This window comes from Patescibacteria group bacterium, assembly GCA_028717685.1.
Taxonomy (GTDB): Bacteria; Patescibacteriota; JAQUNI01; order JAQUNI01; family JAQUNI01; genus JAQUNI01.
In genome coordinates this window covers 1-115,343 of the sequence record JAQUNI010000002.1, presented here as the reverse complement: position 1 = coordinate 115,343, position 115,343 = coordinate 1, and the positions used below count along the sequence as shown (strand labels likewise).

Sequence of the window (115,343 nt, the reverse complement as noted above, 5' to 3'; positions counted from 1 at the left end):
GCCGGGCATAACCATCTCCGTCCCTTCAGGCAAAAAGAGTTCGCCTGTCACATCAGTAGTGCGAATATAGAGTTGGGGTTTGTAACCTTTCGCAAAGGCGGTGTGCCGTCCTCCTTCCTCTTTAGTGAGCACATAAACCTCTCCTTCAAACTCGGTATGAGGAGTAATTGAGCCCGGTTTCGCCACCACCTGTCCCCGCGCCACATCTTCTTTCTTGGTCCCTCGCAAAAGGATACCCGCGTTATCTCCGGCACGACCTTCGTCTAGAGTTTTATTAAACATCTCAATGCCTGTCACTACTGTCTTCTGGGTCGGTTTAATGCCTACTATCTCCACCTCGTCGTTTAATTTGACAATACCGCGTTCAATTTTTCCTGTCACCACCGTTCCCCGGCCCTCAATGGAAAAAACATCTTCCACAGCCATTAGAAAAGGCTTGTCTGTCTCGCGGACAGGCTCGGGGATTTTTTCATCCATTGTTTTTACCAGTTCCAATATAGGACCGCACCACTCGCATTCCTTCTTGCCGCAACCGCACTCTAAAGCTTTCAATCCGCTCCCTCTGATCACGGATATATTTGTCCCATCAAATTCATATTTAGTTAAAAGCTCCCGCACTTCCTCCTCCACAAGATCTATTAATTCCTTTTCATCCACCATATCTATTTTATTCAAAAAGACGACGATATTGGGCACGCCTACCTGACGAGCAAGTAAAATATGCTCCCGCGTTTGAGGCATCGGACCATCAGCGGCGGAAACAACCAAAATTGCTCCATCCATCTGCGCCGCGCCCGTAATCATATTTTTAATATAGTCAGCATGACCCGGACAATCAACATGGGCATAATGCCTTTTCTCTGATTCATACTCCACATGGGCGGTGGCAATTGTAATCCCCCGCTCCTTTTCTTCCGGCGCGTTGTCAATCTGATCTACTGATTTTTGCTGGGCTTTAAATCCTGCCGCCGCAAGGCATTTCAATATCGCGGCAGTCAAGGTAGTTTTACCATGGTCAACGTGACCAATCGTACCCACATTCACATGGGGTTTAGTGCGTTCAAATTTTTCCGTCATTTGTTTCATTTCTGCCCTCTTCTTAAAAAATATGAAAGAGGGTGCAGTATTAATTTTTTTATGAGGCTTGAAATCCGCCATCCATACTTGGAAGGATGCAAATCTAAAATCATTTTAAACCAAATTGCTCTCAATGTCAAGAAGGGTTGTTTCTATCCTAAATCTTCAACTGTTTTTGCCTAATTTTAGCCAAAAATAAAAAGAGTTTCTTATTTTTTGCCTAATCTTAGCCCTTCCCTTAAAATGGAATATCATTCCATTCCATTTTCCTCTTTGCTTCCGAAGTTGTGGATAAATCCGAGCACCCTGGCACCTCTTTCTCCTCTACTATCTCAAAATAAAACTCGGGTTCTTGAATTTCTGCTGAAGCGCCTTTGGACATCATTCCTTCTTCTTGTTCTGTCTCGGCTTGATAAGAGGCAAGTTCCTCCTCAATTTTCTCTTCAACAACTATTTGATCTTCTTGATCGTGAACCGCGTCTTTTTTTCGGGTTAAATCTTCGTAATCCTGCATACTCAAAACTACCCACCTCGGCTCTCCACTCTCCACAATTACATAACGTTCTCGGGTATTTTTTTCCTTGAGCGTCTCGGCAATCTTTTTGAAATCAGGCATATTTTTAAACATAGTTATTTCTTCTCGCTCTTCTCCCCAATAATCTGTTCCGCGACGTGGCGCGGCACCTCCGCGTAATGATCAAATTCCATTGTGTAATTAGCGCGACCCTGGGTTAAAGATCTTAATATCGTAGCATAACCAAACATTTCTGCCAAGGGAACAAGCGCGTCAATAACCTTTGCCTGCCCGCGGTCCGACATCTCCGCGATATGAGCGCGCCTGGAATTCAAATCGCCAATCACATCACCCATAAATTTCTCTGGCGTCACCACTTCTATCTTCATAATCGGTTCCAAAAGGTGAACATCCGCTCGCCTCACCGCCTCCTGCACCGCGATAGAACCCGCGATGTGAAAAGCGGCTTCCGAAGAGTCCACCTCGTGAAATGAACCGTCATAAAGCGTAACCGAAAGATCCACCGCTGGATAACCCGCGAGCACTCCGTTCCCTAACGCTTCCTTGACGCCTTTTCCCACTGCGGGAATAAATTCTTGAGGAATGACGCCGCCTTTGATCGCGTTCACAAATTCAAAGCCCTTGCCGCTTGGGAGGGGCTCCACGCGCAACCAAACATGACCATATTGACCGCGGCCTCCTGACTGACGGATATACTTTCCTTCTGCCTCCGCCTTCTTGCGGATGGTTTCGCGATAAGCGACTTGAGGCTTGCCGACATTAGCCGCGACATTAAATTCTCTTTTCATCCGATCCACAATAATATCCAAATGCAATTCTCCCATTCCTGAAATAATCGTCTGGCCCGTCTCTTCGTCGCTCCGCACGCGAAAAGTGGGATCCTCTTCCGATAGAGTGTGCAAGGATAAACCCATCTTCTCTTGGTCGGCTTTGGTCTTTGGTTCAATGGCAATGGAAATCACGGGCTCGGGAAAAGTAATCTTTTCCAAGACAATGGGATGATCAGAATCGCATAAGGTATCGCCGGTGGTGGTCTCTTTTAAACCCACCGCGGCGGCGATTTCGCCGGTAAACATCTCCTTTACTTCTTCCCGATGATTCGCGTGCATTCTTAAAATCCTTCCCAATCTCTCTTTCTTGCCGGAAGAAGTGTTTAAAATATAAGATCCAGCCTCTAAATGGCCGGAGTAAATGCGAAAAAAGATCAGCTTGCCCACGAAAGGATCGCTGGCAATCTTAAAAGCGAGAGCGGCAAAAGGTGCGTTGTCATCCGCCTTGCGCTCTTCGGATTTTTCCGCTCGCTCACCCTGCTCTATTAATACCTTAGGCTCATATCCGGCAACAGGAGGCAAGTCTAAGGGAGAAGGAAGATAAAAGATGACGGCGTCAAGCAGAGGCTGAATCCCTTTATTTTTTAAAGCCGAACCGCAAAGCACCGGTACCAGTCTGCCCGCGATTGTTGCTTGGCGCAAAGTTTTCTTTAATTCTTCTTCTGTAATTTCCCCGCCCTCCAAAAACTTTTCAATTAAAACATCATCCTCGCTGGCAATCTTTTCCACCATCTCTTGCCGATATTGTTTAGCCTCCTCTGCCCAAGCAGGGGGAATCTCCCCTTCCTCTAACTTTTCGCCCAAGTCCCCTTTAAAATAAATGGCTTTATTTTTAATTAAATCAATCACGCCTTCAAATTTGTCTTCCTCTCCGATAGGAATCTGAATCACGGCAATATCTTTGGTCAGCCGTTCGCGAATGGAACTAAGGTCAGCTTTAAAATCAGCGCCGGTGCGGTCCATTTTATTAATAAAGCACATCCGCGGCACCTGAAATTTCTCCGCCTGATGCCAAACGGTTTCCGATTGCGGCTCTACGCCCGCCACACCGTCAAAAACCACAATGCCGCCGTCCAACACGCGCAAAGAACGTTGCACCTCGGCCGTGAAATCAATATGTCCCGGCGTATCAATTAAATTAATCTGATGGATCTCGCCCTTCGCTCCCGCCTTCCAAGCGCAAGTAGTTGCCGCGGAAGTAATAGTAATACCCCTTTCTTTTTCTTGCGCCATCCAATCCATTTCTGCTTTTCCTTCATGTACCTCCCCTACTTTGTGTTTTTTACCCGTATAATAAAGAATCCGTTCCGAAACGGTTGTCTTTCCGGCATCAATATGAGCAATGATGCCGATGTTGCGAATTCTCTCTATAGGTGTCAGACGAGGCACGAAAGATAAGTTAAAAGTGAAAAGTTTCGGCCCGAGGCCGATCAGCCTTGGGCTGAAAAAGTTAAAAGTTGCAATTTAAATTTTTTGCAAAACAAAAATACCCAAAAGATAATTTAACCGATAAGTACCAAAAAGTCAATCCCATCAAAACTCATGCGGAACATAAAACCCAACCACTAGCCCAGTTGCGGGGCGTGTTTCTAACAAGGTCAATCCGAAAATCAATTCAAAAAACTCAAGAATTTTAAAATTCTATAAAACCCGCCATTACCTCAAAATTTATCCTCTTTCTGTTTAAACATCAATTAAACCGTAGGCGCGGCAGGAGAAGATGGTGGTGATTGAGGTTCAGAAGATGCTTGAGGTGGCGTAGTTTGCGAAGGAGTCGCCGGTCCGCCAGTAATGTTCTTTCTTTTGACGGCAAAGTAGTAAGCCACGGCACCAATCCAACCCAAAACAATGAGGAGAATAATCCACAAAGTCTTTTGGGAAAAATCCCGCTTAATGCAGTCAATGAGCATCAAAATCCACAAGATGAAAAGCAACAAGCCAATAATCATACCCACAATCCAGAAAATTATCAGTCCAACACCCATGCCCGTCGCGACGGTATTTCCGACGGTATTTTCATAATCATAACTTGTAGATTGCGCTAAGGCAGTGTTCCCCGCGAGCGCGACCACGCTTGCGGAGAGGCAAGATAAGATTCTCTGTTTCATTTTTTTCTTTTTAATTTTTTTAAAATCCCCCTTTTATAAGATACCCATAAAAGCTTCGCTTTTACGGGAAACCTTAAATAATTAAGCGAAATGGGCAAAGGCACGATTGGCATCGGCCATTCTTTGAATATTTTCCCGTTTCCGCATTGCCTCGCCTTCGCGCTTGGACGCGGTAATGAGTTCCTCAGCGAGTTTTTCAGCCATTGGCTTTCCTTTGCGCAAGCGAGCAACACCGATAATCCAACGCATCGCAAGAGTCATCTTGCGCGGCATCCTCACCTCCACGGGAATTTGATAATTCGCCCCTCCAATTCTTTTGGATTTCACTTCTAAAACCGGAGCTACATTTTTAAGCGCTAAATCAAAAATCTCCAAGGAATCTTTCTTGGTTTTCTCCGCCACAATATCCAAAGCGCGATAAAGTATTCCCTCTGCTACGGATTTCTTTCCTCTCTCCATCAAATGATTAACAAAGCGCGCGACCGTAACGCTGCTATACTTTGGATCAGGTAAAATATCTCTTTTGAATTTTCTTTTTCTCCGAGGCACGATATAAAAAAGTTAAAAGTAAAAAGTGAATTAAGATTATTCTTCTTTCTTTGTCTCGCTTATCTTCTTGGCGCCGTAGCGGGAGCGACCTTGTTTGCGACCTTGCACGCCTTCCGTGTCTAAAATCCCCCGCACAACGTGATAACGCACGCCGGGCAAATCTTTCACTCTGCCGCCGCGGATTAAAACTATAGAGTGTTCCTGTAGATTATGGCCCTCGCCCGGAATATAAGCGGCCACTTCCATTCCATTAGTCAAACGCACTCTCGCTACCTTGCGCAAAGCCGAGTTTGGTTTTTTGGGAGTAGTGGTAAAAACCTTAACGCAAACCCCTCTTTTAAATGGACTGCCAATAGGTTCCATTCTTCCCCGACGGCGAATAGCATTAAAAGTCCGATGCAGAGCCGGCGTTTTAAATTTCCTTATTTTAGTTTTGCGCCCTTTGCGCACTAATTGGGAAATGGTGGGCATAAAAAATAGATAGTGGATTCAAAAATTATAAAAGGTAAACTAAAACCTTGCGCTAAAAAAGCGAATCCTATATCAAAAATAGCATAAGAAAATATAAGAGTCAAATCCTATAATAGAGATAACCCAAACATACCCGCCACAACGCGGATTACCAAATTGAAAAGCGATTCCAACAAAGAAAAATTAAGCAGGCGATCCAAAATAATCAAAAAGATTAGAATCAAAGGACCTCTTACAGCCAGAAATATTTTCCAATGGTCAAAACGGCGAGGCAAAATCGCAAAAAGCAATTTAGAACCATCCAGAGGGGGAATCGGAATAAGATTAAACGTAAACCAAACCGCGTTTAAAATAATAATCATTTCTATCAAAATATAGAGCATATTGCCCACATCTAAAACTCCGCCCACCACCAATATTTTTAGGATCAAACCAAAAAAAAGAATCAAAAAAAGATTGGCTCCCGGACCCGCGAGAGCGACAATAGAGGGTCCCCACTTCTGGTTTCTTAAATTGTAAGGATTGTAAGGCACGGGCTTACCCCAGCCAAAACCAACCAAAAGCAGCATCAATGTCCCCCATAAATCAAGATGTTTTAAGGGATTGAGGCTCAAGCGTCCGCTGTATTTTGCGGTTGCGTCCCCCTGAAGATAGGCGGAGAGGGCGTGGGCAAATTCATGGAGGGTTACCGAAATTGCCATCGCGACCAGCCAAGCCAAAAACACAATCGGTTCAGATAAAAAAGAAAATAAAAACATCAAATAAAAAAATAATTAAAAAGCGAAGAAAGATAGTCTTTATTTTAACATAAAGGAATAAGCCTTGCAAATTGGGCAAAAGAATGTTAATTTAACTTTAGTATCTTACTCTATAAAAGAATAATTTTATGATGTTCTGCCAGATTTGCGGACGCAAACCCCGCATGGGTTACACCCGCAGCCATTCCAATATCGCGACCAAAAGAATGCAAAAATTAAATTTGCAAAAAATTACTTTGAAAGACAAGCAAATTTTAGCTTGCGCGAAATGTGTCAAAACAATGGCAAAGGTAAAATAAATCCTGCACCTTTACTTAGCGGAGTATAAAGACCTCGGAAGATAAGGACCTTTTTGATACTCATTCATCATCGCTAACTAGACTGGCAGGGTATTCTTCTAAAGGTGCGGGATAAAAAAAACCCTATTTTTATTAGGGTTAAATTGCGAGAGTATAAAAATGAATTTCCACGTCCTCCTCAAAAGGTTTTTCTAAATAGGGAGAATAATAATAGCACAAACTCATATGAGGATTGCTTCCTTTGTATAAACTTAAATATTGGAAAAACATTGTGGGCTTCTGGATTTTAGGCGCGAAATTTAAGAGCAGATGCCCATGCTCTCCATCGCACGCCACCTGCGTCACGCGGCTTCGGAACATTCCCGCAATCGTTTTACCCGAAATAGAAAGCCGATAAAGGCAATAGAAATAACGCCGAGAAAGATTATTTCCTAATCCCTGAATGTCTTTCGATTCATAGATTTCCATCTTTGGCTGATCGCCGAAATGAACATCTGAAGAAAGCCTCTGCTCTTCCGCGCCAAAGGGACTTGTATGATACACAAACTGCCATCTCTTCCCGCGACAGGGAAATTTCAAGGCGGGAAAGAAAAACCCCCTCCAAGTGGAAAAACCTTCAGAAAAAATGTAGACATTATGCTCGGAATCAATGTAAATTTCGTCAATTACCGCCGCGCCGCCCACACTGCCAAAAGCAAAACCATCGGGAATGAAACAATAAAAGGGCTTCTCCACTAAATCCAGAAGCGCTTCCGGAAGATGATCGCGATAATCAGAGCTCAGTTCTTCCCTTACCAACCCCGTAGCCACCAAGTCTAAATATTCCGCTGACATTCTTAAAACTCCTTTCGCAAAAAATGAGAAAAATGTAGATTCAAGGAACGACACAAAAGAACAGCTTATCTTATCATAATTTTCTAAATAAATCAATTTATTTATGAAAACTATTCTAAGCTTCAACCCCCTCCCCCTTTTCTTCCTACCAATTATTTTTGTCTTCTTCATCTGGAGCGTAATCGCTCTATTCTTTATCGGCGGAGCGATTTTTTGGATTTGGATGCTCGTTGACCTTCTAAAAAGAGATTTTCCAACCGCAAAAGAAAATGAAAAAATTGTCTGGGTCTTGGTTCTGGTGTTCACCTACTGGCTCGGCGCGCTGATTTACTACTTTATGGTTAAGAAAAAAATTTAACCCTTTTTGAAATTAAAAATTGAATTATTAAAAATTGATTGAAAATTAGAAATTAAAAATTGAAAATTACAATTACGGGGATTGGCGCAGTTGGCTAGCGCGCGCGCATGGGGTGCGCGAGGCCGTGGGTTCAAGTCCCACATCCCCGACTAAAGAGTGCTGTATGTGTAGTACATGGCAAGAACGCTTAGCGTCCACCAAAGTTATATATATAAGCAGACTAGAACGAGGTAAGAGAAACCCTTCCTTACTCACTATTAAAAAAATGACGAAAGCACTTGGTGTTGAACCAAAGGAATTACTTAAATATGAGTAAAAACCTACAAAATCATTTAAAAAAATTACGAGAAATATCTTTGAGAGAAGATAAAACCAAAGGTTACGGCGGAAGCCCACAGAAATTTTTGGACCCATTTTTGCCTTGGTTTAAGGTTATAACCTACCGGAAAGGACCTTATGTAGTGATTGACCGCTATAGCGGAGAAGAGTTGAATATGGGGCAAACAATAACTTTCTATCGGAAGCATCCTATATACGGAGTTAACTACTATGGAATCCTTATAGGCGCAGGTAGAAAATTAGGGCCAAAAGTGGTCTTTGATTTTCTGAAAAAGGCATTGCGTGCAGGAGCAGGAAAAACAACTCACCGAGGATTAGACGGTTTCCGAGAAAATAAGTTTTTGTATAGAAACAGATTTACAAAAAAAAGAGGATTTGTAGAAGGCGAGGAAAAAATCTTCTACGAGAACAATCTTGTTTACATGCAGGTTTATCATGGTGGACTAATTGAAGATACTAGACATTACAAAGAATGGTCGAAAAAACTTTTGTCGTCTACGGAGTTAAGAAAAAGGTTAAAATTTTAGTAATTTATGAAAGCGAGGGCGGGGGTGTGCGAGACCGTCCGCTCTTCGGGTCTTAAAGACTCATCAGAGTCCCTCGGGGCTGAGTCCTCGGGACGAACGCCTGAATGACCTAAGGCAGACATCCCCGACGAACCTAAACATCGCGGATTTTGCGGGCAGTTTTTCCCGCACTAAGCTTTTCCTTAGTGCGTGGATTTTAAATAAGTGCATTTAAAAATTGTTAAGTGAAATTGAGAATGAACCTCGCTTCTAATTTAATCGCATTTCTCTGAAACAAAAAATCATGGCGCAAGTTCGAACTTTTTCAAAAGGAAAAACCAGAGATAGAAATGAAGATTATTTTGCCTATAATAAGAATTGTTTTGCTATAGCCGATGGCGCCACAGATAAAAGTGGCAAAAAATATAATGACAAAACAGGAGGAGAACTTGTTTCTCGAATTGTCGTAAATGAGTGCTTATCAGCTAATCTAAATGGAATTGAATTAGTCAATTATCTTAACCAAAAAACCAAGGAATTATATGGCAAATTAAAAATTTTGGAAGAAACTAAAGACCCAAAACATAGGTTTACCTGTGGATTTATTTGCGTAAGGCTCATTAATAATAAAATAATAATCACCTATTTAGGAGATTCAGGCATGAGGATTAATGGAACTGAAGTTTATCAGGAAACAAAACAGATTGATATTGATAATTCAGAAGAAAGAGCAAAATATATTAGAGAAACAAATGATATTAAAGGGAGCAGAGAGCACATAATGCCTTTACTTTTAAAACAATTTGAATATCAAAACAATCCTCAAGAACTTCTTGGTTATGGAGTCATTGATGGCACTAAAACACCATCTAAATTTGTAAAAATTTTTGAATATAATCAAGATAAAATAAAAATAATTGAACTATTTACTGATGGTTATTTCGATATACCTCAAGAAGTTTCAATTGAAGCATGGGAAAAAATTTTTGAAAAAGTTGAAAAAGAAGATCCAGATAAATGGAAAAAATATAAATCAACTAAATCCAAGGATGACAGAAGTATAGTAATAATTAAATTCTAATGTGTGGATTCATTCTGAACCTACTCTGTTCCGCTTTGTTCCGCACCCCACTTATGCTCTCCTCCCTGCGGACAAGCGCCGCAAAACAATTATGAAAGCAAAAACTTTAGGCAACAAAACATACTACGAGCTAACCGATGAAGAATGTAAAAATCTTTTAAGGTTAAGCAATGAAGCGTTGAAAAATACTTATCCCAAAAGTGGCGATGGGTATGCCGTTGCCTTGATGACAAAAAAAGGAAATATCTATACTGGCGTTTCTTATCTTTCAGACACGGAAACTTTAACTATGCATTCGGAAGCAACGGCGTTGGCTCACGCCGCTATTCACGGCGAAAAGGATATTGTGGCGATTACCGGACCAAATTGCCATATCTGCAAGCAACTGATTTACGAAAGCAGCTTGCGCTCAGGACTAGATGTTGTGGTTATTATGGAAGAAGAAGGGAAAATAAAGCAAATACCAATTTCAGAGTCAATGCCTTATCCTTGGCCAGAAAAGTTAGAGAATGAAAAAACCGATTAAACTAAAATTACAAAAAACTCTTAAAATTAAACCAATAAAACCATTTGCCTTTGACCAAACTTTCCACAAACCAGATCACTTTACTTCGGGAATTATAATATTATCCATCCAAAACTTCAGGGGACGCGCTTCATATGCCGCCTTTTTTATTTCTACTTGTCAAATTATCTTTATAGCGATATGCTGAAACCAGTGGGGTCAAACGCGGCTTGAATAAATCGTACAAGCTGGGCGGTTAACTCCAACCAAAGTACGGCGGTCGTCAGTATCTGACGGCTGGTTGTAAAATTGCGCTATTTTCAGCGGAAATCAAGAAGCTGTGCAAAAATGAGTCCCCACACTTTTGTTCGTTCCCAATTTCAAAAAGGAGGGAAGTAAAGTGCGAAAATCGCGAGAAGAAAGAGAAGCCGAAATGCTCCAGCAATTTGGCTTGCCAAAGGCTGAAGCGGTTTTAGCTAGTATATTAAAGGTAGATGTCTGCCGCATATCATTGCTCACGCCGGATTATCGTGTACTTGAAGTTCCGAAGAAATCAGACGGTTTTCGCACTCTTTTTATTCCATCTGAAGAACTGAAAGCGATACAGAAAAAAATCCTCCGAAGATTTCTTCACAAAATGTGGAATATGCTTCACGATGGTCTATATGGCTTGTATCCGGGAGGAGAATTAACGTCTTACGTATGGCATGCTCATCGCCACAAAGACGCTAAATGGTTTTGGCAGTTAGATTTGGCAGATGCCTTTCCGTCAACGAGCGTCCGGAATTTAGAAGAGATTGTTTTCAACCGGATAATCAGCGAACTAGAAGCATACGAGCTTGATGTTAGCCATTGCCGAGCACTTACAGAAAGAATGAAGCTTATAAAAGAAGAGGATGAAATATCTTCCTATGCTCGGGACCTTGAAGACGCAAAGAAACATTTAAGTTTTTCCTTCTTTTACAGGGCTTCAAGTATATTGGACGGCTGGCTGTTTGAAGACGATGACCGGTGGCTTCTGGCCGGTAAGGCAAAAATTGCCAAGGCGCTCACCGAGCTCATTATCAAGTTGACAACCTGGAACTATATTTTGCCGCAAGGCACGCCCACCGCGCCTTTTCTGTTTTATATCTATTTAACAGAAAGCGGATTTTTTAGCGAACTTTGTTCGCTGTGTCCGTCCCCATTCTTTGTTTTCCTCGCTGACAATAAACGTCAAGACAAATTCCGATTTGAAGCGGGAATGTATGTTGATAATATTGTGGTGTCAGCGCAAAAGCCAATTCCTGAAGATGTTCAAGGAAAATTTTACGAGACTATTGAAAAATACGGTTTTAAACCCAATGCCAAAAAGGTGTCGCACCGCGGTATTATTCACGAAGCGCCACTTATTACCGGTCTGCGGATTATCAAAGATAAGGAAGGCAATAGTAAAATCGTTCTGCCGAAAAAGACAGTGCGCCGCTGGCGGGGAATCATCTACCGGGCGATTTCCGATCTATCTTTGCGACCCAAAGTAAAGGGGTTTATTGCTTCATTGAAGCCCATCTATGGAAAGCTTGGCACCAATGGGTCGTTTGATTTTAATTACAATGATCTACCAGCACAAATTACGGGACCTTATTATAAGTTGCTTCGCGAGATTCAAACCGAAGAGAAATAAAAACTTACGCAGGTCAAACCCGTGTAAGTTTAAGAACGCGAAGGTGAAGGTTTTTCAGCCCTCACCTTTTTATTTTATTACTAAAAAAATCTATTCTCATCAAAAGCTCTCCGAAATCTCTAAAAATGCCACCGGCTTAAAATAGAAGGCAAAAAATAGGAGAAAAGACAGATTTCAAAAATCAGTCTTTAAAAGATGCAATTGTTTACGAATTGTGATATTCTTTAATTAAGAATTTAAACGGCGTGCCAGCAAAGCTGACGCGCTCTGGAATTTATCCTGCATTCAACTGCGGGACTTGAAAATAGTTCAAGTAAGATTCATAAAATCTAAAAGAATCCAAAAATTTTAGCACTTTTCACAAAAATAAAATTAGCAAATAAACACAAAAACATGGAAACACAAAACTTACCCCCTGTCCCGCCTAATCCGCCTGCCCCGCCAGTGGCAAACACCCCCTCCCCCGCTCCACCCAAAAAATCCCACAAAAAATTAATTATTCTCTTGGTGGCTTTATTTTGTTTACCCGGAGTGCTCCTTGTGCTTTGGCTGGTTGCCTCTTCCTTCCTTTTCTTCTTGCCTAATCCGGGGATTATGATTTCCGCCCTCTTGGAACGGGGCGCTAGTGAACAAAGCGCGGCGGATCGTCCCGATATTCTTCAGGCTAGCGCCGCGGGCGGCAAGGCGGAGCTTATTGTTCCCCAAGCGGCTTTTACAAAAAAACCGAAAATCACAATCAAGGAAGCCGCGGAATCCATCTGGCCCCAAGGGGTGATCGGGGGTTTATTTGAAATTTCAATTAGTGAAAAAGATTTCAAGCGCGGACTCATTTTTAAAATCACTTTAAATGAAGCGCCAAAAAAGGATTTTGCCTTGGGTTACTGGGATACTGTGAAAAAAGAATGGGAGTGGCTGCCGACGATAAATCTCGGGAACAACGTCTATCAAACCGTATTAACGCACGCGAGTTATGTCGGCGGCGGAACGCCCAATGGGTTCGAATTCACTTTTAAGGATCCTGAAAATCAAAGTATGTATCAAGAATTCGAGGCGGAGATGAGCAAAATCGCGGTTGATGATGCCACAGGCAAAGCCAAGCAATATAACGATGCCAGCTGGGAGCGCGCTTCCCAAATTGCCGAAGAATTAACCAATAAAGTAATTCAAGATTATTGCCCGAACGAAACGCCGGACGCTTTGACGGATTTGGTTACGGCTTGGCAGATGATGCAATTTTTTCCTTACCCAGACTTGGCGCTGAAGACTGAAAAGGCGTTCACGAACGATTGCGAAGAGGAAAAGACTTCAGGAAAATATATCATCCGCCAATCAGACTCTTATGGCTGCACTTTTAATATGAACTTAGCCGGCGGATTTTTTCAGGAAAGCGCGCAGTCAAAAACAATGGTTCTTTCGGAAGGACTTCATACGGACGATGCCGCCGTTGGCGAACCTGCCTGGCGCACGGATTGGCGCGTCTATCAGTATTACACCACTGATACCGACCTAGATGCCCTGATACATAAAGAGTCGCGTACGATTGATTCTTATTACTTACTTGACATCCCAATGCATAATGTTAAGGGAAAATCCACGGATCTGATGTTGACCACCTTTTCTTTAGCGGGGATTCGCGAGGGTGAAAGCTTTCCAATTTGGGCAGCACGAGCGGGCAATTATCAATCCAGCCTTGCTGGACCAGAACAAACAGCGAAAGCTTTACACATTTCGCCTGATAGCAACTGGCACTGGTCAGAGACCTATACACCCGAATCCACGGAAACGATCGCGCCTGGAATCCAAATGGTGGGCAGCGGTAAACTTATCCGAGATAATGGTCAAAATGGAGCCGTTATTTCCTTCGAGCCTTCAGAAGAAGGAATGGCCGCTTACAAGGAAGCAACCAAAAAAGTGCGGGAAATGGCGCAACAATACAATCTGCCGGCGGAGTTGAAAAACCTTTATGACGCGGAGGGCAATCTTAAGGGTTTAAGTTGCGATAAACAAGAACCCTTGCGCATTGTGCTAACTTCCGAGTGGAAACCGGGCGATAACACTTCCTCCTCCAACGACCAGGACGGCGATGGCTTGCCCGACCTCGTGCCTTTGACCCCGGAAGGAAATCAAAATCCCGCAACCAGCAACGATCAGAATGGCGACGGTTTGCCCGATGTTGTGCCGCTGACGCCTCAAGGTGATCAAAATGGCGACGGCATACCCGATCTAGTGCCTCTGACGCCTTAAACTTTTAGGAATATGATTGGGAGGAATAATTAACGATTTGATTAAAATACTGCAAAAGCACGGCAGAAAAAAGTGTATTTCTCAAGCCTTAGGTTTGGCAATTGCGACAGATCAACGTATAACTATTCGCTAAAGTCTCGCAAAATATTGACAAAGAACGAAAAAACAAGTTAAATAAAATGGATGGTTTTGAAACCATCCATTTTATTCTTAATGTTCTTTTCCCAACTCACCCCAAATTGGCTTAAATTCCAAAAAATATCATAAGGAGGCTAACAATGTCCGAACAGCAAAATGAAAAAGCGAAAGTTATTACTGCAATCGAAAATAATGAAAGAAATATAACCACCGAAGATCTAGAAAAATATTTAACAATGGCGGAAGCAACGATGTCGGCGAATCCAAATCTGTCCCTACTCCAATCTTATCAAGCTATCGTAGAAGCGGAAAAAAAATATGGCTATAATTTCCGCCATCGCTATTCGGTAAATCCTTCCCAAAACTTAGTCCTAAAAATAAAGCGAGCAAAAATACTCTCAGAACTAAAGATAATCAATAATAAAGAAACTCAAATCTTTGAAAAAAGACAAAAAAAACTTGAGTTAATTGTTTCTGCAATTCAAAATCAAACCGCACTGGGAGTATTGGAAATTCAAAAATATGTCGAGGAGTTAATTCTAAGCAACACCGCAGATAATTTTAAAGAGGCTGAAGAAATACTCACCATCGGTCCTATTGCTCAAGGATTTGACACAACCCAAGATTATCCCATACCAAACTCCTTAATCCGTGAATTTCTTCTGCGAAGCTTCACTCCCGATATTCTTAGACTGCTAAAGGTGGGAAAAATTACCAAAAGTGACCAATACAAGATAGCTTGGACGCGTTATAACAAAGAGCTTTTTAATCAAATTGATGATCTCTGTGAACGTGGAATTTTAATTCATGACCAAAAGTTCGGATTTATAGCTGAAAGCAAAGAAAAATATTTAGAAGCGGCAATGATTTTAGAAAAAGTGGATAGCCCGGAAAAATTGCAACATATCTATAAAACTCGCGCTCATGCTGGTCATTCAAACAACAACAAAATTATATTGCTTAGTTTTGGAGTAGAAAAATCAATTGACTTCGACTATCTGCAAAATATATCTCTTCAATCCGAAGAAGATAAAATGAAAGCTTATATCTTGAGTACCATCGGACATGAAATTGGACATCATCTATTCAGTATTCTAGAACAAACAACAACCGGACAATATAGTAACATTGTTGAGTCCGAAATCAGTCCCTTAAGAGAAAAATATGTCACAGACTATGTCTTAAGACAAGCGGTTATTTATAAAAACAAACCAGAAAATGTTGTTAATGAAGATTTAGCTGAAGCAGTACGGATATCTACATTAAACCCATCCTATCTGCAAAAAAATTATCCGAGACGAATGGATTTTGTCCAGAAAAATTTTCCCTATATCAAAATGGGGTGCGCTCCGGAAATCTTATGCCAATATTAATAAATTGCTCTATAGCGGCTCTTAAGCATCAGCCGCTTTTTTATATCTTTGTTTGATTTGTCTTAAATAAAAAAACAACCTCCCTAAAGCTCGGGGGTTGTTTTTTATGTACCTTGAATTACGAAATGCGTCGTCATTGCGAGGAGGGCTTTTTAAGCCCGACGAAGCAATCTCATCGAGCTGTATTTATATAGATTTAGGAGATTGCTTCGGTCGGCATCAAATGCCTCCCTCGCAATGACAAAAATGCATTTCGTAATTCATAGGGTCAATTCTTCTTGTTAAACGCGATCACGGCGGCGGAGACTAAAACTGCGGAAAAGACAACTAAAAACAATACATTAATATAAATGGGGTGCAGGATAAGGCGATGGCTGACCTCGGGCGAGATATGGTTATGCAAAAAAATCTGCCGCATCGCGTCCACGCCATAGGTTAAGGGATTTAAGCGCGATAAAGCCATCATCCAGCTAGGCACGCTCGTCAGTGGAAAGAAAGCACCCGAAAGGAAAAACATCGGGAAAACCAAGACCTGCATTAAAAGTCCAAAGCTCTCCGTAGTCTTCATTAAAGAAGCAATAAACAAACCCATCCCCGCCACGGCAAAAGAAAGAAGAAGCATTAATGAAAAAATCTCGGGAATCATCACAAGATGCAAATTGAGTCCAATGAAAGGAGCAATCACCAATAAAATCAGCCCCTGCAAAGCGGCGATGGTCGTCGCCCCCAAAGTTTTGCCAATCGCGATCGCCGTGCGCGAAACCGGAGCGACCAAAATCTCTTTTAAAAAACCAAATTCCCGATCCCAGACCGTGGAAATGGTGGAAAAAAACGCCACTCCCATTACGCTCATTGCGATAATCCCCGGATACATAAACTGGATAAAATCCACGCCAAAATCTCCCCGCGCCAAAGTGCTGCCTAAACCCGCGCCAAAAATCACCAAAAACATCAAAGGCTGGAAAAGAGTAGAAAAAATCCTGGTTTTATCCCGCCAATAGCGGATAATTTCGCGCTGCCAAATTGTAATGATAGGTTGAATAAAATACATAAAAGCTTTATTTTAATAGGGCTTTTTTAATGTCTGTGCATCCTACCGCGAGCGCGCATCAGCTCTTGCGAAGATGCTTGTCTCTCCCGAATGGCGCGGCCAGTCAGGCGCAGAAAAACATCCTCCAAAGTGGGCTTGCGAAGCGCAATCGCGTCAATCTTAGTCGTGAGTTCATTAAAAAGACGCGGCAAAAATCTTTCGCCGTCTTGCACTTCCATCTGCAAAATATGATCCTTTTCTTTAATCTTAGCTTGATATCGCGCTTGCAGTTCTTCTTTTAATTTCTCTTTATCCCCACTTTTCATTTCAATAATATCGCATCCCACTTTCTTCTTTAAATTGGATGGCGTGTCTAGAGCCACCAGCTTGCCATAATCAATAATCCCGATCCGGTCGCAATATTCCGCTTCATTCATATAATGGGTGGTCATAAAAATGGTCATTGCTCGCTCTTTTTTCAATTTCAAAATGTATTCCCAAAAATGCGCCCGCGTTTGAGGATCAAGACCTATCGTCGGCTCATCTAAAAAAAGCACTTGCGGATAATGGATTAAACCCCGCGCGATCTCCAAACGGCGCTTCATTCCCCCGGAAAAATTTTTGACCACTTCTTTGCGGCGGTCCCAAAGGTCCACGAGGCGCAACACTTCTTCCATCCGTTTTTTATACTCTTCTTTTGGCACGCCATAAAGCTTGGCGTGAAAACGCAGATTCTCCTCGCTGGTCAGATGATCGTCCAAAGAAGGGTCTTGAAAAACGAGCCCTATGGATTTGCGCACCTTGTCCCTCTCCGAAAGAACATTAAAATTATTGATAAACGCCTTCCCTTTCGTAGGAACAAGGAGCGTAGAGAGAATATTAATCGTCGTGGACTTGCCCGCGCCATTAGGCCCCAAGAAACCAAAAATTTCCCCTTTTTGGACATTAAAAGAAAGGTCGTTAACCGCTGTAACCTCGCCGAATCTCTTGGTTAAATTTTGGACTTCAATAATATTCATATTTTACCTCATTAGAGAAAGTTTATTCCATTACAAATTCTAGTCTGATGTTCTTATTATATACTGCATTGCCAATATTGCAAAATCGCACTTTTTTATGATTTTTGTTATAATAATCCATATGAATATTGAAGTGGAAATCAAAATTCAATTTGACAATCTGGAGATGGCGCGCAAAAAATTAAGGACTCTTGGAGGCAGTCTAAAAAAATCTCTGCGCCAAATTGATGAATATTATGTCCCCTGCCACCGCGATTTTTTCGCGCGCAAACCCTGTCCCATTGAATGGCTCCGCGTAAGGCAAAATCCCGACAGCGCGATTTTTGAATACGACAAATCTATTGTCTGCCGCAAAGATAGCGCCCAAGATTATGCTGAAGAATATGAAGTAGAAGTAAAACAACCCGAGAACCTTAGAAAAATTCTAAAATTTTTGGATTTCAAAAAAATCGTCACTGTTGATAAACAAAGAGAATATTGGCAATGTGAAGATTTCGAAATTGCTTTGGATCAAGTCAAAAATCTCGGCTTTTTCATAGAAGTGGAAGCCCAAGGCAATTTTTTAAATGCTAAAATAGCAAGAGCGGGTTGTGCTCGCTTTTTAACCCAAAAATTAGGAATCAAAGATTGGCAAAAACAACAGATTAAAACTGGATACCCGGTTTTGCTTTTAAAAAAAATGAAATGATTGGCAGAGACATTGCAATGCAACGTCTCTATGCGGCAATATATATGTTGAACCCTAGTCAAAGAACAATTAAAACATACAATAAAATCGCCAAAGAATATGCCGCCCGCGGTTATAATAACCCGCTTTTTTGGCACAGGGAATTTAAAATTTTTCAAAAATTGATTTCGGGGAAAAGGGTTATAGACATTGGATGCGGGTCAGGCAAAGATGCATTGCTGTTTATAAAGAACAAATTTGATTATATTGGCATTGATGCCTCTTCTGGATTGCTTCACGAAGCGCGCAAGTTCGTAAAAAGCGGCAAATTTATTTTGATGAATTTCTACAAATTGAAATTTCCCCAGAATCATTTTGACGGCTTTTGGGCTGCTGCTTCCCTCCTGCATATCCCCAAACGCCGCGTCGCCAAGGTCCTCCGCGCCATCAGAAAAATTATCAAATCCCAAGGCATAGGATTTATCGCCCTCAAAGAAAAAAGACATCTTGACGAGGGCATCATCAAAGAAAAAAAACACGGCGGGATTGAACGGTATTTCGCTTTTTACACTAAAGTAGAATTCCAAAAAATTCTAGAACAGAATGGATTTAAAATTTTAAGAAACCATATTCATCAAGAAGAAGATACAAATTGGCTTTGCTATTTTGTGCGGAAAATATAAACCCCATTAGAGAACTTCGTTCTCCAACGGTTTCCACTGACTGTGGTTTTCTCTAACGAGGTAAACGGTCAGGAAAATGAAACGCAAATTCTAATCAAATAAATGGTATTATTTCAAGATAAATTCCGCGCAGAATCGGCCAGACTGCAAGAATATGATTATTCAATGGAAGGAGCGTATTTCGTGACCGTTTGCACAAAAGAGCGGAAAGAATGCTTTGGCCAGGTCATTAATAATGTAATACAATTATCCAGAATAGGAATCGTTGTGGATAAATATTGGCGAGAAATTCCCAAACATTTTCCGTTTGCGATTTTGGACGAATATATTGTGATGCCGAACCATATGCATGGGATTATTATAATCAACCACAATTATTATAATAATCCGCGTAGAGACGTTGCAATGCAACGTCTCTACCATAGGAATAAACAACGTCCAAAAAATTACCAAATGTCTATGATATCACCCAAGCCACAATCGCTATCGGTTATTATTCGTTCATACAAATCAATTTGCACACGTGAAATTAACAAATATCAAAATCATCTACATTTTCAATGACAATCCCGTTTCTATGACCACATTATTCGTAATGAACACGCCCTGCAACAAATTCAAGAATATATTATTGACAATCCCCCGAACTGGAAAAAGGATAGAAATAACATAGAAAATTTATATATTTAATCCTATGACCATCAAAAAGAAAACATGGCCAGCGTATTTTGAAAAAATCGCGAGCGGCAGAAAAAAATTTGAATTGCGCTTAGCGGATTTTAAAATCAAAGAAGGCGATATTTTACTTCTTGCGGAATGGGATCCAAAGACTCAAAAATACACCGGACGCGAGATTAAAACACGCGCGACCTATGTCTTGAAAACAAAAGGCTTGCCTTTCCATTCAGAAACAGAAATTAAAAAATATGGTCTGCAAATCATTCAATTTGAACTCGCGAAAACGCAAAATCTTGTGTCTTCGCATCATCATTTCCCCCGCGGCGTAGAAATAGTTAATACGGCAATTATCAAAAATAAAAAGGGCGAAATCCTGATTGCCCGCTCGCCCAAATGGTCAAACAAATGGACTCTCCCCGGCGGCCATTTGGAGCCCGGCGAAAATCTCTTAGCTAGCGCGCAAAGAGAAGCGGAAGAAGAAACAGGTCTTAAAGTAAAACCAATTAAGATTATTGATTCCAACGAACTTATTAACTCTCCGGATTTTCACCGTCCCAGCCATGTTGTTTATTATGATTGTCTCTTTGAATTTGTCAGGGGCAAACTGAAATTAGAGAAAAACGAATTATCCAAAGCTAAATGGGTGCTGCCAGAAAAGGCATTAAAACTTGACTTAGCTGACGGCTGCCGCAAAAGCATTCAACATTATCTTGAAATGCAGTAAAGGCAGGTTTCTAAAAAACTATTGCCTTTTTATACACATAATGTTATAATACAAACATAAGTAGGGTTTTCTCCAAAGTGGTATTTCTAAAGTAGTAGAGACGTAAAATCTTGCGTCTCTCCAAAATAAAAGACCTCAAGTGAGAAGTTAAGTCGTCCTACGAAAATTTAATCAAGCAAAATAATCTCAAAATGGCAAAAAAATTATACGTCGGTGGTTTGTCCTACAATACCACTGAGGAAACCTTGAAAGATTTCTTTTCCCAAGCAGGCGCGGTGGAATCAGCGATGATTATCACAGACAAAATGTCTGGCCGCTCCAAGGGATTCGGATTCGTGGAAATGGCAAGCGACGAAGACGCGCAGAAAGCGATCGAAACTTTAAATGGCCAAGAGTTGGACGGACGCAGCCTAAGAATAGATGAAGCGAGACCAATGAGCGATCGGCCGCGAAGAAGCGGCGGCGGCGGCTTTGGCGGCGGACGCGGAGACGACAGAGGCGGATATGGCGGCGGCAACAGAGACCGTGGTTGGTAATCTATCAGAACTTCAATAAGATAAAAAATCTTGTCCCTCACGGGGGACAAGATTTTTGTTTTTGAAAAGTTTTTAAAACTGGTTCAAAACCTGGCTCTATCGCGCTTTATATCTCTTCATTGAAAGCGCGTTCAAAACCACGCTGACCGAAGAAAAAGCCATTGCGGCCGCCGCGATCGCGGGGTTTAACAGCCAACCTGTCCAAGGATAAAAAATACCCGCGGCTATAGGAATACTGACAATATTATAAAAGAAAGCCCAAAACAAATTTTGCTTGATTTTTTTTAAAACATATCCGCTCAAAAGAATTGCTTTCACGACATCCCTTATATCATCCTTAATCAAAATTATTTCCCCGGTCTCCATTGCTATATCCGTGCCGCCCCCCAAAGCGATGCCCAAATCCGCCTGGGCTAAAGCGGGCGCGTCATTGATGCCGTCACCGACCATAGCCACAACCCGCCCTTGGCGGGAATTTCTAATTTCTAATTTCCAATTTCCAATTTTTCCGCCCATTTGCAATTGTCTAATTGCTCCCGCCTTATCTTGTGGGAGGACTTCGGCTAAAACGTAATCAATGCCAACTTGTTTAGCGACGGCGTCCGCCACCCGCTTATTGTCGCCGGTAATCATGGCCGATTTTTTACCCATGCGCCGGAGCATTTCTATCGTTTGTTTTGTATAATTTTTTATTTCGTCCGCTAATAAAATAGCCCCGATAACTTTCTCATCGTGATGGAAAACAAATAAATATATACTAGCCATTCCTTTTTCCATTAAACTATCCGCAAAGGAAGTGTCGATTTTTCTTTCAGATAATAATCTTTTATTGCCAAGCCCTATGTATAAATTATGCTCGCATATTGCAATAATCCCCCTACCGGGCAACTCTTGAAATTTTTTTAATTTTTTAAATTCAATATTTTTCTTTCTAGCATATTCAAATACTGCTTTAGACAAGGGATGATGGGAGTTTTGTGCGAGAGACCCCGCCAATTTAAGAATTTTCTCAGCTGGGTAACCATATTTAGGGTTACTGATTACTCCTTGCACTTTCGGTTCGCCTTTTGTGAGCGTGCCGGTTTTATCAAAAACAACGACGTTGACTTTGCGCGCCATCTCCAGCGCCTTGGCGCTTTTTATCAGAATTCCGTTTTGTGCAGCCAGTCCCGTGCCCACCATCACGGCGGTGGGGGTGGCTAAACCCAAGGCACAAGGGCAAGCAATAATTAAAACTGCAACAAAAACCGACAACGCAAAAGCTAAAGATTGTCCCGCCACAAACCAAATAATAAATGCCAGCAGGGCGATGCAAATCACCCCCGGCACAAAATATAAAGCAACCTTGTCTGCTAAAAGTTGAATCGGCGCCTTCGCCCCCATTGCTTCCTCCACAACTTTAATAATCTGGGCCAGCATTGTATCCTTGCCGACGCGGCTGGCCCGAAATTTCAAAACCCCGGTTTTATTGATCGTGGCGCCAATCACCTCATCGCCTTTCTTCTTTTCTATGGGAATGCTCTCGCCAGTAATCGCTTTTTCATCAACTGCGGAATAGCCATCCACTACAATTCCATCAACCGGAATTTTCTCTCCAGGTTTAACCAAAATAACATCCCCCACCTTTACCTTAAAGATAGGAATTTTTATTTTCTCGTTGTCTTTTATAATGGTCGCTTCTTGGGGTTGTAGTCCAATTAGTTTTTTAATTGCATCGCTGGTTCTGCCTTTAGTTATTGCCTCAAAATATTTACCTAAAGAGATAAAGACTAAAATTAAAGCCGCGCTTTCATAATAAAGATGCGCCCCCGCATTTTTGCCTGAAAGGATAAAAAGAGAAACCGCCACGCTATAAAAATAAGCAGTAGCTGTGCCTATAAAAATCAAGGAATCCATATCGGGAGCAAGACGTAATAAACCTTCAAACCCCTTCACCCAAATATTCCAACAAGCCAAAATTATCGCAGTGGCTAAAATAAACTGAATCCAGATTCCATAATTTTCAAAAACCATCGGCATTGGCCAATGAAGCATCTCTCCCATCACCATATAGAGAATGGGTAAACTCAAAATGAGAGCTAGCAAAAAACGTTTTTTGACGTTCCCTGCCTCCACTGCGTGATGATGATTATGCTGTACCCCGCCGGTCTCTTTCGCGGTATGATATCCTAAACCTTCAATAATTTTTTGAATCTGGCGAAGATCAATCTTGCTGGAATCATATTCTAAATAAGCTTTTTCTGCAGGAAAATTAACACTCGCCGAAGTGATCCCCTGTTCTTTTTTTAAAGTATTCTCAATCTTAGCCACACAAGAGGCGCAATGCATCCCTATAATTTTCAAAATAATTTTTTTGTTCATAATATTTTGGTGAGGTTTATAAATAGCAATATTAATATTTATTTCATTGATTTTGGATTTATTGAGATCCACATCCACATCCTCCCCCTGTCCCCCTGGGATTGTCCGAAGATTCTCCTTCTACGCTTTTTGCGGGATCAGGACTATTTACTCCCCCTCCCGCTTCTTTTGTTACTATAAATTTCCCCCAAACCATTTTCATCCCGCAACTAAATTTAATTTCCCCCACCTCTCGGGGAGTAAATTCAATCACATTCTCACCATATTGCAATTCTCTGCTAATGCCTAACTTTTCTACCAAAATTTCCTTCGTGCAGCCGCTCATTTGTTTCACATCAATTACCCAACGCACAGGGACACCGGCTTGAACATATAGAACATTAGGCACATAGCCGCGGTAAGTTAAATCCATTTTCACAGTCTGATACCCTTCCTTTTCACTCATTACTTTAGGCTCCTGAAGCGGGGAGGAAGAATTCGGCGTGGAAACTTCCTTGCCAAAACCAGCCAAACCCCGATTAAACATCAGAAGGCCTAAAATAATCACGACCACTCCGGAAAATTTCATCATCCATTTGATCTTTTCTTGATTAAGAAGAGAAACAAAACTTCCCAAGCCAAACATTAAAGGGATTGTACCCAAAGCATAAATTCCAAGACTCAAAGCCCCTCTAGCCGCGCTGCCCGAAGCTAAAGCGTAAAGTTGCATTGCTTGCAAAGGTCCGCAAGGCATTAAACCATTTAAAAGCCCAATTATAAAAGGTCCTTTAGGTCTGCGGCTTTGATTCTGGCGGTATAGAAATCTGGCGATAAAAGCAGGGGTTTTTAGTTTCACTCTTTGGAGCCACCGAAAATTAGTCAATAAAGACAAACCCATTATAATCATAAACCCTGCCGCCGATAAAGTCATTATTCCCGTGAAAGTAGGATTGATACCGAAAAATGAACCGAAGCCGCCCAGAATAGCGCCAATTGCGGTGTAAGAAATCAACCTGCCTAAATTATATTGTAAATGGGACGAGGACAATCTGCGGTTTTCGCTTTTAGCGATTTGGTGAGTCGTGTAAGCAACCACCAGCCCTCCGCACATCCCTATGCAATGAAAACTAGCGAGAAATCCAATCAGAAAAATCAAACCATAACTTAAATTTTTTTCATTCAACCGGGCTAATAGCTCCCATCCGCCGAATTTTTGGACTAAAAAATATCCTAACAAAAACAGAATCAAAAAAAGCGAAGCGAGTGTTAATTTTTTAAACCAAGACCCTTTTACTCTCTTTGGCTCTGAAGATTCTTCAGAATTAAATTCTTCGCTAACTTTGTAATTTAATTGTTTAATTGTTTTAAAAATAATCTCTTGAGAAATCTCATCTTCCCTAAATTCAACATAACCCCTACCCGCTTGATAATCTACATTAATACTCTTGACCCCCGGCAAGGTGGCAACCCTGGTTTCAATTAAAGTTTTACAGCTTGAACAGTGCAGACCCTCAATCTTTATTTTGATTTTTTGAAGCATATCTTTTTATTTATCCTCGGCTAGCCCGAGATTTATTTATTGAATAATTTAGTGACTTTCAAAATCTCCTGAATCATTTCCTGCTTTCTTGCCTCATTTTTGGTTTCCATTGCCTTTTTAAAGCAAGTGTTCAGATGATTTTCCATCAGCATCTCATGGGCTGACCTTAAAAGACCAATTACGGCTAAATTCTGCTGCATAATATCAATGCAATATTGATCTTGCTCGACCATTTGAGCGATTTTTGCCAAAAGGCTTTGTGCCTTTTTAAAGTTAATAAGGGTTTTCTGTTTCATATTCTCCATATTTTTAATTTAATATTTTAAATTCTCTGTATACCTATACCATAGGTATGGGTATACTACAATCTTAACTGATGACTAAAATCGTGTCAAGAGTACTTAATTTGTGGTAAAATAAAACTATCCGACAGATCTCTCGTTGAATTTCCTTTAAGATTCACTATCAAGAAATATACAGAATATCAGTATATTAAAGAAACATAAAAATATGAAAAAAATTTTCTCCTCTATTCTGCTTCTATCTTGCTTTCTAGTAAGCGTTTTGTTTTTTACTGGCTGCGTCTCTAAAAATCAGACCCCTACTTCACTTCCTCCTTCAGAAAAACCCCAGACCCAAACCCCAGAACAAGAACGTAAATTTGTGGCTTTGGGTGACAGTATGACCAAAGCTAACAATCTTTCCAGCGCTCTTCAAGGAGATCACGAAGAATACAGTTTTTCTACAGGCGCGCAAATTAATAGTGCTTATCAATATTTAAAAGAAAAAGGTGAAAACTTGACCGCTGTCAACTTAGCCTCTTCAGGCGCCACCAGTAAAGATATTCTCGCAAAACAAGTGCCCAATGCCTCAAGCTACCACCCTCGCTATATTACTTTATTAACCGGCGGTCCGGATTTAGGGAGCAATGTTTCTTTAGCTGTATTTAAAAATAATCTGCGCCAGATTGTTTCGCAGTTAAAAAAAGAAGATATTATGATCCTTCTCGCCACTATACCGAATATAAATCAAATGCGTAAAGGAGGAGGACCTGCTTGCCAAACAAATAAAATTGGTTTGAGGCTGGAAAATTTTACACCCCAAAATCTTGAAGCTTGGAATCAAACCATCAAAGATGTGGCGGAAGAGTATAATTGCACCCTTATTGATCTCTATCCTATTTTAAATCAGAACGACGTCAGTGATTATGACTGCTTGCACCCCAACCTGCAGGGTCAAGAAAAAATCGCCAAGGAATTTATTAAATCTTTACAATAAAAACTTTGATACATAAAAAATACCGCTCCTCGTCCAATAACTTCATATAGAGACTTGGCTCAAAAAAATCAATATCTGCGCCGAGTCTTTTTTATTTTATAAGGGAAATAAAACCAAGCTAAAATACTAATGATTTTTTGCAAAAATCACTTGATAATTTCTAATAAAATTTCCGTTATCTTGATTAAATCTTTAATTCTGACTCGCTCTTTTTTAGTATGAGCGTCCCTGACGCCGTTTGCAATTTCTACTGCTTTAATCTGATGCTCGTTAATAATATTTAAATCAGAGGCGCCAGTAGAAATAGTAAGTTCAGAAGTAATTCCCACTTTGCGCATCGCTTTACAAACTTGTTTTACTAAAGAATCGGAGGGTCGGTGTTTGTACCCCGCGACCTCTCTAACAATTTTTAACTTATAGCGTGCTTTCTCTTTAATACATTCATCTTGTGCTGCTTTCTTCATTTTCTTTATCGATCGCTCAAGTTTGGCTCTACTAAAGCTGCGAATATCTCCCTTAAAAACCACTTGCTCGGGAACAATATTCGTCCCTTGCCCGCCGGAAATTAAACCAATATTAAAAGTTGTTTCCTGATCAATTCTACCGACTACTAACCGACTGATTACTTTGGCTGCGAGTACAATTGCATTGATCCCTTTTTCTGGCTCCGCTCCGGCATGAGAGGACTTACCTATAATAGTTAATTCAAAAGATTTGATGTGTGGCGAAGCGGAAGTAATAATCCCCACTCTTTTTGCCCTATCCATACCAATTGCTTCCCGCGCTTTTATCTTACGGAAATTAAATTTGCTAATTCCAACCGATCCTCCCTCCTCTCCCGTGGAAAAAACAATTTCCAAAGGTCGACACTTTAAATTATTTTCGCGGATTAAATTTAACAGTTCTAAAATTATTGCTACACTGGCTTTATCATCCGCACCCAAGATATTATCGCCCTCGGAATAAAAATACTCGTCCCTTTGATAAGGAATGATTCCTCGTCCCGGCTCTACTGTATCTAAATGCGCTTCTAAAAGCAGAGGCGTGCCTCGACCCGGCACGGAAACAAAAATATTACCCGCCTTATCTTTTACCGGACGTAAACGCAATCTTCGCAAATAATCTAAAACCTCGCGAATCGCTTCATTCTCTTCGCCTGTTGGGCTATCAATACGAACTAGCTTAAAAAATATATTGCGTAATCTTTTTGGATTTACCATGTTACTAAGATAAAATCTAAATATATAAAAATAAATATTTTTAAAAATAGGGGGATTTGTTGCCTTGAAAAAATAACCCAACAAATCCCCATCTACTAAAAACGGTAACAAAGCTTATCAATTAAAACCTTTGTCCCGCCAGTTGAAAAAAGAGCCACTGCTTGGTGAGCAGGATTACGTTTCGCTGCCAATCTTCCATAAAGAGGAGCTAAAAAACTTTTCTCGTATAAACCTCTCTTGGCTAACCCTTCTGCGGCTAAATCCAGAAGTTTAGACAGGTATGGAACAACCGATCTGCCACCTATCTTAGCGTCAAAGCCGGAAAAGATGGCGTCTTCTCTTAATGCCCGCCAGTCCTGCCAGGAAAAGTCGTTAATAATCTCTCGTTCTGTCTCATCAATCAATTCTGCAATACCAAGCGTCAGAGCATCTACTGTCATGTTTTCTTGCTGGGGCTGAGCGCAGCAAGGACGCACCTCTATGGTTCCATAAGGCACGCGCGGCCGCGCGCAAAACCAAACTGTCCCTTCATGCAAAAGATAACGAGATTCAAAAGACTCTATTCCCCCGTCATTAGAAAGATATTGTCCAAAATTAACTCCCGGAGCAAAATATTCGCCCTTGCCTCGTTGAGTAACTAGCATCTTTAAACCGCATACATAACTCATAAGGTGATTTATATCCCGAAACTTTTCATATGGCACACCCACTCTGCCGCCATTAGAAAAACTCCAATGGTCCTCCCTCACTGCTAGTCGGCCCTTCTTATCAATACCCCCTGACCAAACAGGCGAATTAGCGCACAAAATAATCATTAACCCAGCTAAAGCATTATATGCATTTGTAAACTGGACAACCTCCGCCTGCGTAATATCAATATGGGTTTGATGAGCCGCAGTTATCGTTACATTATTAATACTTTCTGGATAATTTGTGCGCACGACTTCATGCCGCCCTTTCTTAACCCAATAAAGATCACTGGGAACAGCGCAAGGTTGAATGCCATATCCGAGCACCAGCCCACCATGCCTATAAATGACTTTGCAAATATAGCGCATGCAATCATTAAAGGCTCCTACTACCTTCCATAAGTCTGGGAGAGGAGGAAGGCTAACTTCTAAAGTGCAATAGCCTGCGTCGGTCGTAATGTTTACGCCGTCTTTCTCAACCCCCAAGACCACATCAGAATAACAATCATCATAATAAGGCTTCCATCCTCCTTGGACTAAAACAGGAAAAATACTCCGCACATCAAAAGGTTGGCCATCTTGATCAATAACCGGAAACTCGCGCTCCGCACCAATCCATCTTTTTCCTCGCTTCAATTCCAGAGGGAATTTGCCAAGATAATTTTCCGCTAAAAAATCTAAATTCAACATTCTTATCTCTCCTTTTTTGGAAATGTCAATTTTACCAAACTAACCCACCGAAACCCTGCAAACGTTATTAAATTCAAAGAACAAAAAAAACCGGCTTAATTAGCCGGTCTAGTTTCTAGTGTAAGACAGGTTTTAAACCTGTCTCTGCTAAAAATCAGGCCGGCGAAAGTCGGTTATAAAACCAAAAATCAAAAAATAAATTATTTTGTGAAATATTATTTTCCATAGCTCTTAAAAGCATTATAACTCACCATAAAATATTGTCAAGGACTCTCTTTAATCAAATCTTGATATTGATTTTTTTTCTAACCCAAAAATCATCCTGCAAAAACAGTAAGAAATTGCCCGACCCCGGATCAACCATAAAAGATATACTCACCATAAGCCCACCCTTTATTCATTTTTTCTAACGTTTCTTCTTTCGCGCAGTTTTCTTCTTCGTGGTTTTGCGCTTCTTTGTAGCTTTCTTTTTTTTTGCCATTTGCGATCACCTCCCTTCTTATTATTTTTTATCTTTGCGACAAAAAATAAAAAAATAATTTTAATCAAAAGGATTTCTTTCTTCAAAAACTTTTCCTCAAAAATTTTCTCTTTCCCACCAAAGTTTTTTTAAAAAATTTAGGCAGGAAGGTAAAAAACTTTTGCGAACTTTTTTCTTTTTATTTTCATTTCCTCCTTTGATGTTTTTATTATACAACAAAAAAAAAGTTTTTAAAATAAAAAATTGTGGATAAACTATAAAAATCAAAAATGTAAAATGAGAAAAACAAAATGAAAATGTAAAACGAAAAAATTTTTTAATTAAATAAAAACCCGAAGAAAAAATTATTCTCCGGGCGCACAAGAAGAAGATACTGTGGCGGCATATTGCTTTAAACCGTCCACATGTAAAGAACTATTATTCTGCACTACTGGATCGCTGTATACCTGATTAATAATCTTCTCAATGGATCTTCGAAATTCTTCTGCTGTCATTTCTCCTATGTGCAAAGAACGCAATGCTTCGCCAATCTGCATACGATACGATTCCAGGGGATCTTTAGACATCAACCCATTTCCTCCTTTCTATTTGTTATATTATTCCGGAAAATGAACAAAATAAAACTGGTCTTGTTTTTCAAGACCAGCTAGTTTCACGATTAATTTGTGTTTTCACATCACAAAACTAGCCGGTCCAGAAAATCGGATTTAATGGTGCGGATATATTTTTGAAACTTGAGGTTATTCATACCTTTAATAGTCTAATTAAAAGAAAAATATTTGTCAAATAAAACTGTGGATAAAACATAAAGTGTGGAACACAACTAAAAAATAAAAAGGCAGGTTCATAAAAAGAAAAAACTTCTTTTTTAGCGAACCTGCCCAAAGCAGCAAACCCCGTTAGAGAACGAAGTTCTTTAACATGGCGAATCACCTGCTATCCCAATTGTGCAGGATAACTGCTCGGGTACACTCTAGGCACCGCAAAGAGGATCGCTCTTTGTGAGCTTTGATGATTGCTACTTTGAAGGGGTAATAGTGGACACTGCTTTTATCACCTGTTGCAGTTGGCCGGGAATCCTTTTCCCCTATGGGAATTTTTATTCCCATTAAGATTATTAACAGCGGCAAGATAGGCCTTGGTGCTTGCTTCTACAATATCTTTGCTTGTGCCACGACCAATGCTTTTTCCGCCATTGACTGCGATATGTATAACCGCTTCCGCCATCATATCCCTACCTTTCATTAAAACCTTTAAAGAACACTCAATAAACTTAGCATTAATATCCGTCATCTTATTTACCGCTTTAAACACCGCATCCAACAGATTATCCCCACAACAAGCTGCTTCCTTTAACACTTCATCTCCATTCTTTAAACCCAGTACAACAACTGGTGTTTGAGTTCCGGCAAGGACCTGCAGATACTCCAAAGAGTACATATTATACCTCCTATCACAAAATTTGATTAAGTAAAGAACCAAAAAAACAAAAACAAAAAACTAGCCTTTCCCGGGCTAGATTTTTATTTTCTGATATTTGAAACATTGAAAAAACCTAGCCCGCGAGTGGCAGCAACAAAACGCCCACCAACAATAAGGCTAGGTTTTTTGAACTATTATTAAACTTAGAAATCACATTAGTCATATACTTAATTCTATTTTACCAAACCCCCAATGGTTGTCAACCCCGTTAGAAACTCGTGCGGGGCATTAAGCCCAACCGCACGAGTTATCTATATTTCTATATTAACCGCTAGCCTAGCTGCGTGCCCCGTTAGAAAAAATTTTCTAACGGGGCGGGGCATGTTTCTAACGGGGTAAAGACATTAAAAAAAATAGCTCTTGATATCAATTGCCTTGAATCAAGAGCCTAAGGTAACAGAGACGCCTGGATATATGTTGTCCTCCTAATCTCTATCATCTCTGCCGCTCCGACCTATCTTTGTATAGAAACCATCGAGGTCAGCACCTTTTCGCTGAATTCTATAAGCAGTTCTTGGCGGATCTTTTTGAGATACTTTTGTAACATATGGCTCTCCGAGTTTAGTAAGTCTTTTCTCTTTATAATTTGCTATCATTCTCGAGCAGATCCTCGGCATATCAAGGGGATCCGCTACTACGGTACCACTATTCTCTCCGAGCCTGATTCGCACTATTCCTGGTTTAAATATACCCGCTTGAGTAAGTTGCCTTGCTACCTGTTCAAACTGAGTAAACTTTGCCTCCTGATCAATTTCCTTAAGATACCTTTTATATTGACCCAAACTAGATCCCTGTGAATAAATATCATAAAGGCAAAGAAGCTCCCTATCCTCTTCTCTCAAACCAGCCGTAGTTAACGCCTGACTAATTATTGCCTCGGTTTTTAAGCTATCTTGTTTTGCTCGCTCTCGTGTCCTCGCCACATTTGCTGAAATATCGGATGAACGCACAACTTGGTTTTTCCGCCTAACTTCTTTCGTTGCAGCATCTATCGCAGCATCATATTTCTCCGCAAGAGCATACTGCCCTTTTTCCAAAGCTTCCTGTTTCTTGGCAAAAAGGTCCTGCACAGCAATTACTTTCTGGTTTCTGTTAGACGCATCCACCTTACTTTCAAGATTCACATATTGGGTTTGGATATTCTTAACATTAGCATCTTGCTCGCCTTGTTTTTTTTGCACTGCGAGCACAATCCTACTCTGATCATCTACGGCTTTCTGAACTAACTGGATGTTACTTGCCGAAGTATCAACCTGTTGCATTGCTTTTTCAAGTAGGGAAAGCGCTGACTCCATATCCTTCTTAAACTGGGCATTATTATTGCCGCAATTCGCAACATGATTATTTAACGCTTCTCTAAGATCATTGATTTGTTTCTGCAATTCTTGATTAGTTACACTATAGGACGTTGGAATAAATAAAGTTAAACAGGCAAAAACAATAGCTAGAACACATATTACTCTTTTCATCTTAATCTCCTCCTTCGCTTTGAAGCTTTTGGTCAACACTTTCCAATAAAGCATTGATCTTTTGCGTTTTGTCTTCAACATTGGAACGATATTCTGGATCAAAGGCAGAGCTTTCAACAGAATCTGCTGTAATTTGGGTATCGTCTTGAGCATTATCTGATGAGTCTTCTTGATTGACGTTGTCTTCTAAGTTATTTTCTGAAATATTTCCTTCAGATTTAACGTCATCTTCTTGATAAAAATGCTTTCCCGAATGCTTGGTATATAGTTTCTTATTCGGATAAACTTCTGCTTTCAATTCCTCCTTAGTTGTGGGTGTTAATGAAAAACTGATAACCTTAACCTCTTCTGGGACATAGCTCGCCGGCTTTTCTAAGGATATAGTGCTTGGACGATTAACCCGATGCAGTCTGTTATAGACATTTTTAGCCAAAATGAACACTGTTAAAAATGCGAAGGAGCAAAATAGCAGTATTATTGTGGCAAGAATTTTTTGCCTTCTCGGCCGCTTAATATAGTGGATACCCCGAATCTCTAAATCTTGTTCAGACATAGTCTATACCTCCAGTTTGAAAACGTCAGTAAAATATATTATTTTATATAAAGTGCCATCTTGATCTGATTTCATTAGATATTATAATAGAAAATTACTTATGTCAAATATAAATCATTGACTAATTTAAATATATGTCTTATAATTCCATGTAAACTAGAAAAACGCTAAAGTTTGATAAGGCATAGAATAGATCGTACATTTCACAACTTAAAAGGAGGAAATTCAGATGGCAAGTATAAATTGGGTTTCTTATAAAGAACCGAAATGGCTTCAAGAACATTATTCCACTAAAGAATTAAGGTTAGCATTTATGAATGGGAATACTCCCCTCACAGTGGCAAAAATTGGGTTAGTCGCAATACCAATGAAATGGAACCGCAATTATGACAGACTGGCTTTTGTCAAGATGACACCCCAAAATGTGGAAGCTACGTTTGTGGGCAATTTTCACACGCAAGATAAAATTGCTTTAAGAGGCAAAATTAACGCCCAAGTAAAAATCAAAGAGGATAATGAGAGTATTAAACGAATCGTTGTTAATTCCCAACAAGAAGAAATATCACTTACTGATCAGATATGTGATGTTTTAAGAAAAAACATCGCTCTGTTTAATTACTTAGATATCGTTCCTTTATCGCAGGATTTTGACGAAAAAGTTCTAAAAGCAATAAACAACTTTTTGGTCAATACAAAATCTTGCTTTGAAGTCATCAGTATAGCGATTGATGAAATGCGCCCAGAGAATCAACAAATGGTTGCGTTTATTGAACAAAGAGCAAAGGATAAACAACAGAAAGAAACTGAAAAGGCAGAACTAATTCAGAGCTTAGAGATCAAAGATGTGCAGAACGAATATGAAGCGAAAAATAAACAACGTGATGCCGAACTAACAATGATACTTGCGAAAGCTGAAGCGGTACATAAATTGGAAATACAAAATAAAGAGGCCGAACAAAAAAGAAAGAACGATGAAGCAAATTTCGCATTGAAAATGATGCAAGAAGATATGCTTAACAGATTAACAGAAGAAAAGGCTCTAATAGACCTCAATATCCGGAAAGGAATCGCAGATATCGTTAAAGATGAGGCCGGGAAAATCGCAATATATCCTGATCAGATGTTTAAATTATTAGACAAGATAGAGGAATGGAAAATTGCACAATTAGGTGAAAAAGAAAAGGTATATAGGGAGTGTGTTAAATTACTTGGCTCTTTCCAAGCAGGCCAAAATAGTGCAATGAAAGCCATAGTCGAAAGGATGTTTAATGTCCAACTTTCTGATCATGACATTAGTGATAAAGACTTAAAAAAACCTATAGGCGCAGATGGAGACAATGATAATAAAGAAGAAAACAAAGACGAAATTGTGGTAGAAAATCCCGAGATTATTGAAGAAGATAATAATGAAGATCGGGATATTAATACTAAAAAATAGAACAAGAAAGCTAACAGTCGCTAAACACTTAGCGACTTTTTTCATTATAAAATTCTAAGTCAATCTTGGCGCGGGGTTTTTATTGTAAAATTCATTTCATTAAATAAAGAAGCGTCATATCGTAATGACGCCCAAACATAGAAAGGCAAAGATCTTAAAACTAAAGAGCATTAAAAAAAGCGGAGTTTCATTGAACCCCGCCTCTCTTCCTTGAGTTATAAGTTATAAGTTACACGTTATATGATTTTTTAAGCGAACATCACATCATCCTCTGCCCGTTTATAATCAAGAATTTCTTCGGGCGCGAACCAGTGTTCAATTTCATGTGCCGCTTCGGCGGGATCGCCCGAAGCGTGAACGATGTTGTGGATCGCCCGCTGGTCAATGTTCGCTGCTGTGTTGGTATCAATAGAGTAGTCGCCGCGGATTGTTCCCGGCTGGGCTAAAATCGGTAAAGTATGGCCCACTAATTTTCGCACCGTGGAAATGGCGTGCATCCCTTTTAAAATCATTGCCACCACTGGCGCCATAGATAAATAACTCACGTTCCATTTTTGGACAAGTTTACCGATCTCCAAAGAGTCATCAGTACCCATTTTTTCTTTAACATTCATTCCATACTCTTTAAAGGCGTCAATTGTTTTTTGACCCATACCGCGGAGCCATTCTTCGGAGCCTGAATAATGCTTTTCCACGTGCTCTCTTGTCGGCCAAACCATCTTCAGGGCAATGACCTTGAGCCCCCGCTTTTCAAAGCGGGAAATAATCTCACCGACTAAACCCCGCACTACGGCATCGGGTTTAACAATCACGACCGTGCGCTCTTGGCTCGGATGATCAGCGCTAATCTTATTTTTTTCCTCCATAATTTTAGAAAATTTAATAATTCATCTTTTTCAATTCTAGCATAAAAACTACAAAAAGCAAAATTAAAAAAATGGAGAGGAGACTATGAACAAAAAATTCATCCCCTCTCTATCTAGCCATCTTATAGCCTACTTCCTAATCTCTATGGTTTTGACCATCCACAAAACCATATCCCCGAAAAATTTTACGGGTTGATTAGGGCACTTGTTATAGATGGCGAGTGTTAGAGACCGCGGCAGCAACAGCGATGGTATTACCGCGCCCACGACCAACAAGAGGACTAATGTTCTACCACCCCCAATACTAAGATACTAATAAATAGCCAGTCGAATTACACTAATACTATAGCCTATAAAGTGCAATAAATAAAATTTTAAAAATATCCCGCTTGGTTGTAATGTTTTAAAATTAGTCATTGACATTGAATTCTGTCATTGCGAGGAGTCCGCCCTCAAGCGGACGACGAAGCAATCTCATAGAACTACATTGATACAGATTTAGGAGATTGCTTCGTCGGGCTTAAATGCCCTCCTCGCAATGACAAATGAAAATTTAAAATTAAAAATTAATAACTGATATCCCCTCTTTCATCTGTCCTCAAAATTTGAGTCCCCAAATCCTGAAGCCTTTCTAAAATAGCCTCGTTCGGATGACCATATGTATTTTTGCCAACGGAGATAATCGCGGCTTGCGGTTCAACGGCTTTCAAAAAATTTTCGCTTGTGGAATTCTTTGAGCCATGATGTCCTACTTTTAAAACATCGGATTTGAGATATACATTATTAGAAATCAACTCCGCTTCCTCGTCTAGTCCCGCGTCGCCCATCAAGAGATATTCCTTCTCTCCGCGCGCTAGACGGCAAATAATGGAAGTATTATTCAAATCTTTCACCTTTTTATCCCTCAAACCTTCCAAGGGAAACAAGAAATCAAGACGGGTGTTATTGGCGAGTATAATATGCTCGCCATAGCGCGGAAATGAAACTGCGATATTTTTCTTGGCGATAATCTCTTTAAATCTTTTGTAATATTCATCGTCGCTTTCCACGCCATTATAAATTACCCTGTCCACTTTGTACCTTTCTAAAACTTCTATCAAGCCCCCCAAATGGTCTCTATTCGGATGCGTAAGGATAACCGCGTCTAATGAACGGTCAAAGAACGGCATTGCTTTACCAAGTTTTGCTAAAACCGCCTTCCCTTCGCCCCCGTCAATTAGGATTTGATGCCGCTCTTCATCTTCAATAAAAATACTGTCTCCCTGTCCCACGTCAAAAAAGACAACCTGAAATTGCGCGGGCTTTTTCACCTCCAAAACTGCCCACCAACCAAGTATAGCAAGCACAGCTAAAAATCCGAGGATATAATATTTATATCTTTGAAACAACATTTAAAAATAGAATTAGGAATAATGAATCAGGAATCAGGAATGAGCCCCTCCGAAATCTCTCCCCCTACAAAGGGGAGGAACTCCCTGATTCATAATTCCTGCTTCCTAATTCCAATCTTATTATACCAAACCAAAAATCCTATTAAAACTAAATAATAAATGACCACCATCCACCATTGCATCTTTAATTCTAAAAAGCTATAAGGAATTTGAGCTAGATAATCACTGACTTTAAGAATCAAGGTTAGAAACGGCCAGATGAGCCAACTAAATATCCAGCCAAATAGCCAATAAACAAAACCGAAAATAATGCCGCAGAAACCTAAAATTGTAATTAAGGGAATAAAGGGAACAACCAAAATGTTAGCAATCGGAGAAATTAATGAAAGCTTGCTGAAATGAAACATCAATAAAGGCAAGGTGGCGACTTGGGCGGCAAGGGTAAGCAAGACGATATTTTTAATCAAGCCAAGTTCTGGTAATTTCGCGAACCATTTTACAAAAATTGGATAAACATAAACAAGTCCCAGAATCGCCGCGAAGGAAAGCTGGAAGCCGACATCATAAGGCAATAGCCTGGGATTAATGGCAAGCATCGCCGCCGCGGCAAAAACAATCGCGTTGGCGGAATAATTCAGGCGACCCAAACGTTGCGCCAATAAAAACAGAAATCCCATTACCCCCGCCCTTACCGCAGAAGCGGGCGCGCCGACCAAGATGACATACAAAATCAAAAACAAAACCGCGAAATAAAAAGCATGCTTCCGCCATAAACCTAAGGTTAAAAGGATAGACATCACTATCGTAGAAATTAAGGTGATGTTAAAACCGGAAACAGCGATGATATGGGTTATACCCACGCGGGAAAAATCATCCAAAACTTTTTGCGGAAAATTACCTCGCACGCCCAAGGTTAATCCGGCTAACAATGATGCTTGCGGTTCTGGCAAAATTTTGCTAATCACATTGCTGGTTTCTGCTTTTAGTTTCAAAATGGCTGCGTAAATAAAATTGCCGTTATTGAAAGACAGTAATTGCACTCCCCCCTCTTTTGGATAGCAAACCGAATAAATGCCAAAAAGGCTTAAATAATTTTTGTAAGAAAAATCTTCTTCCTCTTTTGGGGTTTGCAATTTGCAGGTGATTTTTAGTTTATCCCCGTAATGGTATTGGGGATAATTTAGAACTGTTACCAGTATCTTGCCTTGATAATTGCCCACGGCTTCCACTGTGAGCTTGGTATTTATGTCCCGCGCGTCTGGCTCTTTATTGACTATACCCAAAAAGCTCATTTCTTCCTGATTATTATAATAAGCAATGTGCGCGGCGTTAATTTCGGGCGCGCTCATCTCAAAGCGCCATACGCCCAGAACAAAAAATAGGATCGCGAGTCCTATTATTTTCCCTAGTCTTTCAGACCAGAAAACGCTGGTGATAATTATTCCTAAAACTGCCAAGCCAATCAATATAATACATATTATATCTCCACTCAAATCCTGTATTAACCCACCAACAAATATGCCTCCGATGATACTCAAACAAAAAGTCAAAAATATAGCAGATCTATTAAATACGATGTTGGTAAAAAATTAACGCCAAAACTTAAACAGAAGAATTAATAATTCCTCCTGATTCCTGGTCCCCACTTCCTGGTTCCATTTCCGGCTGAAGCTGCTCCATAGTCTTCGCTTCCACTTCCGCGCGCTCCTTGCCGTATTTCAAGCGCGATAAATTTTTTATTCTTTGCGCCAAATCGCGGTCAGGCTTTTGCTCGGGCGGCAAGGTCTGCATACTAAAGGCTTTGGAAGGCGTATTATTTATAGTAAGTTTCAAATAGGTTTGGAATTGGCCAAGATTGATTAAATCGTGGGCAGAAAAAACCGGCTCGGTTTGTTTTTCCACAAACTCGGCGTCATTGGGTCCGATCCGGAAAGAAGCAAGGCTGCCGACATTGCCAAAAACCGCGTCGCGAATCTGTTCCGGAAGCTGGGCGATATATTGATTGGCGAGGGTTAAATTCAGGCGGTATTTGCGGGCTTCGGACAAAATCGTCATAATACTATCCGTGGTGAAATTTTGGAACTCATCAATGTAAAGATAAAAATCGCGCCGCTCTTCCTCGGGGATATCCACCCGCCCCATTGCCGCCATCTGAATTTTAGAAACAATGATGAGACCGAGCAACGAAGAATTAATCTCGCCGGTTTTGCCTTTAGACAGATTAACGAGTAAAATTTTGCCGGAGTCCATAATCTCGCGGAGATTGAAGGCGGAGCGCTGCTGACCGATAATATTGCGCATCATCGTATTCTCCACAAACTGCCCAATCTTGGAAATTAGATAGCCCAACATTTCGGATTTATGAAAATCCGTGGTCTTTGCCATTTCCTTCTCCCAAAAATCGCGCACCACCGTATCCGTCACTTTCGCGATCTTGTATTTTTGATATTCCGGATCAGTGAACATCCGCGGAATCTCGGTAATCGTCCCTGGATTGTCCGGATCCGCCATCAAGGTCAGCATCACATTGCGCATATTGTGCTCAAACATCGGACCCACAATCTCCGGCGGAAAAAGCTTATGGAAAATAGCAATCATCTCGGAAACTACAAAGTCCTTCTGTTCGGGCGTGTTGTACTCCAACATATTAAGCCCTAAAGGGCGGTCAATATCTCCCGGGTCAAAAACCACGACATCTTCTGCTCTGTTTCTCGGCATAAGACCTAATAATTCTTCAATGAGTTCGCCATGGGGATCCACCACGCAAACACCCTCGCCGCTTTGCAAATCCTGCGCCACCATATTTTTAAGCAAGGTGGTTTTGCCCGTTCCGGTCTGACCAATAATATACAAATGGCGGCGCCGATCTTCTCTTTGAATCCGCACCAATCTCTCCACGCCCCGAAAAACATTCTTGCCAATCACAATCCCTTCTTGGGGCAGATTGGCGGGCGCCTCGCCCTTCTTGGCGGTAAGCCATTTCACTTCTGGCGTTTCGGTGTAAGCCGTAGGCAAATGAAAAATGCTCGCCAGCTCCTCGGTATTTAAAATGCTCGCTTTTTCCTCATCAAAAAAACGAAAGTTAAAATTAGTAATCGTTTTTTTGGCGCTCCATTTTTTATTCTTATCTGGCTTGAAACTATTATATTCGGGGTAAGTAAACTGCTGGAAAGCGTTAATTAAATTGGACAATTTAATCTCGGCTTGCTCGCGCGTGGGACTCGCGGCCGCCAAGCGAATATTGGTTTCAAAAGCGACCTTGTTCGCTTTCTCTTCCAAAAGCTTTACCGTTTCCTGCTGCAGGGGGGTTAAGGAAGGCGGCGCTTCAATCTGTTTTTCCCCTTCCACTTCCGGCGCTCTTTTCTTCTTCTCGGCTCCTTGAACCGCTGTCGTCACCACCTCGCCGGCAAAGCGTGCGAGCTTCCCTGCCACGCCCTTCGCGCCCACCGCCTCCGCGGTTTTCACGCCCTGCTGAATCTTGCGCGCCGCGGAAAGACCCTTGGTCTGCCAGCCTTTGGGAGCGGGACGAATCATCAATTCTATACCCCCTCCTTCTTGGTCTCCCATCTTACTTAAAGCATTAGCAAGAGCCGAAAGGGGATCATTTTCCAAGTATTTGTAAGTCTTGATTGGAAAAACGTTTTCGCGCGCCAAAACCATATTCGTCGCGAGCACCACACTCTCGGGAGTATAAAAATTGTATTCCTTCATCTCTTCCAGTTCGGCTCTGGGATAAGCCGCCTGGATTTGTTTTTCCACGAGCCCCACCAGATTATTCGGACAGCAAACGTAAAAACTTGTTTCATTATGATGCGCCACAATTTCCAAGGAAACAAAATCTTTTTCCTCCCAAAGCTTGGCTTTTTTCATGCGATTGAGTTGCGCGAAGCCGGCGAACACTTGTTCCGCCACCGCGATCAATTCCTTCTCTTCCTGTTTTTCCTCTTTCTCCCCCTTGCCTATTTCTTTGGGCACCCGAATTGAAAACAAAGTTGTTTGGAAAGCCTTAGGCACTTTGGATTTCTTACGCTGGCTCAATATCAAAAAATAAGCAATCAAAATAAGCAATAGAACAAAAAGCATCCCACATAAAAGATAGATGATGGAAAAATTAGTTTCATTCATAAAGATAGCGTAACGTGTAACGTGTAACGTGTAACTCAAGATTTATAAAACACATTACGGGCGATGAACTTTGAGTTTTGAAATTATCCCCCAAAGCATTGCTCCTATTTTTTCAGCCAGATTAATTAGTTCACAATATTGCTCTTTATTTAAATATTGCCTGTGATGAGAAAAATAGATAAGATACTTACTTTCTTTTAATGATCCATATGAAATTTCTAAAAAGTTCCTTAAAGTATTTCTGCTCTGTCGGGCATAACCTTCTATATAATTCAGGATCACAGACAAAGCCGCTCTCCGTAACTGCGATGTTAAACCAAATTGCTCTATCTTAGGGAAATCTTGAGTATAATCATAAACTTTATTTGCATAAATATCCATAAACTTCTTTAATTCCTGATGAAATTGATTTGTCCGTTCCATTCTCTCTTGGGTTATAAGTTACAAGTTATAAGTTACACGATTTTCATGCCGCTTTCTTTTCCCCACGACCCTGGCTTAAAGCATCTTTTTGAGCATAAGGATCCAAACGTTGTAATTGTTTAAATTTTTGCACTTCAACCTGCGCTTTCTTTTCTGCGCCCGCTACCTCTTTTTGCTCTGCGACCGCTTCCCGTGCTTCTTGCTTTAAGTCTTTTGCCGCTTCTTCTGCCTTGCCTGCCGCGGTTTGCGTTTGCCGCGCCGCTTCCACGCCCTGCGGCCTTCCTTTCTCTATTCTTTCCGCGGATAATTCCGCTTTCGCGGCAGTCTTTTCACTTTCCTTTTCAATTTCTTCCTGCGTGCCCTGGACTGCTTCCCGCGCCATTTCCAATTTTTCCACGGCGGCATTTTGTTCCTCTAAAGCGCGGCGCGCCTTTTCCCTTTGAATGGTTACTAAAGGATGCTCTGCGGGTGCAGCTTGCGCCTCCTCTGGAGACGGAGGAGGAGATGTTATTGCCTTTCTCTCTGATAATTGTTCAAACTCGGGTTTTATCTCGGGCGGGCTTTGGGGTTCGGATGCGCCCCCCTCAGCTATTTTTTGCCCCTCAAGAGCTTGTTTTTTTAATCTCTGCTCACTAACTTCTTGCAAAGTTTGGGGTGAAGCAGGGAGAGCAGATGTTTTATCCTGATTTTGGTTTTGATCTAAAGGCATAAAAATGAAATTTAATGGCTTAATTTTATTATAACATTTTTTAAAAAATATGTAGAGATATCAAAACTTCGTGTCTCTGCTCACTACCCCCATGAAGACTTCACAAACCCATCTCTCCTATTTTTGAACCCGAACAATTTTGTTCCTTCCCCTTTCCCCGCGCATAATCTGGATTTTACCCTTTGCCACGTCAAAACAATCCGCCAGAATCTTGATTAAGGCTTTATTCGCCTTACCTTCCACTGCTGGCACGGTTAAATAAGTCTTAAAACAACCGTCTGAAAGAACGGCTATTTTATTCTGCTTGGCGTTAGGAATAACTTTGCAGGAAATGGTCATAGAAATAAGCGCGCTAATCTTAATTCTTGATAAGAAAAATCTTTGCCTAATATTTCACGCACCGGCTTTAAATACATCTCCCCAGTTTGCTGAAAAGCAATCTTGATAATTTCAAAACGGCTCTCCGGCAATTTTAAATAATCTAAGCTCATTTCCTTAATTTTATTATTTTGCGCTAGCTTCTCTAAATGGCTCACGATAGTCTCTTGTTTCAAACCGCGTCTTGAAGCAATCTCTTCCAGCGGCAATCTTTCCGCCACCAACATTCTAGTTTTCTCGTAAGTTGAAAGATGACCTTTATTCTCCTTTTTAATATCCTCTTCAATCTCGTCATCTTTCAACTTCATTCTTTGGTTTATTTCTTCCCGTAAAGAAACCATCGCCTCTCGCGATATCTGCCTTAAATTTTTATCCAAGCTTAAAACTTCCTTATTCACTTGAAGCGCTAGATCATTGATCCCTAACAATTTGAGGCCGTCAAAAGACCGCACCCGCGAAAGAGCGACATAGCCCATCCCTTCCACGAAAGATTTGGAAAGGTCAACCTCCGCCGCGTCCAAGGTCATGCCTTGGCTTTTATGCACCGTGATTGCCCAGGCCAAGCGCAGGGGCAATTGATAAATTGCCGCTCTTTCCTTTCCGTCCTCTTCAATAGTCCAACTCGCCGGCAAGGCAATTACCATTTTGCCCGCGCAAGTTTCAACAATCGGAAATTTATGTTCATCAAAGCCAATTATTTTACCCAATGTTCCATTCACATATCCCTTTTCAAAATTATTTTTCACAAACATCACCTTCGCGCCATTTTTTAGCCTTAACCGCTCCGGCGCGAGGCACCCCGCTTGCAAAGCTTGCACTAACTTTTTCGGACCGCTTCCCCGCATTGAATAGGCAAACTCCTTCCCCGGAATCTTGGTTAACTCCATATTGTTAATCACGTCCACATCCGCGTTATGGGTATAAAGCTTGGGCGGCGATAAAGAAAAAACTGTCTTTCCGAGCTGTTTGCTGGATAATATTTTATGCGATTCTTTTAAATTATTATCGCGAATATGTCCAAGCAAAGAAAGAAGGTCAACGTCCTTATGGCGATGTTGTTCTTCCAGATAACAAACCTTAATGTCCATCTTTGGCCAGACATCGGATTCCGTAATGAATTTCGCGGCTTTTCCTATTTTTTGCACAGGCGGCAACTGAAAAAAATCGCCCGAACAAACAACCTGCATGCCGCCGAAAGGTTCATCATTCTCTTTGAACGCCCGACAAATCTGATCTACCAAATCAAACTGAAAACTATGCAGCATTGAAATCTCATCAATAATCAAAATCTCTGTTCTGCGAAAATGCTTAATTAAATATGGTCTTCTCAAAAGATCCTCCAAATCCCTTTCACCTAATTTTTCCCTAATGCCCAAGCCAGACCAAGAATGAATAGTCACGCCGTTCATATGGGTAGCGGCAATGCCCGTGGAAGCGGTAATAGCGACGTTCTCCCCGTGTTTTTTTAAGTATTGGATAAATTGATTCAATAAAAAAGTCTTGCCTGACCCCGGCGGTCCGGTCAATAGCGCGTTGTAGCCTAATTTTAAGATCGCAAAAGCTTCCGCTTGGGTCATAAATGGAGATCAATTTAAATTATCCGCAGGAACAAAAATTTTTTGTTCCTGCGTTTTTATCTCTTATTCCTATTTTAACACGAAAAAAACAAATTTGCCGTCTTACCCCGTTGACCCAAAACCCCCACGGGAATGATTTTGCGTCTTTTCTACTTCCCTCCATTCTCCTCTTTCAATCTTCACAAAAATCCCTTGGGCTAAACGATCCCCCTTTTCCACTCTTACTTCTTGATCCGTAAAATTATAAACTTGAACCCTGATTTCATCCTCGGACCCGCAATAATCCTGATCAATAACGCCAATGCCATTAATCAGCATTAAGCCCTTTTTCATTGATGTTGAAGAGCGCGAGGCTAAAAGCAGCATATATCCCGACGGAATTTTTATAATCACGTTCGCCGGAATTAATTTAATCTCTTTGGGTTTAACTAAGGCTCCTTCGCGGCAAAGAAAATCAAAAGCAACCGCACCACTGGTTTCATATTTAGGAAGCGGTAAACTTTTATCTACGCGTTTTATTGTGATTTTCATAAAAAATAGTTTTTAATTTTTATTTCTTATTTTTTAGCTAATTTTTATTGTTTTAATGTCTTATTGAATTATTTAACCTTGGCAACGCAATAAATCAATAAGCAAATAAAAATTAGTTAAAAATCAAAAATTAAGAATTAAAAATTTTAAACTCCTCTAATTTCCACTTTCCTCACATACTTCTCCGCTATCTTTCTGAATCCTTGGATCACGCTCTCCCTATAAACTTTTCTCTCCGGATCGGGCGCCAATGTTTTGAGGGGCTGATATTGCTGGAGCGCGTATTTTTCCGCGCCGACGATAATCTTGACCATTTCCTCCAAATTATCCTTGCGCACAAGAGGCGGGAAAAGAGTGGTCCGAAATTCATAATGGAACCCATCTGGCTTTTTCGCTTTGAGCAAAAAAATTACGCTCTCTTTGATCCGCGCAAGCTCTACAGCTGGCTGCACCTTTGAATAATCCTGCCAGCTGGTTTTTAAATCCATCGCCGCGTAATCCACAAATTTTTTTTGAATCAACTTCTTTAACATCGCAGGGTTGGAACCATTAGTATCTAATTTAACCAGGTAACCTAAATCCTTCACTCGCGAAATAAAACGAGGCAAATCCGCCTGCAGGGTCGGCTCGCCGCCGGTAATTACCAATGCTTCCAATTTGCCTTTTCTTTTGCCCAAAAACTTTAACACTTCCGTCTCGGTAAAAACGGGCAAGCGGGAGTCGCCTCTCACTAATTCAGGATTATAACAAAAAGGGCACCGGAGGGTGCAGCCTGATGTGAAAATAATCGCCGCAATCTTTCCCGGGTAATCGAGAAGAGAAAATTTCTGAAAACCGCGGATTTGCATAAAATAATAATATTCTCACCCGAAAGGCGAGTTGCCCCAATTACCAATTACTGATTATTTCCCTAATGCCTTATTATATTCCTTCCGATCATGAAACTCCTCCTGCTTCCCGTCATTCCACTGTTTCACCGGCCGCAAATAACCAACAACACGCGAATAAACTTCACATCGCGTTCGTTGTGATTCTAAATTTTGTATTGTGTTTTTCATTCTATCTTCCTCCTTAAAATTATTTTTTTATTTTTAATTATCGTTTTTCATCTTTCCGCCTGAAGAGCGGACCAGCTCTTCGAGTCTGAAGACTCATCAGAGTTCATTCAGAGCCTAAAAGCTTTTCAGAACCTGAACAGTCTGAACGATCTAGGGCTGACATTTTTCACTTTTCATTTGGCTGCGTAACCGATTTCCGCGTCGCACTTGGGACAATATTCATGCTCGCCGGCGATATAACCGTGCTTGGGGCAGATGCTGAAGGTCGGCGTCAGGGTAAAATAGGGAAGGTGATAGCGGTGGCAAACCTTTTTAATTAAGCTTTTAACGGCAGTAATATTGGGCAGCCGTTCGCCAATAAAACCGTGCAATACCGTACCGCCCGTGTAAAGGCTCTGCAGGTCGTCCTGACGGTCCAAGGCTTCAAATAAATCATCACTAAAGTTAACAGGAAGATGGGTGGAATTCGTGTAATACGGCTTTGCTCCTGCCTGATAAGCTTTTTCATTCGCCACAATAATTTTAGGGTATTTTTCTTTGTCATATTTGGCGAAATTATAGCTTGTGCCTTCGGCTGGCGTCGCCTCCAAATTATATAATTGATTCTCCTCGTTCTGATAATCCATCATCCTTTCCCGCATAAAAACTAAAGTTTCCTTGGCAAATTTATGACCCCTCTTTGTAGAAAGGTTCGTTTTGAGAAGATTGAGGCAGGCTTCATTCATCCCCAAAAGACCAATGGTGTTAAAATGATTGCGCCAGTATTCGCCAAAAGATTCTTTAATCTTGTCTAAGTAATGACGGCAGTAGGGATAAAGACCTCCTTCGGTAAATTGCTCTAACGCCTCTCTTTTCACCTGCAGGCTTTTGCGCGCAATCGCCATTATTTTTCCCAAACGTTTAAAAAAATCTTCTTTGTCTTTGGCTAGATAGCCCAAGCGCGGCATATTGATCGTGACTACCCCGATAGAGCCAGTCAGCGGGTTCGCCCCAAAGAGTCCGCCGCCTCTCTTGCGAAGCTCTCGGTTGTCGAGGCGCAAACGACAACACATACTGCGCGCGTCATCCGGACTCATATCAGAATTGACAAAGTTGGCAAAATATGGGACGCCGTATTTAGCGGTCATTTCCCACAAGGGATTCCATTCACGTTTCCCCCATCGAAAATCGCGGGTGATGTTAATCGTGGGAATAGGAAAAGAAAAAACACGTCCCTTAGCATCGCCTTCAAGCATAGTTTCGCCAAAGGCACGATTAAAAAGATCCATTTCCTTCTGAAATCGGCCGTAGGTTTCATCTTTAAGCTTTCCCCCAATTACCACGGGTTCATTTTTAATATTACTAGGAACAGTTAAATCTAGCGTAATATTGGTAAAAGGCGTTTGAAAACCTACCCGCGTCGGCACATTCATATTAAATAAAAATTCCTGCAGGCACTGTTTAATATCTCCATAACTTAAATCATCATAGTGGATAAAAGGGGCAAGATAAGTATCAAAATTAGAGAAAGCCACTGCCCCTGCGATTTCGCCCTGCACGGTATAAAAGAAATTGACAATCTGGCCCAAGGCTGTGCGCAAGTGCTTGGGCGGGCGGGATTCAACCTTACCGGAAACCCCGCCAAAACCGCGCATCAAAAGATCGCGTAAATCCCAACCCGTGCAGTAAGCGGATAAAAGCTGAAGATCATGGATATGGAAATCCCGATTTAGATGCGCGTCCCGCACTTCCGGAGGATAAATCTTGTGCAACCAATAATGGGAAGAAACCGAGGACGCGACATGGTTATTCAGCCCCTGCAAAGAAAAAGTCATATTGCTGTTTTCGCGGACGCGCCAATCCACCTGTGACAGATAGCCCTCCATTAGTTCGTCGGAATCAATGAACTTCCGCAAATCCCGCAACCGCGCGTGTTGATCGCGATAAAGAATATAGGCCTTCGCCGTCTTCGCGTGCCCTTCTTCAATCAAAACCTTTTCCACCAAATCTTGGATTTGTTCCACGGATGGGATAGTATGACCATCAAATTTTTCATTTAAAAGGATAACTACCTTGGCGGCTAATTGTCTAGCAAGCACCCTATTTCGCCCTCCCACCGCTTGCGCCGCCTTAAAAATAGCCGTCGCGACTTTTTCCGGTTCAAAGGGGACAACCCTGCCATCCCGCTTCTTAATTTCTCTGACCTGTTTTGTTTTTGCCATTTTGATTATTTAGGGTTTTGCTCGCGAACGAAACCCTTTAGGGTTTTACTCGCTCGCCCTGTCGCTCTCGAGTCCCGTCGCTCTCGAGCGACAGGGCTCGTAAGCGAATACCCTTTTAAAAGTGTCCGCTTTGATAGACGGGCTAACCTTTAAATTTTAATTTCTATTTATTTCGGGGTCCCCCATAAAATTTTTGATTTTATGGGGCTTTTTGGGGACGGCAAATCTGTCTTTTGAGATCCGTGAACGCGCTTAGCTCTTGCGCGAAACTTTCTACATCTTTAAAAGACTTATAGACCGAGGCAAAACGAATATAGGCTACATCGTCCAACTTTTTTAATTCCTTCATCACCAACTCGCCAATTAAGCGGCTCCCTATTTCTCTTTTTCTGTCCTCGCGAATCTTTTGTTCAATGCGGGAAAGCATCTTCAAGATTGTCTCCTCGGCAATAGGACGTTTTTCGCAAGCGCGTCGGATACCTCGTTCTAATTTGGTGCGGTCATAGAGCTCGCGCCGACCGTCTTTTTTAATAACATAAAAATTCAATAATTCCACTTCTTCATAGGTGGAAAAACGGGAGCGGCATCTCGGGCATTCGCGGCGGCGCCGAATGACAAAACCATCGTTCGCGCTCCTGGAATCCAGCACTTTGGTCTCGCTGGCATGGCAATGTGGGCATCTCATAAATAACCAAATGTAGTATTAAACAAGAACATTATACCACAACTGATTGGGATTGGGATGTGGATAACTGTCGCTTCGCTCCAATTAAAAGTTAAAAATGAAAAATTCAAATTTTTGATTTTGAATTTAAAAAAGAAATAATAAAACAAGTCAAAAGACTTGTTTTATGAAAAATATATTAAAAAATATAATAAATTAGCTTTATTTTCCCATCTTCTTCCTGATGAAAGCAGGGATATCCAATTCGTCCTCGTTGCTCGTTTCTTCTTCTACTTTTTCCGCTTCTCTAGTCTTAACCTCTAAGGCTTCTTCTGGGGGTTCGGCGCTAAAGATATCTTCCTCCTCTTTCTTTTCTTCCTCCCTCTTTTTCCCCTCAAAGCCCGTGGCAATTACGGTGATTTTGAGTTCTCCTTCCACTTCCGGATCAATCACCGCGCCGAAAATAATTCTCGCCTCCGGCGACACTTTTTCCGTAATTACCTTAGCGGCTTCGTCAATCTCATACATTCCTAAATCCGACCCGCCAGTTATGTTAAAAAGGACCCCCTTCGCCCCGTCAATGGAAAGCTCCAAAAGAGGACTGGAAATCGCCGCTTTAGCTGCCTCCCTGGCTCGCCCTTCACCGCTCGCGCGACCGATGCCCATTAGAGCAGAACCGGCATCGCGCATAATTGCTTTTACGTCGGCAAAATCCACATTGACAATACCAGGGACGACAATCAAATCGGAAATACCCTGCACGCCTTGGCGCAAAACATCATCTACAATTTCAAAAGCCTCTAAAAGTGAGGTGGATTTATCAATAACTTGCAAAAGGCGGTCATTGGGAATTGTAATCAGCGTATCCACTTCTTTCGCTAAAGACACCAAACCTTGTTCCGCGATATTCCGCCGCGCTAAACCTTCAAAATTGAAGGGTTTCGTGATCACGCCAATCGTAAGCACTCCCGCCTCTCGCGCTAAATTGGCGATCACGGGGCTCGCGCCCGTACCCGTCCCGCCGCCTAAACCACAGGTGATAAAAACCATATCCGCGCCTTTTAATGCCTTAGCAATTTCATCACGGCCTTCTTCTGACGCCTGCCTGCCGACTTCGGGGTCCATTCCGGCTCCCAATCCCTTGGTGATATTTTTACCAATATGAATCCGCGTTTGAGCGCTGCTTTTCTGTAATGCTTGGGCATCAGTATTAACGGCGATAAATTCCACGCCTTTAATATCCGAAGCGATCATCCGATTAATCGCATTCCCCCCTGAGCCGCCAACGCCTATTACTTTTAACCGCGCAAATGTTTCTAAATCTGGTTTAATCTCCATAAAATTCTTATTTATAACGTGTAACTTGAAATTTGTAACTCAAGTGAAGTTCCGCAGGTCTATAAACCCCGCACCACCCCCACCTTTTTCAAAAGGTGGGGGGCAAGTTTTCCCTTGTGTTACACGTTACAAGTCACAGGTTTCCAAGGTTCAAGTTATTATAGATGATTCTTTTTTTTATGGCAATACCTTTTGTCTAAAATTATCTTACGGTAAGAAGTTTTTAAACCAACGTTTCATTCTGTCCACGCCGCTGTTCAATTTGGTTAAACCCTCACGGTTGAACTCAAAGGAAAATCTATTTCCCTCTCCCAACCCCCAATGAATTAGACCTGTGGCGGTGGCAAAAACAGGATCATCTACTTTATCCACAGATATTGAAAGTCCCATCGGAAAACCAATCTGTGCCGGGAGACGCAGAATTTCCTTGGCTAAATCAACCACCCCTGGCAACTTCGCACCGCCGCCCACAAGCACCGCTCCGGCGGGCAACTGCGCGCTGCGACCAATTTTATGTAATTCTTTATCAATCATCTTAAAAATCTCTTCACCGCGGGCTTCAATAATCTCCGCGACTTCGCGTCTTGAAATCACTCCTTTCTCCTTCTTCACGACTTTCGCAAGGTCAATCTCTTCTTGTTTATCAATCTCGCGAGGCAAACAAGACCCATATTCAATCTTAATCCGTTCCGCCGTATCCATGGAAGTACGCAATCCAATCGCCAAATCTGAACTAATATGCTCCCCGCCCACTGGCAATGCTCCGCCGGAAAGAAGCCCGCCTTCTTCATAAACGCTAAAACTTGTGCTTCCTCCTCCAAGGTCAATCAGCACTACGCCTAAATCACGCTGACGTTTCTCAAGTACTGACCAAGCGGAGGCTAAAGGCGCAAAAACTAATCCCGCGACATCCACCCCCGTGCGCTCCACGCAGCGCGTCAGATTGTTAAGCAGGGAAGACGAAGTTTCCACGATGGTTGTCACCGCTTCCAAACGAACGCCGTTCATCCCCACAGGATCTTTGATGCCGCCTTCATCATCTACGATAAAATCCCGCGGCAGAATATGCAAAATTTCCCGATTAGAAGAAATGCTTACCGCGGAAGCGGCTTCAATCACGCGGGAAACATCGTTTTTTGAAATCTCGCCGTCCGCCCTTGAAATCGCGATCACCCCGCGGGACTCGAGATACGATACCTGCGCGCCGCCCACCGAGACATAAGCCCGCCCCACCGGTGAACCCGCCATTCTCTCCGCTTTCTCCAAGGCGGAAGAAATACTCGTGACGATTTCTTCGGCGTCCACGATAGCGCCCTTTCTGATCCCGAAAGAAGGAGACTCGCCAATTCCCAAAATACGGGGCTTATCTTCTAAGCCCCCTCTTTCTACGATAATCACCCGAATATTCGCCGAACCTAGGTCAATACCCGAAATAATTTCTTGTCTAGGCATAAATAAAACACAAAACTTAAAAATTAAAAATCGCTCCGTCGCTTCTTGCAAGATCGCTTTGTGAAAAGTCGCTTACGCTCCAAAAGCCTTAAACCACGACGCACTCTGAATGCTCGCCTTCTAAAATTCATCCATCTAAAATCCACTCAAGGCGGAAGAAGAATAGACCTTACGCGGCGGATAAGGTCAGCGACAAAATATCCCCAAGGGATCGCTCCGTAAAAAATTAAAAATTTTCAAAAGGTATAAAATTCTTCAGACGTAGGGACGAAAAATGAGGTAAATAATAACCAACCAAGCTAGGAAAGCCAATAAAACAGCGCCAGACATCATATCCTTAATCACTTCGGCATAGGGATGGACACGGGGTTTTAAAATATTCACTATCTTTTCTAAAATCGTATTCAAAACTTCTAAGACTAAGCCAGCGATAAGAGTTAAAATCAAAATCACCTTGCTACTCAAAGCTACTTTATAGTATATCATAAAAAAAATAACAACAAAACTCAAAAAGACGGCAATCCGAAAATTTTGCTCTTCCCGAAAAGTGATGTAAATGCCTCTAAAGGCATAACGAAAACTATACAATAATTTTTTGAAATTTATAAACCGCATTCCTTGCTATGGTTTAGATAATATAATCTTCTCGTCCTTTATGGATTTAAAAATTCTGTCTTGCTCTTTGAACATTTTAATTTTATCCTCTTTCACTCTGTCGTTATACCCTAAAATATGCAGAAGCCCGTGAATAAAAAGAATGGATAATTCCTGCTTTAAAGAATGACCCATCTCCTTTGCCTGCAATCGCGCTTGCTCTACGGAAATAAAAATTTCAGCAATTTGATTATCGTCAGGCTTCCCCAAACTAAAAGATAAAACATCCGTATTCCTCGCCTCGCGGCGATATTCCCGGTTCAGCCGGCGAATTCTGGCATTGTCCACTAAAACCAAACTAATCTCAAAATTTCTTAAGGCGGTTTGGAAATGGACTGATCTTTTGGCAATCCCGTGAAAGAAGTCTTTTTTTACCTTAGAACGGGTAAGGTTTCTAAAATCAAAAATCATTAATATGTCTTTATCTCCACGCTAACTTTCTGATGGATGTAAAAGATATCCGACAGGACAAATAGCGCCTCTCTACCGAAGAAATAAACATTTATTACTCTCCCACTTTCACTTTGTAAAGATGATCTCCTGCGCCATCCGCTAAATCTTCCGGGTCATTGTCCCCTTCAATGGCAACCGTGAATTCATAACTTCGCGGGGACAATTTTTGATACTGATAACTATATCTTGATGTCAGAGGGTCCTCCGGGACCTTAATAACGTAATCAGGGGAAAGATCGGTTAAATTATCGGGGAAAAACCCATTGTCATCATAATATAATTCCAAAGCTACTTCTAAAGCTTCTAAATCATTCTTGCGAATTTTATCCCTCTCCGCAGGGGTCGTTGCCGCTCCTTGTTGCTGCTCTTCAGGCGCAGGTTCTAATTTTTCTCCCGCCCGTGCAGGGTCGTAACCTTTCTCCACCTCCGCCCCATCATTGTAAGAATCGCCATCCGTGTCCGATAGGAAAGGATTGGTTGTATAATAATACTCCTGACTATTATCTAAACCATCTCCATCCGGGTCTTGATGAGCATCCCCAGGATCCAAAGGATTTAAATTATTCTGTTTTTCCCAACCATCCGGTAACCCGTCTTGATCCGAGTCTGCCTCTTTCAAATTAGTGCCCAAAGCTTCTTCCTCTTGATCGGTTAATCCATCATTGTCGGAATCCTGATTGGGTGAGGGCGGCGGAGTGACAGGCAGATCAGACTGTTCCGAGGGGACAGTCTCCCCTCCCTCTGATGTCTCGAGATTCTCTGGAAGCGCTGGCGTAATAACGGGAGGAGTATCTGGCTCCGCGGAAGGATTCCAAAACCAATTAAAATATACGAATGCGCCTCCCCCGCCCAATACTAAAATAATCAAAATAATAGCAAGCTTCTTAGAAAAAATTTGTCTTTTCTGAGGCGCTACCGCCACTGGCGACATGGTAGAGGTGACGGGACTTAATTCTGAAGGATTCCGCTCGCCTCCTGTCCCGCGATACTCCGAGGGCATAACTCTGCTCGCCTGCTCTGAAGAGGCAAAAAAATCCTTCCTTCCTGCCACGCCAGGGGATCCCCCTTCTCCCGGAGAAAAAACCTCTCCTAACCCTTCCCGAGGCTCGCTAAAAATGGGACTGCTATTTTCCCCTCTCACTTCGGCAAGAGGATTAGCTCCATTATTATTTGCTTGAAAGGGAGGAGTTTGGAAGGGAGGAGTGTTGTTGTCCTCTGGAAGAGGCAGATTATTGGGTGGTGATGCTGGCATAATAAGAATGCAAAATGTAAAATGTGAAAATGATGCCTTACATCATCCTTAAGCCTAACTTAAGTGAAGCTCCACGGGCGTGAGGCTCGCGACATCTTTTTATAATAAGATTTCGTGGAGCGCCCGCCTGCCACCGCGAGGCACGAGCGGGCAGGAAACCCCTCTACCCTAAAGCCACTATTTATCTGCAGGTTTAGCCTACTCCACCGAAGCAGTCTTCGACTGCGAAGACCGGGCACCCGTGACTTTCTGGTGTGTAGTTGAAATAAAAGATCTCGCTTTTAGCCAACCCGACCAATGGATTCTTCACTTCGCTTAAAAATAATGTTTCGCGTCAATTTTAATCTTTCATTTTGCGTTTGATATTTGTTTTTTTAATTTATTCTTTATTTGCGCTTAATAAATCTCCGACTATCTTGCTTGCGAGCGCTCCATCCGCCCTGCCTTCTAAACGCGGCATCAAAGTACCCATTACCTTTCCCGTATCAGCCGGAGAAGCGGCTTTAAGCTCTTTGATCACGTCCGCCGCGATCTTTTCTATTTCTTCCCGCGCCATCGGCAGCGGCAAATAACTTTCAATTAATTCAATTGCTCTCTGTTCCTCTTCTTTTTTCTCCATCCGCCCTGCTTTATGCCACTCCTCTTGCGACTCTTTGCGTTGCTTTAACTCTCTGCGCAATACTCCCAAGACATCATCTTCAGAAAGGTTTTCGCGCCTCTTTTTTATCTCTTCGTTTTTTAAAGCGGATCTCAAAATACTTAACACAGAGATCGTTTCTCGATCCCTCTTCTTCAAGGCTTGTTTAAAATCAGAATCAATTTTTTCTAAAACAACCATAAGGATTATTTATCTTTGATACATATTCCGATCAAAGGTGGGAAGCTTGCCGATCTTTCTTAAATATTCCTTTTCTTTGACGATCTGCGCCCTCCGTTTCGCGCTTTCCCTGACTTGCTGCTTGCTTTTGGGAGGGTCAAAAAATCGCGCTTTTCTCGCCTCTACTAAAATACCGCTCTGCTGCACTTTGCGGTTAAATCTGCGCAAAAGGCTCGCCAGAGACTCGGATTCTTTCTTTGTAACTTCAACCACAATTTATTCACCTCCTTGGTGAGATTAAAAATTTAGATTCTAAACGTGAATTCGGTCATAATCATAGCACAAAAGAAATGCGCTCGTCAAACTTCGGAAACTTTCTCTTCCGCCTTCCAGCCACCTAACAAATGAAGATGTAAATGGGAAACCTTCTGGAGCTGACCTCCGTTAAAAATAAGTTTATAACCATCGCTGATTCCTTGCTCCCGCGCCAACTCCTTCGCCCTCCAGACTAACTTCCCGATTAAAGTAATATCCTCCTTTCCTAAAGCCTGAAGCGATTCTAGGTGCTTTTTAGGCGCAAGCAAAATATGCACCGGCGCTTTAGGATTAATATCGGAAAAGGCGACTATATCCTGATCCTGAAACATAATCTCCGCTTTTTGTTTGCCCGTGGCGATATCGCAAAAAATGCACATACGAAAAAATTAAGGTTTCTTCCTGGCCTTCGCCAACCTCTTCTTTACCTCACTAACGATTTTATCTCTGTTGATAAGTTCCTGCACCCCCGTTTCCATATCGCGTAAAAGAATTGTTTTCTCTAAAGCTTCTTTCTGGCCTAGAATTAAAGTGACTTTAACGCCCAGTCGGTCCGCTACTTTAAGTTGAGACTTAAGGCTCCCTCGCGAAAAGGATTCCGAAACAGTAATGCCGTTTTGGCGAAACTCTTCAAAGAGCACCAAAGCTTTCCTTTTGGCAAGTTCCCCGAGTTGCGCCAGAAAGACGTGGATTTTGCGCGAGCGAGGAGGCTCAATTTTACTTTCCATAAGTTGCATGATAATTCGTTCCATACCGCAGGAAAAACCCACAGCCGGCGTTAATTCGCCTCCTAAATCTTCCACCAGATTATCATAACGTCCGCCGCCGCCTAAAGCGATTTGTTTTCCTTCTTCCTGCCCCTCTGACTTTCCGGGCCAAATTTCAAAAACCGTCTTGGTATAATAATCCAAGCCTCTTACTAATTTAGAAGTCAAACTGTAGGCAATCTCTAATTCATCAAGCTGTTCTAAAACTTCTTTCAGGTGGTCGTGGCATTCCTCGCACAGAGAATCAATCAAAGCTGGGGCATTATTAGCCAGCCTCTGACATTTTTCCTCTTTACAATCTAAAAGCCGCAAGGGATTAGTTTTGAGTCGTCTCTTACAATGGGCGCAAAGTCGAGAAGTTTGCCCTTGATAATAACTTAACAAAGTCTCTTTATATGCCGGTCGGCAAACCGCGCAACCTACACTATTGATTTTAATATTGAAGCGGGACAATCCCAAAGCTTTTAAAATATTGCTGGCGACTAAAATCATTTGGGCGTCCGAGGTAGGTGAAGCCGACCCTAAAATCTCAAAACCAAATTGATGGAACTCCCTAAAACGTCCTTTCTGGGGCTGGTCATACCTAAACATAGGACCAAGATAATAAAGCTTTAATGGTTGAGGCTTATTCACAAGCCCATTTTCAATATAGGCGCGGACGATCCCCGCCGTGTTTTCCGGACGCAAAGAGATACTGTCTCCTCCCTTATCTTTGAAAGTGAACATCTCCTTCTCCACAATATCCGTTCCGCTTCCCACTCCCCGCACAAAAATATTTGTGTCTTCAATAATTGGCGTGTCAATACGGCTAAAACCATATTCAAATGCTATCTTTCTCACCGTGTCCCGCATAAAATCCCAATAAGGCTGATCCTCGGGCAAGATATCTTTCGTCCCTTTAACCGCCCGCAAAAAAATCCGCCTGCGAGGAATAGATTGCTCGGAAACCATCTTTTGTTTTTTTATTCTAGGCATTGGATTTAGTTAAAAGTTCAAAGTGCAAAGTTAAAAATTACAGTTAAAAATTTAAAATTTTAGGAATTTAACTTTGAATTTTGGACTCAACTTTGAATTTTGGACTATTGAAGGTCTTGCGCGAATATAGGGACATCAAATTTAGTCATCCTGTTGAAAGGCCAGGCTCTAATCCACGCGCGGCCGATGATATTTTTGGCGGGGACGGGACCAAAAATGCGCGAATCGGAACTCCCAGGCCGGTTGTCCCCTAAAACAAAATACTCATTACTCCCCAAAACTATATTCACCTCGCCAGGAGTGGAACGCAGGGAATAAAGATATTTCTTCTCATCCAAAACAAAACCTTGGGGATAACGCCAGTTGTAAATCATTACTCTGCCGCCTGAAACCACCACTCTCTCCTCGGGCAGTCCGACGATTCTTTTGATGTAATATTGCGAGGGATCGCGGGGATAACGAAAAACCACCACTTCCCCGCGGCGGGGCTTGCCTAAATTATAACTGATTTCATCAATTATTAAATATTCACCGTCTTCAAAATTCGGCTCCATTGAAGCTCCCTTCACGAAAAATGGCTGAATCAAAAAATAGCGGATAGGAATCACAATCGCCAAAGAGACCGCTACCACTTTCACTATCTCCCAAACAAAACGACCCATCTTTTCCAAAATATTTGTTTCCTGGTTGTTATTCATAAACTTTAATGAATAATATATGTGGATTATAACACAACATCAACTCTTCAGGCAACAATTGACTTTCGCTATCCACATCTTGTATAATTGAAACATCGCAATATAGCGGTTTTATTTTATGTATAATTATTATCCTGAAGGCCGAGAAAAAGAGCAAAACATTCTATCTCAAAGCCATCTGCCAAGCTCTGAGGATAACGATCTCGCCCTCTCGTCAGAAGTATCCCCCTATCCCGGGGAAACGAAGAGGAGGTCTTTTAAATATTGGGGTAAAAAAATAACTTTGATTTTTGGAGTATTACTGGTGATCGGGGGCATCTTTTTTGCTTATAAAATTTTCTCCGCCGGAGAAAAAGTATTTTTAGGGAAAAAAAATCACTCTCTTATTACCCAGATTAAAAAGCTGATTTCGCCGGAAAAGAGCACGCCGGAAATAGAAACAAAGGAGAGAATTAATATCCTCTTAATCGGCATCCGCGGCACGGAGCAAAATAAAGATCAAGGAGGAGGCATCTATCTTGCCGACACCATCATTGTTTTAAGCATAAAACCAACAACGAAAGAGGTGGCGATGTTGTCCATTCCCCGCGATCTCTGGGTCAATCTCGATAACTACGGAGAGGCTAAAATCAACGCCGCTTACGCTTACGGTTTACGCGATGATCCGAAAGAAGGGGGAGCGCGCCTTCTTACAAGCGCCGTGGAAAAAGTCACGGGTCTTCCTTTGGATTATTATGTGATCATTGATTTTGCCGGTTTTGAAAAAGCGCTTGATATTATGGGCGGCATTGATGTTAATGTGGATCAAGCCTTTACTGATTACTTTTATCCCGCCTGGAATTACGAATACCAGACAATTTCTTTTTCCGCCGGACCACAACACATGAACGGAGATAGGGCGCTTAAATTTGTCCGCAGCCGCCATGGGGGAAATGGTGAAGGCTCGGACTTTGCCCGAGCGCACCGCCAGCAAAAAGTATTGGTGGCGGCAAAAGATAAAATCTTCTCCTTAAGCACGATTTTAAATCCTATTAAGATTACTGGTCTAATTGATTCTATGGGCGATCATATGTTGACGAATTTGGAACTTTCGGAAGCGCGCGAACTCATTCAGATCACTCGGGAAGTAAATCCCGACCAAATCGCAAATCGCGTTTTAGATAATGGCAACGGGGGGTTGCTTATTGCTACTACCAGTGAAGGGGGCGCCTCCATTTTAGTGCCCGCTGCGGGCGATTTCTCTGAAATCCAAAAGCTTGCCCAAAATATTTTTAGTCCCGAAACGGAAAAAAGCGAAAGCGAAGCAGTAAAACCGAAACAGAAAACAGAGGAAAAAATTAAAGTGCAGGTCAGAAACGGCACCACCACTGAAGGTCTCGCGGGCAAAGCGGCGGTGGAACTGCAAGAAGAAGGTTATGAAATTGTGGGTATTTTTAACGCGGACTCCCAAGACTATGACAAAACCGTCATTTTTGATTACACGGAAGGCAAACAAGAAAAAGCATTAGAGAAGTTGAGGACAAAATTTGACGCCAACGTCGCCGCCGGCCGCAGTTTTTTTCTGGAACAATCACCCGACGGCCGCGGGGCTGACGCGGATTTCGTTATTGTTTTAGGGAAAGATCAAAAGCTGTAGAATTTCTAATTTCTAATTTTCAATTTTTATTGAATTTTCAATTCTTTTAATTTTTAAACCTCAAATCTTTAATCAAGCCAAGTACAATAAAATTTATTCCGTATGAAGTTTTAAAATTGATTCACTAGAAATTTAATAGAAATTAGAAATTGAAAATTGAAAATTTCATGATTACAATCATCGGCCTAGGCAATCCCGGCAAAGAATATGAAGGAACGCGACACAATGTCGGTTTTTTTGTGGTAGAAAAATTGCGCGAGAGTTTAAAGCTTCCGGAATTTAATTCGGAAAAAAAGTTTAAGGCTGAAATCGCTAAAGGAAAAAATTTAATCTTGGCTAAACCCCAGACATTTATGAACAACTCCGGCGAGGCTGTTTCCCTCCTTTATAATTTTTATAAAATAGATCCCCCGCATCTCTTAGTCGCGCAGGATGACCTTGACATTCCCCTCGGCGAATACCGCATTCAGCAAGATAAAAGTTCTGCTGGACACAAAGGCGTGCAATCCATTATTGACGCCCTCAACACGCAAAATTTTAACCGTTTAAGAATCGGGATTAAAACCGAAATGCTGGAAAAAATTCCCGCCGAGGATTTTGTCTTACAAAAATTTCTGCCAGAAGAAAAAGAAATCATTTTAAAGACAATAAAAAAAGCTCTGGCAGAAATCTTGCCAAAGCTATTATGACGTTTTAATGCTTACTGTGGCTCCAGCATTCTCTAGTTGCCTTTTCCAATCCTCTACTTTTTTTTCATCTCCGCTTGAGGCAATAAAATTAGAAATACCTCTATATGCATTTGAAGAGCAATCCTCCGCCTTCGTCCCTGTCCATCCGGTAATATTCTGGATCAACACGGCTACAGAATAGATATCACCCCTATAAGCAACATCCGTAATATAAAGAGAATAAATTTCATCCTTCTTTCCGGAACCTTTGGTTCCATCTGAATGTGACGGCTTGGTATACTTCTTTTTTAATGAATTACCCAAACCCAAATATCTATTTTTCCTCTTCCTTCTGGCATTATTAGGCATTGTACACCTCCTTCCAAAGAACAATTGATGATTGAATGCTTTTATTTTACACCATTTCAAATTCAAAATACACCGCATCTTTCTTCTCCCTTATCCCACTTGCAAGTCTAGAGCCGCAAAAACCATAAAGGTTTTGGACCTTAAGTTAACAGCTACTTGTAGAAGACCTAAGGAGGGATTGGCTCCTACTTTCGCCACTTGCAAATGGGGTAGCGAAGAAGAATATTGTTTCATGGTTTCATTGCTTCATTGATAAATTTCCACTTCAATGGAATAAAGAAACAATGAGACAATGCAACCGCGGTAAAACAGTAAAATTTATCATATCGCTATCCCCTTGTCAACAGAACCGCTGACCAAAATTCAATATTGGACTGGCGTGCCGCAAACGGCTAAGCCTTATGTCTTGGCTACCTCCCCCCTTATGCGAAAAGGGGCTTCTTTGCTATGCGCTAAAAATCCGAAAATCTGGCTTACCCAAATCCAATTTTGGCAAAAAAATCTGAATGCAGTAGAGACAGGCTTTAAACCTGTCTCCGCAATTCTGGAATCAAACGCTGATGTTTTAATAAAAAATTATCCAATCTTCTCCCGCCTTAAGGATAACGAACCAATATTGGTTTTAGCGCAAACGGAAATTCTCGCTCAAAAATTTCCCTCGCCAAAAGAATTAGAATCCAAAAGCTTGCGGCTCTCGGAAGGGCAGACTCTCAACTTGCCCAAACTAATCGGTTTTCTTTTATCCGCCCATTATCAAAAAGAAAAAGCCGCTCATTCTCCAGGCACCTTTGCTGTGCGGGGTGGAATTATGGATATCTTTCCTCCCTTTCAACCGCACCCTGTCCGCCTAGAATTATTTGGCAATCAAATAGAAAGCTTGAAAGCAATTAACCAAGGTCAGGCAATACAACAATATAACAATATAACAATTCCCCCCTTAACTATCAAAAATCCCCAAGGCACTCTTTTAGACTGGCTTCCTTCCCAAACTACCATCATTCTGGACGAACCCGAACCCGAATTGAAAAAAAGGCTGAAAAAATTTCCTTTGATTGTTTTTGAATCCTTCCCTTGTGCAGAGCCGGAAAATGTAGTCCGATTCAGTTTTCAGAATCCTCCCCTAGCTTTGGGTAATCTTCAAACATTAAACAGCGCTCTCCAGCAATTCAGGAAAAAAAATTATCAAGTCTTTATCGCAAGCCAAAAATTGCCTCTTATGGAGACAAGTTTTGAACCTGTCTCCGCAGTAATAACCCCCTTTTCGCTTTCCGCTGGTTTCCAAAATAAAAAAGAAAAAATTATTGTCTTCACGGACACGGAAATCTTCGGTTTCCGAAGACAAAGGCGCCGCGAGCGCCGTTTTCAAATGGATATTGAACCTCTGAACGCCCTCACGCCCGGAATGTATATCGTGCATATTGACCACGGCATCGGCAAATTTGTCGGAATGGTCCAAAAAGAGATTGACCATCTCGTGAGAGAATATTTTTGTTTAGAATACGCTTATAGCGATAAGCTTTTCCTGCCTATTGATCAGGCGGATAAAATCACGCGCTATATCGGGCGGGAAAATCCCGTCATCCACCGCTTACATGGCGGCATTTGGCACCAAATCAAAAAACAAGTTCAGGTTGACGCTAAAAAAATGGCCGCGGAACTTTTAAAAATTCAAGCAGCGCGCCAAACTGAAAAAGGGTTTATTTTTATGCCTGACACTCCCCGCCAAAACGCGCTGGAAGCGTCCTTCCCCTACTCCGAGACACAAGATCAGGAGAAAGCAATTCGCGATGTAAAGACTGATATGGAAAGTGCTCTTCCAATGGACCGTTTAATTTGCGGCGATGTGGGTTTCGGCAAAACCGAAGTCGCCATTCGCGCCGCCTTTAAGGCGTGTGAAAACAAAAAGCAGATCGCGCTCCTCGCGCCTACCACCATTCTCGCCCAGCAGCACTTTGATACTTTTAAAAAAAGGCTGCGATCATTAGATGTGAGGATTGGTCTCCTGTCGCGCTTCCAATCTAAAAAGCGTCAAAAACAAACCTTAAAAGATTTAAAACGAGGAAAAATAGACATTGTTATCGGCACCCATCGTCTCCTCTCCCCTGATGTTTATTTTTTTAACCTGGGCTTGATCATTATTGACGAGGAACAACGTTTTGGCGTGCGCCACAAGGAAAAATTAAAATCGCTGCGGCCTAACCTTGATATTCTTACTCTTTCCGCGACGCCTATCCCACGCACCCTGAACTTTACTCTTTCCGGCCTCCGCGATATCAGCAGCATTCAAACCGCGCCCGCCGGCCGCAAAGCAATCAAGACCTATGTGCATCTTGCTAAAAACAAACTCATCCAAAAAGCGATTCGCCGCGAACTTGAAAGAGAAGGACAAGTGTATTATCTTTATAATAAAGTGGAAACAATTCTGCCTTTCGCGAAAAAAATTCAGAAACTTATTCCCGAAGCCAAAATTGACGTCGCCCACGGTCAGATGAACGAACGCGATTTAACCCGCGTAATGCAACAATTTGATGAAGGAAAAATCCAGATTCTGATCGCCACCACCATTATTGAAAACGGATTGGACCTCCCGAACGTGAATACGCTCATTGTGGATAACGCGCCGCAATTCGGCCTCTCCCAGCTCTATCAAATCCGCGGCCGCATTGGCCGAGGAACACGCCAAGCTTACGCCTATTTTTTCTATCACCAAGAAAAGCTTCCAGCAGCCGCGAGCAAAAGATTAGAGGCTCTCCTTTCCATGCAGGAACTCGGCTCAGGATTCAATATCGCGATGCGCGATCTGGAAATCCGAGGGTCGGGCAATATCTTGGGTCGTGAGCAATCAGGCAATGTCAATTCTATCGGGTTGTATTTATACACCAAGCTTCTTAGCCAAGCAATCCAAGAATTCAAGACCGGCAAGGTTCCTGAACCCATTCTGGAAGTCTCTATTGACCTACCTCTTCCGGCGCGCTTGCCGCAACGCTTCATTCCTGCCGAGAAAAAACGGCTTTCCTACTACCACCAACTAAGCGGCATTAATGCTTTTGCCGACCTAACGCTTCTTAAAAATAAAATGGAAAAAGCGTATGGTCCCTTGCCCGAAGAAGTGAAAAATCTCTTCCAGATTCTGGGAATAAAAATCCTCGCCCGGACAGCGAGAATAAAAGCTATTGATACAATCAAGGTTTGGGGAATTGATGGCCGCCCAAGACAACGCATCATCTTAGACTTTGCCGAAGAAATGGACTGGGACAAAATAGGCGAACTTTTAAAACATAATCCCCGTTGGATCATTGGCGAAAACAAAGTGAAGATTGATTTTGAGGATTTAGGTAAAGAGTGGGTAAAAGAATTAAAAGAGAGTTTGAAAATATTAAAAAAGTTGCACTTTAGTTAAGTACAACTTTGCATAAGTTAGTTTTGCTAATTAGGAGGCAGGATACCCGCATATCTATATTTGGAGGGCCATTTATCGTGCCATTGAAGAGCAAGGCTTGGTCCTCCTGCTAGATTACAAAGAACAAGCAGCCCTTCGGAAGTAACAAACTGAGACTTAGTTTTTGATTTCCAAGGTTTATGTGGGAAGACTATAGCTTTTTCTTCTACTTCTTCCGGGTAAGATTGAGCCAAACGAATAGTGCAATCAAAAGACTGTTCTATTGTAGGCTGATTGAGGTTCTGATGTTGAAGCTCTTGTAGAATTTCTTCGAAAGAGACCTCTCCTGGAAACTCGATCAATTTAACCTTTATTTGCTTTTTTTCTTCACTACCTATTGATAAATCCCACTCCTCTCTGATTTTGGGTTGCACCCAGCCAAGGAGACTTTGTCTTCCACCATAATGATCCTTTAAGAATTTTTGAACAGTAGTTTTTGGTTGATTAATCTCCAAAAGAAAAACATTTTGTTCTTTCATGCCGTGACTCCTTTTTTGATTATTTAGTTGCTGTGATTAAGTAAGTACAAACTGTAGAAACTAAAACTTTACCCTACAATAGGCGCGGATAGGCTGATTGATTTTTTAAGGTGCTGGGAATCATTAACCGGAATGAATTACCGAGGGAAAATATTTAATACGAATTTCACGAAGGAATTTTATGATACAATATATTAAATATTATGTCAATATTGGCAAAACTTATTTTAGGATTATTTTGGCTTAAATAAAATACCCCACCGAGCGGATGGGATATTGAAAAATCTAATAAAATTCTCTCAAATTTTTCACTTTTAATTTTAAATTTTTAATTTATTTCTATGGGCATCCAAGTTGAATTTAATCCCGACCTTGCTTTAAGGAATATTTCTGAATACAAAAAGGGCAACCGCAAACGCGAAGAATGCATCCCTCCAAATCTTCAGATAAAAAAAATCTATTCCTTTCTTAAAAAAGGTCAAAGAAATTATTGGCTTTTTGGTGAAATCCCGCTTATGGAAACCAAGGGCAATGAGATTCTTTCCCGCCCTAAAGCCAGTATTATTATTTTGGAAGCCACCCATTTTTTAAAAAATGGCGAGGTTTGCACCAAAGGGAAATATAAAGTCACCGCGGTATTTCAGGACAATGAAATACATTTTGAGGGACTAAATAAATTGAAATGAAGTAGAGACGTTGCAATGCAACGTCTCTACAAAACATAAAAATGCCCAGTGACGCTAAATATTATCACGCCTTCAATTTGATTCCCAACATCGGACCATTAAAGTTTAAAAAGCTTATTGCTTATTTTTCGGATTTAGAAAAAGCCTGGTTCGCGCCCTGCACGGAAATCATCAAAAGCGGCATTTCGGAAGAAGTAAGCGAAAGAATCTGCGCGGAACGCCAGCGTGTCAATCCTGAAACGGAATGGCAGAAATTAACAGCGCAGGGGATTCAAGCCATCACCATTCAAGATAAAGATTATCCCCCTCTCCTCAAAGAAACTTATGACCCGCCGGCAATCTTGTATCTGCGCGGTCAAATTACAAATCCGAACGATACCTCTTTAAGCGTAGTCGGCACGCGCAAACCCACATCTTATGGCCGAGAAGTAGCATTTCAACTTGTAGGTCTGCTTGTCCAAGCCCAAATCACCATCGTCTCCGGATTGGCTTTAGGCATTGACGCCCTTAGCCATCAAGCTTGTTTGAATTTTGGCGGCTACACCATCGCGGTTTTGGGCGGAGGCGTGGACGATCCTTCAATTTATCCGCGGGCGAATTGGCAGCTTGCCCAAAATATTATCCGAAGAGGCGGCGCTCTGGTCTCCGAATACCCGCCTGCTACCCGCCCATTAAAACAAAATTTTCCGCAGCGCAATCGCATTATTTCTGGTCTCTCCAAGGGAGCTCTGATTATTGAAGCGGGTGAAAAAAGCGGCACTTTGATTACCGCGCGCGCCGCTTTAGAACAAAATCGCGAAGTCTTCGCCGTGCCCGGCTCCATTTATAATCCTTGTTCGCGCGGGACTAATTATTTGATTAAAATAGGCGCTAAACTCGTAACTAATATCCAAGATATTTTAGAAGAATTGAATTTAAGTGTCTTGCAGGAAATCCCAAGAAACCAAAAAATCACCCCCGATAATCCCGAAGAAGCTTTAGTGCTGCAACATCTTTCTGGCGAGCCAATTTACATTGACGCATTAGCCAAAAAAACAAAACTCGCGCCGGCTAAGATATCCACAACATTGACAATCCTAGAAATGAAAGGTATTGTTCGCAATATTGGAAGCGCGAATTATGTGATAGCAAGATAAATTTCAAATTTTCAATTTCTAATTTCTATTAAATTTTCAATGGATCAATTTCCAAACACTCATTTTTCAATAAGGAAGTTTAAAAATTAAAACATTAGAAATTTAATAAAAATTGAAAATTAGAAATTAAAAATTATTGTATGAGGAATCTCGTCATCGTTGAATCTCCTACCAAAGCGAACACTATTTCGCGTTTTTTGGGTTCGGAATATAAAGTAGAATCCTCGTATGGTCATATCCGCGATTTACCCCAAAAGAAGCTTGGTGTGAATACGCGTAAAAATTTTGAACCCGAATATGTGATCGCGCCGCGCGCGAGAAAAATAGTCAAAAAATTGAAAGACCTCGCTGACCGAGCAAACAAGGTGTATCTTGCCACTGACGAAGACCGTGAAGGCGAAGCGATTGCTTGGCACTTAAAAAAAGCTCTGGGATTAAAAGAAAAAAATACCCAAAGAATCGCTTTTCACGAAATTACCAAAGAAGCGATTCTTTCCGCTCTGAAAAAACCTCGCGAGATTAACCTCGCTCTCGTTGACGCGCAACAGGCGCGGCGGATCTTGGATCGCCTCGTCGGTTACAAACTTTCCCCTTTTTTATGGCGCAAGGTAGCAAGAGGTCTTTCCGCGGGTAGGGTGCAATCCGTAACCGTGCGCCTTGTTTGCGAACGGGAAGAAGAAGTTAAAAAATTTAAGCCGCAAGAATACTGGACAATCATCGCTTCGTTGCTGAAAAAGAATCCCCGCGCGGGAGAGCAAGCTTCAGATAAAAGCGGGCAGGAATTTAAAGCGACATTAATACAAAACGGTGAAACAACTATCCCTAGATTAGGTATCAAGACCAAAAAGGAAGCGGATAAAATTCTGCAGGATTTAAAAAATGCCGTCTATAAAGTAGCGAATATCGCCAAAAAAGAAATCCGGAGAAAACCGTTCGCTCCTTTTACCACTTCCACTCTCCAGCAAGCGGCGGCTCAACATTTTGGCTTTTCAACAAAGTTCACTATGCGGCTCGCCCAAACACTTTATGAGGGAGTTAAAATTGGCGAAAAAGAAGCGACAGGCTTAATTACCTATATGCGCACGGATTCCACCAACCTGGCGGCAAAGGCGGTAAAAGAAATCCGTGAGGTAATTGAAAAAAAGCTCGGGGTGTCTTATCTGCCTCAAAAACCTTGTTTTTACAAAACCAAAACAAAATCCGCCCAAGAAGCGCACGAGGCGATCCGACCCACGATTCCGAGCCTCACCCCAGAAAAGATCAAGGACTATCTAGACCCGCGCCAATATAAACTCTATGAATTGATTTGGAAACGCGCCATCGCCTGTCAAACAAAAGAAGCGGTTATTGACGGTACGACCGTGGATATTCAGGCAAAAAATTATTTGTTTCGAGCTGCAGGGGCGGTAATTAAGTTTGATGGCTTCTTGAAAATCTATCCTGCCTCCGCCACTGAAACTTACCTGCCCAAACTGGAAGACAACGAAATTCTTAGCCTATCCCGCTTGGCATCGGAACAGCACTTTACCGAACCGCCGGCGCGCTACAACGAAGCGTCACTTGTCCGCGCCTTGGAAAAATACGGCATTGGCCGCCCCTCCACGTACGCGCCAATCATCTCCACGATTCAGAACCGCGGCTATGTAAAAAAAATTGAAAAAAAATTTCACCCCCAAGAAATCGGCATCGTGGTCAATGACCTTCTAGTAAAACATTTCCCTAAAATTGTGGATATTCATTTTACTGCCCAGATTGAAGATGAACTGGACGAAATCGCGAATCAAAAAAAAGAATGGGTGCCCGTGGTGCGGGAGGTTTATGATCCCTTTATTAAAAATTTAAAGACCAAAGAAATGGAAATCTCCAAAAAAGAAATCACCGAGCAAAAAACCGACAAAAAATGCCCTGACTGCGGTAAGGCGATGGTGGTGAAACTCGGACGTTTTGGAAAATTTTTAGCTTGCACTGGTTATCCGGAATGCAAACACACCGAGCCCTTAGGCGAAGAGAAAATTTTAGCAAAGGAACTTGCTGGCGGAAAATGCGAAAAGTGTGGCAAAGAAATGGTGGTGCGCCAAGGACGCTTCGGACCTTTCCTCGCTTGTTCGGGTTACCCCGCGTGCAAAAATATTAAATCCGTTGTAAAGAAAACCGGCGTTTCCTGCCCCAAATGCGAAAAAGGTGAAATTATTGAAAAAAGAAGTAAAAAGGGGAGAACCTTCTATGCCTGCGACCAATACCCGAAATGCGAGTTTGCCCTTTGGAACAAACCCACTGGCAAAAAATGCCCCGAATGTGGCAGTCTGCTTGTCTTTGGCAAGGAAAGTGCCGCGGTCTGCAGCAATAAAGAATGCAAACCCCGTTAGAAATTTATTTCTAATGGGGCAAAAATCTCTGGAATAATCTGCCAGGGATTTTTTATAATTAAAAAACCTAGATTAAATCACAGCATTACATTTAAAATAATCTAGGTTGAGATTTCTAGGCGGCGACCATAAGGCTTAAAGCATCTGTCTTCTCGTCAATCAACTGCGCATAAGCCGCGGCGTATGCATCAAGCCCTCGCGCGATTTCACCATCTTCCTCTAACATAGATGGGGGGCACCGATCAGGCGTCAAAGGCGTGGCGTGCGGACTCCGGCACAATGCTCGGAATAATTGCGGATGATCAATCACCGAACAGGGACGAAATACAGAATGCCCTTCCTGACGCAGTATCTCTTGGTTCTTCCGGAATGCGACCATTAAAGGATCCTTCGAAATCGCTGCGGCAATAGATGGATGAATTCCCTCGCCTGCTTTAATTAAATGAACAGTATCCCTAATCGCTACTTGGGCGAACACGCAAGGTTTGATTTCGCCGAAGGCGTTGATATGAAAATATCGACGGCCCGCGGCAATGCACCCATCTACCAGTTGGCCATCGTTCCAGAAATCAGCGAGAAAAATGGGCCAATGCTCTGCCCGTATCTCGCGCACAAGCGCACCGAGGACGAATCTCTGTTCAGGTGTTGCCATCAAATCAATATCGGGATTTCTCCCAATAGGAATATATTGAAAGAGCCACCCATAAAGATAGCCTTGCGCAATGCACCACTCCATAAACTCTTTACTAGCCAAATATTTTGCATTATTGCGCGTGCAGGTTGCCGAGAAGCCATAAACGATTCCAGCTTTGCGCAATGCGGCGATCATCTCCATCATTTTCTGAAAATGACCTTTACCGCGGCGTCCGTCTGTAAATGCCTCTGTCCCCTCTAGGGAAATAGCAGGGCTGATATTGCCTAGCCGCGCCAGTTCTGAAATGACCGCCCCGTCAATCTTCGTGCCATTCGTATAGGGCATAAAAACGACGTCTTGATGCAATTCCGCCAGCTTCAGAAAATCTTCGCTCATAAATGGCTCGCCACCGCTCACCACTACAAAATGAATGCCGAAATCCTTCATCTCGGATACAATATAGTCCATCATATCCAGAGATAAACTCGGACCTTCTCGCCTGCAAGCGTCATAACACCCATAGCAAGACAAATTGCATTGTTGTGTCGGATTCAGCACAAAAAAGCTCGGTCCCGCTCCACATTCTGCCCGCACCCGATCCCGATGGCTAACAGTAGCCATACTCCGGATCATTAAAGCAAAAGCCTTCTTAACGCTATTGGGTCTATTTTGGCTATAGACCGCAGTGACCAGTCCGCTCGTGATACAAGCGACATCAGCCATCATCCGCGCGCGCGCGGGATCATCACCGCGCAAAAAATGTAGTAACCCCTTTTGGAACATTGCCTGGAAAGAACGGTTAGTCACCGAATTTCTAAACAATCTTTGTCCCCAGCCCGTCTGCGCCACATTTGTCGCTGCGCCGACAAGGCTGCGTGTGAACAAATAATTACCCACTCGTCATCCCTCCTACCTACTATTGTTAAGTTTAATAATGAACCAACTCAAATTCAAACCAATAGTTTTCAAGATATACAAAGAAAATCCTCATTTAGAGGATCTTCATTGACTCTCTAATTTCCTATGAATTACTTTACTTTGTCAAGAATCCCCTCCAATTCCTCCTCGGAATAAAATTCAATGGTGATCCTTCCCACTCTGCCGTCGCGGGAAACTTTAACCCGCGTGCCCAAAGCCTCTTGCAAAAGCTCTTCCGCTTCCACCAAGCTCTGGTCTTTGGCTTTAATCTCGCGCAGATGCTTTTTCACCATCACTTTTCTTAAAATCTCTTCGGTTTTGTGTACGGACAAACTATCTTGAACAATCTTTTTATACAGCCCTAGTTGTTTCTCGGGATTAGCAAGACTTAAAATAAGTTTGGCGTGACCTTCCGAAATTTTTTCCTCTCTGATTCCTTTCTGAATTTCTATAGGTAAATCCAAAAGCCGCAGAATATTCGTAATCGTGCTTCTATTCTTCCCCACTCTTTTCGCAACCTCGTTCTGGGTTAAACCGAATTTCTGAATCAAAGACTGATAACCTTCCGCTTCTTCAATGGGGTTTAAATCTTCGCGCTGCACATTTTCAATAATACTCATCTCTAGGTTATCGCTTTCTTTGCCCGTACGGATCGCTACTGGCACCCTCTTTAATCCCGCAAGGCGCGCCGCTTCCAGACGCCGCTGTCCTGCGATGAGTTCATAGTTCCCATTAATAATCAAAGGCTGCAGGATGCCGTGGGCTTTAATAGAACTTGCGAGCTCCAAAAGTTTCTCTTGGTCAATCTCCTTGCGCGGCTGATTCGGGTTGGGCTTAATTTCCGAAATCAAAACCTCGTCTATCCCGATTTCCGTATCTACATTCTGGGACTTTTCATTTATAGGCAGATTAGGAATTAAGGCGGACAATCCCTTGCCCAAACCAATGTGAGGCATATTGAAAGGAATCAGGAATTAGGAATGGGGAATCAGGAACTATTCCTGATTCATGATTCATTATTCCTGATTCATTATTCATTATTCAAACTAATTATCTCTTGTGCCAGATGTTTGTATGCTCGCGCGCCCTTGCAGAGAGGTTCATAGTTTAAAATTGCCTGACCAAAGCTCGGCGCTTCAGCCAGCCGCACGTTTCTCGGGACAATTGTTTCAAATACTTTGCCGGGAAAATTTCTTTGCACCTCGCGCACCACGTCATTGGCAATGCGTGTTTTTTTATCCCGCATCGTAAGCACCACTCCCAAAATATTCAAACCGGGATTCAAATTTTTCTGCACTAAATCAATGGTGTATAAAAGTTGAGAAAGTCCTTCTAGGGCATAATACTCGCACTGCACGGGAATAACAACGCTGTCCGCCGCCGTAAGCGCGTTCACGGTCAAAATTCCCAAAGAAGGCGGCGAGTCAATCATCACATAATCATAATCCCCTTTAAGCGGGGTTAAAACTTTTTTCAATAAAAATTCTCGGTCGGGCAAGCTGACCAATTCTACAGCCGCGCCGGCCAAATCCGGCGAAGCTGGCGCGATATGCAAGGTGGGTTGCAATCCTTGGTATAGAATTTCTTTTAGATTCACCCTGCCGCAAAGCACATCATAAACATTCTTCGCCAGTTTTTCTTTCGCGATTCCTAAGCCCGAAGTAGCATTGCCTTGGGGGTCTAAATCAATCAATAAAACCTTTTTGCCAAAATAGGCTAAGTAAGAAGCGATATTCACGGCGCTCGTTGTCTTCCCTACGCCGCCCTTTTGATTCACAAAAGAAATGATTTGAGACATTTCTATTTTAGTCCCTCGCCTCTAAAGGGAGGGTTTAAATATTAACAAATAACCTCTCTCATCTTCCTTTACGAGAGGAGAAGTCAACCCTGTTAGAAACTCGTGCGGGGCATGAAACCCAACCGCACGAGTCATCTATATTTCTACACTAACCGCTAGCCTAGCTGCGGGCCCCGTTAGAAAAAATTTTCTAACGGGGCGGGGTATGTTTCTAACGGGGTCAATCTTTTATTATTTTATCATAAAAAAACAAAATTGACAAAAACCCCAATTTTTCTTATATTTAAAATGTTTCTTAGTAAAAAAATAATATCTTCAGGGGATGTGTTGGAACTGGTAGACAAAGAGGTCTCAAAAACCTCTGGACCATAAAGTCCGTGAGGGTTCAAATCCCTCCATCCCCACATTGACTTTCTGCGCCGCATTATACCCAAACCAAAATTGCCTGCTCGTCATCAAAGGCCACACATGGGAAAGAAAAACAAGAAAACCATACCAGACAACCAATATGTGGGAATTAAAATTTGCCAAAAAAGAATCTATTAAATTACTTTCTTGGATTTATTATCGTCCTGATGTCCCCTGTTTAAAGCGCAAAAGAAAGGTAGCGGAGAAATTTATTTCAAAACGTTAACAAATCTTAAGGGGAGAAAAATGCATTCTTTAAAGAATCGTTTTACTGCTTAAAAAGCAGCTTTTTTATTTTTTATAAATATAGAGACGGAAAAATCTTACGTCTCTACTTATCCACAATTATTTTCTTGACTTCATCATCAAAAAGAAATAGGCTAAAAATGAAATGAAGTAATCTCCTTGTTTTCAAATTATCACACAGGAGGTAGTATTATGTTCATTCTTCTATGCCGCGTTCGCGGCTCCACTGCATTAGTAGTTTCTGAAGCACTGACACTGATAGACGAAGCCGAACATTTCCAGGTTGAGACCAGTTGTGCCCTGATAAGATAGCACGAAATATTCACCTACCTATCTTAAGGGTTTTTCTCTATTCTGGAACACAGGGAAGACATTATGAATAGTAAACGCAAAAATGTCTTCCCTGTCGCTATTCCTTGCATAAAACGAACTTCAAAAAAATCTGTAATCCAAAAACCCGCGCCCAAGGCGGATTTTTTGTTTATTAATAATAGACTGTCTCTCTCCACCAGCCAAAATTCACCTAAAAATTAAAATGGGTCTTGTATTAAGACCCATATAAACTAATCTTTCGGGCATTGGCATTGTCCTTGAAGACATACCCTGCATTTTCCCGGATAGATCTCCCAAGCAAGTTCGGAAAGAGAGATCCGAAGTTTCGTGCATACCGCGAAAAGCCAAGCCAAAGTGTCAGCGAGTTCTGCTTCTAAATTACCACCTTTGCGTTGATGCAATGCCTTGCTAATTTCACCAAGTTCTTCAAATAAATGAAGCCACAACTGGAGTTGAGATTTGATCGTATTCACACCCCCGTAAATTCTATCAAACATTTTCTGCCAGCCATATAGCGTGGATGGTATATTATTGACCCTGATCCGATAGGTCTCCAATTTCTTGATATTGGGGCGATATTTAAGTTGGCGAGAAATGCAGATACAATTTTTTTTCTGCAAGCAATAAGGACAAATATTGGGATATTTATGCCATACCGCCTCTTCCAGATCAATCTCTAAAATACTGCCCAAACCCAATATCCAGGCGAAAAGATCAGGAATCTTAGCAATAATTCCATCTCTATTCTCCTTGCGCAACTCTTCTACTAGCTCCGCCATTGCTTCAAAAACGTGGTTCAGAATCTCGGGAACAGAATAAAGCTCTCTATTCCTTTCTCCATATATAGCAAAGAACATTGCTTGCCAATCACGAATACTTTTAGGTCTCCTCATTTTCTCCCCTCCTTCAAATCGATATCACAACAAATCCCCATGGAACTAATAAATATTCCGTGCTTGATGACTCCTGATTCAATATTATTCATCTATCCCCGGCACGGAAAAATCCTGACAAAATTCTTTGATCTCTCTCTGAATTTTGAGAAGCTCCGCCGCTCTATTTTTTGCCCGAATCGCCCGGTCAATCCAAAGGGCGATTTTTTGCATCTCGGGCTCCTTCATCCCGCGGCTCGTTATTGCCGGCGTGCCAATCCGCACTCCCGAAGGGTCAAAAGGCGAACGGGGATCATAAGGCACCATATTTTTGTTTAATGTAATCCCCGCTTCTTCTAAAATATGCTCCGCCTCTTTACCTGTTACTTTTTTATTGGTCAAATCAACGAGCATCAGATGATTATCCGTGCCGCCGGAAACGACCGTGAATCTAAGCTTCATTAAGGCAGCGGCTAAAGCTTTGGCATTCTTAATAATCTGGCGGCAATAAACCTTGAATTCGGGCTTTAATGCTTCACCAAAAGCCACAGCCTTAGCGGCGTTAATATGATTATGCGGCCCGCCCTGCATTCCCGGAAAGACCGCCCGATCCACAATTTCCGCCCATTTTCTTTTGCACATAATCATCGCGCCGCGCGGACCGCGCAGAGTTTTGTGGGTGGTCGTCGTAACCACGTCAAAATAAGGCACTGGATTTTCGTGCAATCCCGCGGCGATTAAACCGGCGATATGGGAAATATCCGCCATAGAAATCGCCCCCACCTCGTCCGCGATTTCTTTAAACTTTTTAAAATCAACCTTGCGGGGATAAGCGGTATAACCCGAGATGATTAAATTAGGTTTCTCGGCTTTCGCCAACGCCCGCACCTTGGCGTAAGAAATGCGGCCATTTTTTTCCACGCCGTAAGACACTACCTGATAAGCTTTCCCTGAAAAATTAACCTTATGCCCATGGGTTAAATGTCCGCCATGGGCTAAGCTCATTCCCATAATCTTGCCGCCAAAAGGCACAAATGCGAAATAAACTTCTATGTTGGCAGGGGATCCCGAGTAGGGCTGAACATTCACGTGCTCCGCGCCAAAAAGTTTTTTCGCGCGCTTCACAGCCAAGTTCTCCGCCTGATCAATAAATTTGTTGCCGCCATAATAGCGCTTGCCTGGATAACCTTCCGAATATTTATTCGTCAAAACCGAACCCATTGCCGCAAGAACCGCGCGCGAAACATAATTCTCTGAAGCGATTAATTCCAAACCTTCTTTTTGGCGTTTTTGCTCATTGAAAATAGCTTTGTAAACTTCTGGATCTTTTTCTTTTAATATATTGAACATAAATTTATAATTTTTCGCCCTAGGTTCGTCCACCCTAAAGGCACGAAAATTTTAGCTCTTTATTAGATTTCTAACGAAATAATTTTTGAACTTTTATTTTTTACAACATGTTTGAAAATTTTAAAATTGGAAATTTAATGAAAATTGAAAATTAGAAATTAGAAATTTTCATTTACAACTCGCTCAATTATCTCCGCCTCTATTTCCCCTTCCCTCAAAATCTTCGCTTTCCCATGGGACAAGTCCACCACGGTTGAAATTTTGTTTTCCACAAGCTCTCCGCCGTCCAAAATCAAATCCGGTTTATACTTCGCGCTCAAAAACTGCTCTGCTATTTCTCGGACTGTGTATGCCGTGGGCATACCGGAAATATTCGCGCTCGTAATAGTATAAGGAAAACCTAAAACTTTTGACAGCGCGTTGCATAATTTTGAATCCGGAACGCGCACCCCGATGGTTTCTAAATGAGGGTCTAAAATCTCTGCGCCTTCCTTGCGCTTTAAAATCAGAGTCAGCGCCCCAGGCCAAAAATGACGGGCTAAAATTTTTGCTTGTTTGTTAAATATAGCATATCTTTCCGCTTCCTCACAATTTAAAACCGCTATGGGGTAAGGTTTCTGGTCTTGCCTGCCTTTGATCCGGTCCAAACGCGCCAAAGCCTTATAATCCAAAGCATTTACGGCGATGCCATAAGCAGTGTCAGTAGGGAAAGCCACCGCGCCACCAGCCCTAATCACTTCTGCCACCTCTTTGACAATTTCAGGATTTGGATTTCTGATGTTAATAGTAATAATTTTCATAGCCAAAAAATTTGCAATTTTCAATTCCTAATTTCTATTAAATTATCAATGAATTAATTTTCAAACCCCGTTTAGAAATTATATCATTGAAAATTTAATGAAAATTTAAAATTAGAAATTATAAATTTTTAAATAATCCTTAATATTTCCAAAAGTGTTCTAAAATCCTTCATATTCCTGTGCGCCCTCTTATCCTCATCACCCCATTTAATCGTTCTTAAACCTAATTTACAAGCTATCTCTAAATCTTTTTCCCAGTCATCCCCGATCATCACGCACTCTCCCGGCCAAAGTTTGAGCCTTTTTAACGCATAATCAAAATATCTCTTATCGGGCTTCATCGCGCCGATGGTTTCAGCGGCAATCACTAAGTCAAAATATCCTTCAAGGTCCAATTTTTTAAGCTTAAATTGGATTAAATCTTGGTTGTCCTCGCTCACCACTATCTTTTTATAATCCTTGAGCCGCTCCAAAACAGTTTTTAGGTGAGGCGCGATTCTTAATTTCTTCACTAATCCCTCGCGAAAGATCAAAAAAGCCCGTCTCGCGCGATGCCGAAGTTTCAACTTATCAATCAACCTTTGGTAAGAATATTGGCGGTGGCGCATCACTGGCGACTTGCTTTCTTTAAGAGAAACGACTATTTTATTTCTCCAAATATTGTAAAGCTCTTTGGATTCATATTTTGCCCCTCCGGCTAGATAAGCCATTGCCGCCAGATCAGCGGCTTGAGCCGCGTCCCTGCTTTGATAAAGCGTATTATCCGCGTCAAAAAATATGGCGCGGATAGGCAAAATATCCTGAACAATATTTTTGTTCACCTCTCTATCAGGATAAACAATCCGCCCCGCTTCAGAGGAGATTTCATTTTGGACTTTAACTCGAGGTCCCAGAAAGCAACCTAAAGTGCTGAAAGAAGTCTCTTTATAATCCCCTTTGGCAAAAACCTTCACCTTCCCTTTTGATTTAATTTTAGTTTTAAAGTGAGAACCAACATTAACCTCTCCTCCAATGACGCTTTTTTGAATCTGGCAAGCCTCTCCAATACGCGCTCGGGGCATCACATAACTATCGCGAATTTCCGTGTCACGCGCCACATAAGCCTCTTCCAGGGAAACATATTCCCCTATTTTTACGCCATCCCCAAGGATTGCTTTGGGACCAATGTAGCTTTTGGAAGAAATCCGAACATTTTTACCTATCTTTTTGCTTAAAACATGACCGCCAAATTTATCCAGCAACAAACGATTAAAAGTTAAAATATCCCAAGGATAGCCCAAATCAAAAATCTCGCCATTTATTATTTGATAATTCAATTCACCTTTTACCCTTAAAACATACTCTGGCGGCGCGACCTCGGACGCGCCTCGGCGTATAACTTCTTTTTCAAAACCCTGCAAAAACTTATCGCAACTCAAAATTGACATTCCCCGCCAAGCGAGATTAGAGGGAGGATTTTTATGCGGTTTTTCCACAATCTCCACCAATTTTCCGCTAACAAATCGCGCGATGCCGAAACGTTTAAAATCTTTCACCTGAAACAATAAAATAGCGCCGTCTTTGGGATTTTCCTTTAAACATTTCAAGAGTAAAGGCAAGGGGGAAACAGGGCTAAAACTATCGGCATATTTCAGCACAAAAAAATCCGCGCCTTGAAGCTCTTTTCTCGCCTCATAAATGGCGCGGCTGGGTCCCGAAAGCTCTTTCTGCACCACGAAAGCAACCTTTAATCTAGGGTAAGCGCCAGCCACAATCCCTTGAACTAAATCTCTATTTTGAGGGTTGCAAACTATAACCAAGTCCTCTATCTTGTGCTCTAAAAATTCGGCAATATGGTGCAAAAGCAAAGGCTTACCGCAAAAACGCATCAAAATTTTAGGATTCTCGCGCGTTGAAAAAGGATAGAGCCGGCTACCCTCGCCAGCAGCTAAAATGACGGCTTTGATTTTCATAAACTAAAACATCTAATTTTTAACAATGTAATAATAAACCAAAAGACTATTCTTTTGCTAGATCCATTAAAATTTTCGCGAGTTTTTTCGCATCGTGCCTTAAAAGATGCGTCCACTCGCTCCATTCACGGAATCTTTTCCCAGCGCGCTTGTCTAAATGTACCGCCTCGCCAACTTCATTTTGAGCTAGGGAGCGGATAATCATCTTAGCATCAGAAACGCGATCAAGCTCCACGGGCACGGATCCGAACTGACGGTAATGTTTCAAAATGCGCGGACCGATTGCGTTGCGGTTCGCAATGACATAATCCGGCATTTGCCCTAAATAACGCGCCACTTGCCGCACATGGTCTGAAACCTTCAAACCATCGGTTTGCCCGGGTTGGCTCATCATATTACAAATATATACCTTTTTGCCTTTGGAGGACATTATTGCCTCTTTGACGCCGCGGACTAAAAAATGCGGAATAATACCCGTAAACAGAGAACCCGGTCCAATGACAATTAAATCGGCGCGGCGCAAAGCCTCAAGACAAGGAGGATAGGCCTCTGCCTTTTTCGTTAAAAACATTTTTTTAATCGGCGTCCTGTCTGCCCGTAAGATAATATCCCACTCGCCACGGATTTTACTGCCATTTTCCAATTCGCAACCAACATCAACGCTGGCGCTCGTTACCGGATAAATTTTTGCCGCTGTTCGTAAAAGCCTCGCCGCCATTTCCACGCCTTGGCCAAAATCGCCAGTAATGCGCGTCAAGGCGGCTAAAATAAAATTACCAAGGCTTCCCCCCTTCAAAGACCCTTCCTCAAAGCGGTAGGCAAAAAGTTTCGTCATTAGATCCTCTTCTAAACCCGCTACAGCCTGTAAACACTGACGCGTATCCCCGGGTTGGGGAATATTCATCTCCCGCCGCAAAACCCCTGAAGAGCCGCCATTATCGGTAACATTCACAATACCGGTTAAATCACATTGATAATCTTTTAATCCGCTTAAAACTGTTGCCTGACCGGTGCCAGCGCCTAAACAGACAATTTTTGGTTTTTTTTGAGGCATAAATTTGAAATTTGCAACTCTGTGGCTGAAACATTAAGGCGTTCCCTCTATGTTTCAGATTTCAGGTTGTATGATTTAAAAACTCCCACATCTTCTCAAAAAGAAGCACCTCTGTCCGATAAATTCCCTCGTCTTCAATAATCACCCCCCGCGGCTTCTTTTCGCGGTCCAGGGAAATCATCGCCATCTTATTCTGGTAGATTAAAATATAGGTAGGCGAACTTTTCTGGCGCGAAAGCCAGCGCCGCTCGTCCAGACCGCGTAATCGCCCTCCAGAACCCATCGCGATCACCTTGACCTTAATCTTCTCGCTGACCCTCTGGGCTGTGAAATTAGGATAAGCCTGGTAAAGATAATCGCGGATGTCCACTGCTGAATAGACATAATATTCGCGCCTCTTCGCTCCCAGAAAAGAATTTAAGACATCTTTCAAAATTATTTTCACGCCTACGAGCCCTTCATAATATTTCACCACTGGTTTATCGCCCGCGTTGTCGTAAATTGATTTCAGTTCTGGAATAATCTTTTCAATCTGTTTTTTGGTTTTTTCTAACCTTTCTTCTTCTTCCGCCACTATCTCCTGAAGATGATCCGGATCTTCAGCGACAAAATATTTATGTTTATTCTGATGATAATAGCTCACCATCCCCTTGGACATCAAAAGTTTCAAAAGATCATAACAGCTGCCGCGGTTCACGCCAGCCTCGCGGGCAATCTTACGCACCGGCGCGGGTCCCAAACGCAAAGACGCCAAATAAACCTTGGTTTCTTTTTCCTCTAGACCTAATTGCTTTAAAGCGGCTGTAATCATATTTTTTAAATACTTTTTTATTTTATTCCGAGTTCAGATTTATGTCAAATATTTTCCTACTAATTTTTATTAAAATCATATTTTAAATAAAATTTTATCATATTTAAGCCAAAAACTAAATATGTTCATCATCTATTCTTGTCAGAAAATCTTCGACAAAATAAAAAACCTGTGAAACTTATCCACAGGTATTAAATAATATTTTCATCCTTTACTCAAATTCAATCGTAGCGGGCGGTTTTGGCGTGTAATCAAAAAGCACATGGCTGATTTCGCTAGGAAAGGCAGCCGTGATATGTGCGATCAGTTCGTCTTCAATTTGACCGGTCATCTGAATTGGTGTGGCGGTGATGGCATCAATAGAATTAACCGCCCGCACATAGACAACGTAACCGTTTATTCTTTTGCCTTCCGTGCTAACGCCAGTTGCCTTGGGTCCCAAATACGCCAGCACTTGGAAAGGATTGAGTGGCAGGAGCATCTTTTCTACTATCGCCGTTATCTCTCTGATTATGGCTATTTTTGGCTTGGTAGGCGCTCCATAGACCCTAATGGAGAGTCCTGGTCCCGGGAACGGCATACGAGTGCAGATTTCTTTCGGCAACTTAAGAATGCGAGCCACTTTTCGGATTTGGTCCTTGTAAAGCTCGGCTAGGGGTTCATAAACCTTGATGCCATATTCCACGAGGGGGTCAATGCCGATCTGGGATAGCACATTGTGCTGGGCTTTGACACCAGCGACAGTTTCCTGGACATCCGCCTTGTTAGTTCCCTGCAGAGCAATAGTTGCCCCCAATTTTTGGGCTTCAAAGGCCAAAAGCTCATAGAAAACCTGACGGAACCATTTCCTTTTTTCCCCCGCACTTCTTGCCTGTCTTAAAGAAAGATAAGACCGATAAATTACATTTTCAGCCACTACTATCTCTGCGGTAATGCCGAGCTCTTTAAAGGTTATCGCTACCCATTCTGGTTCGCCTTTTCGCCGGAACCCATCATCGATGGTGACGAATGCAACCTGCTCTGATGGCAACGCATTATAGGCTAACATCGCTACCACCGAGCTATCCACGCCGCCCGAGAGTGCAACGAGAGCTTTTTGGTCGCCGACGAATGCTCTGATACCTTCCACTTGTTCACCAATGAACTCTTCGGTCCATTCCATTTTTCCTATCCTTTCTGCGCCATTTCGCGCAAAACAACCCTTATACCACCATTCGGTTATTCGGTTGACAATGAGCCCAAAAACCCTCCTTTTTCGTTGGTTCAATGTCTCTTTCTAAATTAGTTACATCCGCATCTAGAAAACATATATATTATGGATTGATCCCAAAAGCTTCCATAATATCAATTATATTTTCTACTTTTCCATTATAACAAATCATCGTTACCAAAGTAAATAAACAAGATCGCCTTATCTTGAAAGGCGATCTTGTTTATTTCAAAAATTCTTTAATCCACTGGCACCACCCGCCTGCCTTGAATCATAAAGTCAATAATCGTGCCGCCGTGGCTCCCTGGACCGGTCCATTCATCATCATTGTCTTCTGAATACAAAGCCCAACAAGTGTTGTTGTTATAACTGCGAATCGCGTAATTCATGCGAATTTTGCGCCCTCTGGGCAGCTTGCTCAAAGGGATATAGGCAACATAGCCCTGGTTGGTCCATTTCATTTCCCATGCGTATTTCCACTTGTCTGGGTCGCCCGTAATCACAATTTTGTCCCCGCACCCTGGTGCGCAAGTAAATGCCGGGTTGGCGATAATCTTCAATCTATCGCCAAGGACTTCTGGCTTAATCACCCAGTCATACTCGGGATCCTGGCAAGCCCAATTACAATGCGCCTGGGCCGAGAATCCTACGCTGCAAAAGGCTAAAACGCCTACTCCGACCGAAAAAATGAGTTTCTTCATATGCTAGAATCTTAAGATTTAATAAAAAAATTGAAGTTCTGCTAGTTTTTACCCATTAGAGAGCCAAGATAAAAGGATACAGCAAACATCCAAATCTGTCAAATCTAACTGATAAATCATAAAATATTACAATCACTGCTTTGGTTCAATTTTCCCTAAATTAAACCATTAATTCCTGCGGAGTGTCAAAAAAATAGAGGCCAATAATTTTGACCTCATCGCTCCTATTTTAAGCAGCCCGCAAAGCATGGCTCTTGCCATACTCTTGAAGTACTGCGCCAAACAACTCCGGATCAGATAAAACGACAAACTCTTCAGTCTTAACCCTGATTATATCCTCCAGTAACTGGCACACGGGAACCGGAGGGATTTCTTTCTCTACCCAAGACACTCCCTGTTCCGTAATAGTAACCCCTTCTGATCCTGCTTCCAAATATCCGGCGGCAGTAAGACCCTCAAGATCAGTTTGTAAATAGTCGCTATGTGGTTCTGGTCTGTGCCTGAAGGGATATCCCAACAAGGGCAATATTTTCATAAGGTGCAAAAGATAAAGGTAGCTTTGCACCCTCTCTTCTGTCAGCCCTCTGAAACTCCTCACAGCATAAAAGAAAAAAATAAGCTTACCCCTACACGCTATGCCCCGATCTTTCAAGAACCGATAACATTCTTCAGGCGGCATAATATAGCCCTGTTTAATGCCCAAATATGCCTCCAAATCTTGACAAATTTCATAAAGAACTGTGCCCAACATCTGCTGCTCTCCGCCATATAGATTTACTAACTGGCTTGACCAAAAATTCGGGAACTCGCCTGCCCACCCAGGCCTCGGCACTTTTCCCCAAAATTGCCGCACGACCCAATACACTCTCCACTCTTCTCGGGATAACTTACTAAGATCAAACTTTTCACCATCTAAGGTCACATATACTTCCTTTGTCAGTACTTCCAGAATATCACTCATCTCTTCTCTCCTTCCCTTCTTTTATCAGGATTCCCAATTTACAGAAAATTTGGTTTCAGAAACCAATGCAGCAATGTTAAATAACAATATTAATCAGCCTGCCTGGCACGAAAATAAATTTGCGGACTTTCTTGCCGCCTATCCATTTCTTAATTTTTTCCTGTTTCAGAGCGATTTTTTTAGCTTCGCTTTCGGAAATATCCGTCTTTACCTGAACGACCGCCCGCACCTTGCCATTCACCTGAATCACTAAGTCCACTTCGTCCTCTTGCACTAATCGCAAATCATATTCTGGCCATTTTTCAACAAAAATACTCTTACTTCCTTCGTCAGCAGTTCCACTACCTTCGGCATCTCCGACTTTGTATCCAAGCTGTGTCCATAATTCTTCCGCCAAATGTGGCGCGAAAGGCGATAAAATTTTTAAAAATGATTCAAATAAATGCTGGGGGATAAATTCTTCCCTTTCCATATGGTTCACCAAAATCATTAAACTCGCCACCGCGGTATTAAACTTAAAGTTCTCAATATCAACACCCACCTTTTTAATTATTCTATGAACCAAGCCATCTAGCTTATTATTCCTGGTTCCTGATTCCTGGTTCCTGATTCCTGACTTTATCTTCCACACTTTTTCCAAAAACCTTCGCACTCCAATCACCCCTTTGGTGTTCCAAGCGATAGAATCTTCAAACGGTCCCATAAACATCTCATACATCCGCATTGTGTCGGCGCCATACTTTTCTACCACCTCATCTGGATTAATCACATTGCCTAAACTCTTGCTCATCTTGCGACCGTCTTCGGCTAAAATCATTCCTTGGTGACGGAGTTTTAAGAAAGGCTCGTCAAAATTGATTAAGCCCTTTTTATGCAGGGCTTTGGTAAAAAAGCGGGAGTATAGCAAATGCAGAACCGTATGTTCCGCGCCGCCCACATATAAATCAACGGGCATCCAATATTTTAAAAGTTTCTTGGAAGCAAATTCTTCTGCATTTTTGGGATCGCAATACCGAAAAAAATACCAGGAAGAACAGACGAAGGTATCCATAGTATCTGATTCGCGCCGCGCCTTCCCCCCGCATTTTGGGCATTTGACTTTATGAAATTCCTTAGAGCGCGTAAGCGGCGATTCTCCGTGCGGCATAAAATCTACATCGCGAGGCAATAACACCGGCAAATCTTCTTCTGATACTGGCACCTCGCCGCATTTTTCACAATAAAATATAGGAATCGGCGCGCCCCAATATCTTTGCCGCGAAATCAGCCAATCACGGAGTTTGTAATTTATTTTTTTCTTGGCTAATCCCTTTGTAGCTAGCCATTCGGTGATTTTTTCCCTCGCTGCTTCCGAATCCAACCCGTTAAATTCGCCAGAGTTAACTAATACCCCCTCATCTTCATAAACTAATTCTTCCTCTCTATTATTTTTAAATTTTAAATTGTGATTTTTAATTTTTAATTTTTCATTTTTAATTTCACATAGTTTTATCACCTCAACTATTGGTAAATTATACTTTTGAGCAAATAAATAATCACGTAAATCATGTTTTGGCACCGCCATAATCGCACCCGTGCCATAACCCTTGAGCACATAATCTGCAATAAAAATGGGGATTTCTTGATTATTAGCCGGATTTATAGCTTTGATACCTTTCAATTCCACGCCTGTCTTCTCCTTTTCTTGCGCTAATCTTTCCCTTTCCGTTTTTTTCTTAGATGCCAAAACATATTTCTCTATTTCTGCATAATTTTCAATTTTATCTTTTAACTTTTCTACAATTTTATGTTCCGGTGCCAAAACCAAATAAGTAGCCCCAAAAATTGTATCCGGTCTTGTCGTAAAAACACTAATTGAAAATTGAAAATTGAAAATTGAAAATTTTATTTCGGCCCCCTCGCTCTTTCCAATCCAATGCCTCTGCATAATTTTGGTTGATTCTGGCCAGTCAATTTTATCCAAACCAGCGATTAATTCTTCGGCAAAATCGGTAATCTTGAAAAACCACTGTTTAAGTTCTTTTTGAATAACTTTAGTTTTGCAACGGTCGCACGCGCCATCAATCACCTGTTCATTCGCAAGCACAGTCTGGCAGGAAGGACACCAATTCACCGGCGCTTTTTTGCGATAAGCCCAGCCGTTTTTATACAAAAAGAGGAAAAACCACTGTGTCCATTTGTAATATTCCGGGCTGGAAGTGTCCACTTCCCGTTCCCAGTCGTAAGATAAACCTAAGGACTGAATCTGTTCCCGAAAACGATTAATATTCTCGTGCGTGCTTTTATCGGGGTGAACCTTAGTCTTAATCGCGTAATTTTCCGCGGGTAACCCGAAAGCGTCCCAACCCATCGGATGCAGGACATTATAGCCATTCATCCGCTTGTAGCGGGAAACAATGTCTGTTGCCGTGTAACCCTCGGGGTGCCCCACGTGCAGACCCGCGCCCGAAGGATAGGGGAACATATCCAAGCAATAAAATTTGGGTTTATCGCTAAAATCCTGGGATTTGTAAAGTCTATCTTTTTCCCATTTCTTTTGCCATTTTTTTTCTATTTCTTTGTGATTATACATTTCAATAAATTATTTAATTCATCAATTTCGAATTGCGCATTACTTTTCAACCTTGAATTACGAAATTTATTTTGTCATTGCGAGGAGTCCGCCCTAAGCGGACGACGAAGCAATCTCATCGAGCTGTATTTATACAGATTTAGGAGATTGCCTGCCCGCTCGCAAGCTTCGCGGGAGTGCGAGGAGGGCGGGCTTCGGTCGTCCCCCATCTTTTACAAAAGGTGAGGGACTCCCTCGTTAATAGACGATACATTTCGCGATTCAAGGTAAACTGAGTTTCCAAATTGGTAATTCTTCAAATTTTTTGATCTTCATAATCCGCAATGCGCAATCCGCAATTAAGTAATTGATAAATTAAAAGCATTAGTTGCATTCTTACTTAAAGTCTTTTCCATTTCCTTATAATCTAAACCCTTCATTTCCGCGATTTTTTGGATTGTATATTTCACATAGTATGGCAAATTCCTTTCCCCACGTTTTTCCTGAGGCGGCAGGTACGGGCAATCCGTTTCCACTAAAATTTTTTCCAACGGAATTTCACGGATTACCTGCGACAAATTTTCATTGCCCGGATATGTAACCATACCCGTAAAACCAACATAAAGGCCTAGATCTAAAAACCTTCTTGCTATTTCAAGACTGCCGCAAAAACAATGCACCACCCCCATCATAATTTCATTGTTCCATTGCTTTATTGTTTCATTGATAATCTGCAGTAAATCATCATAGGCGTCGCGGCAATGCAAAATCAAAAACAAATTTGTTTTTCTCGCCAAATTTAAATGAATTTGAAATAATTGTTTTTGCGCTCGCGTCACCTTGCCCTTTTTCTTTTGTTCCGACGGCAGATGATAATAGTCTAATCCTGTTTCACCGATCGCAACTATTTTCTTTCCCTTTGCCAAATTTACCAATTTTTCAAAAATTTCTTCCTCTTGCATCCCTTCCACCCGATCCGTATGAATCGGATGAATACCAACCGCGGCATAACAAATTTCATTTTCCCCCGCGATTTTAATCGCTTTCTCGCTTGTTTGAAAATCTGAACCAACATTTATAATAGTCTCTACGCCATTATCAATCGAATCTTTGATTACCTGCTTATAATCTTCATTAAAGTCTTTGAAATTTAAATGCGCGTGGGTGTCAATCATAACAAATTTAAAATTATTAAATACGGGGGAATAAAATTTCACTCTTCCTAGTCTTTAAAATCTCTAAAATTTTTCCGCTAACATTGGGCATAAATGGCTTCAACATTTCCGCAATAATTATAATCTTCTCAACCACTGGCATTAAAGTTTTCTTAATTTCCTGCTCATTTTTTATTCTCCAGGGTTTCTTCTCTTCAATCATATCATTACATTCCTTTACTTTGTTCATAATTAACTTCAACACCTCATAAAATTTAAGCTCTTCCATTAAACTTTTATACTCTTTTAATTCGCAATTCGCAATTCGCAATTTATCAATCCGCAATTGAAAACGCGCCACTCGAGCCACCAAATTTCCTATTCCGTTCGCCAAATCCGCATTATACATCTCTTTCATCTTAGCTTCCGAGATATCGCCATCCTTCCCAAAAGGAAACCGGGAAAGCAAAAGATAGCGTGTGGCATCCACCCCAAACTTCTTCACCAAAACATTGGGATCAATCACATTTCCTATCGTCTTGGACATCTTTTGACCATCAATTGTAAAATAACCATGGACAAAAATTCTGCGCGGAAGATCAACATCTGCCGCCGCTAACATCGCCAGCCAATAAATGGCATGAAATTTTAAAATATCGTGGCTCATCAAATGCACATCCGGCGGCCAAAAATCCTCATGGTCGGCAATCTTGAGAGCAGTCCAATAATTGAGCAAAGCCTCTACCCAGACATAAATTGTTTGTGTCTTATCCCAAGGAACGGGGATGCCCCACTTTACCTTCTGCCGCGAAATAGAAAAATCATCTAAACCTTGTTTGAAAATCCCTAAAACCTCTTGATAAGCTGTGTCTGGCTCAATCTTTATTTTACCCCCCGCGACTATTTCTTTAACTTTTGGTAAAAATTCCTTCAAGTTGAAAAACCAATTTTTTTCTAAAACCATCTCGGGTTTTTGATTATGATCCGGACATTTGCCTTCTAGCAATTCTTTTTCCGTCAAAAATTTCTCACAACCAATACAATAAAGCCCTTTATAATCTTTTTCATACAAAAAACCTTTTTCATAAAGACGGCTTAAAAAAGCGACTGCCAATTTTTCATGTTCGGGATTAGTTGTCCGAATAAAATATGAAGGTTCAATATCTAAGTTCTTCCACGTTTTTTTAAATTCTTCAGAGACTTGATCGGAGAATTCCTGCGGATTTTTGCCTGCTTTTTCCGCTGCCTCTGCGATCTTTGCTCCATGCTCATCTGTACCCGTTAAAAAAAACACATCCTTGCCGTTCATTTTCTGCCAGCGTGCTAAAACATCCGCTGCCACTGTCGTATAAGCGTGGCCAATATGCGGCTTATCATTTACATAATAAATTGGGGTGGTAATATAGAATTTTGACACGAATTTATATTGTGATAGAATTAAAAATCTAATTCAATTTAAAAACTAAAATCTAAAATGTAAAATTTGATTTAAATATATATTTTAGATTTTCCATTTTAGATTACTTCTATGGATCAGAAAAAAGCATTTTGGGACTTGTTCTTTGAGGTCTTAAACACCTCTGAAGCCGATTTAATTGCTAAAGCCCTGGAAATTGTTTCCGAACTTGATGACCAAAGAACTGTTATCGCCCAAATCACCCATGCGGCTACGCAATTTGCGGCCAAACCGGAAAAAGCGCAAGTGACCCAGAAAATCATCAAAATCCTGGAGGAGAAGGCTTTAAAAAACGTTTTGGATAAGACAGGGGAACAGTCCCAGCTTGAGCTTGACAATGAGAGCTAATGATTTTATCCAAAAACCCTCTTCTCATAATGGGAGGGTTTTTTAAATTTAAGAATAACAAGCGCTAAACATTTATTTTAGGTTTTTTAGCAATTTGCGCTCTATTTTTAAGCTCCATATAATCCTGTACAAAAACGGTAACCACGGTCGCGACAGGGATAGCCAAAATCATCCCCAAAATCCCGGCGAGCTTGCCGCCCGCGAGTAAAGCTAAAATAACTACAATCGGGTTTAAACCCACCGTTTTTTGCATTATCTTGGGCGCCAAGATATGATTTTCTATCTGCTGGACAACAAAGAAAAGGATAATTACGAACAAAGCTAAAATTGGCGATTGGGTCAAAGCTAAAAATACAGCCGGCAGTCCTCCTAAAACTGGACCCACGTAAGGAATAATCTCAATCAACCCCGCGAAAAGCGCTAAAACTAAGCTGTACTTCACTCCTAGAAGTGTTAATCCTAAAAATGTCAGGATACCTACCACAAAGCATAAAAAAATCTGGCCAGACAGCCACTGCCCAATCTTATGCTGGACGCGATCCACAAGTTCAATAATATGCTTTTGCCGACGTGCTGGCGTAATCGCTCGAATAAAACTCTTCAAGGCATCCTTCTGCACGGTTAAATAGAAAGATAAAACCAAAATTACAAAAGCGGAAATAAAACTGCCAAAAATGGTGCCTAAAGTCCCAAAGATACTGCGCGTCGCTCCTGTAATATTATTACCCAACGAAGAAACAACTTTTTGGATATTACTTAGAAGATCTTCGCGCGCCGAGAAAGCCTTCAACTTCATCCCTTTCTGCGCCAGCTGCTCATAAAGATTAGGGAATTGATTCGCTAAATCTTTGACCTGAGTGACAATCGGCGGAATTAAAAGATAGATGGATAGAACAACAATACTAAGAAGGACAGTATAGATTAAAAGTACGCTTAAGGTCCGCGGAATACGCTTTTTTTGCAGCCAATCCACGATCGGATTAAGCGCGGCGGAAATCACGACCGCCGTAAATAAAACCATCACTACATCTCGCACGAAATACAAAAAGACTAGTCCTAGCAGAACTAGAACAATTTTTACAATCACAATTGAAGAGGTATTCAAGATAACTTGTTTTTTAGGCATAGATTTGGGGTTAATTTTCAATTTTCAAATCCCAATTTTCAATCAAATCCCAATTTTTAAATTTTCAAAGCTTCATAACCGCACAACAAAAGTTTCTATTCACTGTTTGAAAATTAAATTATTAGAAATTTAATAAAAATTGAAAATTAGAAATTGAAAATTTTCATAAATTCAGAACCTGCTTTAATCCCTCCTTTTCCTTCTGCGGTCCAATTACTGCCAGATTCAGTTTATTATTTCTAAAGATATCATTCGCCACCCTTTGCGCGTCTACGCTGCTCACGGCATCAATTTTCTGAAAAATTTGCTCTTCGGTCAACATTTCTCCTCGGACCACCTCTTGCCCTGCCAGCCAGAAGGCGTATTCATCAGAAGTTTCTAAATCCAAGGTCAATTTGCCCTTCAGGTATTCTTTCGCCTTATTCAGCTCTTTCTCTTGAACCTTCTGTTCTCTTGCCTTCCTAAGTTCACTCAAAACCACTTTTACTGCCTCCTCTGTGTTATTATTATCCACGCCTGCCTGCGTAACAAGATAACCGTGATCGGTATAGCTTTCAAAGTTGGTATGGACATAATAAGCAAGACCTCTTCTTTCCCGAACTGCGATAAATAAACGAGAACTCATTCCTCCCCCCAAAACCGCGGTTAAAACTTCCAGAGGATAATAATCGGGATGATGGACAGAATAACCCCGCACGCCAAGGCAAAAATGACTCTGGTCGGTTTTTTTGGTTTGGAGCAAAATTCGGGGCTCGTTCTGTTTTTCCAGAACTTTTACTTTCCGCGGTTTGGGAGCAACGCGCGTAGAACCAAAAAAATTATTTGCCTCTGTTAAAGCTTTTTGTGAATCAATATCGCCAGCAACGATAATAATGGTGTTAGCCGCGACATAACTTTTCTTCAAATAATTCACCAAATCCTCCCTGGAAAAACCTTGAACATTCTCCTTGGTGCCGATAGTGAGCCAGCCCGCGGGTTGATCGCCATAAAGCAACTGCTCCCACAAATAACCCACATAATGCATCGGTATGTCTTGATACATATTAATCTCTTCGCAAATCACGTTCTTTTCCAGAGATAACTCCTGTTCTGCCAGTTTAGAATTCAAAAACATATCAGAGATCAAATCAAAGAGCAAACGCGCGTGGCGCGAAGCCGCTTTGGCATAGTAACCGGTAAACTCTTCAGAAGTAAAAGCATTGTGTTCCCCGCCAATCTTGTCAATTTCCGAAGCGAGTATCTGTGTATTAGGCCGCCTCTGCGTGCCCTTAAAAAACATATGCTCTAAAACATGGGAAATTCCATTGTTTTTTTTCGTCTCATATTTGGAACCAGTTTCCACGACCACCAAAACCGTCACTGTCTTTGTGTTTTGCATTGGAACAGTCACAACGCGCAAGCCATTTTTTAAAATATTTTTTGAGAACATCATTTTAAATTTCTAATTGCTCTAATTATTCTAATTGACCTAAATAAATCAGGAATAAACAAATCCTAATTAGCCAATTCTGTTATTCATTTATTCATTGGTACTTAGACATTGGTCATTTCTTAGAATAATTAGGTTAATTAGAATAATTTTAATTTCATTTCCTAATCAACCCTGAACAAGGAATGATTTTAATCCCTTTCTTTTCCAGCTCATCCAAAAACACATTCATCCCAATGGAATCCGAGGCAATGTGGCCGGCGATAATCACATTGATATGATATTTTTCAGCTTCTTTGCGGTGAGGTTCGGACATATGCATCCCAATAATCGTGCCAATGCCGGCATTTGCCATAAATTTATACATCTCTTTATTCCCTTCCGTGCCGCCTGTGAGTTCAGTTAAGGCAATCTTACCCGCCCTCCTTGCTCTTTTACCTGCAAAAAGCACTGGTCCCGCTCCCAATTTAGCTGCTTCCTTATATTCAGGAAAGGTGTATAGGAGATCCATAATATCTCCCACCACATCCAAAGTTTTTCCCTTCTGAACAATTTTCTTATTCACCTGCTGATAAACCATATTATCACAAGGAGTATGCACGCACATCAAAGGTAATTTCGCCAGTCTTGCTAAATCAACAATTCTCTGATGATTTACAGCCGCTATTCCGCGCGCTACTTCGCTCATTCTAACTTCCAAAAGGCTTTCCGCAATATTAATTGGAATCCCATAGGAGGCTAACAAATCCGCTTGTAATTCCATTACATTATCCAAGCCAGCCAAAGCGATTCCCAAAGGATGATGGGCAATCATTAAATCTACCCCCATTTTCTGCGCGAGCAACACTTCTCCCGAACCGATATCAACACCAGTCATTACTTTGCGAACTACTTTATCGCCATTACCGAAAAGGATTCGCGTGTCCGCGTAAGGATTTTTAATTCTCTCCCGATCAAAAACTTCACGCTTTACTCCTTTTAAACTTTGATATTTTTCCTTCTCCCTCCCTAAAATCTTACTAATTCTTGTCGCGGGTCTCGGGTCCGCTTCTATGCCCATTTTTAGGGCAAGAGCGTAAATTTGATTAATAGTCATAAATTAAACTTATTATTCTAGAGAATAAATGATTTATGATTAATGGTTGAAGATTTAAAAAAATTTAATGAAAAACTGAAAGTGAAAAATGAAAAATCACAATGAAAAATCTAAAAAGAATTTAAACCCCAGGTTCTTACCATCTAAAAGCAGTAAAAATTGATAAAAAAAGTATTCTTTAAAATTTTTTAATTTTAGATTATGGTTTTTCATTTTTCACTTTTCATTTTTAATCTTTACCATTCTGAAAAATAATTTTATCACTTAATCTTATCTTGAATATAATCCTCTAACTCTTTAATCTTCACTCTCTCCTGTTTCATACTATCTCTCTCCCGCACAGTAATCGCTTTGTCCTTCAAAGTCTCAAAATCAATGGTTACGCAAAAAGGCGTGCCAATTTCATCCTGCGAATAATAACGCTTGCCAATGTTGCCTCGCGAATCCCAAGCGGTCGAAAACTCCTCTTGAAGCAACGTGAAAATCTCTCTCGCCTTTTGAACTAACTCAGGTTTGTTTGCTAGAAGCGGGAAAACCGCGGCTTTATAGGGCGCAAGCGCCGGGGTTAATCGCAAAACGATACGGCCTTCATCTTCATGATAACCGTCGCACAAAATAGCCAAAATCGTCCTTTCAAGACCGAAACTCGGTTCAATAACATGCGGTATCATATCTTCGTAAGATAATTTATGTGCCCTCAAGTCAAAATCGGTGCGGTAAGCCAAGCCATAAAGCTCTTTTTGGCCAAAAGGATATTTGTATTCAAAATCAATGGTTTTTTTGGAATAGTGCGACAACTCGCTTTTTTCATGCTCTCGGACCGCGAAATTTTCTTTTTTAATGCCGATGTCCAAAACCCAATGTTGCATCTGCTCTTGCCAATAATCAAAATATTTTCGCCAGTCCTCTTCCCTGATAAAATATTCTATTTCCATCTGTTCAAATTCCAAAACCCTAAAAATAAAATTGCCCGGAGTTATCTCGTTTCTGAAGGCTTTGCCTATCTGGGCAATGCCAAAAGGCAGTTTTAATCGCGTCGTTATTTGCACATTCTCAAAATTAACAAACGTTCCCTGGGCGGTTTCAGGCCGAAGATAAACCGTGGAATTAGCGTCCTCCACCGGACCCACGAAGGTTTTAAACATTAAATTAAACTTTCTCGCCTCGGCAAATTCATGTTTTCCCCCCTTGGAACATTCCCAAAATTTATCAGCTTGAGAATCTGATGGTATCTGGTCTTCCCTAAACCTCTGATGGCATTTCTTGCACTCAACCAATGGGTCGGTAAAATTTTTCAAATGGCCTGATACCTGCCAAACCTTCGGGTTCATTAAAATCGCCGAACTAATGCCGACAACATCCTCTCGGTCCTGAACAAACCGTTTCCACCAAAACCGCTTGATATTATTGGCTAATTCAACGCCTAAGGGACCATAGTCCCAAGTATTTGCCAAGCCGCCATAAATTTCTGAAGACTGAAAAATAAATCCCCTTCTCTTAGCTAACGAGACAATTTTATCTATTTTATCCATATTTTTTATTATCGTAACACAAAAAACTTAGAAAGTAAATTTTTTATTTTGTATTTCTTGTCTCTTATTCATTTTTAGTTTTTCATTTTTCATTTTTATTTACTTTTCCACCTTCCCCTTGCCTATCGCTCCCAGGTCATTTTTTAAATCCGTGTCCAAAGCCGGATAGGAGCCGTAGATTTCTTCCTCCGTAAATAAATCCCTGCCTGAAATATTTGTTTCCCCTGTTAAAGGTAAAATTTGCCCTACTTGAGCAGCATTAGGGGTTATAACGACTTCAAACCAAGCTTGCGCTCCCGATAAAACGCTGCCCGCATAGGCTTGAAGTCTCCCCAAGTCCCACAAGACCTCACGGGTTTCGGAATTATATTTAATATTATTGCCCAAAGAAGTAAAAGAGTCTTCGCCAAAACCCACGCCTTCAGGCAGAGTGGTTTGCAAACGGATATTCTCCGCGTCATTAGTGGTATTGGAAACTGTCCAATAAACACGATAAGTAGTGGATTCGCCGACTTTAGGCGGCAGGGGTCCGGATCCCGCTTTCTCATATTCCAAAGTATAATAACGCGCTTCTTCCGCTAAAGAAAATTCCGTATTGATTTTCGCCTCCAGATCATTGCTCTCAACATTAAAATTAAAACCTTCCAAATCGCCTACCTTATTACTTACGAAGGACGCTTTGCCTGTAAGCTTCAAATTGCGTTTATCTAAACTACTGTAAGGGAAAACTTGCAAAAGGCGCGCCGTGAATTTCACTTTACCCTTCCCACCAGGGGCTATCCTCTTTAAGGTGGATTCAGTCTGGTCGTCCCAGACAAAATTCCCTCCCGCGTCCCTGCGGCCATTTTCTACGGCAATGGAGTCTGGATCCAGTAAATCCGTATTCATTTTGTAAGTAATGCTCGTCCCCTCTAGGCTAACTTCGCCAACATTATAATAAGTAACGATGAATTCCAGCTCTTCACCCGGACGCAAAGTAGCTTTTTCCTCTTTATTCACGGTGGCAGTAATCTCTAAGCGAGGGTCTAAAACTATGACCGGACGCTCTTCTGAAGTTTGGCTGAAAAACTGTTGATATTGGTCTAAAATTCCCAAATTCGCGCGAAAAACCAAGCCTTGAGGGGAAACCTCGGGAATCTTGCCCTGAATGTCAATCCGACCGCGTTCTCCAGGCTCCAGAACGCGCAAATCCCAAATATTATTCTCGTGATCAGACCGTGGCTGACTGGCAGTAAAATTAAAACCAATAGGATAATTCACAATAATCCTTAAATTTTCCAAATTTTCAGCCGTCGCATTCCGGTATTTCACCGATATATTAAACTCTTTGCCCTTCCCCACGCGAGAGGGCACTTCCATAGAAAAATCCACTAAAGATTGCTTAATTTCAACTTCTATCTCCTTCTCCTTGGAAAAACGGGAGTTAAAATTCTCGGGTTGGTAAGAAATAATCGCCTTCAATGCCCGTTTTGCCCCTACTTCGCCCAAAATCGCCCCTTTGAGTTTCACCGCGGCCTTGTTTCCTTTCGCGATTGAGCCTAAATTCCAAGTCAACGCTCGTGATTCGCCTTGAACCTTTTTAACCACATTTGCCTCCTGCAATTCTTCCCGCTCCTCGGGTGAGGGAAGAGCATCCACAAAATTAAAACCTGCAGGAAAATATATCGTAAGCTTTGCGTTTTCTAGGTTCTCCCCCTCTTCATTGGCATATTCTACCAAATAATCATAGGTAGACCCCGAAATCACTTCGCGAGGAGCAATAATATCAAGCTTTACGGCTTGACCCGTGAAACTAGCTTTATGCTTCAAAAGCAGAAAATAACCTGCCACGCAACCCGCCCCTAAAACAAGAATAAAAGCAGTCAAAAATAACCAAAATCTTTTTTTGGAAATCTTTTGCTTCGGCATTTTCAATTGGGAGACGTAAGCAAGATTAATCATTAAAATTGTGCCAGTAAAGGAGCGCGATTTATCGCGCTCTCGGGTTTGATAAATCAAACCCCTGCATTATAAAAATCACAATTATACCATGGATTAGACCCCGTTCTTTCAGAATAATCATACCCCGGCAATCTAATGGACCGGCGTTCGGGTCTTCCCATAATCTTGATATTTTTTCAAAAAATGCCATGATTTTATTCGCGGGGCTAAACTCGCGCTTAAAAAATACGCCAACACTAAACCTGCTTGCTCCAAATCTCCCGTAGGAGCGGACCAGCGTGTCCGCCCGATTCCTGCGGGTTGGCGCACATATCGCCCCCCGCAAGACAATAAAATCTCCACGACTTCCTCGCGAACAGGATCGGAAAGCCCTGCTCGCGACGCGCAATTTGCGCAATACAATCCCCCCTCGCCTAAAGACAAAATTTTCGCATCCGAAAGAGATAAGCCGCACCCCGCGCAATGATAAAGCCGCGGCATTACCCCCAAATATTCCAACATCCGCCATTCATCTAAAATCAAAGCCCATAAATAATCCTTTTTACCCGCGAATTTATCCAGATTTAAAAATAAATCACGAAAAAGAGCGTAAAGCCTCCTATCCGTCCCTCTTTCTTCCGTAAACTTATCAATAAATTCGGCTGAAAAATGGGCAAAGGATACTTTCTTGAAGTCAGTTTTTAAACCTAAAAAATTATTTAAAGCATGCGCTCCAATCACCACATCTAAATTTCTGCCGCGGACGAGCTCTAACTGCACCAAGTTAAAAAGCTCTAAAATCCCTGCCAACTTGCTTTTTCCGCGGCGAATTCCCCGCGCCAACACCTGAATTTTGCCTAAATCTTCAGTAAAAACCGTCAAAACACGGTCTGCTTCACCATATTTTATGCGTTTAATAATGATACCTCTGGTTTTGGAAGAATAAAACATTAGAGAATTGTTCTAATTATTCTAATTACTCTAACCCGCCTGCCGGTAGGCAGGTTATTCTAAATAATGACCAAATCTTGAACTACCCAATGATCAAATTTAATGATTGATTTTGTTTATTGGGATTTAGGCATTGGGATTTATTTAGATCAATTAGCTTAATTAGAACAATTAGAACAATTTCTTATACTAATCTGCACCTCTTTGCCTTCTATTTTCACTTTCTCTACCTCATCTATCCCACCCCAAATCTCTCCTAACCTTTCTGCCAAAGTTTCTTTTTGAATATAATCCTGCCATTCTTGAATTGCTTTTTGAATCTCTCCATCTTCACTGTATAAGGAAAGCTCAATCCGATCCGAAACCTCTAAACCCGCTTTCTTTCTCATTTCTTGAACCACCCGCACTAAATCGCGGACAATACCTTCCCGCTTCAATTCTGGGGTAATCTTTATATTCAAAGCCACTTTCAAATCCCCATCTTCAGCCACGAGCAAATCACCCGCTTCCTTGATTTCCGATACAACCTTTATCTCTTTAATATTCAATTCTTCTCTCATTAAATTTAAAAGTTTTGAGTTTTGAGTTATAACTTTTAACTTTTCACTTTTAACTTTTAACTTATCTAACGGCTGCCGAACCTTTATCTTTGCTTGCGCCCGTAAATTCAGCCCTAAAGTTACAATCTTACGCGTAATATCCATCTGCTCCAAAATACCTTGGTCAGTTCCTTCGGATGAAATCTTGGGAAATTTGGCTAAATGGACCGACTCCTTGCCCGTTAAATTACGATAAATATTTTCCGTTAGGAAAGGCATAAAAGGCGCCAACATTTCGCATAGTAAGACTAAAACAGAATGCAATGTATTGTATCCTTGGTTTTTATCTTGATCATTTTCACTTTTCCAAAATCTACGGCGCGACCGCCTGATATACCAGTTTGATAAATCATCAACAAATTGTTCAATTTCTTTCGCGGCTTTTAAGACATCATAACGATCGAGATACTGAACAATATTATTGTTCAATTCAGCTAAACGAGAAAGAATCCATTGATCAAGAATGTTTCCAGCAATGTCATTGCGAAGAGATTGCTTCGCTCCGCCTTTTTGGGCTCCGCTCGCAAAGACATTAGAAAGCTTGGGTTGATCAATACTCGCATAGGTTAAAAAGAAAGAATAACTATTCCATAAAGTCAAAATAAACCGCGAGACAATGTCGCGCAAGATCGCGGGGTCAAAATTCTTAGATTCCTGCGGCCGATTTACGGTGTAAAAAAACCAGCGGATAGAATCAGCGGAAAATTCGTCCAAAGCCTTGAAAGGCTCTACAATATTTCCCCTAGATTTGCTCATTTTTTGGCCATTTTTATCCAAAACGTGGCCTAAGGAAATTACATTTTTATAGGGCGCTCCAAAATCCAAAAGTGTGGAAATCGCGAGGAGCGTGTAAAACCAGCCCCTTGTTTGATCCACGGCTTCACAAATAAAATCGGCAGGAAATAATTTCGGAGGATTTCCCTCCCCCCTGACAAGGGGGATTAGGGGGGGTTTCGGCTCTCCCTTCACAACCTCTCCTGCCCTCCCCTTTAGAGGGGAGGAACTGTCAGTAAACGGCCAATGGTTTTGGCTGAATGGCATCGCCCCCGAATCAAACCAGCAATCCAAAACTTCCGGCACCCGCCGCATTTCTCCACCACACTTACATTTAAGAACAATCTCATCAATATATGGACGATGTAAATCCATTAGAATGTCGTCATTGCGAGGGAATCCCGAGCCTGTCGAGGGACGACCGCGGCAATCTCCATTTAGTAAAGACAATGTTCCGACATTTCTAGCTTCGGTTTTGCTTGCTGGCGATTGCTTCGCTCCGCTCGCAATGACGGAATAAAATTCTTCCCTACTCCCAATCACCTTCACCTCTCCGCATTTTTTGCAAATCCATATCGGCATCGGAGTGCCCCAGTACCTCTCCCTCGATACTGCCCACTCCTTTGCCTCGGCAATCCACTTGCCAAAACGGCCAGTTTTTAAATATTTCGGAATCCAGTTTATCTTCTCATTATTTTCCACTAATTTATCACGCAGCTTACTCATCGCGATAAACCAGCTTTTTTTCGCGTAGTAAAGCAAAGGTGTTTTGCACCGCCAGCAAAAGGGATAATCATGCTCGTATAATTCAGATTTATAAAGCAAATCCCTTTTTCGCAAATCCTCAACAATATCCTTCTCCGCGTCCTTAACAAATTTTCCTTCTATTTTATCTAAAAGTTGCGAAGCAACTTTAAATTTTGAAATTTGAGTTGTAGTTTTGAGATTTGAGTTTTGAGATTTGAGTTTAAATCTCCCCTGCAAATCCACCGTATGCATCATCGGCAAACCCAATTTTTCCCCTAACGCGTAATCATCCTCGCCATACATCACCGCTGTATGCACAATCCCCGTCCCCTCTTCCGTAGTCACAAAATCGGCTAAAACTGTATGGTAAGCTTTTTCTTTTTCTTCTTTCTTCGCCCCCCTGACAAGGGGGGTTGGGGGGGTTTCTTCGTTTCTATTTTCCACTCCCGAAAAAACCGGATACAAGGGCTCATATTCAATCCCTGCTAAATCCTTGCCTTTGAATTCTTGAATAATCTCATATTCCCCATCCAAAACTTCCAACCTCTTTTTAGCTAAAACTAAATATCCCTCTTTTTCCTTCAAAAGTTGCGAAGCAACTTTAATTTTTTCATTTTTGATTGTGGTTTTTAATTTTTCATTTTTAATTTTTAATTTAATTCCAGACTTCACTAAAACATAACCAATCTCCGCTCCCAGCGCCAGCGCCACATTCCCCGGCAATGTCCACGGCGTCGTCGTCCACGCTAAAAAATAGACATTCTTGCCTTCCCCCCTGACAAGGGGGGTTAGGGGGGTTTCTCCTATTTCTGAATTTTGATTTTTACTTTTGACTTTTAACTTTTGACTTTTAACTTTTAATTTAACATACACACTTGCCTCCTTTACCTTTTTATACCCCTGCGCTACTTCGTGCGAAGACAAGGCTGTTCCGCATCTTGGGCAATAAGGCACGACTTTGTGACCTTGATACAAAAGCCCTTTCTCCCAAATCTTCTTCAAAATAAACCAAACCGACTCAATGTATTCATTAGAGCAAGTAATATAAGGATGTTCCAAATCAACCCAATATCCCATTCGCTTGGTTAATTTTTCCCACTCTTCTTTATATTTCCAAACTGACGCCGCGCATTTTTTGTTGAATTTTTCTATGCCATATTTTTCAATGTCGCGTTTTCCCGAAAAACCTAAACTCTTCTCCACCTCCAATTCCACAGGCAGGCCGTGCGTATCCCAGCCCGCTTTGCGTTCCACCCTGTAACCTTGCATAGTCTTATAACGAGGAAATAAATCTTTAAACGCCCGCGCTTCAACGTGATGCACGCCGGGTTTACCATTCGCTGTTGGCGGTCCTTCATAAAACACAAAATCACCTTTGGATAAGGGTTTCTTTAAACTTTTTTCAAAAATTTTATTTTTCTCCCAATATTCCAAGATTTTTCTTTCCATCTCTGGAAAATTGGGCTTGGGAGGAGCCTTTTTAAAAAGCATTGTTTTCTTAGCCTAGTTTATTTTAGTTTAACAAAAAAAAAGAGCCTACACAAGACAAGGCTAAATTTTTGATTCTTAATTTTTAATTTTTAACTAATTCTTAACGTATTAATTTTTATTGTTTTGCATTGTGGAAATAATTTTGGAAAACATTTTGGCATAACCCTGAACTTCTTGCCACAATATCCTGCATTCGTCTTTTATATTTTCATCAGCTATTGCCAACATTCGAAGCCAGTGCATTGTTTCTTTGGCTTCTTTCTTGCAGATATGGATTTTGTTCTTAAAATCCTTTTTACTTGATGCTCCATTTGCCTCCATATAGTTGGCTCCTATTGAAGTGCCAGAGCGAATTAGCTGATTAATTAAAGGAAATGCAACAGGATTTTTACAAGCTTTTTTTACTAAAATAATAATCTTTTCGCCCAATTTTTCAAACTTTTCTTCCAAATCATAATTAACATTATTAATCTGCTTTTGCTCCATATCAATAATTCGTTAACTCAATAAAAATTAGTTAAAAATTACAAATCAAAAATTAAAAATTACTTTAAGGTAATCCTTCGTTCGAGCCGAGGCGGAAAGCAGCGCCTCCGTCAAAAGACCAATGAGCAATGGGTCTGCCCTGATTAATAGTGATAGCGGATTTCAGCGGGAGACAGAGCTCGGTTGTAGACGCGGACATCGTCAATAGTGCCGTTGAAGAAAGATGAATACCATCCCGCCTTGCCGATAAATAGATTTTGTGCAGTATCGTGAGTAATGGCAGCATTAGCACTTTGCCCAACCAGTACCCCGTTGACATACATTAAGTTAGGAGAACCATTTTGGAAGACAGCTACTAAATGATACCATTGCCCCAGCGACACAGCTTGAGTAGGTTGTGATGTGCCGTAACAAGTACTGGGCGTACATGTGGTAAAATAAAAATACCAGCTTGAACCAACTTTATTCAACGATAAAATATACCCCTTATAATTTCCGCCATATTTTGATATTATTTGGCTTGTATTCCATTCTGAATCCTGAAAAGCGCTAACTTTGACCCAAGTTTCTATGGAAAAAGCACTTGCGGGTTCTAAATTAGCGTTTCGTGTCACACCCACATAATCATCCGTGCCATCAAACTGCAGAGCTCCCCCGCCAATTTTGCCACCCTGAAACGGCTGAACGCCCTGTGCCCAAAGGGGACCACTGGTCAAAGTGCCGGTGTTCCCATTGCCCGATTTATCAGTCGCAGTCGTGCCAGTCATCTGATCCATATCCCAATACCCTACAAGACCTTTATTCACGCAGTCACCCGGGGAAGTGTCGCAGTCCGGCTGTTTCGCGCCAATATATAGCGCCTTACCGGCATTATAGTCGTTTTTGATTTGGTCAGCGGTGCGAGCGTAATTGTATATGCGGACATCGTCTATGAGACCATTGAACCAACCGTCCAAAACATACATACCGATTTTAGTGTATGTTGTTCCAGCAACAATTGCGTTGCTTTCAGTGCCTTGATTTTGTAAAACTCCATTATGATAAACTTTAATTTCATTGGTGTCGTCGTCAAAAGTGGCAACAATGTGGTACCAATTATTAGCCGTAAAACTCCCTGCTGATATATAATTAGCGCTTCCTCCAGCTTTATATGCGAATCCATAAAAGCCGTTGCTATAATTATAAAGACTCATTTCATTACCATCATTGAGGTATATTGAAAACATAAAATTACTAACCCCGCTATCAGAATTAAAATGGGGATAGAACCATAGTTCGTATGTTCTAGAACCGCGGAAAAGGTCTGGGTTTCCGTTTATGCTCACGTAATCATTACTCCCATCAAAATCCAACGCACTGCCAAACTCGCCGTTGACCCAGTCGGTTGCGGCGTCCATATTAGTCAGAGTGCCGGTATTGCTATTGCCGCTTTTATCATAAGCTGATAATCCCGAGCCTTCATCAAAGGACCAATGAGCAATCGGGTCACCCTGATTGTATTGATACCGTATTTCCGCGGCGGACAACGCTCGGTTGTAGACGCGGACATCGTCAATGAAGCCGTCAAAATATTCAGTAGTCATCCATCTTCCAATATTCCAATTAGTATTACCGGTAAAATAGCCCCCGGCAGTTCTGGAGTTAACAAACACGCCATCCTGATAGACACTCTGCGTAAAAGAACTGTCAAAAGTTACAACAATATGCGTCCAGCGGTTAGACATATCCGCCATAGTTACAGTCAAATCATCGCTATACAGCCCGAATAAAAATGAAGTGGATGATAGAAGACGCAGATGTATTGCCGTGCGCAGGCTGCCCACTGACCCTATTGAAAAAAATTGTCTCGTATTAAACTGATCTGCTTTAATCCAAGCTGAAATTGTAAATGGAGAATTCGCAATATTAACACCGCTTCCGCTCACATAATCATCGCTCCCATCAAACTGCAACGCTCCCCCGCCAGCCCTGCCGCCACTAAATGGTTTTATGCCGCCCGTCCAAACAGGACTGCTAGCAAATGTGCCTGTATTCCCATTCCCTGATTTATCCGTGGCAGTTGTGCCGTTCATCTGGTCCATATCCCAATAACCCACCAAGCCTTTGTTCACGCAATCCGCCGGAGAAGTGTCGCAGACAGGCTGTTTCGCACCAACATACATTGCCTTGCCTCCATTGTAATCGTTTTTGATTTGGTCAGCGGTGCGGGCATAGTTATATATGCGGACATCGTCATACATACCTTTTGTATACTCATCATTTCCCCCATATTCACTTACCCTCCCAATACGGAAAGGAAGATTAGTATCTGTAATCGTAGCAATATAATTTACAGTGTTTACTAAATTTCCATTTTTATATAATTTAATCTGTGTTCCATCAAATGTTCCAACCCAAAAAGCAAGTTCTCCGCTTGCAGGTTTAGTTGTTACAGCCATATTAGTACTTCCATTTATCCAAAATCCAAACACGTCATTGTTTGTAGCGAATTCATATCCTTTTTCAAAACTTGATCCTCCGCCTTTTCCTAAAACTCCTTGGTAATTTACTAATGTTTGGTCTGGCCTAAACCACATAGACACCGTGATTGCGTTTGAAGGGTCTAAGGATGCATTATCAACTATTTCCACATAATCATTGCTCCCGTCAAAGTCCAAAGCCGTGCCAAACTCGCCGTTGACCCAGTCGGTATTGTCCATATTAGTCAGAGTGCCGGTATTGCCATTACCCGAGGAGTCGTAAGCACTCGTCCCCGATCCTTCGTCCATTTTCCAATAAGCAACGGGGTCGCCTTGATTGTATTGATACCGTATTTCCGCGGCGGACAGAGCTCGGTTGTAGACGCGAACATCGTCAATAAGTCCGTTGAAATGATAAACGCCAGAATAAACCGCTCCAATTGATACATTTACATCGCTTGGCCAATTCCAAGAAACAGTGCCAGTTGCGTCTAAAACTCCATTAATATAAATTTTAGCGTCAGTTCCCGATAATGTGGCGGTAACAAAAGACCATTGATTTGGAGAAATTACTGTATTTGCATACAACGCGACACCACCTGCCTCATAAATAGCCAGCTTATATGGCGTTTCCAGCGCTCCACCCATAGTAAAGTTCAATCCTTCCGCCGCCCCGCCGCTTCTTCTACGAGAAATAATCCCGCTCCGATAAGAAGCCGAATAACCATAAGGCTTAATCCACGCCGATAATGTCACAGAAGTAAGGCCATTTAAGCTGCTTCCCTGCCCTGCATTCACATAATCATCCGTCCCATCAAACTGCAACGCTCCCCCGCCAGCCCTGCCGCCACTAAATGGTTTTATGCCGCCCGTCCAAACAGGACTGCTAGCAAATGTGCCTGTATTCCCATTCCCTGATTTATCCGTGGCAGTTGTGCCGTTCATCTGGTCCATATCCCAATAACCCACCAAGCCTTTGTTCACGCAATCCGCCGGAGAAGTGTCGCAGACAGGCTGTTTCGCACCAACATACATTGCCTTGCCTCCATTGTAATCGTTTTTGATTTGGTCAGCGGTGCGGGTGTGGTTGTATACGCGAGTATCATCAATAAGGCCATTGAAGTAATAATTAACACCGCTATTGTAATACGCATGACCTATTAACATAGGCGTAGCTCTATTCTGCAAGGCGCTAGCAATACTAGTATCCGTAGATACAACAACACCATTTTTGTAAAGTTTTGCTTTGTTTGTCGGGTCGTAAGTAACAACAAAATAATCCCAAGTGCCTTGAGTAACTGTTGACCCAAGGACTATTTCACCGCCGCCGCCAGTATTCCAATAAACAAAACTTAAGCTGGTACCATCAAGTTTAAAAGACCACTCCCAATTATAATCTCCATAACCTCCAGCCGCTCCCTTCCCCATTATGCCTTGACCGCCTGTTACAGAAGTAGGATTAACCCAAAAAGCAATAGAAAAACTATCTGCTATAGCCCAGCTGAAATCAGTATTAGTGTTAACATAATCATTGCTCCCGTCAAAGTCCAAAGCACTGCCAAACTCGCCGTTGACCCAGTCGGTATTGTCCATATTAGTCAGAGTGCCGGTATTGCCATTGCCCGAGGAGTCGTAGGCGCTCGTCCCCGACCCTTCGTCAAACTTCCACCACGCCACAGGCGCTGCGCCTTTATTGCTCGCCGCGCGGATAATAAAAATGCCGGAGGTAATGGTCCCGATGGCAATTGCGATAAAAATGATTTTTTTAAAAAAGGAAGTTTTTCTCATTAACTTTTTGTGTCGCGCTTTCGCACGACCTCCTTATGGCAATCCTTCTGTCTCGCCGAAGCCCACTCTCTAAAATTTTTAATTCTTAATTGTTGCAAATGAAAAACTGAAAATGAAAAATGAAAAACCACAATCTAAAATTAAAAAATCATTTCTTACCTTTTAAGGTAAGCAGGCTTGAGCCTAAAATATTGGCAATTTCTGTAAGCTCTTGCAGTAAAGATTCGGCTTGGCTTTTTTCTCCTTTGTTTAAATCACGGCATAATGCTAACCAAAACTTCGTTTCGTTGGCTGATTTTAAAGAATGGTGGAAAAAATTAGCAAAATCTTTTTTAGAGCTTGAAGCTTGGGCTTCAATATAGTTAGCGCCAATACTTGTGCCGCTTCGAAGCATTTGATTAGCAAAAACCTGCGAGCTTCTATCTTTTTGCAAGCTATCTACAAATTTTACTAAACGCAAAATAAAGTGGTAGATTCTGGCTTTAAATTCCTTTTTAAATTTTTCTTTGTCGTTTTTCATTTTTAGTTTTTCATTTTTCATTTCCTAAGGTAATCCCTCTGTTGGTCCCAACCGAACAGCTGAGTTCTCGTTATATAGCGTCTTAACTTGTAACGGAGTTAGAGCGTAGTTATATACGCGGACATCGTCGATGAGGCCGTTGAAGTATGTTACATTTGTTAGATATGTAAGACCACTAATACGAGAGAGAGTTAAGCTATTTGTGATAGTCTCTGTATCTACGAGAATACCATTTAAGTATGTTTTTGCTGTTTTATTATTGAAGGTTGTAATAATCTGATTCCATGCCCCTACAGGCACTATATCTGAAGTAGCGGCAAAAAATTCTCCGTTTGTATTTGTTTCACCTCTTATGCTATATGCTGTGCTTCCATTGCCTTGTAAAGCTAAATAACTGTAATTTACAGCAGTATTGCCTAATAAAAATCCAAGCTGATTATAATTTGATGAAAAATCTGCAGATGTTTTAAACCATGCTGCGATTGTTCCAGTATCTGCATCAACCGTATAAGATGGAATAGCCACATAATCATTACTCCCGTCAAAGTTCATAGCATAGCCGTATTTGCCAACGCGCTGGTAGTGGGTGTCCGCAGCATACAAACTTGCGTTTTCGTCAAGCCGCCACTCGCCCACCAAGTTAGCTTCCAAGCTCGCGCCCGCCGAGCGGTCGTTGTTATTATACAAAGCGGCAACTTGCGTGGCTGTTAAGGCGGTATTGTAGATGCGGACATTGTCAATGGAGCCGTTGAAATATTGACTGTACCATTGCGCTTTTCCGATAATCGTACTTGAGACTTCTGCCTCTATTGGAGAACAAGCATTGCCTTCCGTTTTGACCCCATTAACGTATATATTTGGCCTAACTCCATCATAAACTCCGACAACATGATACCAAGTATTAAGTGACAATGTTTGTGATGAATACATGCCACACATAGTAGTGTCACTTTGCCTTCCGACTTGAAAAAATACCTTAGAGTCAGAAGCAATTGAAAATTTATATCCTTTCCATAGCCCATTATAATCTCCCACAATCATATTATCTGCAGCGTGCGTTTGTGCAACTGGAATATTAACCCACGCTTCAACCGTAAAACTTCCTGCAAAATGCAAACTCGCTCCACTTCCAACGTTTACATAGTCATTCCCGTCAAAAGACAGGCAAGAGCCGTATTTGCAATTAGAGCCGTCTTTCCACGTGGCGCCAGTAATAGTGCCATTATTCATTGTTTCGCCCGAGCTTACGCCCGTGTTGGCTTTTCCCGAGCTGTCATAAACATTCAAAGCCGTGCCGGGCGAAGCAGAAACCCCAACAGAATCCATTGACCAGCTCCCAACTGGCGCTCCGCGATTGTAATCCCAGGCGATTTGCGCTGGAGTGCGGACGTAGTTGTATATGCGGACATCGTCAATGAGGCCATTGAAATAAGAATCCGGCACATTCCTTCTTCCTATATTAACTGGCACATTTGTATTACTGCAACCCGCATAAGTTCCCGATGTGTCATTACTTGTATCACTTCTTATTCCATCAATATAAACTTTAATACCGCTTACCACTTTACTCCCATCATATACTCCACAGATATAATGCCAAACATTAGTTGAAGGAAATGGAGCATATCTCCCTATATAAGGAGCGCCACCCGAACTCAACATCCAAAAACCTACTCCGCTTCCAGCAACATTGTATAATTCCCATTCGTATGAACTTCCTACTTTGCTAACAATAGTTGAATTTGCTGAAAAAGAATTAGCTTTTATCCAAGCGCAGACAGTTGCAGAAGTATCGGTCGGATAACCAGTCGTAAAACTTAAATTATCACTATCCGCCACATTCACATAATCATCCGTCCCGTCAAAGGACAGGCAGGAGCCAGAATGGCACGAGGCAGCGGATTTCCACACTGGACCGCCAGTATTTGCCCCGTCATTACCATTGCCAGAAGTATTACATACATCATTTACGCCCCCAGAACAAGTATTATCTTTTTTCTCGTCCATTTTCCAATGGGCAATGGGCGCAGCGCAAGAAGTAGCATCGCCCGGCACGCAGTAAGCTGACAAAGCCGAGTTGCTTGGAGTTATGCCATCTGCCTCGGTTCCCGAAGCGCCCAATTTTAACGAAGAGCCACGGTTAAATTCTTCCTTAATTTCCGCAGGGCTTAAATCAAATGGATAAAATTTAACTTCATCTATAAGCCCATTAAAATAACGCCCACTTCCATATTGAGTATAGCCAATATAAAACGACTTACCTGCGCCATAAGTTGCATTATCAGTGCCAGTACCCAAAGCTCGACCATTAATATACAACGTTCCTGTTGTCCCGTCTGTGGAACCGCATATATGCGCCCACGTATTAAGAGTTAAAGATCCCAAAGCACCCGTTCCGCCATTTCCTAATTGGAGCGCTACAGCTCCAGAACTATACACTAATAATCCGAACTGCTCAAAAGTATCCCCTGCCCTTTGTTTCGCAAGTATGCTCTGATAATTAGAAAAAGATGCTGGCCGTACCCAAGCACACACCGCAAAGGATTCTGTGTTAAATATTGCACTATCAGCTACAGTTAAATAATCGCCTCCGTCAAAAGACAATGCTTTGCCGAATTTGCCAGCAGTGGTCCATGTGGGGCAAGTAGCAGCCCCTGGGCAAGCGCCAGCCAAGTCCCCATTGTTTTTATTTATTGATTTGTCATAAGCAGTATCGCCTTGCCCCTCGTCAAAATTCCAATACCCAGCATAACTGCCCACGGGCGAACCAACCGCAGGGTGGTCGGCATTCATATCTTCTATAATTTGCTTTTGAGTGCGCGCGTAGTTGTAGATGCGCACGTCATCAATGGAGCCGTTGAAATAATACCCGTTGCCCCCCACCCCGATCTGAAACGGATTAGCTGAATCTCTTATGTTAGTCAATGCCGTATCTTTTGACGCAACCAACGTTCCGTCAAGATATAAATATAACCAATCGCCATCAAACATAGCAACATAATGGTGCCATTTGTTATCGCCAAAAGAAAAACTGTAACCAACGGTATCAAGTGTTCCCACGCTGTCTTTCATATAAACATTAACTGAATAAGTACCTGAAAAATACAAACTAAAATCGTAATCATTATTGATAAGGGTAGCACCTTTCACAAGTACATGCTTGTATAATTGATTGGAGCTTGTTTTAATCCATCCGGATATTGTCATGGCGTTTGTAGAGCTTAAGGCAGGCGAATCATTCACACTCACATAATCATCCGTGCCGTCAAACTGCAAACACGCTCCGCTGTGGCACGAGGCAGCGGATTTCCAAGCTGCGCCACTAATCGCCCCGTCATTACCATTGCCCGAAGTATCGCAAACATCATTTACGCCGCCAGAACAGGTGTTGTCTGCTTTCTCATCCATTTTCCAATGCGCCACTGGCGACGGACCTGTTTCATAATCCCGCCTTATCTGCTCCGCGCTCCGCGCTTTGTTGTAAATTTTGACGTCGTCAAGTTTACCGTTGAAAATATTACCAATAAGTCCACTTGAACTTGGTACAGTAAATGGTTTTATCTTACCTGTATCGCTATGCCAAAGAACACCATCTAAATATATTTTCATATCTCCTGTAGCAGCATTCTTCGTAAATGCCCAATAATGCCACTGATTGGTTATGGCAGGACTAGGATTAGCTTTAAAAATACGGTCATAACCTGCTCCATCTACGCCCGCATCCCAATATGTATTGCCATTGTTGTACAACAAGTGGATATTGATAATCCGCCCGTTAGCATCTTCAAACCAAATAGCATTATTCTGTGTCGCTGCGTCTACAAAAGCCCAGAAGGAAATTGTTATTTCATTTCCAGGTTGTATTGTTGAAGCAGGTACACTCACATAATCATCCGTCCCATCAAAATCCCCAGCTCTGCCGAATTTGGCAGTTGAAGTTGTGTTGGCTTTTGTCACTCCCCCGGCCGCCACGCCGTGGTTGCCAGCACCCGAAGAGTCAATAACCTCCCCAGCCGCCCCTGCCCAGCTCGCCTCATCCATTTTCCAATATCCAACCAAGCCATCAGCCGCATTTTGTTCTTCCTGGCTTGAGCCGACTTTCACACCAGCCCCTTTGCCACCAGCCGACTTATTATAATCCGCTTTAATCTGCGCCGCAGAACGGGCGTAGTTGTATATGCGGACATCGTCAATAATGCCATTTAAAACATTTATTCCTTCAGAAGCAGTTCCGCCTATCAAAAGATTTCTAGTATTGGTTATTGATACACCATCCAGAGAAGAAATTGACGTTGAGCCCTTAGATATGCCGTCAACGTATATTCCCAGATTTCCGCTCCTGTCATAGACAGTAGCCACATAATGCCATTCTCCTGTTGTAAGCGAGCCGTAAGTGGCAGTGAGTCCTAAAGTAGAGCTGCTTATGGCTGCTTTCAAAGTAGTGTTGTCCAAGAACAGCGAGTAGCCGCCTGTGTCAATTGCCGAAGATGTTGTCTTTGTATAGATGCCGCTACTGTCTGTCATTTCTCTTTGAGCTCCCCAGACATAGTAAGTTGCGCTTCCATTGACAAAAAATTGAAAACCTCTATTGGGCGATACTGGTGAAGTGAGTGTACAAGTATATCGTTTCCAATCTGTAGTTAAGCTGATATTGCAACCGGCAGTATCTTGCGTACCTAAACGGAATGATTCTCCACCTGCGGCACCCTTAGCCCAAATGCTTACGGTGTACTGAGTGCTAGCTGACGTGGAAAGTGTTTGTACCCTCCCAGAGATGTAGGTGCCACAGCCCGCCGAGTATGCGGTAACTATCTTCTCTGCTGTGTATGTCCCGTCAGGAGCCGCAAAATCTGTTGTATTAGTTGTCATAGTGCCAGCAGCGCAATAAGCGGCCCAAGCAGCATTATTAAACTCCTCGCTATATGTGACTTGGTTCTGCGCCCTCTTTGCCAGTATTGTGTTTATCTTTTCGTTTGTTATACCGCCAGCGTTTATTTTAACCCATGCTGATATAGAAAAATCATTGCTTCCCATTTCAAGTGAATCCGCATCGGTGGCGCTCACATAATCATCCGCCCCGTCAAAAGAGAGGCACTTCCCATTTTTGCAGCTCTCCTCGTTTTTCCAAGCAGGATCAGGAGTGGTATCGGTCGCGTTAGCGCCCAAAGTCGCATTATTGCTTCCCGCGGCGTCATAGGCGTATTGCCCTTGCCCTTCGTCAAACTTCCACCAGCCGACAGGCGCGGCGCCGCGGTTATTGACCGCGCGGATCGTTAAAACACTGCCGATGGCGACGCCAGCGGCGATGATGATGAATAAAATTGTTTTGAGAAAACGTTTCATGAAGAATTTTTGATTCTTAATTTTTAATTTTTAACTAATTCTTAACGTATTAATTTTTATTGTCTTGCATTGTGGAAATAATCTTGGAAAACATTTTGGCGTAATCCTGAACTTCTTGCCACAATATCCTGCATTCGTCTTTTATATTTTCATCAGCTATTGCCAACTCACCCAATTTTTCAAACTTTTCTTCCAAATCATAATTAACATTATTATTCTGCTTTTGCTCCATATCAATAATTCGTTAACTCAATAAAAATTAGTTAAAAATTACAAATCAAAAATTAAAAATTATTCTACTTCCTTTCCACAATCCACCAATTAAACTCAATATCCTCCGTGGCTCGATTTTCAACGGAAACTGTAAATCCGCGAGGCACTGTTTCGCCTGAATCCGCGTCGGTTTCTTCCTCCGCTCTTTTCGCAGAAATGAAAAGAACCTGACCTCCGGTTTTAGAGGTTGGCGTAATGTAAATTAAGGAGTTTTCCGTAACTTTATTATTTGCAATTCTGCTCTCGGTTTCGTTGGCAATGATTTTCCCCGTGCCCGTGGTCATCTCCAATTCCTTGTTTTCTTCAGCCGCAACGCTGTCGGACACCCCTAAAATCAATTTGCCTTGAAGCTCTAAATCGCCTTTGACCACCACTTTCGGTTCGGGAACAGTGTCAGAAGCTTCTCCGGGATTCAATTCCAGAATGCCAGTTTCCGAGAGAATCCTGCCCGAAACAAGCTTTAGCTCCCCTTTCACCTTTACATTCCCGTCCTTATCTACCGCGAAGTTCTCGCTGTTAATCTCTAAGCCTGTGGCAGCATCCAGAACAAGGTATTTGTTGGGGTCGCCGATTATTACTTTGTCCTCCACAATCTTTACAATCTGCTGTAAATTCTGTGTTTCTTCTTCTAATTCTTGAATTCTGGCAGTATTCGCTTGGTTGGATTCCATTACTGTTAAAATGGAGGCGCTTAAAGTGTTTAATTGGTTAGAGACATTCTCCAGATTACTCAAACTATCTACTAAGGTTTGGAGGGTACTTTGTAAAGATGCTAAATCCACTTGCTCGGAAGAAGCTCCCTCTACTATTTGTGCTGGCGCTGTGTCAGCATCATTTTCCGTAATTCGTGATTCGTAATTCGTAATTCGGGTCTCCAGATCTTGAATCCTTGATTCTTGATTATTGATTCTTGATTCTAGAGACAGAATTCCTGATTCCTGATTCCCTATCCCTAATTCCAAGCCAGTGAGACGAGAGGTAGAGTCCGAAGCCCCTAGACCCAAATCATTTTTCACAAGCTGTAAATCAGAATCCATTACCGATAGCTTCTGCTGCTGCTCTTTTAGCACCTCGTTTTGATAAAGGGAGATCCGTTCATATTTGATTGCGTCAGGTCTGCCTTGCTCGTCATATATTACAAGGTTGGAAAGGCCTAAAGCGTCAAATTCTTCGGCAATAAAGCCGACATCCCTCTTTCCTGTTGCTTTATCAATAAAGGAGGTAGGTCTTGCTTCTAGAATCTTGGTAAAGTCATCTTGCAGGGTCTGCACATCGTCTTTGTATCGCAAAGAAGAAGTGGAGCGATAGACACTGCCCGTGGTCGTATCAATAAACATATTGGCGGCGGAAGCGGAAGTGTCTATACTTTTAATCACGAATTTGGTGCCAGGGGCGGAGGTGCCGATGCCGATCGCACCCGTGGAGGTAATCACGAAGGCGGGCGTTGCCCCTCCTAAAGTGGCAGCGGCTTCAATCTTGAATTTGTCGCTATCGCTGTCATCAACTCCCATAGAGAATTTAGTGGTATTGACAAGTCTAAAGTCTAGAATAGGATCACCAGAAGCTTTATTTAAAGAAAGAAGATTGTCTGGCGTGCTCGTCCCGATGCCGACGTTTCCGCCATTATTCATATAGAGCTTAGAGGCACCGCTTTTTTGAATGTCCAAAATCGGACCCGTGCCAGTTTCATTTATCGTAACTAAAGTGCCTGATGTGCTGTCCGAGACCTCAAAAAGATCAGCCACAGTAACAGCGCCCAAATTAGCCGCGGACAAAGTAAGGTCGTAATTCCCGCTCGCGTCACTCGTCTGGACATACCCCGGTCCATTAAATTTAATATAGCCCGCTGAATTATCTGTCATTATCAAATCATATGCCAAAGAAACATCACCCGCGTTATTAAAGGAAGCTGGGACATTGAATTGGGCAGTGGTTTTATTGAAATCGTAAAGCGTGCTAGAACCTTCTATAAATTGGGCAAAGGTTTGAGTGCCGGTACCCGAAGCGGGCAATTCCAAATTAATGCCCGTAATATTATATGAGCTAGGCGTAACATTCGTGGAAAGGTCTAAATCTAAACCCGTTAAGCTGCCAGCAAGGGTTTTCGGGGATTCATAAGAAATTTGGCTAATAAGCCCTGAAGTTTGGGTAGCCGCCACATCCAACAAGGCATCCGGAACTGTATCGCCGATGCCGATGTTGCCGTTGTTTTTTATAAACATTCTACTAGTAAGGGTAGTAGAACCAGCCGGAGCGGTTAAAAAATCAACTGAACTTCCACTGTCATTATAGTTAAGAACTCGCATCACAAAACCCGCCCGGGTTGCATAGTCCTTGGTTACAGATGTATCAGTCCAAGTTGCCACATGAGCGTTGCTGCTTAAATTGAAACCTAGCGCATCACCCGCGGCAGCAACTTCAAAACCTGTCCCGACCGCCCCTTGATTAGTCGTGTTTGTCAACCTTAACAAGCTAATATTGTTTAAAACACTTGCATGACCATTATTATTTTTTATATCCAACACTGCGGCTGGACTCGTCGTCCCGATGCCGACGTTGCCAGTTGACAAAGTCGTCCCATCGCCAAGCCCTGTGGCGTAAACAAGATTACCAATGTTTAAAGTATTGGCCGAAGTGGCTGTCGGAGCGTCTATATTATATCCAATGACTATGTTTTTAGCCCCAGTGGTTAAATTATCCCCTGCTCCATACCCTACCAATATGTTATTATCCCCGCCTGTCAGTAATGCCTTGCCTGCTTCATAACCCAATAACACCGAGTTGCTGATGTTTGAGCTGTTTGAAACCCCAAACCCTGCACGGTATCCCATAGCAACATTGTTAGAGCCAGTGGTGTTATAGATGAGGGCGGAACGACCTACTGCGGAATTAAAGCTGCCAGTGGTGTTGTAATTGAGAGCCCGATACCCCACGGCGCTGTTTTCGCTTCCGGTGGTGTTGGCGTTGAGAGCATACATGCCCACGGCACTGTTGATCTCTCCAGTGGTATTAAACTGGAGGGCATAAGTACCAATTGCGGAGTTATAGCTACCAGTGGTGTTGTAACCGAGGGTATAATAGCCCATGGCTGTGTTATAATTTCCAGCGGTGTTGTCGCGGAGAGCAAACGTGCCCATAGCGCTGTTGAATGTTCCAATGGTATTGGATCTGAAAGCATACGCGCCCAAAGCGCTGTTGGCTGATCCACCGACATTGAATATTCCTGAATTCAATCCCAAGAATATATTTGTTGACGTCGTTCTCAATTCATTTTGGATGGTGCCCGCGCTGTCGCGGTTAGTGGTATTTGCCACAGAAGCGGAAACTTCTTTGACCACTACATTATCCACTGTTCCGGCAAAGGTGGCATCGGCGATAAAAGTGAGATCGCCTGTGCCAGTGGAGTAAACATATATATTTCCACTTCCTGAAGCGGAAGTATATGAGGTGGAATGGGTAACTCCGCCAATGCTTACTGTAAGGGTTCCCGCGGTTCTGGTGTAGTCAAAGGTGATGTGATACATCTTACTGGCAGCTTCACCTAGATTTTGGGAGAGATTGCTGGCAGTGCCTGCTACCTTGGTGGCTATTCCTCCTGCTATAGTCCAGCCAGTGCCTTTATCCCAGTTAGCATCTGAACCAAAAGTGCCATTGGTGACTAAGTCTACTCCTTCAGTGGCTAAAGTTCCGCCTTTTATGTCTAGGGCGGAGGCTGGCGCGGTTGTCCCGATGCCAATATAGCCCGTGGCTTTATCCAAATAGAGGTCATCCGTAAAGAAGGCGATGTCCGCGTTGGTCGTGGCATCGGTGGAGAAATTAAAGAGATCGCTGGTAGTGTTGTAACTGATGGTGCCTTCATCTGTCAATGAAGTGCCAAGATGTAGAGTCTCTGCGCCAAGATAAAGGTCGCGCCATCTGTAAGCGCTGGAGCCTAAATCATAGGTATCATTAGCAGAAGGAATAAGATGGCCAGTAAGGGTCATATTACCGGCTACAGTGACAGCGCTGTCAAACCAAGCTGCTCCGTCCACCTCTAGGTCTCCTTCGATGTAGAGGTCATCGTCAGAAGCAAGGAAATGGGACATATTGGTCGTGGTGTCGCCGATGGCGTTGTAAGACTGGCCGAGCGCTCCGCCGATGGCAAGGGTTCTGGTATCGGCAAAGAGGACATTACCGCCGGTGGGGTTGAGGGTTAAATTGCCGGAAGAACCTGTGGAAAGGTCGGTGTAATAGGTATCATTGTAAGAGAGGCGGAGTTTATTGGAAGAGCCATAGACTTCTAGGAGGGTGTCGGGTGTGCTTGTCCCGATGCCGACATTTCCATCTCGCTTGACAAATAAACTATTATTTATATTCTTAGCTCCCTGCACAAAAGCATATTCTCTTACTTGGTCAGACGGCGGAGTGGCGGTCCAGGAGATACTGCCGTTGTCTGTGGTTAATAAATTTGGTTCTGTACTATCCGCAAATTCTTGAATAAAAACATCGGTATTACTGCTAGATGGGTTTATCTTCAACCATAGCTCAGTATACGGGCTGCTAAAGCTATCGTCATTAGCTTCAATAATGCTAACAAGCGCGCTTGCTTCATTGGTTAATCCTCCCATTGATATTTCAACTTGAGGCCCATTGCCAGAATTTGCTGAACCATAAGTGCCATATGAATAGCCAGAATACTGGGGAATATGTATCCTTACTTCAGCAGAATAATCAGAAACATTCGCGCTTCGGATTATAAAATGAAGAGTTCTGGCTGCATCTGCTGTGGCATTTGAATATATTAATGCATAATACGGACCAGATGTGCCTGTGTTGGCGTTTCCCCATATTTGTCGTTCAGTTGCATAGACCCGAGGGGAAGTAGCTGATGTGCCAAAATGAATGTTGCCGGCAACTTGTAATCTTTGGTCAGGTCCCGTTGTCCCGATGCCAATATAGCCCGTGGCTTTATCCAAATAGAGGTCATCCGTAAAGAAGGCGATGTCCGCGTTGGTCGTGGCATCGGTGGAGAAATTAAAGAGATCGCTGGTAGTGTTGTAACTGATGGTGCCTTCATCTGTCAATGAAGTGCCAAGATGTAGAGTCTCTGCGCCAAGATAAAGGTCGCGCCATCTGTAAGCGCTGGAGCCTAAATCATAGGTATCATTAGCAGAAGGAATAAGATGGCCAGTAAGGGTCATATTACCGGCTACAGTGACAGCGCTGTCAAACCAAGCTGCTCCGTCCACCTCTAGGTCTCCTTCGATGTAGAGGTCATCGTCAGAAGCAAGGAAATGGGACATATTGGTCGTGGTGTCGCCGATGGCGTTGTAAGACTGGCCGAGCGCTCCGCCGATGGCAAGGGTTCTGGTATCGGCAAAGAGGACATTACCGCCGGTGGGGTTGAGGGTTAAATTGCCCGCTGAAGTGGAGATGGTTTGCGCTCCGACAAATTCCAGATCATCATCAATGCCGATTTTTGTATCCGTGTTAGAGTAAAGAATGGGATAAGCTCCGTCCAGATTGAAATAAAGGTCAGTGTTGTCAGCGCCCGAAGCCCCGACTAAAGCAATTAAATCATCAGTTTCATTGGCAATATATTCTCCATTCTCAAAGGTAATCCTGCCGCCCAAGGTAAAATCGCCGCTATCCGACAGTTGGTAGC

At 41.9% G+C, this 115,343-nt stretch carries 93 protein-coding genes and 2 tRNA genes (1 of these 95 running past the window's edge); 23 read left to right on the top strand and 72 right to left on the bottom strand.

The window, feature by feature from the left end; translation table 11 throughout:
* The 7 genes from tuf to PHW01_04000 form a co-directional block, all read right to left on the bottom strand.
* A protein-coding gene (gene tuf / locus PHW01_04030) for an elongation factor Tu (GenBank protein ID MDD5627146.1) crosses the window boundary here: on the bottom strand, positions 1-1,086 show its 5' portion. 123 nt of this gene lie to the left of the window's left edge; only the first 1,086 of its 1,209 coding nucleotides appear in the window; its start codon is at positions 1,084-1,086; its stop codon lies beyond the left edge, outside the window.
* A 229-nt stretch (positions 1,087-1,315) separates the two neighbouring features.
* Positions 1,316-1,693 (bottom strand): hypothetical protein, encoded by a 378-nt coding sequence (locus PHW01_04025; protein MDD5627145.1) that lies wholly within the window; start codon positions 1,691-1,693, stop codon positions 1,316-1,318.
* A gap of 14 nt (positions 1,694-1,707) precedes the next feature.
* Positions 1,708-3,831 carry an elongation factor G gene (gene fusA / locus PHW01_04020; protein MDD5627144.1) on the bottom strand — a complete coding sequence of 708 codons (2,124 nt, stop codon included), beginning with the start codon at positions 3,829-3,831 and terminating at the stop codon, positions 1,708-1,710.
* A 305-nt stretch (positions 3,832-4,136) separates the two neighbouring features.
* Positions 4,137-4,550: a PLD nuclease N-terminal domain-containing protein gene (locus tag PHW01_04015; protein MDD5627143.1), complete on the bottom strand. Its 414-nt coding sequence runs from the start codon at positions 4,548-4,550 to the stop codon at positions 4,137-4,139.
* An 81-nt stretch (positions 4,551-4,631) separates the two neighbouring features.
* On the bottom strand, positions 4,632-5,099 hold the full coding sequence (gene rpsG / locus PHW01_04010; GenBank protein MDD5627142.1) for a 30S ribosomal protein S7: 468 nt from the start codon (positions 5,097-5,099) through the stop codon (positions 4,632-4,634).
* Positions 5,100-5,135: 36 nt separating this feature from the next.
* Entirely contained in the window at positions 5,136-5,570 is a 435-nt protein-coding gene (gene rpsL, locus PHW01_04005; protein MDD5627141.1) for a 30S ribosomal protein S12, read from the bottom strand.
* Positions 5,571-5,677: 107 nt separating this feature from the next.
* Positions 5,678-6,328 carry a site-2 protease family protein gene (locus PHW01_04000; protein MDD5627140.1) on the bottom strand — a complete coding sequence of 217 codons (651 nt, stop codon included), beginning with the start codon at positions 6,326-6,328 and terminating at the stop codon, positions 5,678-5,680.
* A gap of 128 nt (positions 6,329-6,456) precedes the next feature.
* On the opposite strand from PHW01_04000, the gene rpmB reads away from it, so the two are divergent.
* Positions 6,457-6,627, top strand: a complete 171-nt coding sequence (rpmB, locus tag PHW01_03995) for a 50S ribosomal protein L28 (protein ID MDD5627139.1) — start codon at positions 6,457-6,459, stop codon at positions 6,625-6,627.
* Positions 6,628-6,765: 138 nt separating this feature from the next.
* Here the strand turns inward: rpmB and PHW01_03990 are convergent, their stop codons facing one another.
* Positions 6,766-7,461: a hypothetical protein gene (locus tag PHW01_03990; protein MDD5627138.1), complete on the bottom strand. Its 696-nt coding sequence runs from the start codon at positions 7,459-7,461 to the stop codon at positions 6,766-6,768.
* A 103-nt stretch (positions 7,462-7,564) separates the two neighbouring features.
* Here PHW01_03990 and PHW01_03985 point away from each other — a divergent pair, with 103 nt between their 5' ends.
* From PHW01_03985 to PHW01_03950, 8 genes are all read left to right on the top strand, one after another.
* Positions 7,565-7,819, top strand: a complete 255-nt coding sequence (locus tag PHW01_03985; protein ID MDD5627137.1) for a PLDc N-terminal domain-containing protein — start codon at positions 7,565-7,567, stop codon at positions 7,817-7,819.
* A gap of 75 nt (positions 7,820-7,894) precedes the next feature.
* Positions 7,895-7,968 (top strand) — tRNA-Pro (locus PHW01_03980).
* 135 nt (positions 7,969-8,103) lie between these two features.
* Positions 8,104-8,685 carry a DUF5680 domain-containing protein gene (locus PHW01_03975; GenBank protein ID MDD5627136.1) on the top strand — a complete coding sequence of 194 codons (582 nt, stop codon included), beginning with the start codon at positions 8,104-8,106 and terminating at the stop codon, positions 8,683-8,685.
* A gap of 283 nt (positions 8,686-8,968) precedes the next feature.
* Entirely contained in the window at positions 8,969-9,745 is a 777-nt protein-coding gene (locus PHW01_03970) for a PP2C family serine/threonine-protein phosphatase (protein ID MDD5627135.1), read from the top strand.
* Between the two features lies 1 nt (position 9,746).
* Positions 9,747-10,271 carry a hypothetical protein gene (locus tag PHW01_03965; protein ID MDD5627134.1) on the top strand — a complete coding sequence of 175 codons (525 nt, stop codon included), beginning with the start codon at positions 9,747-9,749 and terminating at the stop codon, positions 10,269-10,271.
* Positions 10,272-10,650: 379 nt separating this feature from the next.
* Complete coding sequence (locus tag PHW01_03960) at positions 10,651-11,913, top strand: reverse transcriptase domain-containing protein (GenBank protein MDD5627133.1); 1,263 nt, start codon at positions 10,651-10,653, stop codon at positions 11,911-11,913.
* 393 nt (positions 11,914-12,306) lie between these two features.
* Positions 12,307-14,157: a hypothetical protein gene (locus PHW01_03955; protein ID MDD5627132.1), complete on the top strand. Its 1,851-nt coding sequence runs from the start codon at positions 12,307-12,309 to the stop codon at positions 14,155-14,157.
* Positions 14,158-14,435: 278 nt separating this feature from the next.
* Entirely contained in the window at positions 14,436-15,668 is a 1,233-nt protein-coding gene (locus PHW01_03950) for a hypothetical protein (protein ID MDD5627131.1), read from the top strand.
* Positions 15,669-15,936: 268 nt separating this feature from the next.
* Here PHW01_03950 and PHW01_03945 read toward each other — a convergent pair whose 3' ends face one another.
* Positions 15,937-16,719 carry an ABC transporter permease gene (locus PHW01_03945; GenBank protein ID MDD5627130.1) on the bottom strand — a complete coding sequence of 261 codons (783 nt, stop codon included), beginning with the start codon at positions 16,717-16,719 and terminating at the stop codon, positions 15,937-15,939.
* 26 nt (positions 16,720-16,745) lie between these two features.
* The gene (locus PHW01_03940) at positions 16,746-17,717 is read right to left on the bottom strand and encodes an ATP-binding cassette domain-containing protein (GenBank protein MDD5627129.1); all 972 of its coding nucleotides are present in this window, start codon (positions 17,715-17,717) and stop codon (positions 16,746-16,748) included.
* A 97-nt stretch (positions 17,718-17,814) separates the two neighbouring features.
* On the opposite strand from PHW01_03940, the gene cyaB reads away from it, so the two are divergent.
* The 4 genes from cyaB (at position 17,815) to PHW01_03920 (ending at position 21,005) form a co-directional block, all read left to right on the top strand.
* Positions 17,815-18,405: a class IV adenylate cyclase gene (gene cyaB, locus PHW01_03935; protein MDD5627128.1), complete on the top strand. Its 591-nt coding sequence runs from the start codon at positions 17,815-17,817 to the stop codon at positions 18,403-18,405.
* Between the two features lie 17 nt (positions 18,406-18,422).
* Positions 18,423-19,067, top strand: a complete 645-nt coding sequence (locus PHW01_03930) for a class I SAM-dependent methyltransferase (protein MDD5627127.1) — start codon at positions 18,423-18,425, stop codon at positions 19,065-19,067.
* A 694-nt stretch (positions 19,068-19,761) separates the two neighbouring features.
* Positions 19,762-20,469: an NUDIX domain-containing protein gene (locus PHW01_03925; GenBank protein ID MDD5627126.1), complete on the top strand. Its 708-nt coding sequence runs from the start codon at positions 19,762-19,764 to the stop codon at positions 20,467-20,469.
* A 191-nt stretch (positions 20,470-20,660) separates the two neighbouring features.
* Positions 20,661-21,005 (top strand): RNA-binding protein, encoded by a 345-nt coding sequence (locus PHW01_03920; protein ID MDD5627125.1) that lies wholly within the window; start codon positions 20,661-20,663, stop codon positions 21,003-21,005.
* Between the two features lie 96 nt (positions 21,006-21,101).
* Here the strand turns inward: PHW01_03920 and PHW01_03915 are convergent, their stop codons facing one another.
* Genes PHW01_03915 through PHW01_03905 form a run of 3 tightly spaced genes read right to left on the bottom strand, consistent with a single transcriptional unit; the run spans position 21,102 to position 25,181 of the window.
* Entirely contained in the window at positions 21,102-23,438 is a 2,337-nt protein-coding gene (locus PHW01_03915) for a heavy metal translocating P-type ATPase (protein MDD5627124.1), read from the bottom strand.
* Complete coding sequence (locus tag PHW01_03910; GenBank protein MDD5627123.1) at positions 23,425-24,885, bottom strand: sulfite exporter TauE/SafE family protein; 1,461 nt, start codon at positions 24,883-24,885, stop codon at positions 23,425-23,427. The genes PHW01_03915 and PHW01_03910 overlap by 14 nt, the downstream gene beginning before the upstream one ends.
* Before the next feature lie 32 nt (positions 24,886-24,917).
* Positions 24,918-25,181 (bottom strand): metal-sensing transcriptional repressor, encoded by a 264-nt coding sequence (locus tag PHW01_03905; GenBank protein MDD5627122.1) that lies wholly within the window; start codon positions 25,179-25,181, stop codon positions 24,918-24,920.
* 214 nt (positions 25,182-25,395) lie between these two features.
* Here PHW01_03905 and PHW01_03900 point away from each other — a divergent pair, with 214 nt between their 5' ends.
* Positions 25,396-26,163, top strand: a complete 768-nt coding sequence (locus PHW01_03900; protein ID MDD5627121.1) for an SGNH/GDSL hydrolase family protein — start codon at positions 25,396-25,398, stop codon at positions 26,161-26,163.
* A 146-nt stretch (positions 26,164-26,309) separates the two neighbouring features.
* Here the strand turns inward: PHW01_03900 and PHW01_03895 are convergent, their stop codons facing one another.
* The 6 genes from PHW01_03895 to PHW01_03870 form a co-directional block, all read right to left on the bottom strand.
* Positions 26,310-27,383 (bottom strand): M20/M25/M40 family metallo-hydrolase, encoded by a 1,074-nt coding sequence (locus tag PHW01_03895; GenBank protein MDD5627120.1) that lies wholly within the window; start codon positions 27,381-27,383, stop codon positions 26,310-26,312.
* Between the two features lie 95 nt (positions 27,384-27,478).
* On the bottom strand, positions 27,479-28,762 hold the full coding sequence (locus PHW01_03890; GenBank protein MDD5627119.1) for a glutamate-cysteine ligase family protein: 1,284 nt from the start codon (positions 28,760-28,762) through the stop codon (positions 27,479-27,481).
* A gap of 825 nt (positions 28,763-29,587) precedes the next feature.
* On the bottom strand, positions 29,588-29,809 hold the full coding sequence (locus PHW01_03885; GenBank protein ID MDD5627118.1) for a hypothetical protein: 222 nt from the start codon (positions 29,807-29,809) through the stop codon (positions 29,588-29,590).
* Between the two features lie 487 nt (positions 29,810-30,296).
* A complete protein-coding gene (locus PHW01_03880) occupies positions 30,297-30,674 on the bottom strand; it encodes an alpha-isopropylmalate synthase regulatory domain-containing protein (protein ID MDD5627117.1) in 378 nt (125 codons plus the stop codon).
* A 476-nt stretch (positions 30,675-31,150) separates the two neighbouring features.
* Positions 31,151-32,275: a hypothetical protein gene (locus tag PHW01_03875; GenBank protein MDD5627116.1), complete on the bottom strand. Its 1,125-nt coding sequence runs from the start codon at positions 32,273-32,275 to the stop codon at positions 31,151-31,153.
* Positions 32,196-32,747 carry a hypothetical protein gene (locus PHW01_03870; GenBank protein MDD5627115.1) on the bottom strand — a complete coding sequence of 184 codons (552 nt, stop codon included), beginning with the start codon at positions 32,745-32,747 and terminating at the stop codon, positions 32,196-32,198. The genes PHW01_03875 and PHW01_03870 overlap by 80 nt, the downstream gene beginning before the upstream one ends.
* Positions 32,748-32,976: 229 nt before the next feature.
* Here PHW01_03870 and PHW01_03865 point away from each other — a divergent pair, with 229 nt between their 5' ends.
* Positions 32,977-34,185, top strand: coding sequence for a hypothetical protein (locus PHW01_03865; GenBank protein ID MDD5627114.1), 1,209 nt, complete (start codon positions 32,977-32,979; stop codon positions 34,183-34,185).
* A 248-nt stretch (positions 34,186-34,433) separates the two neighbouring features.
* Here PHW01_03865 and PHW01_03860 read toward each other — a convergent pair whose 3' ends face one another.
* From PHW01_03860 to lepB, 23 genes are all read right to left on the bottom strand, one after another.
* A complete protein-coding gene (locus PHW01_03860) occupies positions 34,434-35,051 on the bottom strand; it encodes a nucleoside-diphosphate kinase (protein MDD5627113.1) in 618 nt (205 codons plus the stop codon).
* A gap of 566 nt (positions 35,052-35,617) precedes the next feature.
* Positions 35,618-36,442 (bottom strand): MBL fold metallo-hydrolase, encoded by an 825-nt coding sequence (locus tag PHW01_03855; GenBank protein ID MDD5627112.1) that lies wholly within the window; start codon positions 36,440-36,442, stop codon positions 35,618-35,620.
* Positions 36,443-36,531: 89 nt separating this feature from the next.
* Positions 36,532-37,935 (bottom strand): ComEC/Rec2 family competence protein, encoded by a 1,404-nt coding sequence (locus PHW01_03850; GenBank protein ID MDD5627111.1) that lies wholly within the window; start codon positions 37,933-37,935, stop codon positions 36,532-36,534.
* Between the two features lie 109 nt (positions 37,936-38,044).
* Complete coding sequence (locus PHW01_03845) at positions 38,045-40,567, bottom strand: type IV secretion system DNA-binding domain-containing protein (GenBank protein MDD5627110.1); 2,523 nt, start codon at positions 40,565-40,567, stop codon at positions 38,045-38,047.
* 54 nt (positions 40,568-40,621) lie between these two features.
* Complete coding sequence (locus tag PHW01_03840) at positions 40,622-40,990, bottom strand: four helix bundle protein (GenBank protein MDD5627109.1); 369 nt, start codon at positions 40,988-40,990, stop codon at positions 40,622-40,624.
* 43 nt (positions 40,991-41,033) lie between these two features.
* Complete coding sequence (locus PHW01_03835; GenBank protein MDD5627108.1) at positions 41,034-41,699, bottom strand: hypothetical protein; 666 nt, start codon at positions 41,697-41,699, stop codon at positions 41,034-41,036.
* A 117-nt stretch (positions 41,700-41,816) separates the two neighbouring features.
* Positions 41,817-42,038 carry a DUF167 domain-containing protein gene (locus tag PHW01_03830; GenBank protein ID MDD5627107.1) on the bottom strand — a complete coding sequence of 74 codons (222 nt, stop codon included), beginning with the start codon at positions 42,036-42,038 and terminating at the stop codon, positions 41,817-41,819.
* Positions 42,035-43,654 (bottom strand): AAA family ATPase, encoded by a 1,620-nt coding sequence (locus PHW01_03825; GenBank protein ID MDD5627106.1) that lies wholly within the window; start codon positions 43,652-43,654, stop codon positions 42,035-42,037. Before PHW01_03825 ends, PHW01_03830 begins: the two co-directional genes overlap by 4 nt.
* 102 nt (positions 43,655-43,756) lie before the next feature.
* A complete protein-coding gene (gene dut, locus PHW01_03820; protein MDD5627105.1) occupies positions 43,757-44,185 on the bottom strand; it encodes a dUTP diphosphatase in 429 nt (142 codons plus the stop codon).
* A gap of 146 nt (positions 44,186-44,331) precedes the next feature.
* On the bottom strand, positions 44,332-45,033 hold the full coding sequence (locus tag PHW01_03815) for an anaerobic ribonucleoside-triphosphate reductase activating protein (protein MDD5627104.1): 702 nt from the start codon (positions 45,031-45,033) through the stop codon (positions 44,332-44,334).
* Positions 45,034-45,087: 54 nt separating this feature from the next.
* The gene (locus PHW01_03810; GenBank protein ID MDD5627103.1) at positions 45,088-45,243 is read right to left on the bottom strand and encodes an anaerobic ribonucleoside-triphosphate reductase; all 156 of its coding nucleotides are present in this window, start codon (positions 45,241-45,243) and stop codon (positions 45,088-45,090) included.
* Positions 45,244-45,416: 173 nt separating this feature from the next.
* Positions 45,417-47,444, bottom strand: coding sequence for a ribonucleoside triphosphate reductase (locus PHW01_03805; protein ID MDD5627102.1), 2,028 nt, complete (start codon positions 47,442-47,444; stop codon positions 45,417-45,419).
* 199 nt (positions 47,445-47,643) lie between these two features.
* On the bottom strand, positions 47,644-48,129 hold the full coding sequence (nrdR, locus tag PHW01_03800; GenBank protein ID MDD5627101.1) for a transcriptional regulator NrdR: 486 nt from the start codon (positions 48,127-48,129) through the stop codon (positions 47,644-47,646).
* Positions 48,130-48,330: 201 nt separating this feature from the next.
* A complete protein-coding gene (gene ftsZ, locus PHW01_03795) occupies positions 48,331-49,446 on the bottom strand; it encodes a cell division protein FtsZ (GenBank protein MDD5627100.1) in 1,116 nt (371 codons plus the stop codon).
* 207 nt (positions 49,447-49,653) lie between these two features.
* The gene (gene ftsA / locus PHW01_03790) at positions 49,654-50,898 is read right to left on the bottom strand and encodes a cell division protein FtsA (protein MDD5627099.1); all 1,245 of its coding nucleotides are present in this window, start codon (positions 50,896-50,898) and stop codon (positions 49,654-49,656) included.
* A gap of 255 nt (positions 50,899-51,153) precedes the next feature.
* On the bottom strand, positions 51,154-51,513 hold the full coding sequence (locus PHW01_03785; GenBank protein ID MDD5627098.1) for a diacylglycerol kinase: 360 nt from the start codon (positions 51,511-51,513) through the stop codon (positions 51,154-51,156).
* Between the two features lie 6 nt (positions 51,514-51,519).
* Entirely contained in the window at positions 51,520-51,963 is a 444-nt protein-coding gene (gene ybeY, locus PHW01_03780; protein MDD5627097.1) for an rRNA maturation RNase YbeY, read from the bottom strand.
* 94 nt (positions 51,964-52,057) lie between these two features.
* Complete coding sequence (locus PHW01_03775; protein ID MDD5627096.1) at positions 52,058-53,257, bottom strand: hypothetical protein; 1,200 nt, start codon at positions 53,255-53,257, stop codon at positions 52,058-52,060.
* 379 nt (positions 53,258-53,636) lie between these two features.
* Entirely contained in the window at positions 53,637-54,095 is a 459-nt protein-coding gene (locus PHW01_03770; GenBank protein MDD5627095.1) for a GatB/YqeY domain-containing protein, read from the bottom strand.
* 9 nt (positions 54,096-54,104) lie between these two features.
* On the bottom strand, positions 54,105-54,347 hold the full coding sequence (gene rpsU / locus PHW01_03765; GenBank protein MDD5627094.1) for a 30S ribosomal protein S21: 243 nt from the start codon (positions 54,345-54,347) through the stop codon (positions 54,105-54,107).
* Positions 54,348-54,433: 86 nt separating this feature from the next.
* Complete coding sequence (locus PHW01_03760; GenBank protein ID MDD5627093.1) at positions 54,434-54,769, bottom strand: HIT domain-containing protein; 336 nt, start codon at positions 54,767-54,769, stop codon at positions 54,434-54,436.
* A 9-nt stretch (positions 54,770-54,778) separates the two neighbouring features.
* Positions 54,779-56,131: a histidine--tRNA ligase gene (gene hisS, locus PHW01_03755; protein MDD5627092.1), complete on the bottom strand. Its 1,353-nt coding sequence runs from the start codon at positions 56,129-56,131 to the stop codon at positions 54,779-54,781.
* Between the two features lie 104 nt (positions 56,132-56,235).
* Positions 56,236-56,829 (bottom strand): signal peptidase I, encoded by a 594-nt coding sequence (gene lepB, locus PHW01_03750; protein MDD5627091.1) that lies wholly within the window; start codon positions 56,827-56,829, stop codon positions 56,236-56,238.
* A gap of 118 nt (positions 56,830-56,947) precedes the next feature.
* Here lepB and PHW01_03745 point away from each other — a divergent pair, with 118 nt between their 5' ends.
* Together PHW01_03745 and pth are read left to right on the top strand one after the other, a co-directional pair.
* Positions 56,948-58,465 (top strand): LCP family protein, encoded by a 1,518-nt coding sequence (locus tag PHW01_03745; protein MDD5627090.1) that lies wholly within the window; start codon positions 56,948-56,950, stop codon positions 58,463-58,465.
* Positions 58,466-58,632: 167 nt separating this feature from the next.
* Positions 58,633-59,154: an aminoacyl-tRNA hydrolase gene (gene pth / locus PHW01_03740; protein MDD5627089.1), complete on the top strand. Its 522-nt coding sequence runs from the start codon at positions 58,633-58,635 to the stop codon at positions 59,152-59,154.
* Here pth and PHW01_03735 read toward each other — a convergent pair.
* Complete coding sequence (locus PHW01_03735; GenBank protein MDD5627088.1) at positions 59,149-59,502, bottom strand: hypothetical protein; 354 nt, start codon at positions 59,500-59,502, stop codon at positions 59,149-59,151. The genes pth and PHW01_03735 overlap by 6 nt on opposite strands.
* Positions 59,503-59,839: 337 nt before the next feature.
* Here PHW01_03735 and mfd point away from each other — a divergent pair, with 337 nt between their 5' ends.
* Positions 59,840-62,902, top strand: a complete 3,063-nt coding sequence (gene mfd / locus PHW01_03730; protein MDD5627087.1) for a transcription-repair coupling factor — start codon at positions 59,840-59,842, stop codon at positions 62,900-62,902.
* A gap of 26 nt (positions 62,903-62,928) precedes the next feature.
* On the opposite strand, the gene PHW01_03725 is transcribed toward mfd, so the two are convergent.
* Complete coding sequence (locus tag PHW01_03725) at positions 62,929-63,420, bottom strand: hypothetical protein (protein ID MDD5627086.1); 492 nt, start codon at positions 63,418-63,420, stop codon at positions 62,929-62,931.
* Positions 63,421-63,761: 341 nt separating this feature from the next.
* Between PHW01_03725 and PHW01_03720 the strand changes: the two genes are divergently transcribed.
* The 3 genes from PHW01_03720 to topA all read left to right on the top strand — a co-directional run bounded on the left by PHW01_03720 (position 63,762) and on the right by topA (position 67,608).
* Positions 63,762-64,106 carry a hypothetical protein gene (locus tag PHW01_03720; GenBank protein MDD5627085.1) on the top strand — a complete coding sequence of 115 codons (345 nt, stop codon included), beginning with the start codon at positions 63,762-63,764 and terminating at the stop codon, positions 64,104-64,106.
* 41 nt (positions 64,107-64,147) lie between these two features.
* Positions 64,148-65,242, top strand: coding sequence for a DNA-processing protein DprA (gene dprA / locus PHW01_03715; GenBank protein MDD5627084.1), 1,095 nt, complete (start codon positions 64,148-64,150; stop codon positions 65,240-65,242).
* A 140-nt stretch (positions 65,243-65,382) separates the two neighbouring features.
* Positions 65,383-67,608 carry a type I DNA topoisomerase gene (topA, locus tag PHW01_03710; protein ID MDD5627083.1) on the top strand — a complete coding sequence of 742 codons (2,226 nt, stop codon included), beginning with the start codon at positions 65,383-65,385 and terminating at the stop codon, positions 67,606-67,608.
* A gap of 115 nt (positions 67,609-67,723) precedes the next feature.
* On the opposite strand, the gene PHW01_03705 is transcribed toward topA, so the two are convergent.
* The 3 genes from PHW01_03705 to PHW01_03695 form a co-directional block, all read right to left on the bottom strand.
* The gene (locus tag PHW01_03705) at positions 67,724-69,139 is read right to left on the bottom strand and encodes a radical SAM/SPASM domain-containing protein (GenBank protein ID MDD5627082.1); all 1,416 of its coding nucleotides are present in this window, start codon (positions 69,137-69,139) and stop codon (positions 67,724-67,726) included.
* A gap of 131 nt (positions 69,140-69,270) precedes the next feature.
* Positions 69,271-70,116 carry a ParB/RepB/Spo0J family partition protein gene (locus PHW01_03700; protein MDD5627081.1) on the bottom strand — a complete coding sequence of 282 codons (846 nt, stop codon included), beginning with the start codon at positions 70,114-70,116 and terminating at the stop codon, positions 69,271-69,273.
* Positions 70,117-70,190: 74 nt separating this feature from the next.
* Positions 70,191-70,958, bottom strand: a complete 768-nt coding sequence (locus PHW01_03695) for an AAA family ATPase (GenBank protein ID MDD5627080.1) — start codon at positions 70,956-70,958, stop codon at positions 70,191-70,193.
* Between the two features lie 318 nt (positions 70,959-71,276).
* Here PHW01_03695 and PHW01_03690 point away from each other — a divergent pair.
* Positions 71,277-71,362 (top strand) — tRNA-Leu (locus PHW01_03690).
* Between the two features lie 813 nt (positions 71,363-72,175).
* Here the strand turns inward: PHW01_03690 and PHW01_03685 are convergent.
* The 12 genes from PHW01_03685 to metG form a co-directional block, all read right to left on the bottom strand.
* Complete coding sequence (locus tag PHW01_03685) at positions 72,176-72,838, bottom strand: MazG nucleotide pyrophosphohydrolase domain-containing protein (protein ID MDD5627079.1); 663 nt, start codon at positions 72,836-72,838, stop codon at positions 72,176-72,178.
* Positions 72,839-72,922: 84 nt separating this feature from the next.
* On the bottom strand, positions 72,923-74,167 hold the full coding sequence (locus tag PHW01_03680; protein ID MDD5627078.1) for a serine hydroxymethyltransferase: 1,245 nt from the start codon (positions 74,165-74,167) through the stop codon (positions 72,923-72,925).
* Between the two features lie 158 nt (positions 74,168-74,325).
* Positions 74,326-74,967: an L-threonylcarbamoyladenylate synthase gene (locus PHW01_03675; GenBank protein MDD5627077.1), complete on the bottom strand. Its 642-nt coding sequence runs from the start codon at positions 74,965-74,967 to the stop codon at positions 74,326-74,328.
* Between the two features lie 128 nt (positions 74,968-75,095).
* Positions 75,096-76,919: an HAD-IA family hydrolase gene (locus PHW01_03670; protein ID MDD5627076.1), complete on the bottom strand. Its 1,824-nt coding sequence runs from the start codon at positions 76,917-76,919 to the stop codon at positions 75,096-75,098.
* A 46-nt stretch (positions 76,920-76,965) separates the two neighbouring features.
* Positions 76,966-77,973, bottom strand: a complete 1,008-nt coding sequence (locus PHW01_03665) for a YvcK family protein (GenBank protein MDD5627075.1) — start codon at positions 77,971-77,973, stop codon at positions 76,966-76,968.
* A 61-nt stretch (positions 77,974-78,034) separates the two neighbouring features.
* Positions 78,035-78,784 carry a helix-turn-helix domain-containing protein gene (locus tag PHW01_03660; protein ID MDD5627074.1) on the bottom strand — a complete coding sequence of 250 codons (750 nt, stop codon included), beginning with the start codon at positions 78,782-78,784 and terminating at the stop codon, positions 78,035-78,037.
* A 211-nt stretch (positions 78,785-78,995) separates the two neighbouring features.
* A complete protein-coding gene (locus PHW01_03655) occupies positions 78,996-80,051 on the bottom strand; it encodes an ATP-binding protein (GenBank protein MDD5627073.1) in 1,056 nt (351 codons plus the stop codon).
* Positions 80,052-80,233: 182 nt separating this feature from the next.
* Positions 80,234-80,695, bottom strand: coding sequence for a hypothetical protein (locus PHW01_03650; protein MDD5627072.1), 462 nt, complete (start codon positions 80,693-80,695; stop codon positions 80,234-80,236).
* Between the two features lie 229 nt (positions 80,696-80,924).
* Positions 80,925-81,656, bottom strand: coding sequence for a hypothetical protein (locus tag PHW01_03645; GenBank protein MDD5627071.1), 732 nt, complete (start codon positions 81,654-81,656; stop codon positions 80,925-80,927).
* A 76-nt stretch (positions 81,657-81,732) separates the two neighbouring features.
* A complete protein-coding gene (gene leuS / locus PHW01_03640; protein MDD5627070.1) occupies positions 81,733-84,234 on the bottom strand; it encodes a leucine--tRNA ligase in 2,502 nt (833 codons plus the stop codon).
* A gap of 332 nt (positions 84,235-84,566) precedes the next feature.
* Complete coding sequence (locus PHW01_03635) at positions 84,567-85,382, bottom strand: TatD family hydrolase (GenBank protein MDD5627069.1); 816 nt, start codon at positions 85,380-85,382, stop codon at positions 84,567-84,569.
* 16 nt (positions 85,383-85,398) lie between these two features.
* Positions 85,399-86,778 carry a methionine--tRNA ligase gene (metG, locus tag PHW01_03630; protein ID MDD5627068.1) on the bottom strand — a complete coding sequence of 460 codons (1,380 nt, stop codon included), beginning with the start codon at positions 86,776-86,778 and terminating at the stop codon, positions 85,399-85,401.
* A gap of 111 nt (positions 86,779-86,889) precedes the next feature.
* On the opposite strand from metG, the gene PHW01_03625 reads away from it, so the two are divergent.
* On the top strand, positions 86,890-87,165 hold the full coding sequence (locus PHW01_03625; protein ID MDD5627067.1) for a hypothetical protein: 276 nt from the start codon (positions 86,890-86,892) through the stop codon (positions 87,163-87,165).
* A gap of 64 nt (positions 87,166-87,229) precedes the next feature.
* Here the strand turns inward: PHW01_03625 and PHW01_03620 are convergent, their stop codons facing one another.
* The 13 genes from PHW01_03620 to PHW01_03560 all read right to left on the bottom strand — a co-directional run.
* The gene (locus PHW01_03620) at positions 87,230-88,291 is read right to left on the bottom strand and encodes an AI-2E family transporter (GenBank protein MDD5627066.1); all 1,062 of its coding nucleotides are present in this window, start codon (positions 88,289-88,291) and stop codon (positions 87,230-87,232) included.
* Between the two features lie 163 nt (positions 88,292-88,454).
* A complete protein-coding gene (locus PHW01_03615) occupies positions 88,455-89,723 on the bottom strand; it encodes a pitrilysin family protein (GenBank protein MDD5627065.1) in 1,269 nt (422 codons plus the stop codon).
* 154 nt (positions 89,724-89,877) lie between these two features.
* A complete protein-coding gene (locus PHW01_03610) occupies positions 89,878-90,816 on the bottom strand; it encodes an NGG1p interacting factor NIF3 (GenBank protein MDD5627064.1) in 939 nt (312 codons plus the stop codon).
* Between the two features lie 260 nt (positions 90,817-91,076).
* The gene (locus tag PHW01_03605; protein MDD5627063.1) at positions 91,077-92,357 is read right to left on the bottom strand and encodes a glycine--tRNA ligase; all 1,281 of its coding nucleotides are present in this window, start codon (positions 92,355-92,357) and stop codon (positions 91,077-91,079) included.
* A 90-nt stretch (positions 92,358-92,447) separates the two neighbouring features.
* On the bottom strand, positions 92,448-94,346 hold the full coding sequence (locus tag PHW01_03600) for a hypothetical protein (GenBank protein ID MDD5627062.1): 1,899 nt from the start codon (positions 94,344-94,346) through the stop codon (positions 92,448-92,450).
* Between the two features lie 75 nt (positions 94,347-94,421).
* Entirely contained in the window at positions 94,422-95,219 is a 798-nt protein-coding gene (gene recO / locus PHW01_03595) for a DNA repair protein RecO (protein MDD5627061.1), read from the bottom strand.
* Between the two features lie 158 nt (positions 95,220-95,377).
* Positions 95,378-98,830, bottom strand: a complete 3,453-nt coding sequence (ileS, locus tag PHW01_03590) for an isoleucine--tRNA ligase (protein MDD5627060.1) — start codon at positions 98,828-98,830, stop codon at positions 95,378-95,380.
* Between the two features lie 108 nt (positions 98,831-98,938).
* A complete protein-coding gene (locus PHW01_03585; GenBank protein ID MDD5627059.1) occupies positions 98,939-99,316 on the bottom strand; it encodes a four helix bundle protein in 378 nt (125 codons plus the stop codon).
* Positions 99,317-99,459: 143 nt separating this feature from the next.
* The gene (locus tag PHW01_03580; GenBank protein ID MDD5627058.1) at positions 99,460-103,563 is read right to left on the bottom strand and encodes a LamG domain-containing protein; all 4,104 of its coding nucleotides are present in this window, start codon (positions 103,561-103,563) and stop codon (positions 99,460-99,462) included.
* 148 nt (positions 103,564-103,711) lie between these two features.
* Positions 103,712-104,104 (bottom strand): four helix bundle protein, encoded by a 393-nt coding sequence (locus PHW01_03575; GenBank protein MDD5627057.1) that lies wholly within the window; start codon positions 104,102-104,104, stop codon positions 103,712-103,714.
* 3 nt (positions 104,105-104,107) lie between these two features.
* A complete protein-coding gene (locus tag PHW01_03570) occupies positions 104,108-109,426 on the bottom strand; it encodes a LamG domain-containing protein (GenBank protein MDD5627056.1) in 5,319 nt (1,772 codons plus the stop codon).
* Positions 109,427-109,475: 49 nt separating this feature from the next.
* Positions 109,476-109,658, bottom strand: a complete 183-nt coding sequence (locus tag PHW01_03565; GenBank protein ID MDD5627055.1) for a hypothetical protein — start codon at positions 109,656-109,658, stop codon at positions 109,476-109,478.
* Positions 109,659-109,722: 64 nt separating this feature from the next.
* Positions 109,723-115,343 (bottom strand): hypothetical protein (locus PHW01_03560; GenBank protein ID MDD5627054.1); only part of this gene is annotated, 5,621 nt, incomplete at its 5' end.

Bases quoted from the DNA above. Each gene is read 5' to 3' on its own strand.
- PHW01_04025 (MDD5627145.1), bottom strand. From the start codon at position 1,693: ATGCCTGATTTCAAAAAGATTGCCGAGACGCTCAAGGAAAAAAATACC.
- PHW01_04015 (MDD5627143.1), bottom strand. From the start codon at position 4,550: ATGAAACAGAGAATCTTATCTTGCCTCTCCGCAAGCGTGGTCGCGCTC.
- rpsL (MDD5627141.1), bottom strand. From the start codon at position 5,570: ATGCCCACCATTTCCCAATTAGTGCGCAAAGGGCGCAAAACTAAAATA.
- PHW01_04000 (MDD5627140.1), bottom strand. From the start codon at position 6,328: ATGTTTTTATTTTCTTTTTTATCTGAACCGATTGTGTTTTTGGCTTGG.
- rpmB (MDD5627139.1), top strand. From the start codon at position 6,457: ATGATGTTCTGCCAGATTTGCGGACGCAAACCCCGCATGGGTTACACC.
- PHW01_03990 (MDD5627138.1), bottom strand. From the start codon at position 7,461: ATGTCAGCGGAATATTTAGACTTGGTGGCTACGGGGTTGGTAAGGGAA.
- PHW01_03985 (MDD5627137.1), top strand. From the start codon at position 7,565: ATGAAAACTATTCTAAGCTTCAACCCCCTCCCCCTTTTCTTCCTACCA.
- PHW01_03970 (MDD5627135.1), top strand. From the start codon at position 8,969: ATGGCGCAAGTTCGAACTTTTTCAAAAGGAAAAACCAGAGATAGAAAT.
- PHW01_03955 (MDD5627132.1), top strand. From the start codon at position 12,307: ATGGAAACACAAAACTTACCCCCTGTCCCGCCTAATCCGCCTGCCCCG.
- PHW01_03950 (MDD5627131.1), top strand. From the start codon at position 14,436: ATGTCCGAACAGCAAAATGAAAAAGCGAAAGTTATTACTGCAATCGAA.
- PHW01_03945 (MDD5627130.1), bottom strand. From the start codon at position 16,719: ATGTATTTTATTCAACCTATCATTACAATTTGGCAGCGCGAAATTATC.
- PHW01_03940 (MDD5627129.1), bottom strand. From the start codon at position 17,717: ATGAATATTATTGAAGTCCAAAATTTAACCAAGAGATTCGGCGAGGTT.
- cyaB (MDD5627128.1), top strand. From the start codon at position 17,815: ATGATTTTTGTTATAATAATCCATATGAATATTGAAGTGGAAATCAAA.
- PHW01_03930 (MDD5627127.1), top strand. From the start codon at position 18,423: ATGCAACGTCTCTATGCGGCAATATATATGTTGAACCCTAGTCAAAGA.
- PHW01_03925 (MDD5627126.1), top strand. From the start codon at position 19,762: ATGACCATCAAAAAGAAAACATGGCCAGCGTATTTTGAAAAAATCGCG.
- PHW01_03920 (MDD5627125.1), top strand. From the start codon at position 20,661: ATGGCAAAAAAATTATACGTCGGTGGTTTGTCCTACAATACCACTGAG.
- PHW01_03910 (MDD5627123.1), bottom strand. From the start codon at position 24,885: ATGCTTCAAAAAATCAAAATAAAGATTGAGGGTCTGCACTGTTCAAGC.
- PHW01_03905 (MDD5627122.1), bottom strand. From the start codon at position 25,181: ATGAAACAGAAAACCCTTATTAACTTTAAAAAGGCACAAAGCCTTTTG.
- PHW01_03900 (MDD5627121.1), top strand. From the start codon at position 25,396: ATGAAAAAAATTTTCTCCTCTATTCTGCTTCTATCTTGCTTTCTAGTA.
- PHW01_03895 (MDD5627120.1), bottom strand. From the start codon at position 27,383: ATGGTAAATCCAAAAAGATTACGCAATATATTTTTTAAGCTAGTTCGT.
- PHW01_03890 (MDD5627119.1), bottom strand. From the start codon at position 28,762: ATGTTGAATTTAGATTTTTTAGCGGAAAATTATCTTGGCAAATTCCCT.
- PHW01_03885 (MDD5627118.1), bottom strand. From the start codon at position 29,809: ATGTCTAAAGATCCCCTGGAATCGTATCGTATGCAGATTGGCGAAGCA.
- PHW01_03875 (MDD5627116.1), bottom strand. From the start codon at position 32,275: ATGTTGAAGACAAAACGCAAAAGATCAATGCTTTATTGGAAAGTGTTG.
- PHW01_03870 (MDD5627115.1), bottom strand. From the start codon at position 32,747: ATGTCTGAACAAGATTTAGAGATTCGGGGTATCCACTATATTAAGCGG.
- PHW01_03865 (MDD5627114.1), top strand. From the start codon at position 32,977: ATGGCAAGTATAAATTGGGTTTCTTATAAAGAACCGAAATGGCTTCAA.
- PHW01_03860 (MDD5627113.1), bottom strand. From the start codon at position 35,051: ATGGAGGAAAAAAATAAGATTAGCGCTGATCATCCGAGCCAAGAGCGC.
- PHW01_03855 (MDD5627112.1), bottom strand. From the start codon at position 36,442: ATGTTGTTTCAAAGATATAAATATTATATCCTCGGATTTTTAGCTGTG.
- PHW01_03845 (MDD5627110.1), bottom strand. From the start codon at position 40,567: ATGAATGAAACTAATTTTTCCATCATCTATCTTTTATGTGGGATGCTT.
- PHW01_03840 (MDD5627109.1), bottom strand. From the start codon at position 40,990: ATGGAACGGACAAATCAATTTCATCAGGAATTAAAGAAGTTTATGGAT.
- PHW01_03835 (MDD5627108.1), bottom strand. From the start codon at position 41,699: ATGCCTTTAGATCAAAACCAAAATCAGGATAAAACATCTGCTCTCCCT.
- PHW01_03830 (MDD5627107.1), bottom strand. From the start codon at position 42,038: ATGACCATTTCCTGCAAAGTTATTCCTAACGCCAAGCAGAATAAAATA.
- PHW01_03825 (MDD5627106.1), bottom strand. From the start codon at position 43,654: ATGACCCAAGCGGAAGCTTTTGCGATCTTAAAATTAGGCTACAACGCG.
- dut (MDD5627105.1), bottom strand. From the start codon at position 44,185: ATGAAAATCACAATAAAACGCGTAGATAAAAGTTTACCGCTTCCTAAA.
- PHW01_03815 (MDD5627104.1), bottom strand. From the start codon at position 45,033: ATGCAAATCCGCGGTTTTCAGAAATTTTCTCTTCTCGATTACCCGGGA.
- PHW01_03810 (MDD5627103.1), bottom strand. From the start codon at position 45,243: ATGAAAAACACAATACAAAATTTAGAATCACAACGAACGCGATGTGAA.
- PHW01_03805 (MDD5627102.1), bottom strand. From the start codon at position 47,444: ATGGCAAAAACAAAACAGGTCAGAGAAATTAAGAAGCGGGATGGCAGG.
- nrdR (MDD5627101.1), bottom strand. From the start codon at position 48,129: ATGAGATGCCCACATTGCCATGCCAGCGAGACCAAAGTGCTGGATTCC.
- ftsZ (MDD5627100.1), bottom strand. From the start codon at position 49,446: ATGGAGATTAAACCAGATTTAGAAACATTTGCGCGGTTAAAAGTAATA.
- ftsA (MDD5627099.1), bottom strand. From the start codon at position 50,898: ATGCCTAGACAAGAAATTATTTCGGGTATTGACCTAGGTTCGGCGAAT.
- PHW01_03785 (MDD5627098.1), bottom strand. From the start codon at position 51,513: ATGCGGTTTATAAATTTCAAAAAATTATTGTATAGTTTTCGTTATGCC.
- ybeY (MDD5627097.1), bottom strand. From the start codon at position 51,963: ATGATTTTTGATTTTAGAAACCTTACCCGTTCTAAGGTAAAAAAAGAC.
- PHW01_03775 (MDD5627096.1), bottom strand. From the start codon at position 53,257: ATGCCAGCATCACCACCCAATAATCTGCCTCTTCCAGAGGACAACAAC.
- PHW01_03770 (MDD5627095.1), bottom strand. From the start codon at position 54,095: ATGGTTGTTTTAGAAAAAATTGATTCTGATTTTAAACAAGCCTTGAAG.
- PHW01_03760 (MDD5627093.1), bottom strand. From the start codon at position 54,769: ATGTGCATTTTTTGCGATATCGCCACGGGCAAACAAAAAGCGGAGATT.
- hisS (MDD5627092.1), bottom strand. From the start codon at position 56,131: ATGCCTAGAATAAAAAAACAAAAGATGGTTTCCGAGCAATCTATTCCT.
- lepB (MDD5627091.1), bottom strand. From the start codon at position 56,829: ATGAATAACAACCAGGAAACAAATATTTTGGAAAAGATGGGTCGTTTT.
- PHW01_03745 (MDD5627090.1), top strand. From the start codon at position 56,948: ATGTATAATTATTATCCTGAAGGCCGAGAAAAAGAGCAAAACATTCTA.
- pth (MDD5627089.1), top strand. From the start codon at position 58,633: ATGATTACAATCATCGGCCTAGGCAATCCCGGCAAAGAATATGAAGGA.
- PHW01_03735 (MDD5627088.1), bottom strand. From the start codon at position 59,502: ATGCCTAATAATGCCAGAAGGAAGAGGAAAAATAGATATTTGGGTTTG.
- PHW01_03725 (MDD5627086.1), bottom strand. From the start codon at position 63,420: ATGAAAGAACAAAATGTTTTTCTTTTGGAGATTAATCAACCAAAAACT.
- PHW01_03720 (MDD5627085.1), top strand. From the start codon at position 63,762: ATGGGCATCCAAGTTGAATTTAATCCCGACCTTGCTTTAAGGAATATT.
- dprA (MDD5627084.1), top strand. From the start codon at position 64,148: ATGCCCAGTGACGCTAAATATTATCACGCCTTCAATTTGATTCCCAAC.
- topA (MDD5627083.1), top strand. From the start codon at position 65,383: ATGAGGAATCTCGTCATCGTTGAATCTCCTACCAAAGCGAACACTATT.
- PHW01_03700 (MDD5627081.1), bottom strand. From the start codon at position 70,116: ATGCCTCACATTGGTTTGGGCAAGGGATTGTCCGCCTTAATTCCTAAT.
- PHW01_03695 (MDD5627080.1), bottom strand. From the start codon at position 70,958: ATGTCTCAAATCATTTCTTTTGTGAATCAAAAGGGCGGCGTAGGGAAG.
- PHW01_03685 (MDD5627079.1), bottom strand. From the start codon at position 72,838: ATGAGGAGACCTAAAAGTATTCGTGATTGGCAAGCAATGTTCTTTGCT.
- PHW01_03680 (MDD5627078.1), bottom strand. From the start codon at position 74,167: ATGTTCAATATATTAAAAGAAAAAGATCCAGAAGTTTACAAAGCTATT.
- PHW01_03675 (MDD5627077.1), bottom strand. From the start codon at position 74,967: ATGAAAATTATTACTATTAACATCAGAAATCCAAATCCTGAAATTGTC.
- PHW01_03670 (MDD5627076.1), bottom strand. From the start codon at position 76,919: ATGAAAATCAAAGCCGTCATTTTAGCTGCTGGCGAGGGTAGCCGGCTC.
- PHW01_03665 (MDD5627075.1), bottom strand. From the start codon at position 77,973: ATGCCTCAAAAAAAACCAAAAATTGTCTGTTTAGGCGCTGGCACCGGT.
- PHW01_03660 (MDD5627074.1), bottom strand. From the start codon at position 78,784: ATGATTACAGCCGCTTTAAAGCAATTAGGTCTAGAGGAAAAAGAAACC.
- PHW01_03650 (MDD5627072.1), bottom strand. From the start codon at position 80,695: ATGAAGAAACTCATTTTTTCGGTCGGAGTAGGCGTTTTAGCCTTTTGC.
- PHW01_03645 (MDD5627071.1), bottom strand. From the start codon at position 81,656: ATGAGTGATATTCTGGAAGTACTGACAAAGGAAGTATATGTGACCTTA.
- PHW01_03635 (MDD5627069.1), bottom strand. From the start codon at position 85,382: ATGATTGACACCCACGCGCATTTAAATTTCAAAGACTTTAATGAAGAT.
- PHW01_03625 (MDD5627067.1), top strand. From the start codon at position 86,890: ATGGATCAGAAAAAAGCATTTTGGGACTTGTTCTTTGAGGTCTTAAAC.
- PHW01_03620 (MDD5627066.1), bottom strand. From the start codon at position 88,291: ATGCCTAAAAAACAAGTTATCTTGAATACCTCTTCAATTGTGATTGTA.
- PHW01_03615 (MDD5627065.1), bottom strand. From the start codon at position 89,723: ATGATGTTCTCAAAAAATATTTTAAAAAATGGCTTGCGCGTTGTGACT.
- PHW01_03610 (MDD5627064.1), bottom strand. From the start codon at position 90,816: ATGACTATTAATCAAATTTACGCTCTTGCCCTAAAAATGGGCATAGAA.
- recO (MDD5627061.1), bottom strand. From the start codon at position 95,219: ATGTTTTATTCTTCCAAAACCAGAGGTATCATTATTAAACGCATAAAA.
- ileS (MDD5627060.1), bottom strand. From the start codon at position 98,830: ATGCTTTTTAAAAAGGCTCCTCCCAAGCCCAATTTTCCAGAGATGGAA.
- PHW01_03585 (MDD5627059.1), bottom strand. From the start codon at position 99,316: ATGGAGCAAAAGCAGATTAATAATGTTAATTATGATTTGGAAGAAAAG.
- PHW01_03580 (MDD5627058.1), bottom strand. From the start codon at position 103,563: ATGAGAAAAACTTCCTTTTTTAAAAAAATCATTTTTATCGCAATTGCC.
- PHW01_03575 (MDD5627057.1), bottom strand. From the start codon at position 104,104: ATGAAAAATGAAAAACTAAAAATGAAAAACGACAAAGAAAAATTTAAA.
- PHW01_03570 (MDD5627056.1), bottom strand. From the start codon at position 109,426: ATGAAACGTTTTCTCAAAACAATTTTATTCATCATCATCGCCGCTGGC.
- PHW01_03565 (MDD5627055.1), bottom strand. From the start codon at position 109,658: ATGGAGCAAAAGCAGAATAATAATGTTAATTATGATTTGGAAGAAAAG.